At 65.4% G+C, this 110,045-nt stretch carries 113 protein-coding genes and 1 tRNA gene (2 of these 114 only partly in view); 61 read left to right on the top strand and 53 right to left on the bottom strand.

What is annotated here, in order from left to right:
- Nucleotides 1-566, bottom strand: the 5' portion of a protein-coding gene (gene prfA, locus ACN0SE_RS08760; protein ID WP_417524138.1) for a peptide chain release factor 1. The gene continues 487 nt to the left of window position 1, outside the view; 566 of the gene's 1,053 nt are visible here — the first part of the coding sequence; the start codon lies at nt 564-566; the stop codon falls past the left edge of the window.
- 60 nt (nt 567-626) lie between these two features.
- Here prfA and ACN0SE_RS08765 point away from each other — a divergent pair, with 60 nt between their 5' ends.
- On the top strand, nt 627-917 hold the full coding sequence (locus tag ACN0SE_RS08765) for a hypothetical protein (RefSeq protein WP_417524139.1): 291 nt from the start codon (nt 627-629) through the stop codon (nt 915-917).
- On the opposite strand, the gene ACN0SE_RS08770 is transcribed toward ACN0SE_RS08765, so the two are convergent.
- Both ACN0SE_RS08770 and speB read right to left on the bottom strand, forming a co-directional pair.
- Complete coding sequence (locus ACN0SE_RS08770) at nt 858-1,286, bottom strand: DUF1499 domain-containing protein (RefSeq protein WP_417524140.1); 429 nt, start codon at nt 1,284-1,286, stop codon at nt 858-860. The two genes, ACN0SE_RS08765 and ACN0SE_RS08770, sit on opposite strands and share 60 nt — an antisense overlap.
- A 4-nt stretch (nt 1,287-1,290) precedes the next feature.
- Complete coding sequence (gene speB, locus ACN0SE_RS08775; protein WP_417524141.1) at nt 1,291-2,262, bottom strand: agmatinase; 972 nt, start codon at nt 2,260-2,262, stop codon at nt 1,291-1,293.
- An 87-nt stretch (nt 2,263-2,349) separates the two neighbouring features.
- On the opposite strand from speB, the gene mazG reads away from it, so the two are divergent.
- Nucleotides 2,350-3,174, top strand: a complete 825-nt coding sequence (gene mazG / locus ACN0SE_RS08780) for a nucleoside triphosphate pyrophosphohydrolase (protein ID WP_417524142.1) — start codon at nt 2,350-2,352, stop codon at nt 3,172-3,174.
- Between the two features lie 3 nt (nt 3,175-3,177).
- Here the strand turns inward: mazG and ACN0SE_RS08785 are convergent, their stop codons facing one another.
- The gene (locus ACN0SE_RS08785) at nt 3,178-4,038 is read right to left on the bottom strand and encodes a hypothetical protein (RefSeq protein ID WP_417524143.1); all 861 of its coding nucleotides are present in this window, start codon (nt 4,036-4,038) and stop codon (nt 3,178-3,180) included.
- A gap of 127 nt (nt 4,039-4,165) precedes the next feature.
- Between ACN0SE_RS08785 and ACN0SE_RS08790 the strand changes: the two genes are divergently transcribed.
- From ACN0SE_RS08790 to ACN0SE_RS08875, 18 genes are all read left to right on the top strand, one after another.
- Nucleotides 4,166-5,107 carry a nucleoside hydrolase gene (locus ACN0SE_RS08790; RefSeq protein WP_417524144.1) on the top strand — a complete coding sequence of 314 codons (942 nt, stop codon included), beginning with the start codon at nt 4,166-4,168 and terminating at the stop codon, nt 5,105-5,107.
- The gene (locus ACN0SE_RS08795) at nt 5,104-5,553 is read left to right on the top strand and encodes a GNAT family N-acetyltransferase (protein WP_417524145.1); all 450 of its coding nucleotides are present in this window, start codon (nt 5,104-5,106) and stop codon (nt 5,551-5,553) included. The genes ACN0SE_RS08790 and ACN0SE_RS08795 overlap by 4 nt, the downstream gene beginning before the upstream one ends.
- 107 nt (nt 5,554-5,660) lie before the next feature.
- Complete coding sequence (locus tag ACN0SE_RS08800; protein ID WP_417524146.1) at nt 5,661-6,908, top strand: cation:proton antiporter; 1,248 nt, start codon at nt 5,661-5,663, stop codon at nt 6,906-6,908.
- Nucleotides 6,908-7,855 (top strand): CorA family divalent cation transporter, encoded by a 948-nt coding sequence (locus ACN0SE_RS08805; RefSeq protein ID WP_417524147.1) that lies wholly within the window; start codon nt 6,908-6,910, stop codon nt 7,853-7,855. The genes ACN0SE_RS08800 and ACN0SE_RS08805 overlap by 1 nt, the downstream gene beginning before the upstream one ends.
- Nucleotides 7,856-7,935: 80 nt before the next feature.
- Entirely contained in the window at nt 7,936-8,778 is an 843-nt protein-coding gene (locus tag ACN0SE_RS08810; RefSeq protein ID WP_417524148.1) for a tellurite resistance TerB family protein, read from the top strand.
- 130 nt (nt 8,779-8,908) lie between these two features.
- A complete protein-coding gene (locus ACN0SE_RS08815; RefSeq protein WP_417524149.1) occupies nt 8,909-10,147 on the top strand; it encodes an aspartate kinase in 1,239 nt (412 codons plus the stop codon).
- Nucleotides 10,148-10,202: 55 nt separating this feature from the next.
- A complete protein-coding gene (locus tag ACN0SE_RS08820; protein WP_417524150.1) occupies nt 10,203-10,985 on the top strand; it encodes a hypothetical protein in 783 nt (260 codons plus the stop codon).
- A gap of 69 nt (nt 10,986-11,054) precedes the next feature.
- A complete protein-coding gene (gene ptsP, locus ACN0SE_RS08825; protein ID WP_417524151.1) occupies nt 11,055-13,295 on the top strand; it encodes a phosphoenolpyruvate--protein phosphotransferase in 2,241 nt (746 codons plus the stop codon).
- Between the two features lie 75 nt (nt 13,296-13,370).
- Entirely contained in the window at nt 13,371-13,994 is a 624-nt protein-coding gene (locus ACN0SE_RS08830) for a COG3650 family protein (protein WP_417524152.1), read from the top strand.
- Nucleotides 13,995-14,055: 61 nt separating this feature from the next.
- Complete coding sequence (locus ACN0SE_RS08835; protein WP_417524153.1) at nt 14,056-14,412, top strand: hypothetical protein; 357 nt, start codon at nt 14,056-14,058, stop codon at nt 14,410-14,412.
- Nucleotides 14,409-15,302 (top strand): DMT family transporter, encoded by an 894-nt coding sequence (locus ACN0SE_RS08840; protein WP_417524154.1) that lies wholly within the window; start codon nt 14,409-14,411, stop codon nt 15,300-15,302. The genes ACN0SE_RS08835 and ACN0SE_RS08840 overlap by 4 nt, the downstream gene beginning before the upstream one ends.
- 135 nt (nt 15,303-15,437) lie before the next feature.
- A complete protein-coding gene (locus tag ACN0SE_RS08845) occupies nt 15,438-16,580 on the top strand; it encodes an OmpP1/FadL family transporter (RefSeq protein WP_417524155.1) in 1,143 nt (380 codons plus the stop codon).
- 114 nt (nt 16,581-16,694) lie between these two features.
- On the top strand, nt 16,695-17,567 hold the full coding sequence (locus ACN0SE_RS08850; protein ID WP_417524156.1) for an ATPase: 873 nt from the start codon (nt 16,695-16,697) through the stop codon (nt 17,565-17,567).
- Nucleotides 17,568-17,625: 58 nt separating this feature from the next.
- Complete coding sequence (gene metA / locus ACN0SE_RS08855; RefSeq protein WP_417524157.1) at nt 17,626-18,564, top strand: homoserine O-acetyltransferase MetA; 939 nt, start codon at nt 17,626-17,628, stop codon at nt 18,562-18,564.
- Nucleotide 18,565: 1 nt separating this feature from the next.
- Complete coding sequence (locus tag ACN0SE_RS08860; RefSeq protein WP_417524158.1) at nt 18,566-19,534, top strand: alpha/beta fold hydrolase; 969 nt, start codon at nt 18,566-18,568, stop codon at nt 19,532-19,534.
- 54 nt (nt 19,535-19,588) lie between these two features.
- Nucleotides 19,589-20,473 carry a polyphosphate kinase 2 gene (gene ppk2, locus ACN0SE_RS08865; protein ID WP_417524159.1) on the top strand — a complete coding sequence of 295 codons (885 nt, stop codon included), beginning with the start codon at nt 19,589-19,591 and terminating at the stop codon, nt 20,471-20,473.
- A complete protein-coding gene (locus ACN0SE_RS08870) occupies nt 20,466-21,083 on the top strand; it encodes a TetR/AcrR family transcriptional regulator (RefSeq protein ID WP_417524160.1) in 618 nt (205 codons plus the stop codon). The genes ppk2 and ACN0SE_RS08870 overlap by 8 nt, the downstream gene beginning before the upstream one ends.
- Before the next feature lie 9 nt (nt 21,084-21,092).
- Nucleotides 21,093-21,950, top strand: a complete 858-nt coding sequence (locus ACN0SE_RS08875) for a sulfotransferase family protein (RefSeq protein WP_417524161.1) — start codon at nt 21,093-21,095, stop codon at nt 21,948-21,950.
- Here the strand turns inward: ACN0SE_RS08875 and ACN0SE_RS08880 are convergent.
- The 4 genes from ACN0SE_RS08880 to ACN0SE_RS08895 form a co-directional block, all read right to left on the bottom strand.
- Nucleotides 21,937-22,974, bottom strand: coding sequence for a glycosyltransferase family 2 protein (locus ACN0SE_RS08880; RefSeq protein WP_417524162.1), 1,038 nt, complete (start codon nt 22,972-22,974; stop codon nt 21,937-21,939). The genes ACN0SE_RS08875 and ACN0SE_RS08880 overlap by 14 nt on opposite strands.
- A gap of 140 nt (nt 22,975-23,114) precedes the next feature.
- Nucleotides 23,115-23,600 carry a 30S ribosomal protein S9 gene (rpsI, locus tag ACN0SE_RS08885; protein WP_417524163.1) on the bottom strand — a complete coding sequence of 162 codons (486 nt, stop codon included), beginning with the start codon at nt 23,598-23,600 and terminating at the stop codon, nt 23,115-23,117.
- On the bottom strand, nt 23,600-24,064 hold the full coding sequence (rplM, locus tag ACN0SE_RS08890; RefSeq protein ID WP_417524164.1) for a 50S ribosomal protein L13: 465 nt from the start codon (nt 24,062-24,064) through the stop codon (nt 23,600-23,602). Before rplM ends, rpsI begins: the two co-directional genes overlap by 1 nt.
- Before the next feature lie 173 nt (nt 24,065-24,237).
- The gene (locus ACN0SE_RS08895) at nt 24,238-25,635 is read right to left on the bottom strand and encodes a PLP-dependent aminotransferase family protein (protein ID WP_417524165.1); all 1,398 of its coding nucleotides are present in this window, start codon (nt 25,633-25,635) and stop codon (nt 24,238-24,240) included.
- A gap of 95 nt (nt 25,636-25,730) precedes the next feature.
- On the opposite strand from ACN0SE_RS08895, the gene ACN0SE_RS08900 reads away from it, so the two are divergent.
- On the top strand, nt 25,731-25,961 hold the full coding sequence (locus ACN0SE_RS08900; protein WP_417524166.1) for a DUF1127 domain-containing protein: 231 nt from the start codon (nt 25,731-25,733) through the stop codon (nt 25,959-25,961).
- 294 nt (nt 25,962-26,255) lie between these two features.
- Here ACN0SE_RS08900 and ACN0SE_RS08905 read toward each other — a convergent pair whose 3' ends face one another.
- Nucleotides 26,256-26,678 carry a PaaI family thioesterase gene (locus ACN0SE_RS08905; protein WP_417524167.1) on the bottom strand — a complete coding sequence of 141 codons (423 nt, stop codon included), beginning with the start codon at nt 26,676-26,678 and terminating at the stop codon, nt 26,256-26,258.
- Between the two features lie 56 nt (nt 26,679-26,734).
- On the opposite strand from ACN0SE_RS08905, the gene ACN0SE_RS08910 reads away from it, so the two are divergent.
- Genes ACN0SE_RS08910 through gluQRS form a run of 3 tightly spaced genes read left to right on the top strand, consistent with a single transcriptional unit; the run spans nt 26,735 to nt 29,783 of the window.
- Nucleotides 26,735-27,520 (top strand): enoyl-CoA hydratase, encoded by a 786-nt coding sequence (locus ACN0SE_RS08910; RefSeq protein ID WP_417524168.1) that lies wholly within the window; start codon nt 26,735-26,737, stop codon nt 27,518-27,520.
- Nucleotides 27,521-27,559: 39 nt separating this feature from the next.
- Complete coding sequence (trmFO, locus tag ACN0SE_RS08915) at nt 27,560-28,912, top strand: methylenetetrahydrofolate--tRNA-(uracil(54)-C(5))-methyltransferase (FADH(2)-oxidizing) TrmFO (RefSeq protein WP_417524169.1); 1,353 nt, start codon at nt 27,560-27,562, stop codon at nt 28,910-28,912.
- A gap of 4 nt (nt 28,913-28,916) precedes the next feature.
- Nucleotides 28,917-29,783: a tRNA glutamyl-Q(34) synthetase GluQRS gene (gluQRS, locus tag ACN0SE_RS08920; protein WP_417524170.1), complete on the top strand. Its 867-nt coding sequence runs from the start codon at nt 28,917-28,919 to the stop codon at nt 29,781-29,783.
- 50 nt (nt 29,784-29,833) lie between these two features.
- Here the strand turns inward: gluQRS and hisI are convergent, their stop codons facing one another.
- Nucleotides 29,834-30,193 (bottom strand): phosphoribosyl-AMP cyclohydrolase, encoded by a 360-nt coding sequence (gene hisI, locus ACN0SE_RS08925; RefSeq protein ID WP_417524171.1) that lies wholly within the window; start codon nt 30,191-30,193, stop codon nt 29,834-29,836.
- Between the two features lie 71 nt (nt 30,194-30,264).
- Between hisI and ACN0SE_RS08930 the strand changes: the two genes are divergently transcribed.
- A complete protein-coding gene (locus ACN0SE_RS08930) occupies nt 30,265-30,711 on the top strand; it encodes an iron-sulfur cluster assembly scaffold protein (protein WP_417524172.1) in 447 nt (148 codons plus the stop codon).
- 282 nt (nt 30,712-30,993) lie between these two features.
- Here the strand turns inward: ACN0SE_RS08930 and ACN0SE_RS08935 are convergent, their stop codons facing one another.
- The 5 genes from ACN0SE_RS08935 to ACN0SE_RS08955 form a co-directional block, all read right to left on the bottom strand.
- Nucleotides 30,994-31,116 (bottom strand): hypothetical protein, encoded by a 123-nt coding sequence (locus ACN0SE_RS08935; protein ID WP_417524173.1) that lies wholly within the window; start codon nt 31,114-31,116, stop codon nt 30,994-30,996.
- 110 nt (nt 31,117-31,226) lie between these two features.
- Nucleotides 31,227-33,317, bottom strand: a complete 2,091-nt coding sequence (gene recG / locus ACN0SE_RS08940; protein ID WP_417524174.1) for an ATP-dependent DNA helicase RecG — start codon at nt 33,315-33,317, stop codon at nt 31,227-31,229.
- Nucleotides 33,314-35,431, bottom strand: coding sequence for an NAD-dependent DNA ligase LigA (gene ligA, locus ACN0SE_RS08945; RefSeq protein ID WP_417524175.1), 2,118 nt, complete (start codon nt 35,429-35,431; stop codon nt 33,314-33,316). The genes recG and ligA overlap by 4 nt, the downstream gene beginning before the upstream one ends.
- A gap of 65 nt (nt 35,432-35,496) precedes the next feature.
- Nucleotides 35,497-36,216 carry a response regulator transcription factor CtrA gene (ctrA, locus tag ACN0SE_RS08950; protein WP_417524176.1) on the bottom strand — a complete coding sequence of 240 codons (720 nt, stop codon included), beginning with the start codon at nt 36,214-36,216 and terminating at the stop codon, nt 35,497-35,499.
- Between the two features lie 96 nt (nt 36,217-36,312).
- The gene (locus tag ACN0SE_RS08955) at nt 36,313-36,591 is read right to left on the bottom strand and encodes a DUF1153 domain-containing protein (protein WP_417524177.1); all 279 of its coding nucleotides are present in this window, start codon (nt 36,589-36,591) and stop codon (nt 36,313-36,315) included.
- Between the two features lie 123 nt (nt 36,592-36,714).
- Here ACN0SE_RS08955 and mnmA point away from each other — a divergent pair, with 123 nt between their 5' ends.
- Entirely contained in the window at nt 36,715-37,860 is a 1,146-nt protein-coding gene (mnmA, locus tag ACN0SE_RS08960; protein ID WP_417524178.1) for a tRNA 2-thiouridine(34) synthase MnmA, read from the top strand.
- Nucleotides 37,861-37,993: 133 nt separating this feature from the next.
- Here the strand turns inward: mnmA and ACN0SE_RS08965 are convergent, their stop codons facing one another.
- The gene (locus ACN0SE_RS08965) at nt 37,994-38,731 is read right to left on the bottom strand and encodes a heme-dependent oxidative N-demethylase family protein (protein WP_417524179.1); all 738 of its coding nucleotides are present in this window, start codon (nt 38,729-38,731) and stop codon (nt 37,994-37,996) included.
- 31 nt (nt 38,732-38,762) lie between these two features.
- Entirely contained in the window at nt 38,763-39,059 is a 297-nt protein-coding gene (locus tag ACN0SE_RS08970; RefSeq protein ID WP_417524180.1) for an antibiotic biosynthesis monooxygenase family protein, read from the bottom strand.
- A gap of 157 nt (nt 39,060-39,216) precedes the next feature.
- On the opposite strand from ACN0SE_RS08970, the gene ACN0SE_RS08975 reads away from it, so the two are divergent.
- A complete protein-coding gene (locus ACN0SE_RS08975; RefSeq protein WP_417524181.1) occupies nt 39,217-40,428 on the top strand; it encodes an alpha/beta fold hydrolase in 1,212 nt (403 codons plus the stop codon).
- Between the two features lie 6 nt (nt 40,429-40,434).
- On the opposite strand, the gene ACN0SE_RS08980 is transcribed toward ACN0SE_RS08975, so the two are convergent.
- On the bottom strand, nt 40,435-41,589 hold the full coding sequence (locus tag ACN0SE_RS08980) for a sugar-transfer associated ATP-grasp domain-containing protein (protein WP_417524182.1): 1,155 nt from the start codon (nt 41,587-41,589) through the stop codon (nt 40,435-40,437).
- Between the two features lie 201 nt (nt 41,590-41,790).
- On the opposite strand from ACN0SE_RS08980, the gene purB reads away from it, so the two are divergent.
- Nucleotides 41,791-43,098: an adenylosuccinate lyase gene (gene purB / locus ACN0SE_RS08985; RefSeq protein ID WP_417524183.1), complete on the top strand. Its 1,308-nt coding sequence runs from the start codon at nt 41,791-41,793 to the stop codon at nt 43,096-43,098.
- Between the two features lie 84 nt (nt 43,099-43,182).
- On the opposite strand, the gene ACN0SE_RS08990 is transcribed toward purB, so the two are convergent.
- Complete coding sequence (locus ACN0SE_RS08990) at nt 43,183-44,448, bottom strand: Hint domain-containing protein (protein ID WP_417524184.1); 1,266 nt, start codon at nt 44,446-44,448, stop codon at nt 43,183-43,185.
- 169 nt (nt 44,449-44,617) lie between these two features.
- Between ACN0SE_RS08990 and ACN0SE_RS08995 the strand changes: the two genes are divergently transcribed.
- Both ACN0SE_RS08995 and ACN0SE_RS09000 read left to right on the top strand, forming a co-directional pair.
- On the top strand, nt 44,618-44,770 hold the full coding sequence (locus ACN0SE_RS08995; protein WP_417524185.1) for a hypothetical protein: 153 nt from the start codon (nt 44,618-44,620) through the stop codon (nt 44,768-44,770).
- A gap of 89 nt (nt 44,771-44,859) precedes the next feature.
- Nucleotides 44,860-45,954, top strand: coding sequence for a flagellar motor switch protein FliG (locus ACN0SE_RS09000; protein WP_417524186.1), 1,095 nt, complete (start codon nt 44,860-44,862; stop codon nt 45,952-45,954).
- A gap of 117 nt (nt 45,955-46,071) precedes the next feature.
- Here the strand turns inward: ACN0SE_RS09000 and ACN0SE_RS09005 are convergent, their stop codons facing one another.
- On the bottom strand, nt 46,072-46,791 hold the full coding sequence (locus tag ACN0SE_RS09005) for a DUF1223 domain-containing protein (protein ID WP_417524187.1): 720 nt from the start codon (nt 46,789-46,791) through the stop codon (nt 46,072-46,074).
- Nucleotides 46,792-47,013: 222 nt separating this feature from the next.
- Between ACN0SE_RS09005 and acnA the strand changes: the two genes are divergently transcribed.
- Entirely contained in the window at nt 47,014-49,788 is a 2,775-nt protein-coding gene (acnA, locus tag ACN0SE_RS09010) for an aconitate hydratase AcnA (protein WP_417524188.1), read from the top strand.
- Nucleotides 49,789-50,240: 452 nt separating this feature from the next.
- On the top strand, nt 50,241-50,369 hold the full coding sequence (locus tag ACN0SE_RS09015; RefSeq protein WP_417524189.1) for a hypothetical protein: 129 nt from the start codon (nt 50,241-50,243) through the stop codon (nt 50,367-50,369).
- On the opposite strand, the gene ccmD is transcribed toward ACN0SE_RS09015, so the two are convergent.
- From ccmD to ACN0SE_RS09040, 5 genes are all read right to left on the bottom strand, one after another.
- On the bottom strand, nt 50,354-50,518 hold the full coding sequence (ccmD, locus tag ACN0SE_RS09020; protein ID WP_417524190.1) for a heme exporter protein CcmD: 165 nt from the start codon (nt 50,516-50,518) through the stop codon (nt 50,354-50,356). The genes ACN0SE_RS09015 and ccmD overlap by 16 nt on opposite strands.
- Nucleotides 50,515-51,246, bottom strand: a complete 732-nt coding sequence (locus ACN0SE_RS09025; RefSeq protein WP_417524191.1) for a heme ABC transporter permease — start codon at nt 51,244-51,246, stop codon at nt 50,515-50,517. Before ACN0SE_RS09025 ends, ccmD begins: the two co-directional genes overlap by 4 nt.
- An 89-nt stretch (nt 51,247-51,335) precedes the next feature.
- On the bottom strand, nt 51,336-51,992 hold the full coding sequence (gene ccmB, locus ACN0SE_RS09030; protein WP_417524192.1) for a heme exporter protein CcmB: 657 nt from the start codon (nt 51,990-51,992) through the stop codon (nt 51,336-51,338).
- Nucleotides 51,989-52,603, bottom strand: a complete 615-nt coding sequence (gene ccmA / locus ACN0SE_RS09035; RefSeq protein WP_417524193.1) for a heme ABC exporter ATP-binding protein CcmA — start codon at nt 52,601-52,603, stop codon at nt 51,989-51,991. The genes ccmB and ccmA overlap by 4 nt, the downstream gene beginning before the upstream one ends.
- 55 nt (nt 52,604-52,658) lie before the next feature.
- Nucleotides 52,659-53,024, bottom strand: coding sequence for an Mth938-like domain-containing protein (locus ACN0SE_RS09040; protein WP_417524194.1), 366 nt, complete (start codon nt 53,022-53,024; stop codon nt 52,659-52,661).
- A gap of 691 nt (nt 53,025-53,715) precedes the next feature.
- Between ACN0SE_RS09040 and yajC the strand changes: the two genes are divergently transcribed.
- From yajC to ACN0SE_RS09070, 6 genes are all read left to right on the top strand, one after another.
- Nucleotides 53,716-54,006: a preprotein translocase subunit YajC gene (yajC, locus tag ACN0SE_RS09045; RefSeq protein ID WP_417524195.1), complete on the top strand. Its 291-nt coding sequence runs from the start codon at nt 53,716-53,718 to the stop codon at nt 54,004-54,006.
- A gap of 21 nt (nt 54,007-54,027) precedes the next feature.
- On the top strand, nt 54,028-55,689 hold the full coding sequence (gene secD, locus ACN0SE_RS09050; protein ID WP_417524196.1) for a protein translocase subunit SecD: 1,662 nt from the start codon (nt 54,028-54,030) through the stop codon (nt 55,687-55,689).
- A gap of 4 nt (nt 55,690-55,693) precedes the next feature.
- A complete protein-coding gene (gene secF / locus ACN0SE_RS09055; RefSeq protein WP_417524197.1) occupies nt 55,694-56,662 on the top strand; it encodes a protein translocase subunit SecF in 969 nt (322 codons plus the stop codon).
- A gap of 2 nt (nt 56,663-56,664) precedes the next feature.
- Nucleotides 56,665-57,423 carry a TSUP family transporter gene (locus ACN0SE_RS09060; protein ID WP_417524198.1) on the top strand — a complete coding sequence of 253 codons (759 nt, stop codon included), beginning with the start codon at nt 56,665-56,667 and terminating at the stop codon, nt 57,421-57,423.
- A 73-nt stretch (nt 57,424-57,496) separates the two neighbouring features.
- Entirely contained in the window at nt 57,497-58,789 is a 1,293-nt protein-coding gene (gene serS / locus ACN0SE_RS09065) for a serine--tRNA ligase (RefSeq protein ID WP_417524199.1), read from the top strand.
- Nucleotides 58,790-58,816: 27 nt separating this feature from the next.
- Nucleotides 58,817-59,536 carry a hypothetical protein gene (locus ACN0SE_RS09070; protein ID WP_417524200.1) on the top strand — a complete coding sequence of 240 codons (720 nt, stop codon included), beginning with the start codon at nt 58,817-58,819 and terminating at the stop codon, nt 59,534-59,536.
- A 532-nt stretch (nt 59,537-60,068) separates the two neighbouring features.
- On the opposite strand, the gene der is transcribed toward ACN0SE_RS09070, so the two are convergent.
- The 3 genes from der to ACN0SE_RS09085 all read right to left on the bottom strand — a co-directional run bounded on the left by der (nt 60,069) and on the right by ACN0SE_RS09085 (nt 63,620).
- Nucleotides 60,069-61,526, bottom strand: coding sequence for a ribosome biogenesis GTPase Der (der, locus tag ACN0SE_RS09075; RefSeq protein ID WP_417524201.1), 1,458 nt, complete (start codon nt 61,524-61,526; stop codon nt 60,069-60,071).
- 42 nt (nt 61,527-61,568) lie between these two features.
- Nucleotides 61,569-62,852, bottom strand: coding sequence for a PQQ-binding-like beta-propeller repeat protein (locus ACN0SE_RS09080; protein ID WP_417524202.1), 1,284 nt, complete (start codon nt 62,850-62,852; stop codon nt 61,569-61,571).
- 111 nt (nt 62,853-62,963) lie between these two features.
- Entirely contained in the window at nt 62,964-63,620 is a 657-nt protein-coding gene (locus tag ACN0SE_RS09085) for a hypothetical protein (RefSeq protein ID WP_417524203.1), read from the bottom strand.
- A gap of 260 nt (nt 63,621-63,880) precedes the next feature.
- Here ACN0SE_RS09085 and ACN0SE_RS09090 point away from each other — a divergent pair, with 260 nt between their 5' ends.
- Genes ACN0SE_RS09090 through ACN0SE_RS09100 form a run of 3 tightly spaced genes read left to right on the top strand, consistent with a single transcriptional unit; the run spans nt 63,881 to nt 70,812 of the window.
- A complete protein-coding gene (locus ACN0SE_RS09090) occupies nt 63,881-65,203 on the top strand; it encodes an efflux RND transporter periplasmic adaptor subunit (RefSeq protein WP_417524204.1) in 1,323 nt (440 codons plus the stop codon).
- Nucleotides 65,200-68,934 (top strand): efflux RND transporter permease subunit, encoded by a 3,735-nt coding sequence (locus ACN0SE_RS09095; RefSeq protein WP_417524205.1) that lies wholly within the window; start codon nt 65,200-65,202, stop codon nt 68,932-68,934. The genes ACN0SE_RS09090 and ACN0SE_RS09095 overlap by 4 nt, the downstream gene beginning before the upstream one ends.
- Nucleotides 68,935-68,979: 45 nt before the next feature.
- On the top strand, nt 68,980-70,812 hold the full coding sequence (locus tag ACN0SE_RS09100; protein WP_417524206.1) for an ABCB family ABC transporter ATP-binding protein/permease: 1,833 nt from the start codon (nt 68,980-68,982) through the stop codon (nt 70,810-70,812).
- A gap of 131 nt (nt 70,813-70,943) precedes the next feature.
- Here the strand turns inward: ACN0SE_RS09100 and ACN0SE_RS09105 are convergent, their stop codons facing one another.
- Nucleotides 70,944-72,956, bottom strand: coding sequence for a LysM peptidoglycan-binding domain-containing protein (locus tag ACN0SE_RS09105; protein ID WP_417524207.1), 2,013 nt, complete (start codon nt 72,954-72,956; stop codon nt 70,944-70,946).
- A gap of 281 nt (nt 72,957-73,237) precedes the next feature.
- Here ACN0SE_RS09105 and ACN0SE_RS09110 point away from each other — a divergent pair, with 281 nt between their 5' ends.
- Nucleotides 73,238-73,792 carry a TIGR00730 family Rossman fold protein gene (locus tag ACN0SE_RS09110; protein ID WP_417524208.1) on the top strand — a complete coding sequence of 185 codons (555 nt, stop codon included), beginning with the start codon at nt 73,238-73,240 and terminating at the stop codon, nt 73,790-73,792.
- A gap of 145 nt (nt 73,793-73,937) precedes the next feature.
- Here the strand turns inward: ACN0SE_RS09110 and ACN0SE_RS09115 are convergent, their stop codons facing one another.
- The 8 genes from ACN0SE_RS09115 to ACN0SE_RS09150 all read right to left on the bottom strand — a co-directional run bounded on the left by ACN0SE_RS09115 (nt 73,938) and on the right by ACN0SE_RS09150 (nt 81,886).
- On the bottom strand, nt 73,938-74,546 hold the full coding sequence (locus ACN0SE_RS09115) for a superoxide dismutase (RefSeq protein WP_417524209.1): 609 nt from the start codon (nt 74,544-74,546) through the stop codon (nt 73,938-73,940).
- A gap of 767 nt (nt 74,547-75,313) precedes the next feature.
- The gene (locus ACN0SE_RS09120) at nt 75,314-75,892 is read right to left on the bottom strand and encodes a sarcosine oxidase subunit gamma (protein WP_417524210.1); all 579 of its coding nucleotides are present in this window, start codon (nt 75,890-75,892) and stop codon (nt 75,314-75,316) included.
- On the bottom strand, nt 75,885-78,887 hold the full coding sequence (locus tag ACN0SE_RS09125; protein ID WP_417524211.1) for a sarcosine oxidase subunit alpha family protein: 3,003 nt from the start codon (nt 78,885-78,887) through the stop codon (nt 75,885-75,887). Before ACN0SE_RS09125 ends, ACN0SE_RS09120 begins: the two co-directional genes overlap by 8 nt.
- 62 nt (nt 78,888-78,949) lie before the next feature.
- The gene (locus ACN0SE_RS09130) at nt 78,950-79,273 is read right to left on the bottom strand and encodes a sarcosine oxidase subunit delta (RefSeq protein WP_417524212.1); all 324 of its coding nucleotides are present in this window, start codon (nt 79,271-79,273) and stop codon (nt 78,950-78,952) included.
- Between the two features lie 78 nt (nt 79,274-79,351).
- The gene (locus ACN0SE_RS09135) at nt 79,352-79,558 is read right to left on the bottom strand and encodes a hypothetical protein (RefSeq protein WP_417524213.1); all 207 of its coding nucleotides are present in this window, start codon (nt 79,556-79,558) and stop codon (nt 79,352-79,354) included.
- Nucleotides 79,559-79,756: 198 nt separating this feature from the next.
- A complete protein-coding gene (locus tag ACN0SE_RS09140) occupies nt 79,757-80,035 on the bottom strand; it encodes a hypothetical protein (protein ID WP_417524214.1) in 279 nt (92 codons plus the stop codon).
- Between the two features lie 157 nt (nt 80,036-80,192).
- Nucleotides 80,193-80,645 carry a hypothetical protein gene (locus ACN0SE_RS09145; protein WP_417524215.1) on the bottom strand — a complete coding sequence of 151 codons (453 nt, stop codon included), beginning with the start codon at nt 80,643-80,645 and terminating at the stop codon, nt 80,193-80,195.
- A complete protein-coding gene (locus ACN0SE_RS09150; protein ID WP_417524216.1) occupies nt 80,642-81,886 on the bottom strand; it encodes a sarcosine oxidase subunit beta family protein in 1,245 nt (414 codons plus the stop codon). The genes ACN0SE_RS09145 and ACN0SE_RS09150 overlap by 4 nt, the downstream gene beginning before the upstream one ends.
- Before the next feature lie 164 nt (nt 81,887-82,050).
- Between ACN0SE_RS09150 and ruvX the strand changes: the two genes are divergently transcribed.
- Nucleotides 82,051-82,524, top strand: a complete 474-nt coding sequence (gene ruvX, locus ACN0SE_RS09155; RefSeq protein WP_417524217.1) for a Holliday junction resolvase RuvX — start codon at nt 82,051-82,053, stop codon at nt 82,522-82,524.
- Between the two features lie 14 nt (nt 82,525-82,538).
- Entirely contained in the window at nt 82,539-82,778 is a 240-nt protein-coding gene (locus ACN0SE_RS09160; protein ID WP_417524274.1) for a DUF1289 domain-containing protein, read from the top strand.
- A gap of 15 nt (nt 82,779-82,793) precedes the next feature.
- On the opposite strand, the gene ACN0SE_RS09165 is transcribed toward ACN0SE_RS09160, so the two are convergent.
- The 3 genes from ACN0SE_RS09165 to dusA form a co-directional block, all read right to left on the bottom strand.
- Entirely contained in the window at nt 82,794-83,630 is an 837-nt protein-coding gene (locus ACN0SE_RS09165; protein WP_417524218.1) for a hypothetical protein, read from the bottom strand.
- 127 nt (nt 83,631-83,757) lie between these two features.
- Nucleotides 83,758-84,582, bottom strand: coding sequence for a sulfite exporter TauE/SafE family protein (locus ACN0SE_RS09170; RefSeq protein WP_417524219.1), 825 nt, complete (start codon nt 84,580-84,582; stop codon nt 83,758-83,760).
- A 61-nt stretch (nt 84,583-84,643) separates the two neighbouring features.
- Nucleotides 84,644-85,597: a tRNA dihydrouridine(20/20a) synthase DusA gene (dusA, locus tag ACN0SE_RS09175; RefSeq protein ID WP_417524220.1), complete on the bottom strand. Its 954-nt coding sequence runs from the start codon at nt 85,595-85,597 to the stop codon at nt 84,644-84,646.
- Nucleotides 85,598-85,919: 322 nt separating this feature from the next.
- Between dusA and ACN0SE_RS09180 the strand changes: the two genes are divergently transcribed.
- Entirely contained in the window at nt 85,920-86,381 is a 462-nt protein-coding gene (locus ACN0SE_RS09180) for a hypothetical protein (RefSeq protein ID WP_417524221.1), read from the top strand.
- Between the two features lie 60 nt (nt 86,382-86,441).
- On the opposite strand, the gene istB is transcribed toward ACN0SE_RS09180, so the two are convergent.
- On the bottom strand, nt 86,442-87,170 hold the full coding sequence (gene istB, locus ACN0SE_RS09185; protein ID WP_417523913.1) for an IS21-like element ISPkr1 family helper ATPase IstB: 729 nt from the start codon (nt 87,168-87,170) through the stop codon (nt 86,442-86,444).
- Complete coding sequence (gene istA / locus ACN0SE_RS09190) at nt 87,100-88,668, bottom strand: IS21 family transposase (protein ID WP_417523914.1); 1,569 nt, start codon at nt 88,666-88,668, stop codon at nt 87,100-87,102. Before istA ends, istB begins: the two co-directional genes overlap by 71 nt.
- Nucleotides 88,669-88,730: 62 nt before the next feature.
- Here istA and ACN0SE_RS09195 point away from each other — a divergent pair, with 62 nt between their 5' ends.
- From ACN0SE_RS09195 to ACN0SE_RS09215, 5 genes are all read left to right on the top strand, one after another.
- Nucleotides 88,731-89,600: a type IV secretory system conjugative DNA transfer family protein gene (locus ACN0SE_RS09195; RefSeq protein WP_417524222.1), complete on the top strand. Its 870-nt coding sequence runs from the start codon at nt 88,731-88,733 to the stop codon at nt 89,598-89,600.
- Nucleotides 89,597-89,989 carry a hypothetical protein gene (locus ACN0SE_RS09200; RefSeq protein WP_417524223.1) on the top strand — a complete coding sequence of 131 codons (393 nt, stop codon included), beginning with the start codon at nt 89,597-89,599 and terminating at the stop codon, nt 89,987-89,989. The genes ACN0SE_RS09195 and ACN0SE_RS09200 overlap by 4 nt, the downstream gene beginning before the upstream one ends.
- A gap of 15 nt (nt 89,990-90,004) precedes the next feature.
- Nucleotides 90,005-90,712: a hypothetical protein gene (locus tag ACN0SE_RS09205; protein ID WP_417524224.1), complete on the top strand. Its 708-nt coding sequence runs from the start codon at nt 90,005-90,007 to the stop codon at nt 90,710-90,712.
- Nucleotides 90,713-91,050: 338 nt separating this feature from the next.
- Entirely contained in the window at nt 91,051-91,398 is a 348-nt protein-coding gene (locus ACN0SE_RS09210; RefSeq protein WP_417524225.1) for a hypothetical protein, read from the top strand.
- Nucleotides 91,395-92,987, top strand: a complete 1,593-nt coding sequence (locus ACN0SE_RS09215; protein ID WP_417524275.1) for a recombinase family protein — start codon at nt 91,395-91,397, stop codon at nt 92,985-92,987. Before ACN0SE_RS09210 ends, ACN0SE_RS09215 begins: the two co-directional genes overlap by 4 nt.
- Here ACN0SE_RS09215 and ACN0SE_RS09220 read toward each other — a convergent pair.
- Nucleotides 92,938-93,013: transfer RNA gene (locus ACN0SE_RS09220), tRNA-Ala, on the bottom strand. The two genes, ACN0SE_RS09215 and ACN0SE_RS09220, sit on opposite strands and share 50 nt — an antisense overlap.
- Nucleotides 93,014-93,109: 96 nt before the next feature.
- On the bottom strand, nt 93,110-93,433 hold the full coding sequence (locus tag ACN0SE_RS09225) for a TIGR02300 family protein (RefSeq protein WP_417524226.1): 324 nt from the start codon (nt 93,431-93,433) through the stop codon (nt 93,110-93,112).
- Between the two features lie 117 nt (nt 93,434-93,550).
- Between ACN0SE_RS09225 and ACN0SE_RS09230 the strand changes: the two genes are divergently transcribed.
- Together ACN0SE_RS09230 and ACN0SE_RS09235 are read left to right on the top strand one after the other, a co-directional pair.
- Entirely contained in the window at nt 93,551-94,240 is a 690-nt protein-coding gene (locus ACN0SE_RS09230; protein ID WP_417524227.1) for a M48 family metallopeptidase, read from the top strand.
- 41 nt (nt 94,241-94,281) lie between these two features.
- A complete protein-coding gene (locus ACN0SE_RS09235) occupies nt 94,282-94,929 on the top strand; it encodes a GntR family transcriptional regulator (protein ID WP_417524228.1) in 648 nt (215 codons plus the stop codon).
- 84 nt (nt 94,930-95,013) lie between these two features.
- Here ACN0SE_RS09235 and ACN0SE_RS09240 read toward each other — a convergent pair whose 3' ends face one another.
- The 4 genes from ACN0SE_RS09240 to ACN0SE_RS09255 form a co-directional block, all read right to left on the bottom strand.
- Nucleotides 95,014-95,979, bottom strand: coding sequence for an acetyl-CoA carboxylase carboxyltransferase subunit alpha (locus ACN0SE_RS09240; protein ID WP_417524229.1), 966 nt, complete (start codon nt 95,977-95,979; stop codon nt 95,014-95,016).
- 68 nt (nt 95,980-96,047) lie between these two features.
- On the bottom strand, nt 96,048-96,644 hold the full coding sequence (locus ACN0SE_RS09245) for a LysE family translocator (protein WP_417524230.1): 597 nt from the start codon (nt 96,642-96,644) through the stop codon (nt 96,048-96,050).
- Between the two features lie 65 nt (nt 96,645-96,709).
- Nucleotides 96,710-97,336 carry a hypothetical protein gene (locus ACN0SE_RS09250; RefSeq protein WP_417524231.1) on the bottom strand — a complete coding sequence of 209 codons (627 nt, stop codon included), beginning with the start codon at nt 97,334-97,336 and terminating at the stop codon, nt 96,710-96,712.
- A gap of 68 nt (nt 97,337-97,404) precedes the next feature.
- Nucleotides 97,405-98,364, bottom strand: a complete 960-nt coding sequence (locus tag ACN0SE_RS09255) for an L-malyl-CoA/beta-methylmalyl-CoA lyase (RefSeq protein WP_417524232.1) — start codon at nt 98,362-98,364, stop codon at nt 97,405-97,407.
- Nucleotides 98,365-98,700: 336 nt separating this feature from the next.
- Here ACN0SE_RS09255 and dgcN point away from each other — a divergent pair, with 336 nt between their 5' ends.
- The 6 genes from dgcN (at nt 98,701) to ACN0SE_RS09285 (ending at nt 103,968) form a co-directional block, all read left to right on the top strand.
- On the top strand, nt 98,701-99,702 hold the full coding sequence (gene dgcN / locus ACN0SE_RS09260) for an N-acetyltransferase DgcN (RefSeq protein WP_417524233.1): 1,002 nt from the start codon (nt 98,701-98,703) through the stop codon (nt 99,700-99,702).
- 80 nt (nt 99,703-99,782) lie between these two features.
- On the top strand, nt 99,783-100,733 hold the full coding sequence (gene dgcA / locus ACN0SE_RS09265; RefSeq protein ID WP_417524276.1) for an N-acetyl-D-Glu racemase DgcA: 951 nt from the start codon (nt 99,783-99,785) through the stop codon (nt 100,731-100,733).
- Nucleotides 100,734-100,755: 22 nt separating this feature from the next.
- Nucleotides 100,756-101,619, top strand: a complete 864-nt coding sequence (locus tag ACN0SE_RS09270) for a D-amino-acid transaminase (RefSeq protein WP_417524234.1) — start codon at nt 100,756-100,758, stop codon at nt 101,617-101,619.
- Between the two features lie 342 nt (nt 101,620-101,961).
- Nucleotides 101,962-102,240: a hypothetical protein gene (locus ACN0SE_RS09275; RefSeq protein ID WP_417524235.1), complete on the top strand. Its 279-nt coding sequence runs from the start codon at nt 101,962-101,964 to the stop codon at nt 102,238-102,240.
- Nucleotides 102,241-102,381: 141 nt separating this feature from the next.
- The gene (locus ACN0SE_RS09280) at nt 102,382-102,978 is read left to right on the top strand and encodes a TetR/AcrR family transcriptional regulator (protein ID WP_417524236.1); all 597 of its coding nucleotides are present in this window, start codon (nt 102,382-102,384) and stop codon (nt 102,976-102,978) included.
- A gap of 12 nt (nt 102,979-102,990) precedes the next feature.
- A complete protein-coding gene (locus ACN0SE_RS09285) occupies nt 102,991-103,968 on the top strand; it encodes a zinc-binding dehydrogenase (protein ID WP_417524237.1) in 978 nt (325 codons plus the stop codon).
- A 45-nt stretch (nt 103,969-104,013) separates the two neighbouring features.
- Here ACN0SE_RS09285 and ACN0SE_RS09290 read toward each other — a convergent pair whose 3' ends face one another.
- Both ACN0SE_RS09290 and ACN0SE_RS09295 read right to left on the bottom strand, forming a co-directional pair.
- The gene (locus tag ACN0SE_RS09290; RefSeq protein ID WP_417524238.1) at nt 104,014-104,328 is read right to left on the bottom strand and encodes a DUF1244 domain-containing protein; all 315 of its coding nucleotides are present in this window, start codon (nt 104,326-104,328) and stop codon (nt 104,014-104,016) included.
- 57 nt (nt 104,329-104,385) lie between these two features.
- A complete protein-coding gene (locus ACN0SE_RS09295) occupies nt 104,386-104,973 on the bottom strand; it encodes a lytic transglycosylase (RefSeq protein ID WP_417524239.1) in 588 nt (195 codons plus the stop codon).
- A 199-nt stretch (nt 104,974-105,172) separates the two neighbouring features.
- Between ACN0SE_RS09295 and hspQ the strand changes: the two genes are divergently transcribed.
- Nucleotides 105,173-105,499, top strand: coding sequence for a heat shock protein HspQ (gene hspQ / locus ACN0SE_RS09300; RefSeq protein WP_048532986.1), 327 nt, complete (start codon nt 105,173-105,175; stop codon nt 105,497-105,499).
- 68 nt (nt 105,500-105,567) lie between these two features.
- On the opposite strand, the gene ACN0SE_RS09305 is transcribed toward hspQ, so the two are convergent.
- The 3 genes from ACN0SE_RS09305 to ACN0SE_RS09315 form a co-directional block, all read right to left on the bottom strand.
- A complete protein-coding gene (locus tag ACN0SE_RS09305) occupies nt 105,568-107,145 on the bottom strand; it encodes a gamma-glutamyltransferase family protein (protein ID WP_417524240.1) in 1,578 nt (525 codons plus the stop codon).
- 244 nt (nt 107,146-107,389) lie between these two features.
- Nucleotides 107,390-107,827, bottom strand: a complete 438-nt coding sequence (locus ACN0SE_RS09310) for an ATP-binding protein (protein WP_417524241.1) — start codon at nt 107,825-107,827, stop codon at nt 107,390-107,392.
- 37 nt (nt 107,828-107,864) lie between these two features.
- Nucleotides 107,865-108,203 carry an STAS domain-containing protein gene (locus ACN0SE_RS09315; RefSeq protein WP_417524242.1) on the bottom strand — a complete coding sequence of 113 codons (339 nt, stop codon included), beginning with the start codon at nt 108,201-108,203 and terminating at the stop codon, nt 107,865-107,867.
- A 91-nt stretch (nt 108,204-108,294) separates the two neighbouring features.
- Between ACN0SE_RS09315 and ACN0SE_RS09320 the strand changes: the two genes are divergently transcribed.
- Nucleotides 108,295-109,467: an acetyl-CoA C-acyltransferase gene (locus tag ACN0SE_RS09320; RefSeq protein ID WP_417524243.1), complete on the top strand. Its 1,173-nt coding sequence runs from the start codon at nt 108,295-108,297 to the stop codon at nt 109,465-109,467.
- A gap of 144 nt (nt 109,468-109,611) precedes the next feature.
- Nucleotides 109,612-110,045, top strand: partial view of a DUF998 domain-containing protein gene (locus tag ACN0SE_RS09325; protein WP_417524244.1) — the 5' portion only. 187 nt of this gene lie beyond the right edge of the window; 434 of the gene's 621 nt are visible here — the first part of the coding sequence; its start codon is at nt 109,612-109,614; its stop codon lies beyond the right edge, outside the window.

Below are 110,045 nucleotides of genomic sequence, written 5' to 3' on the forward strand. Positions count from 1 at the left end.
CCGCCGCTCTCGGTCGTGGGCACGCGCTGGACGCGGTGCACGCCGGATTCGTATTTCAGCCGGGCAAAGACCCCCTCGCCCTTCACATGCGCCACCACTTCCTTGATGCCGCCCAGTTCGGTGGCGTTCTCCTCGATGATGTCGAAGCTCCATCCCTTGGCCTCGGCATAGCGCTGGTACATCCTGAGCAGGTCGCCGGCAAAGAGCGCCGCCTCCTCGCCTCCCGTTCCCGGGCGGATCTCGACGATGGCGGGCCGGGCATCGGCCTCGTCGCGGGGCAACAGCGCCAGTTGCAACGCGTGTTCCGCCGCCGGCAGGCGTTTCTTCAGCGCCGGGATCTCCTCTTCCGCCAGCTCGCGCATGTCGGGGTCTGACAGCATCGCCTCGGCCTCGGCCATGTCCTCGAGCAGTTGGCGCCAGTGGCTGATCTGGTCGACCACCGGCTTGAGATCGGAATATTCCTTGGCCAAAGCCGCGATCTCGCCCGCCTCGGCGCCCGCGTTCATCTTGGCTTCCAGAAACTGGAACCGGTCTTCGATCTGGCGCAGGCGGTCTTCGGGGATCATGTGCTGGGCTTTGGCTCTGTAATGATGTCGAATTCGGAAATTTCGTGATAAACTGCCCGCATGATGAGAGGAAGTACCCTTTTGTTGCTGCTCGCCACGCCGGCGCTGGCGGATGTTACCGGCCCCGGCGGGCGCACCATTGATTGCTACTGCACCGACCGCAGCGGCGCCCGGGTAGAACTGGGCGAGACCATCTGCCTGCAGGTCGACGGACGAATGTTCATGGCGCAGTGCCAGATGTCGCTGAACGTGCCAATGTGGCGCGAGGTGGCGCAGGGCTGTCTTGGCGCCTCATTGCCGCAGAGCCTGGATCCAGGCCTCGATACGGCCGCGGTTGACGCCGAGATCTGAGCGGCCATAGCGCGCCCGACCGAAGAGCTCGATCACCGGCCCCTCTGGGGTCTCCTCCAGGCTGAGCGTGGTGTAGTCGGGATAACCTACAAGCCTGGTACGGGTGACATAGGTGATACGGCGCTCCTCGAGCGATCCGGCAAGATGCGTGGTGCGCGGCGTGGCGCGGATGACGGCATCGAAGGCCGCCAGCCGCCGCGCCGCATCGTCGGGCCTCTCGCGGTAGACATGCGAGTTCTTGCCGGACTGGGGACCGGTCTCGGTGCGGCCCGAACCCCGGTGCCACCGCGCCGGATCATCCGGCGCAAAGCGTACCCAGGCCCAGCCGGCAAGCACCACAGAGACCGCGACAAGAAATAATATCTTCAACAGGTTATCCGCTCTTCTTCAGATGGTTCCAGCCCCAGAGGCAGATCAGTTCCACCGCCACATGCGCCCCGGCAATCGCGGTGGCGCCGGTGGTGTCAAAGGGCGGCGAGACCTCGACGATATCACCGCCGAGCATGTTGATCCCCGCCAGTTCGCGCAGCGCCACCGCCGCCTGCGCCGTGCTCAGCCCGCCCCAGACCGGGGTGCCGGTGCCGGGGGCAAAGGCCGGGTCGAGGCAGTCGATGTCGAAGGTCAGGTAGGTCGGATGGTCTCCGACGATCTCGCGCACCTTGGCGGCGGTGCTTTTCGCCCCGATGTCATACACTTCGCGGGCGTCGATCATCTGCATGCCGTGGCGGTCGGGGTTGTCGGTGCGGATGCCCACATGCACCGAACGCGCGGGATCGACGAGGCCCAGCTTGATCGCCTTGTAGAGGAAAGTGCCGTGGTCTATCCGGTCGAAATCGTCGTCTGTCCAGGTGTCGGAATGGGCGTCGAACTGGATGATCGACAGAGGGCCGAACTTTTCGGCATAGGCTTTGAGGATCGGCAGGGTGATGAAGTGATCGCCGCCCAGCGTCACGGTGCCCACGCCCTGCGCCAAAATACCGGCGATGTGGCGCTGCAGCGTGTCGGGGAATTCAGACACCTTGGCATAGTCGAAGGCCAGATCGCCGTAATCGACAACATTGAGCTTTTCCATGGGGTTGTACCCCCACCCATAAGGCGCGTCGGGGCTTTGCAGGGCGCTGGCCTCGCGGATCGCCCGGGGGCCGAAGCGCGTGCCGGGGCGATTGGTCACCGCCTGGTCAAAGGGCACGCCAGTCACCGCCAGATCGACGCCGGCGAGGTCCTTGCTGTAGCGTCGACGCAGGAACGACGTGGCACCGCCAAAGGTGTTCTCGAAGCCGAGACCGGTGTAACCTTGCCGCGTAAAGGCCTCATCTACCTTGGTTTTTGCGTCTTCAAGCGCCATCGTTTCTCCCTTTCGGCCGGCCGGGGTCTGGACTTCGTGCCCGCCCCGCGACAGATTGCAGACAAGCGCAATTGACCGGGGGCTGCAATGGCTGACGACGCTTTGATCCACGATCCGGCCGGCGGCATGCCGCGGCTGCTCGAAATCATGCGCCGGCTGCGCGACCCCGAAAGCGGCTGTCCCTGGGATATTGAACAGGATTTCAGCACCATAGCCCCCTATACCATCGAAGAGGCCTATGAGGTTGCCGATGCCATCGAGAGGCAGGACTGGGCCGAGCTGAAGGGCGAGCTGGGCGATCTGCTGTTCCAGTCGGTATTCCACGCGCAGATGGCCGAAGAGGCCGGGCTGTTCAGCTTTGACGATGTGGCCAACACCATGTCCGACAAGATGGTGGCGCGGCATCCGCATGTCTTTGGCGACGAGAGCCGCGACAAGAGCCCCGTACAACAGACCCGCGACTGGGAGGCCATCAAGGCCGCCGAACGGGCGCAGAAGGCGCAGAAAGGCGCGCTGGATGGCGTGGCCGTCGGGCTGCCGGCGCTCCTGCGCGCCTACAAGCTGCAGAAACGTGCGGCGCGGGTAGGTTTTGACTGGCCCGAGACGACACAGGTGCTCGACAAGATCGCCGAGGAGGCCCGCGAACTGGTCGAGGCGCGCGAGACCCTGACCCAGGACGAGGTCGAAGAGGAAATGGGCGATCTGCTGTTTGTCATGGCCAATCTCGCCCGGCATCTGGATGTCGAGCCAGAGGCGGCGCTACGCAAGGCCAATGCGAAATTCACACGCCGTTTCAAATCGATAGAGGCCGCTCTTGCAGCCAATGGCAAGAGCGCCTCGGACTCGAACCTCGAGGAAATGGACGCGCTCTGGGAAGCCGCCAAGGCGGCCGAGCGGCGCGCGGCCGAGTGAGGCTCAGCGCAGCAATGTGACGCCGGGGATGGCGCCGATCCGGTCGAGGTCTGCGGCGTAACGCTCTGACAACACTCTACGATCCGCCTCCTTGAACTCGGCAAAGCCGGTGCCGTCGCGCTGATCGGCATGTTCGGCGATGACGGCCTGCCAAGCCGGTCGCTCCAGTTCTTCCCCAGCCCGATAACGCGCCTGCAGATGTTCTAGCGCCACATCGGTGGCGCTGAGGTTCATCACCCTCTGCGGTTCCTCCACCGGCCCGGCATAGCCCGGCAAAAGCAGCCGCAACAGGCCGGCCCGGCTGGGTCTGCGCTCGTAATCCACGACGAAAAACTCGACCGGCTGAAGGATCGCCGAGAGCGCCTCCACCAGTTCCGGCCAACCGCGGTCCATCGCCAGAAAGTCCGGCACCCGCTTGTCAAAAGACGCCACTGGATGGTCCTCGGCGCGTTTACGATAGGCGCTGGCGAAAAAGTCGTCGTAGCGCCGCACCACCAGCAGCAGCCGGGCGATCCGGGCCTCGGCGGTGGCGAGGCCCGCGGCCAGAACATTCAGCCGCTCTTCCGCCTTGGGATAGAACTGGCCGCGCAGAAAGGGAAACATCTGCCCCGTCACGTTTTCCTCTGAAAGGAGCAGCGCGCGCCTCGGATCGGGGCTGTGATAGCGCAGCCGCCGCGCCACGCCCGCTTGCCCATCGGGCGACAAAGGCAGCCGCAGCGTGCCGCCGGGGATGTCGTCACGACCGGGATAGGCCACGTCGACGTTCGCTGCGGCCAGGGCGGACTGGTTCAGGCTGAGGCACATCTGGAACGAAGAGGTGCCGGTGCGGTGCGCGCCGGCATGCAGGTAAATCACTTTGGTCATCAATACTCGGGGCCTTGTGTACGCGGATACCCTGCGCTTTGTGCCTCTGGCAGTAAACCGCTTATGGACTCTCAGCGCCGCGATTGACAAGTTGGCGGCCAAATTGCCCTGCCCTGAACGAGTTCCCATGACCAAACGCAAGATCATCATCGACACCGACCCCGGACAGGACGACGCGGTGGCGATCCTTCTGGCGCTGGCCAGCCCCGAAGAGATCGAGGTTCTGGGCATCACCGCCGTGGCCGGCAACGTGCCGCTGCCGCTGACCGCCAAGAACGCGCGGATCGTCTGCGAGCTGGCGGGCAAGCCCGAGGTGCCGGTCTTTGCCGGCTGCGATGCACCGATCCGGCGGCCGCTGGTGACAGCGGAACATGTGCACGGCAAGACCGGGCTCGACGGGCCGGTGCTGCCCGATCCGCAGATGGCGCTGCAGGACCAGCATGCGGTCGATTTCATCATCGAGACGCTGCAGCGCGAGCCGGAAGGCAGCGTCACGCTCTGCCCGCTGGGGCCGCTGACCAATATCGCCACGGCCTTTGCCCGCGCGCCCGAGGTTGCCGGGAGGGTCAAGGAGATCGTGCTGATGGGCGGCGCCTATTTCGAGGTGGGCAACATCACCCCGGCGGCCGAGTTCAACATCTACGTCGATCCGGAAGCCGCTGACATCGTTTTCAAATCCGGCGCGCCTATCACGGTGATGCCGCTCGATGTCACCCACAAGGCGCTGGTCACCAAGGCGCGCAACGATGCCTTCCGGGCACTTGGCACGCCGGTCGGTCAGGCGGTGGCCGAGATGACCGATTTCTTCGAGCGGTTCGACAAGGAGAAATACGGCTCCGACGGCGCGCCGCTGCATGACCCCTGCGTCATCGGCTGGTTGCTGAAGCCGGAGCTGTTCTCGGGCCGGCGGATCAATGTCGAGATCGAGACCACGTCGGAGCTGACCCTCGGGATGACCGTGGCCGACTGGTGGGGCGTGACCGACCGGCCGGCCAATGCGCTGTTCATCGGTGACGTCGATGCCGATGGGTTCTTTGACCTGCTGACGGAAAGGCTGGCCCGGCTATGAGCACAAGGTTGCACCTCGCAGGCCCCGACGACCTCGAACGGCTGATGCCGCTGACCGCGGCCTTCAGCGCCGAGACCGGGATCGAGACCGACGACGACCACCGCCGCGCCGCGGTGACGCCGCTGCTCGAAGGTTGCCCGCATGGCGCGGTCTACTTGATCGGGCCGCAGAAGGCGCCGGTGGGCTACATCATCCTCAGCTTCGGCTGGTCGCTGGAATTCGGCGGCATGGACGGTTTCGTCGACGAACTCTACATCCGCCCCGCCGTGCGCGGGCGCGGCATGGCGACCGATGTGCTTTATTCCCTGCCGCGGGCGCTGCGGGATGCCGGGCTCAAGGCGCTGCACCTCGAGGTCAAGCGCGAGGACAAGTCGGCGCAGAGGCTCTATCGCAAGGCGCATTTCGAGCTGCGGGACGGGTTTTCGCTGATGTCACTCAAGCTGTAAGCGACTGGTGGGTTGCAAACCCACCCTACGGACGCGCGCATCGGCTCTGGCCCCGTGGCGGGGTGCATGCTACCGCTTGGGACACAGGGTCCAGAGCAGGTAGAGCCATGAATTTTCTGCAGATCACATCGCTACTGATCGTCATGGCGGGGCTGTTCGGGGCGATCAATTACCTCGTGCTCAAGCTGCCGGCGGCGATCGGCATCCTTGTGGTGGCGCTGCTCGCCTCCTTCGGGATCATGCTGCTCGACATGGTCTGGCCGGCGCTGGAGCTGGCCGACACGGTGCGCACCACGGTGCAGGGGCTCGAATTCTCGGACGCGCTGCTCGAGGGGATGCTGGGGCTGCTGCTCTTTGCCGGTGCGCTGCATGTCAAGCTGTCGGACCTGCGCGAACAATGGAAGCTGGTCTTTCTGATGGCGACGCTGGGGGTGGCGCTGTCGACGGTGATCGCGGGCGTCGGTTTCTACTGGATCACCGGCATGCCGCTCCTGATCGCGCTGGTCTTTGGCGCGCTGATCTCGCCCACCGATCCGGTGGCGGTGCTGGGCGTGCTGCGCGAGGCCAATCTGCGCAAGGAGCTGGAGACCAAGATTGCCGGCGAGTCGCTGTTCAACGACGGTGTCGGCTATGTGGTCTTCCTCGTGCTGGTCGGGCTGGCCTTTCCGACCGGCGAGGGCCATGGCAGCGGGCTCGAGGCGGCGGCGCTGCTGTTCGTGCAGGAGGCGCTTGGCGGCGCGGTTCTGGGCATCGTGCTGGGCTGGCTGACCTTCCGGCTGATGCGGCTGATCGACGATTTCTCGCTCGAGGTGCTGCTGACACTGGGACTGGCCTTTGGCGGCTACGAGCTGGCGGTGTACCTGCATGTCTCGGCGCCGATCATGGCGGTCTGCGCCGGTCTGCTGATCGGCGACATCGGCGCCAAGCACGGCATGACCGAGGAAACCCGCAATTATGTCGATGCCTTCTGGAAGCTGATCGACGAGATCCTCAATGCCGTGCTCTTCCTGATGATCGGCTTCGAGGTCTTCGCCCTGGCCTTCGACGTCAGCGACCTGATGATCGGCGTGCTGTCGATCGGACTGGCGCTGGTGGCGCGGATGGTGGCGGTGGCGGTGCCGGTGCTGGTGCTGCGCCCCTTCCGCAGCTTTCCGCATGACGTGATCCCGATCATGACTTGGGGCGGGCTCAAGGGCGGCATTTCGGTCGCGCTGGCGCTGTCGCTGCCCGACGGCGAGTGGAAGCCGCTGATCCTGACCGCGACCTACGTGGTGGTGATCTTCTCGATCATCGGCCAAGGCCTGACGGTCACCCGCCTGGCCAACCGCCTGGGCCGCGAGCCGGACCTCGTGTGATGGCGCTGTTTGTCTTTGATATCGACGCCGAGGGCCGGGCCCACGAGGGCGCTCTGGACCGCGACGTGCCGGAGGGGCACTGGCGGTGGGTGCATTTCGATCTGGCCGCCCCCGGCACGGTGGCGCGGGTCGGCCAGCTGGTCTCTGACGAGGCCGCCGAGATCCTGGTGCAGCCGGAAACCCGGCCGCGCTACCTCGCGCTGGGAGAGACGCTGATCCTGATCCTGCGTGGGGCCAACTTCAACCCGGGGCAAAAGGCCGACGATATGGTGTCGCTCAGGCTTTGGGCCGGGCCGGAGCTGGTGGTCACCCTGCGAAACCGGCCGATCTTTGCGGTGCGCGACCTGCAGGGCGAGCTGGAGGCCGGGCGGCTGATCCCCGGCGGCCCCGGAGAGCTGGTGGCCGAACTGACCGAGCGGCTGGTCGACCGGATCGAACAGGTCTCGCTCAGGCTCGATGATCAGGTCGACGAGATCGAGGTGGCGATCCTCGAGCCCGATTGCCCGCCCGACGTGCTGGCCCCCCTGCCCGAGTTGCGCCGCGCCTCGATCCGGCTGCTGCGGTATCTGCGGCCGCAGAGCGAGACCCTGCGCAAGCTCGAAGCCCGCCCACCCGGCGGCTTTGCCCTGCCGCAGGACGAGATCCGCGAAAGTGCCAACCGCGCGCAGCGCGCGCTGGAAGAGCTTGACGCCGTGCACCAGCGGCTGGGCGCGCTGGCCGATCACCAATATGCGCAAAAGGCCGACCAGCTGTCACGCAACGGCTACGGGCTCTCGGTGGTGGCGGCGATCTTTCTGCCCTTGGGCTTTGTCACCGGGCTGTTCGGCATGAACGTCGGCGGATTGCCGTTCGATGCGACGCCCTGGGGCTTTGTCATCGTCTGCCTCGGCATGGCCGTCTCGGTCATCCTGGTGCTGCTGGTGCTGCGGCTGTTGCGGCTGATCTAGGCCAATCTGATTTCCCCCCTTACTTGCGCGCAAAAACCTGACAGAGTGGGCTTAATCCATTTTCAACGGGAGGATACGTGATGGGATTGATGGGCACTCTGGCCAAGGTCGCGCTGGGCTATGCCGCCGCACGCGGCGTGGATCACATGAGCAAGAACCAGGGGCTCGGCGGCCTGCTGGGCGGGGCGCAGGTGCCCTCGGATCAGGCCAGGGCCACTCAGAACCCCACCGCCGAGGCGATGGGCAAGATGCCGGGCATGGAACAGATGCGCGGCATGATGGCCCAGATGCGCGAAAGCGGCGCCCAGAGCATGGGCCAGGCGCAGGACATGTTCTCCAAGATGATGGGCGCCGGTGGTGGCGCCGGCATGAACCTGCAGGAGATGATGGGCAACCTGATGGGCGGCGGCCAGTCGTCTGATGCCAAGGGCGGCGGGTTGCTCTCGGGCGCCGGTGGCGCGGGCCTTGCCGGTCTTCTGTCGATGGCCGGCGGTGCGGCTGCGGCGCAGGGCAAGGGCGTCGGCGCCCTGCTGGATCAGGTCTCCGGCACGACCGCCGCGCCAGAGGCCGAGGAAGCCGCCGGGCTGATGCTGCGGGCGATGATCCAGGCGGCCAAGTCCGATGGCGGCATCGACGCCGAGGAAAAGAAGAAGATCCTCGAAACCGTGGGCGAGGATGCCGACGAGGAAAGCCTGGCCTTCGTCAAGAAGCAGCTTGCCGCCAAGGTCGATCCCAAGGCGCTGGCGCAGGACACGCCCGATGCGCAGAAGATGCAGGTCTATTCGATGTCGCTGATGTCGATCCGGGTGGATACCGAGGCCGAGGCGAAATACCTCGACGAGCTGGCGTCCGAGCTGGGGCTCGACCAGCAGACGGTGAACATGCTGCACCTGCAGATGGGGGTTCAGCCGCTCTACGCCTGAGCTGACGCAACATTTGGCCCGGTCGCTGGCGCGGCCGGGCCACTTCCTGCCCTTGCGGCACATCGGCGCTCTTGCCCTTTCGCAAGCATCTGCGTAAACCGCGCCGGACGATTTCAGGCAGGACGATCCCATGCCCCTTCTGGTGATGAAATTCGGCGGAACCTCCGTCGCCACGCTCGACCGTATCCGCCGCGCCGCCAAACGCGTGGGCGTGGAGGTGGCCAAGGGCTATGACGTGATTGTCATCGTCTCGGCCATGGCGGGCGAGACCAACAAGCTCGTGGGCCTCGTCAACGAGACCTCGCCGCTGTTCGATGCGCGCGAATACGACGCCATCGTGTCCTCGGGCGAGAACGTGACCGCCGGTCTGATGGCGCTGACGCTGCAGGAAATGGACGTGCCGGCGCGCAGCTGGCAGGGCTGGCAGGTGCCGCTCAAGACCACCAACGCCCATGCCGCCGCGCGGATCACCGAGATCCCCACCGACAACATCAACGCCAAGTTCGGCGAAGGCATGAAGGTTGCCGTGGTCGCGGGCTTTCAGGGCATCGGCCCCGATGGCCGGGTCACCACCCTGGGCCGGGGCGGATCGGACACCACCGCCGTGGCCTTTGCCGCCGCCTTCGAGGCCGAGCGCTGCGACATCTACACCGACGTCGACGGCGTCTATACCACCGACCCGCGGATCTGCGAAAAGGCCCGCAAGCTCGACAAGATCGCCTTCGAGGAAATGCTGGAACTGGCGTCGCTGGGCGCCAAGGTGCTGCAAACCCGTTCCGTCGAACTGGCAATGCGCTATAACGTGAAACTGCGGGTGCTCTCGAGTTTCGAGGAAATGGACGACGCGGCCGGAACGCTCGTCTGCGATGAGGATGAAATCATGGAACTCAATGTCGTTTCTGGCGTGGCCTATTCCCGTGACGAGGCCAAGATGACCCTGATCTCGGTCGCCGACCGCCCCGGCATTGCCGCCGCGATCTTCGGCCCGCTGTCGGATGCCGGCGTCAACGTCGACATGATCGTGCAGAACATCTCGGAAGAGGGCCGCACCGACATGACCTTCTCCTGCCCCACCGATCAGGTGAAACGGGCGGAAAAGGCGATGTCCGACGCCAAGACCAGCGGTGCGATCAATTTCCATGACATCGTCGCCGATACCGGCGTCGCCAAGGTCTCGGTCGTGGGCATCGGCATGCGCAGCCACGCCGGCGTGGCGGCCAAGATGTTCAAGGTACTCTCCAATGAGGGGATCAACATCAAGGTGATTACAACCTCCGAGATCAAGATTTCCGTGCTGATCGACCGGAAATATATGGAACTCGCCGTGCAAGCGCTCCATGATGCGTTCGAATTGGAAAACGCGGCCTGACGCTCCTGCCCTGTGACGGGCCTGGGAAAGTCGGGTCCGAACGGGGAGATCGGTGATGCGACACGCGGCTTTTGCCGTCGCTCTGGGTGCCTGCCTGCCGCTTTTGGCGGCAGCGGAGCCGCTGTTTTTCTCTTCGGTCACCTCGAATGACATTGATTATATCCTGAGCGACGACCCCGATGCGCTGGCGTGCCTGGTCGATCGCGGCGATGGCACGCGCGAGATGCCCGACAAACGCGGCGGCCCCCTGATGGTCGAGGGCGTGCATCTGTTCGATGCGCGCTATCTCGACGGTGCAGTGGTGCCGATCTGGGCACATCCCGCCCTGGGCGACCGCACCAGCGCGCTGGAGACCGTGACACCGCTGGCCCACGCCATCGGCAAGCTGCCGGCCTTCATGCGTGCCAAGCTCGATCACGTGGTGGTGCTGGCCGGCGATGAAAGCGCCTTTGCCGAGGATCGCGGGCGGTTCTTTATTGTCTATTCCGAAAATGTCGCACGGCGCATCTCGACCCATGACCTCGAAGAGACCGTGTTCCACGAGAGCGTTCACGCCACCATCGACCATCCGCATGCCGCAAGCGACGGCTGGCGCGCGGCGCAGCAGGCCGATGGCGCTTTTCTCACCAGCTATGGCGCCGAGAACGCCCAGGGCGAGGATTTGGCCGAGACCATGCTGGTGGCCTACACCGCGCTCCGCCATCCCGAACGCCTGCCCGCAGAGGTTGCAGAAGCCCTGCGTGAAAAAGTGCCACATCGCATGGCATTCATTGCTGAATTGCTGGACCAGCTGGACCAGCCGGTAGACACACAAGACAGCGCCGCGATCTGCGGCTAGCCAAGAGACTGGGGCCGAGGGCCGAGGCCCGCCAGAGACAGATCGGTCCGAACGAGGGGACATCGACAGATGCCAGAAGGTACGGAAAGCGAAAGCCGCAAGCTTCTCAGACGCTTGCGCGACCTCATGGCCGAGGAATCCAAAGGCCAGGAGCGGCTCGACAAGATCGTGCATCTGACCGCGGATTCGATGAAGACCGAGGTCTGTTCGATCTATTTGTTCCGCGACGAGGACACGCTGGAGCTTTGCGCTACCGAGGGTCTGAAGGCGGAAGCCGTGCACCAGACGCGGATGCGGATCGGCGAAGGCTTGGTCGGCCGCGTGGCGCGGCACGGCAATATCGTCAACACCGCCAATGCGCCACAGGCGCCGGGCTTTCGCTACATGGCCGAGACCGGCGAGGAGATCTATTCGTCCTTTCTCGGCGTGCCGATCCAGCGGCTGGGCGAGATGCTGGGCGTTCTTGTGGTGCAGTCCAAGCAGGCGCGCGAATTCACCGCCGACGAGGTCTATGCCCTCGAGGTGGTCGCCATGGTGCTGGCCGAGATGACCGAGCTGGGCGCTTTCGTCGGCGAAGGTGCCGCGCTCTCGGCGCGGCACACCCAGCCGTTCCTGATCCGCGGCATTACCGGACAGGAAGGCGCGGCCGAGGGGCATGTCTGGCTGCATGAACCCCGCGTGGTTGTCACCAACCCGATTGCCGACGATCCGCACCGCGAGCTCGAGCGCCTGAAAGAGGCGGTGGACAAGCTGCGCATCGGCGTCGACGAGATGCTCGAGGGCGCGATGGGCGGCGATGCCGAACAGCTCGAGGTGCTGCAGGCCTATCGCATGTTCGCCAATTCCCGCAGCTGGATGCGGCGGATGGAAGAAGACATCGCCCGCGGCCTTTCCGCCGAAGCCGCGGTCGAAAAGGAACAATCCGCCGCCCGCACCCGGCTGGGCCAGGTGCCCGATGCCTATCTGCGCGAGCGTCTGCACGATCTCGACGACCTGTCGAACCGGCTGCTGCGCATCCTGACCGGTCAGGGCGCGGTCACCGGCGCCGAGATGCCCGAGGACCCGATCCTGATCGCCCGCAACATCGGGCCCGGCGAGCTTCTGGAATACGGTCGCGGGCTCAAGGGCATCGTGCTCGAGGAAGGCTCTGTCGGCAGCCATGCCGCGATCGTCGCCCGGGCGCTGGCGATCCCGCTGGTGTTGCAGGCCAAGCGGGTGACCACCGAGGCGCTGAACGGCAACCACATCATGGTCGACGGCGATCAGGGCGTGGTCCACCTGCGCCCCGACGACAACGTCGTTGCCGCCTTTCGTGACAAGATGGCGATGTTGCACAAGGCGCAGGAACGCTATTCCTCGATCCGGGACAAGCCGGCCGAGACGCTTTGCGGCAAGATCATCTCGCTGCACATGAACGCCGGCCTGATGGCCGACCTGCCCTCGCTGGAAAGCTCTGCCGCCGAGGGCGTGGGCCTGTTCCGCACCGAGCTGCAGTTCCTGATCCGCAACCAGATGCCGCGGCGGACCGAGCTGGCGCAGATCTATTCCGGCGTGCTCGACGCCGCCAAGGGCAAGCGCGTGGTGTTCCGCACGCTCGACATCGGGTCGGACAAGGTGCTGCCCTACATGAAGGCCACCGACGAGCCCAACCCGGCGCTGGGCTGGCGGGCGATCCGGGTGGCGCTGGACCGGCCCGGCGTGATGCGGATGCAGTTGCAGGCGCTGCTGCGCGCCGCAAATGGCCGGCCGCTGGCGGTGATGTTCCCCTTCATCGCGCAGTACAGCGAATACGAGCAGGCCCGCGCCGAGATGGACAAGGCGCTGGAGCGCGAGCGCATCCTCGGCCATCCCCTGCCCTCCAAGCTCGAGGTCGGCGCGATGCTCGAGACGCCCTCGCTGGCCTTTGCACCCAATGCGTTTTTCGAGGAGGTCGAGTTCCTGTCGATCGGCGGCAATGACCTCAAGCAGTTCTTCTTTGCCGCCGACCGCGAGAACGAGCGGGTGCGGCGGCGTTACGACACGCTCAACACCTCGTTCCTGACCTTCATCGAGATGATCATCGCCCGCTGCGACAGCACCGGCACCCAGGTCAGCTTCTGCGGCGAGGATGCCGGGCGGCCGATCGAGGCGATCTGCCTGGCGGCCATGGGCCTGCGCACCCTGTCGATGCGCCCGGCGTCGATCGGGCCGGTCAAGCACCTGCTGCGCCGCACCAACCTCGACGAGTTGCGCGAGGTGATCGACGCCGAACGCCGCGCCGGGGCCGAATCGGTGCGCGCCGCAGTGATGGAATACCTGCGCACCCATTAGGGGCGCAGGTCACGCGCCTGACGCAGAAAACGCGCTATACTCAACTGCGTCCCCCATGGAATCGGAGCCATTGCCATGTTGCGTCTCGCCCTTCTTGCCAGCCTGCTTGCCAGCACCGCCGCCATCGCCGAGCCCGGCTATTACCGGGTCACCGGCGTCGCCTCGGACGATACGCTCAACGTGCGCGCCGCGCCCGATGGCGACAGCGAGGATATCGGCGACCTCGCCCATGACCAGACCGCCGTCGAGGTGATCGAGACCGACGAGAGCGGCGACTGGGGCCGGATCGGCTGGGAGGAAGGCCATGGCTGGATCGCCATGCGGTTCCTCGAGGCCGAAGACCTGCCGATGATCGGCGACAGCCGGTTGCCCGAAGGGCTGCTCTGCACCGGGACGGAACCGTTCTGGTCGCTGCGGTATACCGCCGACACCGCGCTCTATTCCGATTTCAACAACAATTCCGCCACCTTGCCGCTGACCGACCAGCTTTCCGCCGCCGGGCGCAACGGCTTTCCGGCGCTTTTGAGCCATGGTGGCGACGGTGCGGCGGTGACGGCGGTGATCCGCGCGCAGCTCTGTTCCGACGGGATGAGCGACCGCGACTACCCCTATGCCATCGTCCTGCGGGTCCAGGCCGCGGCCGAGCAGATCCTGTTCGAAGGTTGCTGCCGCCTGCCGCTCGAAGCCGGATCGAACTGAGCACCCGGAAACGGAATTGAACCCCTTTTCAATTCCGTTTCCATATGGTCCTGTCGCGGCCATGTTGTGCCGTGCCGCCCTGATCCTTTCGCTCTCTGCCGCGCCCGCCTTGGCGCGCGACCTGCCGCTCAGCTGCAGCGGCACCGCGCCGGACTGGCGGCTCGATCTGCTGGGGCCCGTGGCGGTGTTCCACTTCCCCACGCGCAGCGAGATGGATGTGAAGCTGATCACCCCGGCCGAGGGTCGCGACTGGCCGGTGGCCAAGACGCTGGCCGGCCCGCGCGACACCGCCATCGTGCTGTTGAATGAACGGAGCTGCAGCGCCGCCGACGGCACCTTTCCGATCGAGGCGCAGGTGCTCACCCAGCGCGGCACCACGCCGCTTTTGCTGACCGGCTGCTGCGCGGTGGTGGAATGAGCGATACCATCAAGGCCGCGCTCTGGATGATCGGCGCCATCGTCAGCTTCACCGCCATGGCCATTGCCGGCCGCGCGGTAAGCCTTGATCTCGATACCTTCGAGATCATGACCTTTCGCAGCCTGATCGGCGTCGTCATCGTCATCACCGTGGCGCGGCTGACCGGCACCCTCGGCCAGGTGACCCGGCGCAACCTGGGCGTGCACGCCATCCGCAACCTGAGCCACTTCGTCGGGCAGAACCTGTGGTTCTATTCGATCACCGCGATTCCCCTGGCGCAGGTCTTCGCGCTGGAGTTCACCTCGCCGCTCTGGGTCATCGTGCTGGCACCGCTGATCCTCGGCGAAAAGCTCACCCGCGTCGGGGTGATGGCCGCGGCCATCGGCTTTGTCGGTATCCTGATCGTCACCCGGCCCAACCCCGAAACGCTGGAGTTCGGCCAGCTGACCGCGGCGCTGGCGGCCATCGGCTTTGCCGGGTCGGCGGTCTTCACCCGGCTCTTGACCCGGACCGAGACGATTACCTGCATCCTGTTCTATCTCACTGTAATGCAAGCGGTATTCGGGTTGGTCTGCGCCGGCTACGACGGCGATATCGCCCTGCCCACCACTGCCACCCTGCCCTGGGTGGTGCTGATCGCCTGTGCCGGGCTGGTGGCGCATTTCTGCCTGACCACGGCCCTCAAGCTGGCGCCTGCGGCGGTGGTCATGCCGATCGATTTCGCCCGTCTGCCGGTGATCGCGCTGGTCGGCATGTGGTTCTACGACGAGCCGTTGGACCTTCTGGTGCTGCTTGGCGCGGTGATCATCTTCGGCGGGAATTACCTCAACATCTGGTCCGCATCGCGGGTTCGCGGGCCGGTGCGCGCGGTTGACGTTACAGAGAAGTAACGCCACGGAACAACCTATGGTGTGACGTTGGGTCAGAGATTGACCGAAATCTCCCTCTGCACGTAGCTGTGAGGCAGGGAAGAGACAGGGAAATTCCAGATGAAATATGTAACCAGTGCCGCCTCCGCGGCCTGCTTGTTCGCAGGTATCGCCCAGGCTGGTGGCCTCGAACGCGCCCGCCCGGCAGAGTCGATTCTGTTCGAAAAGGGCAACTATGCGCATTTCTCGTTTTCGCAGACGGATGCCGACGTGTCGGGCGACTACCCGGCCTTCGTCGGAGGCGGCAGCACCGGCGACATGGCGAATGCGACATCGCACATCGGCTTCGGCCTCAAGATGGCGATCAACGATCAGCTGGATTTCGCCTTCCTGATGTCGCAGCCCTATGCGGCCGACGCCGAGTATGGCCAGGGCTTCTACAACGGTCTGACCGCCAAGTGGCGCAGCACCGCCGTGGACGCGATCCTGAAATACAATCTGTCCGACCGCATGTCGGTCTATGGTGGTGCCAGCGTGCTCACCTCTTCGGCGGATATCACCATTCCGGTGGCTCTGGCCAACATCGCGTCGGACCCGGACGGCCCGGCGGCCCTTGGCGGCGGCCCGCAGCCCGGCTCGATCGTCAGCAACTATTCCGCCAACAGCTCGCAGGAGACCGACCTCGGCTTCATCGTCGGTGCGGCCTACGAGATCCCCGACTACGCCATGCGCGTGGCGCTGACCTATCGCTCCGAGATCGAGCATGAATTCGACGCTCGCGAGAGCTATACCCAGCTGTCACTGCCCGGCGGCGCGCCGACCTTCACGGCGATCAGCACCACCACCAAGACGCCGGTGATCATGCCGCAATCGCTGACCCTGGATTTCCAGACCGGCGTTGCGCCCAAGACCCTGGTCTTCGGCTCGGTGAAATGGACCGAATGGTCGAAGTGGCAGGTCAAGCCCGGCGCCTACGAGGCGGAAACCGGCGGCGAGATCACCAGCTTCGACAATGACACCTTCACCTATCAGCTGGGTGTCGGCCGTCAGCTCTCGGAGCAGTTCTCGGTCTTTGCCCGCGCCGGCTACGAGTCGAAGAAGGGCGGCGAAAGCTCGCGCCTCTCGCCCACCGACGGCTATACCTCGATCGGTCTCGGCGGCAGCTACACCATGGGCCAGGCCAAGATCACCGCTGGTGTCGAACACGCCTGGCTGGGCGACGCGGAATCGAGCACGCCCACCGACTTCAGCGACAATACCGCCACCGGTTTCGGCATCAGCGTCGGCTTCTCCTTCTGAAGCCGGCCTGCAAATCCGCTCACGGATCGGCCCCGCTCGCGTCTGACGCGGCGGGGCTTTTTCATGCCCCATGGGTATGCTAGGCGAAGCGCGAGGCTCTGCGGGACAACTGACATGCTCTATTCAACTGCCGACGACTGGCGCCGCGCGCCCAAGAAAAGAGTGCTGTTCTTCGGCATGTCCGGTCTTGGAAAGACGCATGTTTCCAACCTGTTGCGCGACAATGGTGACTGGTTTCACTATTCCATCGATTACCGCATCGGCACGCGTTACATGGGCGAATACATCGCCGACAACGCCAAGGCCCATGCCATGCAGGTGCCGTTTCTGCGCGATCTGCTGCTGTCTGACAGCATCTACATCGGCTCCAACATCTCGTTTCACAACCTGACGCCGGTCTCGGCCTATCTGGGCAAGCCCGGCGATCCGGCCAAGGGCGGTCTGCCGATGGAGGAATACACCCGCCGGCAAGAGCAGTTCCGCCAGGCCGAGATCCATGCGCTGCAGGACACCGGCTATTTCATCGACCGGGCGCAGGCGCTTTATGACTATCCGCATTTCATCTGCGACACCGGCGGGTCGATCTGCGAATGGGTCGATCCCGAGGACCCCGCCGATCCGGTGCTCAAGGCGCTGTCGGACCGCACGCTGATGATCTGGATCGAAGGCTCGGAGGCCCATACTCAGGAGCTGATCCGCCGCTTCAACCGCGCGCCCAAGCCGATGGCCTATCAGCCCGCCTTCCTCGCGCGCTGCTGGCAGGATTACCTGGCCGAACAGGGCTGCGACGCGGGCGAGGTCGACCCCGATGCCTTCATCCGCTGGACCTATGGCCGGGCGCTGGCCCACCGCCAGCCGCTCTATGCCGCGATGGCGCGCAACTGGGGTGTGACGGTCAGCGCCGACGAGATCGCCACCATCCGCGATCAGGCCGATTTCACCGAGGTCATCGCCAGCGCAATCACCCGCGCCACCGCCGCCGCCTGACGTCTTGTGGCGCGGCGCGCTCTGGCCTATCTCTCGGACGCCACAGAAAGGACCTCCGATGCCGCTGAAACTGCCAAGTGATCTGCCTGCCTTCGACGTGCTCTCGCGCGAGGGTGTGATGGTCATGGCGGAGAAGCAGGCCGAGCATCAGGACATCCGCCCCCTGCGCATCGGGCTCTTGAACCTGATGCCTAAGAAGATCGCCACCGAGACCCAGTTCGCCCGGCTGATCGGCGCCTCGCCGCTGCAGATCGAGCTGTCGCTGATCCGGATGAGCGAGCACGAGACCAAGACCACCTCGGCCGAGCATATGGAGAGCTTTTATCACCCGTTCCGGGAGATAAAGGACCAGAAGTTCGACGGGCTGATCATCACCGGCGCGCCGATCGAGCATCTGCCCTTTGAGGACGTGACCTATTGGGAAGAGCTCACCCAGATCTTCGACTGGACGCAGACCAACGTGCATTCCACCTTTGGCGTCTGCTGGGGTGGCATGGCGATGATCAACTACTTCCACGGGGTGCAGAAGCACATCCTCGATCACAAGGCCTTCGGCTGTTTCCGCCATGCCAACCTCGACCCCGCCTCGCCCTATCTGCGCGGATTCTCTGACGAATTCGTCATTCCCGTCAGCCGCTGGACCGAGATGCGCCAGCCGGAAATCGACGCGGCCGCGGGTCTGCGCACGCTTCTGGGCAGCGACGAGGTCGGGCCCTGTCTGGTCGAGGATCCGGGGCACCGGGCGCTCTATATCTTCAACCACTTCGAGTATGACAGCGGCACGCTCAAGGAAGAATACGACCGCGACGTCGCCAATGGCACCGCGATCAACGTGCCGCGCAATTACTACCCCGGCGACGATCCGTCGAAGAAGCCGCAGAACCGCTGGCGCAGCCATGCACACCTGCTCTACGGCAACTGGATCAGCGAGATTTACCTGACCACGCCCTTCGACATGGACGAGATCGGCCGGAAATCGACGGACCTCAGGGGCTGACATGGCGGGCAACCTCGCCTTCGCCCTGCTCACCGTCGGTCTGATTGCCGGCGTGGCCTTCCTGATCGACCGGCGGGCAGACCTGCGAGAGGCTGAGGCCGAGGCGCTCTATGGCCCCTCGGGCGAGTTGATCGACATCGACGGCGTGACCGTGCATGCGCTGGTGACCGGCAGCGGCCCGGACCTGGTGCTGATCCACGGCGCCTCGGGCAATCTGCGCGATTTCACCTATGACCTGGTCGAGCCGCTGTCGCAGCATTACCGGGTGATCGCCATCGACCGGCCGGGGCTTGGCTGGACCGAGCGACTGCATGCCAGGGGCGAGACGCCGCGCGAACAGGCGAAGCTGATGCAGAAGGCCGCCGACCGGCTGGGCGTGAGCAACCCGTTGGTGCTAGGCCATTCCTTCGGCGGCGCCGTGGCGCTGGCCTGGGCGCTGGAGCGGCCGCAGGACACCGCCGGGCTGATCCTGCTGGGCGCGGTGTCAAACCCCTGGCCCGGTGGCCTCGACACGCTCTACCACGTCAATTCTTCGATGCTGGGCAGCGCCACGGTGGTGCCGCTGATCACCGCCTTCGCGCCGCTGACACGGGTGCGGGGCGCGCTCGAGGCGATCTTTGCGCCCCAGCCGGTGCCCATGGGCTATGCCCGCCACATCGGCGCCGGTCTGACCCTGCGCCGCGACAGCCTGCGCGCCAATGCCCTGCACATCACCCAGCTCAGGCCCGAGGTGGTCGAGATGTCGAAGCTCTACCCCACGCTCAACATGCCGGTCGAAATCCTGCATGGCGAGGCCGACACCATCGTGCCGCTCACCGTCCATTCCGAACCGCTCAGCCGGCAGATCCCCGGCGCCAACCTGGTGCGCATGCCCGGCGTCGGCCACATGCCGCATCACGCCGATCCCCACGCGACGATCGAGGCGGTACACCGCGCCGCCGCCCGCGCCGGGCTTCGTGAAAGCCATTAACATTGCAACACCCGGGGTAAGAGGCCATATTTCAATAAAAATATGTGAGGCCCCATGGCAAAGCCCTTTGACGGCGCAATCAGCGCCTACTTCGAGAACGACGCCCCGAAAGAGATCCGCAACGCCATCAAGCGCGCCGAGAAAGGCGAGATGCTGTCGGAGGGCTATCCCTATTCCGACCGCATGCCGCGCAAGGCCTATGACAAGGCGATGGCGGCGCTGCAGATCGAGTTGGTCAAGCTTCAGGCCTGGACCAAGCAGAGCGGCGCGCGTGTTGCCGTTGTCTTCGAGGGCCGCGATGCCGCCGGCAAGGGCGGCACGATCAAGCGCTTCCGCGAGAACCTGAACCCGCGGGTCGCCCAGGTGGTGGCGCTGTCGAAACCGTCCGACACCGAGGCCGGGCAATGGTATTTCCAGCGCTACATCACCCGCCTGCCCTCTGCCGGCGAGATCGTGCTGTTCGACCGCTCCTGGTACAATCGCGCCGTGGTGGAAAAGGTCTTTGACTTCTGCACCGAGGCGCAGCGGGAACGCTTCTTTCACCAGGTGCCGGATTTCGAGGACATGCTGGTGGACGAAGGCATCATCCTGATCAAGCTCTGGCTCAATGTCGGCCGGGCCGAGCAGTTGCGCCGCTTTCTCAGCCGCGAAAGCGATCCGCTCAAGCACTGGAAGCTGAGCTGGGTGGATGTCGAGGGGCTCAAGCGCTGGGACGAATACACCGCCGCCATCGCCGAGACCTTCGAACGCAGCCATACCGAGACCGCGCCCTGGACCGTGGTGCGCAGCGATGACAAGCGCCGCGCCCGGATCAACGCCCTGCGCCACGTGCTGCACCGGATCGACTATGACAACAAGGACGCCCATGCCATCGGCCCGATCGATCCGCTGATTGCCGGGGGCCCGGAGCTCTGGCAGGCGCGGGCGCAAGATGCCTAAACGGGGCTACCATCACGGCAATCTGAGACAGGCGCTGATCGATGCCGCGCTGAAGCTGATCGAGGATCGGGGGCCCACCGGCTTTACCCTGTCCGAGGCGGCCAAGCAGGCCGGCGTCACCCCGGCGGCGGTCTATCGCCACTTCGAGGGGCGCGAGGACCTGATCGCCGAGGCGGCGTTGCAGGGCTACGAGATCTTTGCCGACGTGATGGAATATGCCTATGACAATGGCCGCCCCTCGGCGCTGGCGGCCTTCGAGGCCACCGGCCGCGCCTATCTGGCCTTTGCCCGCAAGCACCCGGGCCATTACATTGCGATGTTCGAAAGCGGCGTCTCGGTCAACAAGACGCCCGATCTCGCCGCCGCCTCGTCCCGGGCGCGCGGCGTGCTGGAAAAGGCCGCCGTGGGCCTGTCAGAGCATATCCCGGCTGACAAACGCCCTCCCGCCGCGATGTTCTCGGCGCATATCTGGGCGATGTCGCATGGCGTGGTCGAATTGTTCGCGCGCGGCTCGCCCGGCACCCGCAGCCCCTATCCGCCCGAAGACCTGCTGGAAACCGGCATCGGGATTTACCTCAGGGGTCTTGGCCTGATCCCGCCTGACACGTAAGGCTGCGACATGAGTGACAAGACCTTCTTCCTCGGCCTCGGCGGCCAGAAATGCGGATCGAGCTGGATTCAGGCCTACTTGAACCGGCAGCAGGGGGCTGATTTCGGCCGCTTGGGCGAATACCAGATCTGGGAGGCCGACCTCGGTTCGGTCTTCACCCGCTACCGAGTGGCCGCGCCCGGTGCGCTCGAGACGCTGCGCGCCGAAGCCAAGCGAAAGCTGGGCCTGTCAGAACCTGCGCAGTACCTGCGCTGGCGGCTGCAGAACGACCGCTCGCAGTATTTCGCCTATTTCGAAAAGCTGCTGGCGCAGCCCGGCATCACCATGACCGGCGACATCACGCCCAGCTATGCCGCCCTGCCCGCGCCGCTGCTGGCCAAGATCAAGGACGGCTTCGAAGCCTCTGGGACAAAAGTCAAAGTCCTGTTTTCGATGCGCGATCCGGTGGCCCGCATCCGCTCACAATATCGCATGGATCTGGACAAGGGCAGCGCGCCCGAGACCGGCGATTTCGAGGCCGGCCTGCGCGCCTTCTACCCCGGGGCCGAAGCCGCCGCACGCAGCCGATACGACATGACGCTGGCCGCGATCGAAGAGGTCTTCGCCCCCGAGGACCGCTTTCTCTGCCTGTTCGAAGAGCTCTTCACGCCCGAGGGCATCGCCGCGCTGGCGGAGTTCGCCGGCGTCCCGGTCGAGGCCGAGGCCGGCGGCAAGAAGGTCAACGCTCGCGGCTCGGCCGGCGGCATATCCGACGAATTGACCGCCGAGATCGCCCGGCATTACGCGCCGGTCTACGCGGCGGTGGCCGAGCGCCTGCCGCAGATCACCGAGGTCTGGCCCAGCGCGCGGTTCCTCACCAGCGCATGAGCCCGGCGTCGATCAGCTGCTGCGGGCCCTCGTAGCGCCGGGAGTTCTCGTCCAGGAAACTGCCCTCTTTCGCCTGCATCCGCTGCAGCAGCTCGGCGTAATAGCGGTATTTCGAGGCGCCATTGGCATGGGCACCCCAGGTCATGGCACGGGCGATCTTGTCGGCGAACTGCGCGGTAAAGACGAAATGCGCCACGGTCAGCAACACTGTGCTGCTGGGCGCGAGGTTGGCGTAATGCGAGCCGGTCAGCCGGCTTTCGGCATTGCGCAGCACCAGCGGCGTCTTGTGGCGCGGGGACTTCTGGAACTGCTGCGCCTTTCTGGCCTTCGACGACATGTAGATCCGCTGCAACCCCCGGCGCTCCACCTTCGGTTCGATCTCGAACTGCTTGAAAAGCCGCGCGGTTTTCGATTTCCCTAGAAGTTCGGGCTGCGCCCCGGGCACCAAGTGCACCAGCTTCTCTGCCTGGAAATACGGATAGGCTTCGATCAGCCCGTCAAAGCTCTGCGGCAGGGCGCCGGACAGCCCCGAGACGTCCGCCGGAAAGAACTCCACCACCGTGGCGATGGCCGAAGGCGCGCCCTCGGCCGCCAGCCGGTCCACCACCTCGGCGATCGAGCTGACACCGGGGGGCAGCAGCAGGAATTCGTCGGCATCGACATAAGCGACATAGGCGCCGTCGAAGAAGAGGTGCGGCAGGGCGATCTTGAAATAGGTGCCGGCGCGTTCCTTGCGGGTCTCACCGTCGGGGTCGCGATAGAGGATCTCGGCGCCGAAACCTAGATTGGAGTGCATGACCACGCAATCAGGCTGGGACGCCAGATAGGCGGTGGTGCCATCGTCGGAGGCATCGTCGAAGATCAGGAACTGCTCGAAGCCGATGGCGCGGTAATGCGCCAGAAAGGCCGGCAGGAAGCCCATCTCGTTCTTCATGGTGGAAAACAGCGTCAGCTTGCCGGCATCGACCTGCCCGCTCACCACGCGCGCCAGCCGGCCCGCGTCTTCTATCCTGTATGTGCTCATGTCGCAGGCTTCGGATGTCCGGCGGCGCGCGTCAAGCCCTCGCGGCCTTTCCTCGCGAAGTGGACCCGCCGGAGGGTCCGAAGCGCGCAACGAAAAAGGCCGCCCCGAGGGACGGCCTTTCCGTAGAATAAGCGAAAAGCTTAACGCTTGGAGAACTGGAAGCTCCGGCGCGCCTTGCGCTTGCCGTATTTCTTCCGTTCCACCACGCGGCTGTCGCGGGTCAGGAAGCCTGCCGCTTTCAGCGCACCGCGCAGCGAGGGATCATAGAGCTGCAGCGCTTTCGAGATGCCGTGCTTGACCGCACCGGCCTGGCCCGAGAGACCACCGCCCTTGACGGTCGCCTGCACGTCGAACTGATCTTCGACGCCGGCCACGGTGAAGGGCTGGCGCAGGATCATCTGCAGCACGGGGCGTGCAAAATAGACGTTCAGCTCACGGCCGTTGACCGAGACCTTGCCGGAGCCCGGCTTGATCCAGACGCGGGCAACCGCGTCCTTCCGCTTGCCGGTGGCATAGGCGCGGCCGAGGTCGTCGCGGACCGGCTCACGCTGGATTTCGGTTTCCACGGCCTCGACACCGCCGGTGACGGCGTTCAGGTCTTCCAGGGAATTCACTTGCTCAGCCATTATTTCGCCACCCGGGTGTTTTTCGAGTTCATGTTCTTGACGTCGAGCACTTCGGGCGACTGCGCCTCGTGCGGATGCTCGGTGCCGGCGTAGACGCGCAGGTTGGTCATCTGCTGCTTGGCCAGACGGTTGCCCGGCAGCATCCGCTTGACCGCGAGGGTCACGACGCGCTCGGGGTACTTGCCCTCGAGAATCTGCTGCTTGGTGCGCGACTTGATGCCGCCCGGGTGGCCGGTGTGCCAGTAGTGGTTTTCTTCGCGCTTCTTGCCGGTCAGCTGGATCTTGTCGGCGTTGACGATGATGACGTTGTCACCGCAATCCATGTGGGGCGTGAAGGACGGCTTGTGCTTGCCGCGCAGGCGGGTGGCGACGATCGAGGCGAGACGACCGAGAACCACGCCTTCGGCGTCGATGACGATCCATTTCTTCTCGATGTCTGCCGGGGTCGCAGAGAAGGTTTTCATATCGGGTCTACCCTTGGGTCTTGAGTTCCGGCGCATCGGGGAGACCCCGGCACCAAATTCGATGGGCGGGTTATAAAGACTGCCGGGGCACAGTCAAGATGGCTTTACGCGAATTAAAATAGCGATTTCAATAGCTTGCAAATTAGGTATCAATATACCCCACAAATCGGCGGTCACACGCCGATATTCTCTGGCGGATTGTCCAGCAGGCCGCGCAGCCGCAGCATGGCGTCCTCGAAAGAGGCCAGGGTGACCTCGGCATTGACCGCGATGCGCACCGCATGCGGCACCCTGGCATCGCGCATGGCGAAATCCTCGGCGCTGCGGATCTTGAGCCCCTGCGCCTCGGCCGCCTGACAGAAGGCCGAGACCCGCCAGCCCTCTGGCAGGCGCAGCCAGAAGAACGGCACATCGGGGTTCCAGGTCAGGTCGTAGCCGCCAAGCGCATTGACGCCGACGCGGATGTAGCGGTGCACCTCGGCGCGAACCTCGGCCACCAACCGGTCGGCGATCGGCGATCCGAGCAGCCGCCCGATCATCTCGGCCAGCGGCGCCGAGAGGCCGAAGAAGCCGTATTCCGCCGCCCGCCGCAGCATGGTGTCAGAGCCCCGGGGCGCCACGGCAAAGCCCACCCGCAACGCCGGGGTCAGCAGCTTGGAGATCGAGGCGATGTACCAGGCCTGCTCGGGCAGCAGCATGCGATAGCCCGGCAGCCGCGCCTCCGACAGCCGGTAGCAATCGTCCTCGAGGATGTGAAAGCCGCGCGCGCGAGCCACGGCGGCAATCGCCTCGCGCCGGTCGAGCGGGGTGTGCAGGCAGGTCGGGCTCTGCACCTCGGGCGAGGTGCAGAACAGCTGCGCCTCGTGAGTGCGGGCCAGCCGGTCAAGCTCTTCTGGGATGACCCCGTGCCCGTCCATCGGCACCGGCACAACATCGGCGCGCAGCAGCTCGGCGGCGCGGCGAAAGCCGGGGTAAGACAGTTCCTCGACCAGAATCACCGGGCGGCGGCCGCGCAGCACGCATTGCATCACCAGTGAGACGGCGTTCTGGCCGCCATGAGTGAAGACCAGCCGTTCCGGATCGACCGGACCCAGCCGCGCGGTCGACAGCCAGCGCGCCGCCGCCTGCCGCGCCTCTTCCGAGGCGCCGGCGGAGGGATAGTTTAGCAGGTCGGTCTGATCGCTTTCGGCCACGTCGCGCAGGGTGCGGCGGATGGCGTCAACCTGGCCGACGTCTGGCAGGTGCGGGCTGAAAAGCGATACAATCCCGGTCTCGCGCGGCGGGTTGCGGATCAGCAGATGCGGCTCGGGCCTTGCACCGCCGCCGGGTTCGGCCACGAAGGTGCCGCGCCCGACCTCGGCACGCAGCACGCCCTTGTCGGTGAGCAGCGAATAGGCCCGCGCCACCGTACCCGGCGTGATCTTCAGTTCCCAAGCGAGATCGCGCACCGGCGGCAGCTGGTCGCCGCCGTTCAGCTTGCCAGCTCCGATGGCGGCACGGATCAGTTCCGCCACCGCCTTGTACTTGGGCCCCTCCATGCCGGAGATATCACCGATTGAAATTGTATCCATCACAATATTTCCGTGGACCCGTCAGCTGCGCCATTGTATCAATAATTACGGCGAATAGCCGTATTGTGTCAATACAATTATGGAAAGGTACTCTCATGGCACATCTCGATCAGACCCACGCCCCCTACGCAGGCTTCCTTCACGGCCGCCCGCTGACCCCCTTTGCAGCGGTGGCGTTCAAACTGGTCGTGGCGCTGGCGAAATGGGAGACCAACCACCGCACCCGAACCAAGCTGAAACATCTCGATGACCACATGCTGCGGGACATCGGCGTGACGCGCGATCTGGCCGATCAAGAGGCCGCTCGCCCGTTCTGGCAGGGGTAGATCCCCCCCGGTCAGACCTCTTCCTGGGCCCGGGGCTGAAGCCTCGGGCCTTTTTTGTAGGTTGGCACCCGCGATGAGCCGCGCCATCGACGACCCGCGGGGTGGCGATCCTACGTTGGTCCGGCAGGGCTTTATGGCAGCCAAGTCCGGAAAAGATCAGATCGTCGCGCTCAGGTTACACAAATCGCCGCCCCGGGGGGCGGGTCATGCCGGAGGCATGCCTCTGGCATGACGATGGCGCGGCGGCCTTGCGGCCTTGTTCCGCGCCGGGTCTGAAGCTCCGGCGACGCCCCTCTACTTCACCGGCGGAATCGAATACGTCAGGCTCGCCCGGGCCACCGGTGCCGCCTGCCCTTCCGAGAACAGCAGGCAATCCACCACGCTCAGCGTCCGCCCGAGCTTGAGCAGCCGGAACTCGCCCAATACATCGGCCCCCGCCGCAGGCTTGCGCATGAAGTCGATCGAACAATTCGTCGTCACCGCCAGCGCCTGCCGGCCAATCCGCGACATGGTGATCACATAGGCGCCCACATCCGCCAGAGCGAACATCGCCGGGCCCGACACCGTCCCCCCCGGCCGCAGATGCTGTTCCGAGGCATGCAACCGCATCACCAGCGCGCCTTCGTCCAGCCGGTCGATCGAGAACATCCCCTCGACCTGCGGAAACACCTCGCTCAGGAAGTCGGTCATCTCTTCGGCGTTCAGAACAATTGTCATTCTTTCCTCTTGCGCTGCGTGCCGCTACGCTGCCGCCCAGACCAGGGGAGGGCAAGATGGCGATTTTGGAACGTTGCGACACCGGGGCAGTGGCCCATCTGCAGATGAACGCGCCAGAGCGGCTGAATGCCCTCTCCGACGAGATGCTGGCCGCCTTCCAGGCCCAGATCGACGCCCTGCGCGAGGACACCACGATTCGCGCCGTGGTGATCTCCGGCAGCGGCAGGGCGTTCTGCGCCGGCCATGACCTCAAGCAGATGACCCAGGGCCGCCAGGCCGAGGACGGCGGCCGCGCCTATTTCGCCGATCTCTTCGCCCGTTGCGCCAGGGTGATGACCGGGCTCACCCGCCTGCCGCAACCGGTGATCGCCCAGGTTCATGGCATCGCCACCGCCGCCGGCTGCCAGATGGTGGCCAGCTGCGACATGGCGGTGGCGGCCGAGGGCACGCGCTTTGGTGTCAACGGCGTCAACATCGGGCTGTTCTGTTCCACCCCGATGGTGGCGCTCAGCCGCAACATCCCGCGCAAGCGCGCCTTCGAGATGCTCACCACCGGCGCCTTCATCGAGGCCGACGAGGCTGAAACCCTAGGGCTGGTCAACCGCGTGGTGCCGGCGCAATCGCTCGCCGCCGAAACCACGGCCCTGGCCGAGCGCGTGGCCGAAAAGCTCGGCACCGCGGTGCGCATCGGCAAGGAGGCCTTCTATGCCCAGGCCGAGATGGGGCTGGATGCCGCCTATGCCTATACCGGCGAGGTCATGGTCGAGAACATGCTCGACCGCGACACCACCGAGGGCATCAGCGCCTTCCTCGACAAGCGCCCCCCCGCTTGGCAGCAGTGACCCTTTGACAGGACCGTCAAAAGGCGTATGTCAGCGCCCATGACACAAGAGCTACATATCGTCGGCGGCGGCATGGCCGGATCCGAGGCCGCATGGCAGGCCGCGAAACTGGGCGTCAACGTGGTGATCCACGAGATGCGCCCCAAGGTCGAAACCTTTGCCCATCGCACCGGCAACCTGGCCGAGATGGTCTGTTCCAACTCCTTCCGCTCGGATGACGACGAACAGAACGCCGTGGGGCTGCTGCATTGGGAAATGCGCGCGGCAGACGGCATCATCATGGCCACCGCCGACAAGCACCGCCTGCCCGCCGGCGGCGCCCTCGCCGTCGACCGCGACCCCTTTGCCGAGGATGTGACCGCGGCGCTGAAAGCCCTGCCCAACGTCCGCGTTGAATATGGCGAGATCACCGAGCTGCCACGTGACGGCCAGTGGATCATCGCCACCGGCCCGCTGACATCGAGCGCCCTGGGCGAGGCGATCCGCGCCGAGACCGGCGCAGACGCGCTGGCCTTCTTCGACGCCATCGCCCCCATCGTCTATGCCGAAAGCATCGACATGTCGAAAGCCTGGATGCAGTCGCGCTACGACAAGGGCGAGACCGAGGCAGAGCAGAAAGCCTATCTCAACTGCCCGATGGACAAGGCGCAATACGAGGCCTTCATCGACGCGCTTCTGGCCGCCGACAAGACCGAGTTCCACGAAGGCGAGACCGCCGGCTATTTCGACGGCTGCCTGCCGATCGAGGTCATGGCCGAACGCGGCCGCGAGACCCTGCGCCACGGCCCGATGAAGCCCGTGGGCCTGACCAACCCGCACCAGCCGGACGTCAAGGCCCATGCCGTCGTCCAGCTGCGCCGGGACAACGCCCTGGGAACGCTCTACAATATCGTGGGCTTCCAGACCAAGATGAAATACGGCGCCCAGACCGAGGTGCTGCGGATGATCCCGGGGCTGGAAGAAGCACGCTTTGCCCGGCTCGGTGGCATCCACCGCAACACCTTCATCAACTCGCCCACGCTGCTGGACGCGCAGATGCGGCTGAAGTCGCGGCCCAACATCCGCTTTGCCGGCCAGATCACCGGCGTCGAAGGCTATGTCGAAAGCGCCGCCATGGGGCTGCTGGCCGGCCGCATGGCCGCCGCCGAAATCCTCGGGACACCGCTGCCCGAGGTGCCGCAGGACAGCGCCATGGGCGCGCTGATCCACCACATCACCGGCGGCGCCGAGGCCAAGACCTTTCAGCCGATGAACGTCAACTTCGGGCTGTTCCGCCCGGTCGACGGGCTCAAGGGCGGGCGCCGCGGCCGCAAGGACCGCTACAAGGCCTATACCGACCGCGCCAAGGCAGCCTGGACAGACTGGCTCGGCGCCATGGCCGACGCCGCCTGAGGCGATGGGCTTTCGAACCCGCTTTGCGCCATCGCCCACCGGGCCGCTGCACCTGGGCCATGCCTTCTCGGCCCTGACCGCCTTTGACCGGGCGCAGGCCGAAGGCGGCACGTTTCATCTACGGATCGACGATCTAGACCAGAGCCGCGCCCGCCCGGAATGGGAGGCGCAGATCCACGACGACCTGGCCTGGCTCGGCCTCACCTGGCCCCAGCCGGTCTGGCGCCAGTCGAACCGTCTGCCGCGCTATCGCGCCGCCCTCGAAACCCTCTGGGCGCGCGGTCTGCTCTTTGCCTGCAGCTGCACCCGCCGCGATATTCAGGCCGCCGCCAACGCCCCTCAGGAAGGCGCCGCCGTCCTCGGCCCCGACGGGTTGGTCTACCCCGGCACCTGCCGCGACAGGCCTCGAAGCGTGGCGATGCCCGAGGATATCGCTCTCAGGCTCGACATGAAAAAGGCCATGCAAGCCATTGGCAACGTGTCGTTCTTCGAAGAGGCCTTTCAGCCCGGCGAGCACCGGGTCACCCCTGAACAGATGATCGAAACCGTCGGCGACGTCGTTCTCGCCCGCCGCGACATGGGCGCCGCCTATCACCTCGCCATCGTCATCGACGACGCCGATCAAGCGATCACCCATGTGATCCGCGGCGCAGATCTCTTCGAGGCGACCGCCATCCACGTGGTGCTGCAGAACCTGCTCGGCCTGCCCACGCCGCGCTATCACCACCACCGCCTGGTCCGCGATGACACCGGCAAGCGCCTGGCCAAACGCGACGACGCCCGCGCCATCGCGCTCTACCGCGCCGAAGGCAGAACGCCCGCCGAGATCCGCGCCATGGCCGGCCTCCCGCCCCCTGCTTCTTCTGTTTGAAAATACCCTTGGGGGAGTCCGCCTTGGCGGACGGGGGCAAAGCCCCCTCTTCAGACCTCCGGCTGCATCAGTTCCACCTCGGCCCCGCTGCGCACCTCGACGTAGAAACAGGTGCGCCGGTTGGTATGACAGGCCGGCCCCTGTTGGTTCACCGTCAACAGCAGGCAGTCCCGGTCGCAATCGATGCGGAAATCCACCAGGTGCTGCACATGCCCCGAGCTCTCGCCCTTGACCCAGAAGCTCTGCCGCGAGCGCGACCAGTAGGTCACCTTGCCGGTAGCCAGGGTCCGCGCCACCGCCTCGGCGTTCATCCAGGCCATCATCAGCACCTCGCCGCTGCTGGCATCCTGTGCTATCGCCGGGATCAGCCCGGCATCGTTGTAGACCAAGGTCGAAGGATCGAAGGACATGGGCGAAAAACCTTTTGCATGCGCGCTTAGGACGCCTATTTAAGAAACGCAGCACAAAAGAGAAAGCCGTCATGGCCGAAACCGATCTGATCAAGCTCTACTCCGCCCGCATTCTGGCCCTGGCAGCAGACATTCCCCACAGCCAGCGGCTCGAGGCGCCCGAGGCCACCGTCAAGAAACGCTCGCCGCTCTGCGGGTCGACGGTGACGGTGGACGTGGTGATGCGCGACGGCCGGGTGGCCGACTTCGGTCAGGACGTCAAGGCCTGTGCGCTGGGCCAGTCCTCGGCCTCGGTGCTGGGCTCTGTGGTGATCGGGCGCAGCCCGGAAGAACTCGAGAAAGCCCTGGGCGAGTTGCGCGCCATGCTGAAGGACGGCGGCCCGGTGCCGGAGGCGCCCTTCGACGGCTTCGAAGTGCTCGAACCGGCCCGCGAGTACAAGAACCGCCATGCCTCGATCCTGCTGGCGCTCGACGCCACGGTCGAGGCCGCCCGCGAGGCGCTCGCCGTCTCGGCCTGATCCAGCCGCAGGGTCTCAAGGTCCCTGCCCGCGCGCTTGGGTGATTTTCCGACCTGTCGGAACTGTTGCCGGAAATTCCTTTCGAATTCCTGAACCAACTCGACCTTCTCCGCAGAAAAAAGGCCGCCTTCCGAAGAAGGCGGCCAAGGAGAGCACTTGCGTCCCGAAAGGGTATGTTGAGGCAGACCCCGAACTCCCAAGGGGATTGGGAAAGGCAGGTTCGCGCGGATCGGACAGGCGCGAGGAACGCAAGAGCAGGCAGAGGCAAACCTTGAATCAAGGTCAGATGAACACCGGCAGGTGAAGACCCGCGACCAGAAGAAACACAAGCGAGACAGCGCCTGCGGCATCATGGACGAAGCTGAGATCGAGACGACGGCGGGACTTGGTCACTTTCCTGAGCATGGTAGGTCTCCGTTGCGGTGTTGTCCCTTTGTTCTCATATTGGAAACCTTCTGTAAAGAACTTTCTGAGAACATTTGAGAACATTTGAGAACAAACCAGAACGGGAGGAATTAACCCACTGAAATCAAACGTATCGCTTCGTCCTGCCGCATCAGCCAGAGAAGCACGCGTGCCGCCCGCCCGCGCGGGCTCTCCAGTGTCGGATCGGTGGTCAGCAACGCGCGGGCGTCGGTCTGCGCGATCGACATCAGCCCGGTCTGGCTTTCCAGGTCGGCGACACGGAATCGCGGCAGGCCCGATTGCGCAGTGCCGATCACGTCGCCGGCGCCGCGCATTTCGAGGTCGGTCTCGGCGATGACAAAGCCGTCCTCGGTCTGGCGCAGCGTTTCCAGCCGCTTGCGGCCCGCCTCGCCAAGCGGCGGCTGATAGAGCAGCAGGCAGGTCGATGCCTGATCGCCGCGTCCCACCCTGCCGCGCAGCTGGTGCAGCTGCGCGAGGCCGAAAGTCTCGGCCCGCTCGATCACCATGATCGTGGCATTTGGCACGTTGACCCCGACCTCGATCACCGTGGTCGCCACCAGGACCGAGGTCTCGCCGTCCTGGAATCTTCGCATGGCCGCGTCCTTCTCGGCCGGCGGCATCTGGCCGTGCACCAGCCCGACGCGGCCCTCGCCAAGCGCCGCGCGCAGCCGCTTGAAGCGCTCTTCAGCGGCGGTCATGTCAGAGGTCTCGCTCTCCTCGACCAGGGGGCAGACCCAGTAGACCTGCCGCCCGTCATCCGCCGCCGCGCGGATACGGCCGACGACTTCGTCAAGCCGCTCGGTCGAGACGAGCGCGGTGGTGATCGGCTTGCGCCCCGGCGGTTTCTCGTCGAGCACCGAAACGTCCATGTCGCCATATTGCGCCAGGGCCAGGCTGCGCGGAATCGGCGTCGCGGTCATCACCAGCACGTCCGCCAGCACCCCCTTGGCCCCCAGCGCCAGCCGCTGCCGCACGCCGAACCGGTGCTGCTCATCGACGATCGCCAGCCGCAAGTCGCGGAACTGCACGTCGTCCTGAAACACCGCGTGGGTGCCCACAAGCACTTGAATATCCCCGCGTTTCAGAGCCTCGAGCTTGGCCGCGCGCTCCGCCCCCTTGTCACGCCCGGTCAGCAATTCCAGCACCACGCCGGCGCTTTCCGCCAGGGGTTGCAGGCCTTCCATATGTTGCCGCGCAAGGATTTCCGTCGGCGCCATCATCACGCCCTGCCCGCCGGCCTCGACCGCGATCAGCAGCGCCATGAAGGCCACAAGCGTCTTGCCGGCGCCGACATCGCCCTGCAAAAGCCGGTTCATCCGCTTGTCACCCGCCATGTCGTCAGCAATCTCGCGGATCGCTCGCGCCTGTGCCCCCGTGGGTGCATAAGGCAGTGATTTCAGCACCTTGCCTTGCAGGTCACCGGTGCCCTGACTGCCACGCCCCTTGCTCTTGCGCCGGTGCTGCCGGGCCAGCGCCAGGGTTAGCTGGTGAGCAAAAAGCTCGTCATAGGCCAGCCGCACCCGCGCCGGATGCTGCGGCGAGATCGCGCTGGCGTCGGCAGGCGTATGCGCCTGCGTCAAGGCATCGACCCAGCCGGGCCAGGCTTCCTGCCGCAGCAGCGAGGGCTCGATCCATTCCGCCAGCTCCGGCGCCCGGGCCAGCGCGCCCTGGGCGGCCTTGTGCATCACCTTCTGCGTCACGCCAGCGGTCAGCGGATAGACCGGCTCGAAGTCCGGGATATCGCCGGCCTCGTCCACCGGCAGGATGTGGTCCGGGTGGACCATCTGGGCGATGCCGTCGAAGAGTTCGGTCTTGCCGGAGACCACGCGCCGCGCGCCGACCGGTAAAATCCGTCGCAAATAATCGCCGCGCGCATGGAAAAAGACGAGCTGGAACGAGGTCTTGGCGTCCACGACGGTGATCCGATAGGCGCCCGAGCGGCTGCGCGGCTCGGCATGCCGCAGCACCTCTACCTCGACGGTCACTACGCCGGGCAGGTCGGCGCCCTGCACCGTGTCGCGCTTGCGCCGGTCGATGCCGGAATGCGGCAGGGTAAACAGCAGGTCGCGCGGCGCCTCGATCCCGAGGCCCGCCATCGACTTGGCGATCTTGGGGCCGACCCCGGGCAGGGTCTCGAGGTCCGCGAACAGCGGAAACAGCGGCTCCGGCCGGCTGCTCATGCGCCGATCAGGGCCAGCCACCCGTCTTCGTCGAGCATCTCGATGCCCAGTTCGGCCGCCTTCTTGCCCTTTGATCCTGCCCCCGGCCCGGCAACCACCAGGTCGGTCTTTTTCGACACCGAGCCCGAGACCTTGGCACCCAACGCCTCGGCACGCGCCTTGGCCTCGGCGCGGGTCATCTTTTCCAGGCTGCCGGTGAAAACGATGGTCATGCCCGCCACCGGGCTGCCCTCGACCTTGGGTTTCGCCGCGTCCTGAATGTCGAGCTGCGCGACCAGCCGTTCGATGGCGGCGCGCTCGGCCTCTTGCGCAAAGGCCGCGACCAGCGAGGCGGCCATGACCTGGCCCACGCCGTCGACGCCGAGCAGGTCGTCCCAAGCCGGGCCCTCCATCGATTGCGCCTCGGTCATCGCCGCATCGAAGGCAGCCCAGGAGCCGTAGTGACCGGCCAGGAGATTGGCCGATTGCTCGCCGACGTGGCGGATGCCCAGGCCAAAGATCACCCGGCCAAGGGGGATCCTGCGGCGGTCGTCGATGGCGTCAAAGAGCTTCTGCGCCGATTTCTCGCCCCAGCCATCGCGGTTCTTCAGCTGCTGCATGCCGCTGCCGTAGCGGTCGCGCAGAGTGAAGATGTCGGCCGGCTCGGCAATCCAGCCGTCGCGATAGAATTGCTCGACCTGCTTGGCGCCGAGACCGTCGATGTCAAAGGCCGCTCGGGAGACGAAATGCTTCAGCTTTTCAATCTGTTGCGCCGGGCAGATCAGACCGCCGGTGCAGCGTCGCACCGCGTCGCCCTCTTCGCGCACCGCCTCTGACCCGCATTCCGTGCAGGTGGTCGGAAAGTCATAGGGCGCGGTGTCCTCGGGGCGTTTCGACAGGTCGACATCGGCCACCTTGGGGATCACGTCACCGGCGCGATAGACCTGCACCCAGTCGCCGACGCGAATGTCCTTGCCGCCGCGGATCTCGCCGCCGCGGCTGTCGCGGCCGGCGATGTAATCCTCGTTGTGCAGGGTCGCGTTGGAGACGACGACGCCGCCCACGGTCACCGGCGTCAGCCGCGCCACCGGGCTGAGGGCGCCGGTGCGGCCGACCTGGATGTCGATGCCGTCCAGCCGGGTCCAGGCCAGTTCCGCCGGGAACTTGTGCGCAATGGCCCAGCGCGGCGTGGTCGAGCGAAAGCCCAGCCGCTCCTGCAGGTCGAGGCGATCGATCTTGTAGACCACGCCGTCGATGTCATAGCCGAGCGTCGCGCGCTGTTCCTCGATCTCGCGGTAGAGCGCCAGCATGTCGTCCGGCGTCTCGCAACGGCGGGTCAGTGTGTTGGTCTGAAAGCCGAGGTCCGCCAGCCGTTCGATGGCGCCATGCTGGGTGTCGGCCAGGGGTTTGGAAAGCACACCCCAGCTGTAGGCGAAAAAGGCCAGCGGCCGGTCGCGGGTGATCTCGGGGTCGAGCTGGCGCAGCGATCCGGCGGCGGCGTTGCGCGGGTTGGCGAAGGTCTTCCCGCCACGCTCGGCCTGCCGTGCGTTGAGCGCCTCGAAATCGGCGTGGCGCATGTAGACCTCGCCGCGCACTTCCAGCACCTCGGGTGCGCCCTCGAGCGTTTCGGGAATGGTGTCGATGGTGCGCGCATTGGCGGTGACATTTTCGCCGGTTTCGCCATCGCCGCGGGTGGCGGCGGTGACCAGCTTGCCGTTTTCATAGCGCAGCGACAGCGAGAGCCCGTCGATCTTGGGTTCCGCGACATAGGCCAGCGCTTCATCCTCGGGCCAGTTGAGGTAGCGGCGGATGCCGGCGTCGAAATCGCGCACGTCGGATTCGTCGAAGGCATTGCCGAGGCTCATCATCCGCACCTGGTGGGTGACCTTGGCAAAGCCCTCGGCGGGGGCGGCCCCGACCTGATCGGACGGGCTGTCGGCGCGCTTCAGCGCCGGGAACCGCGCCTCGATCTCGGCATTGCGGCGTTTAAGCGCATCATAGGTGGCATCGGTGATCTCCGGCGCATCCTCGCCGTGATAGGCCTGATTGGCCGCGGTCAGCAGATCGGCAAGCGCCGCGAGCTCCTCGCGCGCCTGATCTTCGGTCAATTCGGAAACAGCAATCTCGCGCGTCATCTAACCCCCCGCCAAACTTCCCAAGTGATAGGGCGCTGGCGGCACAGGGTCCAGTCGGTTTGCGTTCAGGCCCCGATGGCCAGGCGGTCGCCGCCATCAAGCTCCTTCGGACTGGGATCGCGCAGCACATAGCCCCTGCCCCAGACGGTTTCGATGTAATTGTCGCCTCCGGTGGCATTGCTCAACTTTTTGCGTAGTTTACAGATAAAAACATCGATTATTTTCAGTTCCGGCTCATCCATTCCGCCATAAAGATGATTGAGGAACATTTCCTTGGTGAGCGTCGTGCCTTTTCGCAGGGACAGCAATTCCAGCATCTGGTATTCCTTGCCGGTCAGATGCACCGGCCGCCCGCCGACCTCCACCGTCTTGGCATCGAGGTCGACCGAGATCTGCCCGGTGCGGATGATTGATTGCGAATGGCCCTTGGACCGGCGGATGATCGCATGGATGCGCGCCACCAGCTCTTCGCGGTGGAACGGCTTGGTCAGATAATCGTCGGCGCCAAAGCCGAAGCCCTTGAGCTTGTTGTCAGTATCGTCGGAACCCGAGAGAATGAGGATCGGCGTTTCCACCCGCGCAAGGCGCAACTGCCGCAGCACCTCATGGCCGTTCATGTCCGGCAAACCGAGGTCCAGAAGGATCAGATCGTAATCATATAGCTTGGCAAGATCGATCCCTTCTTCACCGAGATCGGTACAATAGACATTCAGATTGGCATGGGTGAGCATCAATTCGATGCTTTTGGCAGTAGTGGGATCATCCTCGACCAACAACACACGCATTTTCTTGTCTCCGCTCGGCAGCCAGGGTATCTTCTTAACCTGTGATAGAAAGGTTAACCGAGGGTTACCGTAGCAGGGGAATAAGCCGAACACAACTTAAGGTTGACGGTATTTCTGCACGGCGGTGGCCTTCAACGCATCCTCGCCGAATTGTGTCACCGCGGTCACCCATTCGCGAAATTCCTCGGCCGAGATCGCATAGCGTTTCTGCGCCTCTTCCTGCGAAATCAGCCCGTAGATCACCCCCCGCACCACCGCCGCCTTGCGCGAGGCGACCCAGCGGCGGGTCTGCGACGCAGGCAGATCGGCGCGCGTCATCACGGTGCCGTCGGGCAGCGTGACGGCCCGGGGACCTTCGACTTTCTTCAGGTACATGGCGTCCTCTCCCGCTCATTCCCTGAAAGCATGGGCGGGGTTGTTTAACCGCAGGTGAAAGCCGGTCTTGAGAGTATGTCGGATTTTCCTATATTCTCGCGGACTTCCGAAATGGAGATTCGCATGTCCGCCCTCGCCACCGAGACGCTCAATTCCCTCGGCTTCGCCAAGCCGCCCTCGCAGACCCGCGTGGTCGTGGCGATGTCCGGCGGTGTCGACAGCTCCGTTGTTGCCGCCGAACTGGCGCGCGAGGGCTATGACGTGGTGGGCATCACCCTGCAGCTCTACGATCACGGCGCGGCGCTGGCCAAGAAGGGCGCCTGCTGCGCCGGCCGCGACATCCACGATGCGCGCCGGGTGGCCGAGGAGATGGGCTTTCCGCACTACGTGCTGGACTACGAGAACGTCTTTCGCGACGCGGTGATGGACGAGTTTGCCGACAGCTACCTCGGCGGCGCCACCCCGGTGCCCTGCATCCGCTGCAACGAACGGGTCAAGTTCAAGGACCTGCTGGAGACCGCCCGCGATCTCGACGCCGATTGCATGGCCACCGGCCACTACATCCAGCGCAAGATGGGCCCCGGCAAGGCCGAGCTGCATTGCGCCGCCGACAAGGTGCGCGACCAGAGCTACTTCCTGTTCTCGACCACCCAGGAACAGCTCGACTACCTGCGCTTCCCGCTGGGCCATTTGCAAAGCAAGGAAGACACCCGCAAGCTGGCCGCGAAACACGGCCTGCCGGTGGCCGACAAGCCCGACAGCCAGGACATCTGCTTCGTGCCCGACGGCAATTACGCCAAGGTGATCGAAAAGCTGCGCCCCGGTGCCGCCGAACCGGGGCAGATCGTCCATGCCGACGGCCGGGTGCTGGGCGAACATGCCGGGGTGATCCACTACACCATCGGCCAGCGCCGGGGCCTTGGCATCGGCGGGCTGAGCGAGCCGCTCTACGTGGTCAAGCTCGACGTCGAGGCCAAGCAGGTGGTCGTCGGCCCGAAAGACATGCTCTCGACCCGCACCATCCCGGTGCGCGAGGTCAACTGGTTGGGCGACGGCGGCTTTGCCGACCTGAAGGAACGCGAGATCGCGGTCAAGGTCCGCTCCACCCGCCCCCCGCGCGAGGCGATCCTGCGGCCGCTCTCGGCGACCGAGGCCGAGGTCGAGCTGCTGACCCCCGAAGAAGGCGTCTCCCCCGGCCAGGCCTGCGTCTTCTACGAAACCGAAGGAAGCCGCGTGCTGGGTGGAGGCTGGATCTGGCGCGGCCACTAGGCGCCCCCCAGCCCTTCTTCTCTTTCCAAATACGCCACACAACGCCAGCCACAGGCCCGCCACCAGCCCACTTCTCCAGCCCTCACGGCCTGTCCTCGCGAGGACGTCCGCAAGGGCGGAGGAGCGCCCCGGCTCAGGCTGCGCAGACGTAGCTGTGGATCGAAAACACCACCGCGCCGCTCTCGGGCAACCGCACCAGGCTCTGACGCTCGGACCGCAGGTACCGCGCCTCTGACGGCAGGACCGGCACCCGCCGCGCCCTTTCCGACCGGGGCTGGTGCAGCGCCGGATCGGCGTAATGCAGCAGGTTGCTGCGCCAGAGCGGCCGGCCGGGTTTCACCCCGTCGAACAGCCGCTGCACCCGCGCCGCGATGGCGGCGTCATAGTCCTCGACCGGCGCGTGAATGCCGGTCAGCGGCCGCAGGAACTTCTCGTCCAGCCGCCAGCTCGCCGGGAAACAGAGCACCGCGCCGGTCAGCACAGCCTCTTCGCCGCGCCTCTCCAGCAGGCAGAAATCCTCCTGCACCAGCTGGCCGAGCGTCTCGAGCGGCCGCGCGTCATCCAGCACGACCTCGCGCCCGTCAGGACAGAGCATCCGACCCTCACCCAGACCAAAGTCGCTGCGCGCCGAGAGCTGCTCCACCACCATCGCCAACAGCTCCTGTGCCGCCGGCAGGGCCGCAGGATCGAGCTGAACCACCGCCTCGCGACAGCCCTCCAGCAGCCGCAGGCGCTCGGCCATCTGCGGCGCATAGACTTCGTCCACGATCAGCCAATCGGCCATGTCGAGTGGTTGCACCCCAGGCAGAGGGCGCGGCGAAAGGTCGTGCGGGATACGGTGGTGCAGGATCATCCGCGCGGTGTAACGCACCGGGAAGTCAAGAAAAAGGGGCGGCGCGGCGTCAGCCGGTCACCAGGTCGTAATGGGCGATATGCCGCCGGGCCACCAGCTCTGCCTCCTCTGGCGCAATATGCGGGCTGTCGTAATCCTCGCCCACAAAGGCCTTGAGCGCCTCGAGATCGCGCCAGACCATGACAAAGGCAAAATCCTGCGGGTGATCGGCGCGCGCCGCCCCCGGCAGAACCTCGACACAGCCCTCGGTCGATCGCATCAGCGGGATCGCGGTCTCGTGGAAGAACCGGGCAAACTCCGCCTCCTTGCCCGGGTGGGTGGTGACCTGAAATATGCGCAGGATCATGACGCGCCTCCTGTCGGTTGCAGGCCCCCAGTCTAACACGAAACGGCCCGCCGCGCCGGGGCGGCTCTCAAACCCTCGTGACGGGACTGACATGAACGTGGCGCCGGGCCCGCAGGCACCCTAGTCTCGGCTCATCGCCTCGACGAAAGGAGCCGACATGCCCACCGAACGCTTCACCTTCCAGGGCCATTCCGGTGCGCCGCTGGCCGCGCGGCTCGATCTGCCGGACGGGCCACTGCTGGCCACCGCGCTCTTTGCCCATTGCTTCACCTGTTCCAAGGACATCCCCGCCGCGCGGCGCATCGCCGGGCGGCTGGCGGCCATGGGGATCGCGGTGCTGCGCTTCGATTTCACCGGGCTGGGCCAATCTGAAGGCACCTTTGCCGAGACCACATTCTCCAGCAATGTCGAGGACCTGCAGGCCGCCTGCAAGGCGCTCTCGGCGCGTGGCCTGACGCCGTCGCTGCTGATCGGCCATTCGCTGGGCGGGGCCGCCGTGCTGCGCGCCGCCGGTCGGCTGCCGGCGGTCAAGGCGGTCGCCACGCTGGGCGCGCCCTTCGATCCCGGCCATGTCACCCACAACTTCGGCGGCGCGCTGGACGAGATCGAAGCGCAGGGCACCGCCGAAGTCACGCTCGGTGGTCACCGGATCGAGATCGGACGCGGCTTTGTCGAGGATGTCTCGGCACAGAATCTCGCCCCGGCCATCGCCAAGCTGCACCGAGCGCTGCTGGTGCTGCATGCGCCGCTCGACGACGTGGTGGGGATCGAGAATGCCGCCAATATCTTCATGGCCGCCAAGCACCCCAAAAGCTTTGTCACCCTCGACGATGCCGACCACCTGCTTAGCCGGCCGCGTGATGCCGAATATGCCGCCGAGGTGATTGCCGCCTGGGCCGGGCGTTATCTCGACCTCAAGCCGCCTGCCCCGCCGCCGGGCGCGCCCGAGGGCATCGTGCGGGTGTCGGAGGCCGATCCCGAGGGCTTTCTGCAGGACGTCAACAACGGGCCCTATCACCACGTTCTGGCCGACGAGCCAGAGGCCTATGGCGGCACCAACCGCGGCTTGTCGCCTTACGGCTTTCTCTCTGCCGGCCTTGGCGCCTGCACCTCGATGACGATCCGCATGTATGCGCGGCGCAAGGGCTGGCCGCTGACCCATGTCAGCGTCGACGTGAGCCACGACAAGGTGCATGCCCAGGACGCCCAGGCCCGCAGCGACGGCAAGGCCGATCACTTCAGGCGGGTGGTCCGGCTGGAAGGCGATCTGAGTGACGAACAACGCGCCAGACTGATGGAGATTGCCGACAAATGCCCGGTGCACCGCACGCTGGAGCGGACCTCGGTGGTGCTGACCGAGGCCGGCTGAGCGCGCTTATTCCCAGACGATCTTGCTGCCCCAGCTGCGGAACAGCTGGCGGACCTTGGGGGTCATGAAGCCCTTGCCCTTGGCGTATTGCGGCAGGGTGAAGGATGAACCGGCGTTGACCTCGATCACCACCGGGCCCTCATCGGTCAGGGCAATGTCGGTGCTCTGATAGCGCAGCGGCGCATGCAGGCGCGCCACCCGTTCGTTGACCTCGCGCAGGGCTTGCCAATGCGGCAGGCACTTGCCGATGATCTCGCGGTCGGTCTCGGGGTGGGTGTCGAGGTGGCGCAGCTCGGGGCCTTCGGATTGCACCAGGGTGCGGATCTCGCCGGTCTCGGGGTCGATGTCGCAAAGCATGTTGCCGTCGCGCCAGAAATTGTCGGCCTGATTGCGCTGTGACGGCAGCTTGAGCACCGCCGCCGGCACATAGACGCCGTCGCCGTCGACCATGTTGACCACCCGCACCGTGGCGGTGGTGTCGGTATAGTCGCGCAGGAAGCTGCAGTTGCTGACGAATTTCTGCAAAAGGAAGGCATTTTCGCCCACGATGCTGGCAAAGAAATGCTCGTAGGACATCGGCCCGTGGTCGCGCAGCATCAGCCCTTCGCAATCGGCTGAAAGGATGGTGAAGACCCCGACAGAGCCCAGCCCCCGCATGTTCTTGCCAAAAAGCGGCGTGTCGATCCCGCCGCCGATCGCCTTGCGCAGGGCTTCGGGCCCGGAGAATGGCGTGCTGCCATGGTAGGCCCGCCCGGTGCGGTCGATCACGCCCAGCGTTTCCGGCACCGGCAGCCCGTCGGCCTCGAGCAGCTTGGCCGAGAGCCACTTGTCCTCGGTCACCGCGAACCAGTGCAGGTCGTTGACCTCGTGGATGATGGCGTTCTGCAGCAGCCAAGAGATGAATTCGCCGCGCTCTTCCTCGCTGTGGGCCTCGGTGTCGTAGAGCCGGAACTTGACGTATTCGTCCAGCTCGATCTTCTGCCGGCCCTTGCGATACTTGGCGGCCTCGAGCCCGATGCCGAACGCGCCCCGCCCCGAGGTTCGCGCCGCATGGGCGATGAGCTCGGTCCTGTTGTATTCGTGCTTGGCGGAATAGCTCGCCTGATCCCGGGCCACGATGGTCCCGGTTTCGATGCCTGCGGTGAGCGTTGCGTCGGACATGCCCTTATCCTCTTCGCTTTTTGCGGTTACTGACCTCATTTCCGCAACAATGGGGCGAAAATGCGGCCACTGGCCGCGGCGTTGTTGAAAATTCCCCTAAACTTGCAGCGATGCCACGTCCTCTTGTCCCCCCGTCAGCTTGGGCGTATGACCCCGCGCAAATGCTCGCCACCGCCTGACACCAGCCTGAGAGGACGCCAGATGATCCCCCGCTATTCCCGCCCCGAGATGACCGCGATCTGGGAGCCCGCGACCAAGTTCCGCATCTGGTTTGAAATCGAGGCCCATGCCTGCGACGCCATGGCGAGGTTGGGCGTGATCCCGCAGGAAAACGCCGACGCGGTGTGGAAGGCCAAGGACGTGGAGTTCGACGTCGCCCGGATCGACGAGATCGAGGCGGTCACCAAGCATGACGTCATCGCCTTCCTCACCCACCTGGCCGAACATGTGGGTTCCGAGGAAGCGCGTTTTGTCCACCAGGGCATGACCTCGTCCGACGTGCTCGACACCTGCCTCAACGTGCAGCTGGTGCGGGCCTCGGACCTGCTGCTCAAGGGCGTTGACCGGGTGCTGGCCGCGCTCAAGACCCGCGCGCTGGAGCACAAGGACACCGTGCGCGTCGGCCGCAGCCACGGCATCCACGCCGAGCCGACCACCATGGGCCTCACCTTCGTCCGCTTCTACGCCGAGATGGACCGCAACCGCGCCCGCCTGGTGGCCGCGCGCGAGGAAATCGCCACCGGCGCCATCTCCGGCGCCGTCGGCACATTCGCCAATATCGACCCGGCGGTCGAGGAGCACGTCTGCGAGCAGCTGGGCCTCTCCCCCGAGCCGATCTCGACCCAGGTGATCCCCCGCGACCGCCACGCGATGTTCTTTGCCGTGCTCGGTGTCATCGCCTCGTCGATCGAGAACATCGCCGTCGAAATCCGCCACATGCAGCGCACCGAGGTGCTGGAAGGCGCGGAATTCTTCTCGATGGGCCAGAAGGGCTCTTCGGCGATGCCGCACAAGAAGAACCCGGTTCTGACCGAGAACCTGACCGGCCTCGCCCGTCTGGTGCGCATGACGGTGATCCCGGCGATGGAGAACGTGGCCCTCTGGCACGAGCGCGACATCTCGCATTCCTCGGTCGAACGCGCCATCGGCCCGGACGCCACCATCACGCTCGACTTTGCCCTGCACCGCCTCGCCGGTGTGGTCGAAAAGATGCTGATTTTCCCCGACAACATGCTCGACAACATGAACAAGTTCCCCGGGCTTGTGATGTCGCAGCGGGTGCTTCTGGCCCTGACTCAGGCCGGCGTATCACGCGAGGATGCCTATGCCATGGTGCAGCGCAATGCGCTCAAGGTCTGGGAAGAGCGGGTCGATTTTCAGGAGCAGCTTCTGGCCGACGCCGATGTGGTTGCCGCGCTGGGCGAGGACGGCATCAAGGAAAAGTTCGACATGGGCTATCACACCAAGCACGTCGACACGATCTTCAAGCGGGTCTTCGGCGAGAGCTGATGCAGGCGGCTGCGCCGGCGGGTCATCCCCTCTGCGCGGCTCCTCCTGCATTGAATTGCGGAGGCTTCGGCCCTCGGACCTGGTTCAAGCCGCGCCCACCCGGGCGCGGCTTTTCACATTGGCCTCGATGAACTCCCGCGTCTCTGTCAGCGTCAGGCAGGCGCGCGCCGGGGTCTTGCTGGCGATGGGGTTCCGCAACGCTCCGAGAATTCGGGCGCGCTCCTCTTCACCAAGGGTGGCCAGTGACATCGGCCCCAGCAACAGCGATTCCGAGGCGCAACCCTCGGCAAAGATCACCTCGTGCGCCTGACACAGGAGATGCACCCAGGTGATCTCTTTCCGGCCCAGCATGTGCCGCACACCCGGCAAGATTGTCAGCGCCTTGGCCGGCACGAAAACCTCGCTCGGGAAACATCCCTGCAACTGCCCCTGCCCGCCCACCAGGATGCGGTGCTGCGGCGAGACGATCAGATTGCGGCGCGGAAGCCCGGGGCCGAGCGCGCCGGCCGGGATCAAGACCGGGTGCTGCTCGCGCCTGAAGTCTCGAAGGTCATGCTGCGAGGCCCGGCTCCAGATCACCGGTTGAAACCCGTGATCGAGCGTGCGCAGCCGCTCGCCCTGTTGAATGGCCTCAACCGGGCGCAGCCCCCGATCGGTTTTAATCAGCGTGCCTGCGGCATAGCAGACCACGGCCGTCGACTCGAAGTTCTGTGTATTGCTCGAGGACTCCGGGCTTCGGTAGGAGTCTGTGCCATTCCCGCCGTCGATCTTGGCCGTACTTGCGTTGCGGCCGACATAAACGTTGTCATCGCCGCCTTCGGTCTGGATGTCGCCGGCGGTCAGATTGTTGCCGAAATAGAGAACGTCGTCGCCGGCACCGGACTTCAAGTGCTTGAGCGTGGCGTCGTGGCCAAAGCGGATGGTGTCGTTGCCGCCGCCGGTGTTCCAGTCCTGGTCAGTGAAGAACCCGTCACCGACGAGGATATTGTCAGCCCCGGTGCTGGACCCGAAGAGCTTGCCCATCACCACGTTGTCACCGACCATCAGGTTCATGCCGGAGGAATTCGTCCCCATCAGGTCGACATCCGGAAGCTGGACGCCGTCGGCGACCGAGATCGTCGGGATCACGTCGCCGGTGAAGTTGACCTTTACGACGCTGGCGTTGCTTTCGTTGAACTGAACGTCGAACTGCGCGGGCGGATTGCCGGTGGCATTGAAGGTGACATCATGGCCGATCGACGGGTCCATGATGTAGACATCACCGTCGGTCACTTCGATGATGGAACCCGCATGAATCTCGTCCGGACCCAGCGGATCCTTGTTCATGTCGACGATGGTGTAGGTGGCCACTGCGCTGCCCCGTATCTTTTCCTGATGATGCAATGGGAATTATGGCTGTTTCAAGGTTAACGATGTCGGAATTCCCGAAGTGTGGCCGAATGTTTGGTGGATTTGCGGCTTCATGCTACCCTCGGGGCCTGGCAGAGCCCGGCTCTGCCCTCACCTTGGGAGAACCCCGATGTTCAAGACCGTATTCTGTGCCGCGTTTCTGGCCCTGTTGCCGGTGATCGGCTATGCCGGTTGCCCCGCCGGGCACCAGGCGATGTCCTGCGCCGAAGGCAGCGTCTGGGATCAGGCGGCAGGCGCCTGCGTCGAAAAGGCCACCAGCTGACGGAGGGCCGTGCCCAGCAAGGCGCGGCTTCAGCATTTCTTCACCCTTCTGCGGCTATCTGGTTTCCGTAGACTGCCGGAGGGGACGGGATGAGCCAGCTCGCGACGACAACCAACCTGCCATCGGTTCCCGGTGGCGCGGAGAGTGTTGCGCGCGCAGCCCCTGCCGGCCGATCGCGCGCGGCGCAGCTGACGCGCAAGCAGAAAGCGGCGATCATCGTGCGGCTGCTGGTCAACGAAGGCAGCGAGGTGCCGCTGGCCGAATTGCCCGAAAGCCTGCAGGCGGACCTGACCCAGCAGATGGGCGCCATGCGCTATGTCGACCGGGCGACCCTGGCCGATGTGGTCAGCGAATTCGCCGATGAGCTGGAATCGGTCGGCCTGCATTTTCCCAATGGCATCGCCGGGGCGCTGACGGCGCTGGACGGGCGGATCTCGCCGCAGACGGCAGCGCGGCTGCGCAAGGAGGCCGGCGTGCGCCAGACCGGCGATCCCTGGCTGCGCATCCGCGCCCTGCCCGTCGCCCGCATCCTGGACTTCATCACGTCCGAAAGCACCGAGGTTGCGGCGGTGCTGCTCTCCAAGCTCGACACCGCGATGGCGGCCGAGATCCTGTCGAAAATGCCGGGACCGGAGGCGCGCAAGATCACCTATGCGGTCTCGCTCACCGCCAATGTCACGCCCGAGGCGGTCGATCGCATCGGGCTGTCACTGGCCAGCCAGCTCGACCGTGACCCGGTGCGCGCCTTCAAGGCCGAGCCTGTGGCGCGGGTCGGCGCGATCCTCAACTCCTCGCCCGCCGCCACCCGCGACGCGCTTCTGACCGGGTTGGAGGAAGAGGACGAGGCCTTTGCCGGCGCGGTGCGCAAGGCGATCTTCACCTTCGAGAATATCGGCGACCGGGTGCAGGCCACCGACGTGCCAACCATCACCCGAGAGGTCGATGCCGAGACCCTGGCCCGCGCCCTGGCCGCCGCCAAGGCCAAGGGGCTGGAGGCGATCGTCGACTTCCTGCTCGGCAACATGTCGAAACGCATGGCCGAGGGGCTGCGCGACGAGATGAACGACGTGGGCGATCAGAAGCCGAAAGAGGCCGAGGCCGCGATGAGCGCCGTGGTCGCGGTGATCCGCCGGCAGGCGGACGCCGGGACCATCACGTTGATTGCGGAGGATGAGGAGGAATAGCGCCGACAGCGGCTTGTTCGGCAGAGGGCTGCAGGGTTGGCAGCCAGGCTGACTTGGCAGAAAACGGGCCAAGTCGGGCACTATCGCGGCCAGCAGAACGCCATGAGGCGGACGCCCTCAGGGCAGGTTATGCGCCGCCAGCATCGGTCCATAACCCGCCTGTTGCACCAGCACGGCGGCCGAGGTGATCTCTGGCAGTTCGACGCGGAAGGCCTGCTTGCCGTCCCAGACCCCCAGCTCCTGCCAGCTCTGAACGATATTGGCATAGCTGATGGTGCGCCCGGCATTTTCGCCGTGGGTGATCTCGACCGTGGCCTGCGGGTCGTAATCCACCAGCATCACCTGGATATTGGCCGGCAGATCGCCGGAGGCGGTCAGCGTCAGGACGGCCTTGCCGCCCTCGTCCTCGACCGAGAGCGTCACTGGCCGCGGCCGCGCCTCGTGCTGAGAGATCAGTTCGCTCACATCCATCGGGTGATTGCCGACCACGTGGTCAGTGCCGTTGATGATCATCTGCGGCGTGTAGATCATCCGCCGTCCTGCGGCCTTGGCATACCCCTTCTGGCGCTTGGTGTGCCCCGGCAGGGCAAAGCGGTCTTTCCAGCCGATGTAATCCCAGTAATCGACATGCAGCGCCAGCGCGATGACGTCGGGCCGCCCTGCCAGATTGTGCAGCAACTCGTCGGCCGGCGGACAGGAAGAACAGCCCTGAGAGGTGAACAGCTCGACAACCACGGGCGCGCCCGGCTCGGCCTCGGCCTGCGCCAGCACTCCCGAAGCGCCTGCCATGCTCGTCAGCCCGAAAGCCGCGGCGCCAAGGATCACCTTCAAACGCATTCAAATTCCCCGTTTCGTCGCATATGCCTACCTAGAGGCAGGCGGCTGAAATAACCAATCAAGGTTTTGCGATTTTCGGTGACAGCGTCCAGCCCCGCGAAAGCCGGAATTTTTTGCATACTATCGCATACAATTCGTCGCACCCCCCTTGATTGCGCCCCCCCGACAGGTCTATTGCACTCTCAGCGAAACCCCTTGGCATCATCGGAAGGGAGCCATTCCATGCCCATCACAGTCGGTCATGACAGCTCGAAGACCCGCAAGTCGATTTCGGCGGGCGGCAAGAGCCTGTCGTATTACTCCATCCCCGCCGCGCAGGAGGCCGGTCTTGGCGACTTCTCGCGCCTGCCCGCCGCCCTGAAGGTGGTGCTGGAAAACATGCTCCGCTTCGAGGACGGCAAGACCGTCACCACCGATGACATCAAGGCCTTTGGCGACTGGGCCAAGGACGGCGGCAAGGGCACGCGCGAGCTGGCCTATCGCCCGGCCCGCGTGCTGATGCAGGACTTCACCGGCGTTCCCGCCGTGGTCGACCTCGCGGCCATGCGTGACGGCATCGTGGCGCTGGGTGGCGATCCGGAAAAGATCAACCCGCTGAACCCCGTCGATCTGGTCATCGACCACTCGGTGATGATCGACGAATTCGGCAACCCGCGCGCCTTCCAGATGAACGTGGACCGCGAGTACGAGCGCAACATGGAGCGCTATACCTTCCTCAAGTGGGGCCAGTCGGCGTTCAACAACTTCCGCGTCGTGCCGCCGGGCACCGGCATCTGCCACCAGGTGAACCTCGAGTACCTGTCGCAGACCATCTGGACCGACGTCGACCAGAACGGTGAGGAAGTGGCTTACCCCGACACGCTCGTCGGCACCGACAGCCACACCACCATGGTCAACGGCGCCGCCGTTCTGGGCTGGGGCGTGGGCGGCATCGAGGCCGAGGCCGCGATGCTGGGCCAGCCGATCTCGATGCTGATCCCCGAGGTCATCGGTTTCAAGCTGACCGGCGCGATGATGGAAGGCACCACCGGCACCGACCTCGTGCTCAAGGTCGTGGAAATGCTGCGCGCCAAGGGCGTTGTCGGCAAGTTCGTCGAATTCTACGGCGAAGGCCTCGATACGCTGCCGCTGGCCGACCGCGCGACCATCGCCAACATGGCCCCGGAATACGGCGCGACCTGCGGCTTCTTCCCGATCGACAACGAGACCCTGCGTTACCTGACCAACACCGGTCGTGACGAGGCGCGCGTGGCGCTGGTCGAAGCCTATGCCAAGGAAAACGGCATGTGGCGCGACGAGAACTACGATCCGGTCTACACCGACACGCTCGAGCTTGACATGGGCACCATCGTGCCGGCGATCTCGGGCCCGAAACGCCCGCAGGACTACATTGCGCTCGATTCCGCCTCGACCGAGTTCGGCAAGTACATCAAGGGCCTGCGCGACGGTGTTGATGCCAGCGCCAATGCCGAGGTGCGTTGGGAAGGTGAAGGCGGCGCGCCCGAGCCGCAGGACATCCCCGGCGACGAAGGCCACCACAACAAGGGCTGGTACAAGACCGACGACGGCGCCTATCAGCTGCATGACGGCTCGATCGTGATCGCCTCGATCACGTCCTGCACCAACACCTCGAACCCCTACGTGATGATCGGCGCCGGTCTCGTGGCCCGCAAGGCCCGCGAGCTGGGCCTGACCCGCAAGCCCTGGGTCAAGACTTCGCTGGCACCGGGGTCGCAGGTTGTGTCGCACTACCTCGAAGCCGCCGGCCTGCAGGAAGACCTCGACGCCATCGGCTTCAACCTGGTGGGTTATGGCTGCACCACCTGCATCGGCAACTCCGGCCCGCTGGAAGCGCCGATCTCCAAGGCGATCAACGATTACGACCTGGTGGCGACCTCGGTGCTCTCGGGCAACCGCAACTTCGAAGGCCGGATCTCGCCCGACGTACGCGCCAACTACCTCGCCTCGCCGCCGCTGGTGGTGGCCTATGCGCTGGTGGGCGACATGAACGTCGACATCACCAAGGAAAGCCTCGGCAAGGACAAGAACGGCAACGATGTCTACCTCAAGGACATCTGGCCCTCGACCGCCGAAGTTGCCGAGCTGGTCGAACGGACCGTGACCCGCGAAGCCTTCCAGTCGAAATATGCCGACGTCTTCAAGGGCGACGAGAAGTGGCAATCGGTCGAAACCACCGATGCCAAGACCTATGACTGGCCGGCCGCCTCGACCTACGTGCAGAACCCGCCCTACTTCCAGGGCATCACCATGGCGACCAAGAAGATCGAGAACCTCGAAGGCGCCAAGGTTCTGGCGCTTCTGGGCGACATGATCACCACCGACCACATCTCGCCGGCGGGCTCCTTCAAGGAAACCACGCCTGCGGGCCAGTACCTGCGCGAGCGTCAGGTGCCGGTGCGCGAGTTCAACTCGTACGGGTCGCGTCGCGGCAACCACGAAGTCATGATGCGCGGCACCTTTGCCAACATCCGCATCAAGAACGAGATGCTCGACGGCGTCGAAGGTGGCTACACCAAAGGCCCCGACGGCCAGCAGACCTCGATCTTCGATGCCGCCATGGCGCATCAGGAAAACGGCACGCCGCTGGTGATCTTCGGTGGCGAACAGTACGGCGCGGGGTCCTCGCGTGACTGGGCGGCCAAGGGCACGGCGCTTCTGGGCGTCAAGGCGGTCATCGCCGAGAGCTTCGAGCGCATCCACCGCTCCAACCTCGTCGGCATGGGCGTCATCCCCTTCGAATTCACCGAAGGCGACACCCGCAAGACGCTGAAGCTGACCGGTGACGAGGAAGTCTCGATCCACGGTCTCGACGATGTGACGCCGGGCAAGATGGTGCCCTGCACGATCAAGTATGCTGACGGCAGCACCAAGGAAATCACCCTGAAGTGCCGCATCGATACCGCGATCGAGATCGAATACATCGAGAACGGCGGCGTCCTGCACTACGTGCTGCGCAACCTGGCGAAATCGGCGTAAGTCGAGCGTCGAGAGAGATCGGAACGGGCGCCTTCGGGCGCCCGTTTTCGTTCAAGTCCCGCCCCGTTCTCGCAGCGCCGGGTCCTCGGCTTGTTTGGCCCACATCTCCGCGATCAGCCAGTCAAGTGCAGCCCGCCCCTCGGCCGGGCTGCCGCCAGCGGCCAGCGTCCGATGCAGCAGTGTGCATTGCGGTTAATAGCACGACCTTCGCCCTTGTCTGAGGCCCGGCGCGGAACAAAGCCCACCGCGCGGCGATGGCGCGACTTGCGCTCAAGGGACAGCCCCACGCACCGCCAAACGCCGCATCTGCGCTCATCCCCCGCCCCCTCTGCCAAAATCTGCGCAGCCCCCCGCCCATCGCGCATTCGTGAGGCGACAGCCTGGCTATTCCCCGTTTATCTGCCCTCAGCCCACGTAGAATTGGGCGTAGAGGCAGAAATGGAAGTCCTACGATGAGAATGATTGTTATTTCGGTACAGGCAGCGATTCTTCTGATGCTCGCTGTCATGGGCGCACAGGGCAACGACAGCCAGCGCGCCAACTGCCCGGTCAACCAACCCGGCGCCTATTGCGAGCGCTGAGACCTGAGGCGATCCTCGATCTCCCTGAGCTGGGCGCGGACGGTCCGCGCCCGCCAGACGCTGGCCCCGATGATCAGCGCCAGCAGCACGAAGCTGACACCATAGGCCGAGAGCACCGCGCCGGCGTATTTGCCCAATTCGGGAATCATTGCATCCGCTCCCGTGCCAGGAGCGCGCGCATGCGGCGCGCCCGGATTTCCGTCTGCGTGCGGATCAGCACCAGCAGCAGAAAGAGCAGGATGAACCCCGCCATCGCCACCAGCGCCGGCCACCAGAAGACATCGGCGACGTTCTCCTCGGCATCGAGCGACAACGAGGCGCCCTGGTGCAGCCCCTGGTTCCAGAAGTTGACCGCATAACGCGACAGCACCGCAAAGACCGACCCCACGAGGCAGAGCACCGCGGTCAGATCGGCGGCGGTGTCGTCATTCTCGATGGCTGACCACAGCGCAATGTAACCGAGATAGAACAGGAACAGGATCAGGAACGACGTCAGCCGCGGGTCCCAAGCCCACCAGGTGCCCCACATCGGCTGGCCCCAGATCGCCCCGGTTGCCAGCGCGATCAGCGTCATCACCATCCCCACCGGCGCCGCCGCCCGCGCGGCCAGCGCGCTGACGTGGTGGCGGCGGATGATCCAGATCAGCGAAGCCACCAGCATCATGAACCAGGCGTTGATCGCCATCAGCGCTGCCGGCACGTGCAGGTAGAAGATCTTGACGGTCGAGCCCTGGCGGTAATCATCCGGGGTAAAGAAGAACCCCCAGATCAACCCCGCCGCGAGGCACCCCAGCGACAGCACCCAGAGCGCCGGGATCACCCGGTCGCTGGTGTCGATGAACTTTTTCGGGTTCGCGTATTCCCAGACACTGGCCATGACAGATACCTATTCGTGAATGTGTTCGGACACCAGTGACATTTTCGTAGCCCACTGCCCCGTAGGGTGGGTTTCCAACCCACCACCCCTCACCGCAGGTTCACCCTGAGCACCGCGGCGCTGGCAAAGGGCAGGAGCGCGATCACCGCCAGCGAGATCCCCGCCAGCATCATCAGCGGCGTCTGCACTTCCATGCCCTCGGCCCCGCGCCGCGCCACCTCGGCGCCAAAGATCAGCGTCGGCACGTAGAGCGGCAGCACCAACAACGACAGGAGCAGCCCGCCGCGTTTCAGCCCGACGGTCAGCGCCGCGCCGAAGGTGCCGATCACCGACAGCGCCGGTGTGCCCAAGAGCAGCGACAGCGTGAGCCAGAGAAACCCCGACCCCGCGAGGTTTAGCAATACGCCGAAGACCGGCGCCGCCAGCACAAGCGGCAGCCCGGTGGTCAGCCAATGCGCCAGCGCCTTGACCGAGACGATGCCCTCCATCGGCAGCGGTGCCGTGGCCAGGAGGTCGAGCGAGCCGTCCTCCCAGTCGAGCGCGAGGATGCGGTCGAGTGACAGGAGGCAGGCCAGCAAGGCGCCCAGCCAGAGCACGCCCGGCGCGATCCGGCCCAGAAGCTCGGACTGCGGCCCGACGGCAAAGGGCACGAGGGTGACCACGATCAGGAAGAAGGCGAGGCCGAGCCCGAAGCCGCCGCCGGCCCGGACCGCCAGCGCGAGGTCGCGTTTCAGCAAGGCGATCACAGGAAGACCTCGTCGAAATCGTCGCTGGCCTGCGGCACCGCCTTGAACTGGCTGACATCCAGCGCATCACCGTCGAGCCCCAGCTCGATATGGGTGGCAATCAGCGCCGAGCCGCCGCCGGCGAGATGGCCCCGCACCGCCTCGGCAAACATCGCCACCGCGTCGCGGTCGAGCGAGACCGTGGGCTCGTCCAGCACCCAGACCGGCCGTCCGGTAACCATCAGCCGCGCCAGCCCCAGCCGCCGCTTCTGACCGGCGGAAAGCTGGCCAGCGGCACGGTTGCGCAGGGCGTCGAGCTGATAGGCTTCGAGCGCCGCGTCGATCTCGGCCTGGCCAAAAACCCGCGCCCAGAAGGTCAGGTTCTCGCGCACCGTCAGCGTCGATTTCAGCCCGTCGGCATGGGCGGCATAGGCCACCCGGTCCTCGGCCCCGGTGAGCGTGCCGCGCAGCGGCGGCTGCAGGCCTGCGACGGTGCGCAGCAGCGTGGTCTTGCCGATACCGTTGGGTCCGCGCAGCACCAGCGCCCGCTCGGGCGGCAGCGCAAAGCTCACGCCTTCGAGCACCGGGATGCCGCCTCGGGTGACGGTGAGAGTGTCGGCCTGCAATATCATGGCGCGAGACTTGCCGAAAAACCCTTGCGTCAGCAAGCCGATAGGCGCGCGGGCGTCACTCTGCCGCTGCCACGGTCAACGCCGCAAGAGCGACGCGCCGGCCTTCTGACAGCAGCACGTTGTAGGTGCGGCAGGCGGCGGGAGAGGCCATGGCCTCGACCCCGAGGCCGGCCTCTTCGAGGGTCTGGCGCAGTTCGGCCGGGATATGCGCGATCTCGGCACCGGTGCCGATGAAGAGCACGTCGCATTGGCCGGCAAGGGCCAGCAGGGCGTCGCGGTCGTCGAGCCCGTCCCAGAGGCGGGTGCCCGAGGGCGCGGTGATCACATGGCCGGCGTAGACCTTGCCGCCGATGCGGAAGAAGCCGGGGCCATAGCCGTCAACGGGTTCGGCGTCGGTATAGGAGATCTCGTTCAGTCGCATGGGGAAGAGATAGCGGGATTGATTAGGGAAGGGAAGATGGCGGTCGCCTAGCGCAAGCCGCGCATCGTCGGGCCGCGGTGCGGCGAACTTCGGGTGGTTCGGCAGCACTTTATCAGCAACTCCCGCAAAAGACCGGAGCGCTGGGTAAGGTGAATTGATGGCGTGAAGTACGAGCCGCGCATCGTCGGGCCGCGGTGCGGCGACCAACGATAGTTCGGCAGCGTTTTATTCAGGCCACTCCCGCAAATGATCGGAGCGGCGCGCCTACGTCAGCCCAATCGCCGCGCCGGGGGGCGGCACGGCGATGCGCGGCGGCTTGCAGCCGCTGTTAACGCGCTGGGGAAGGTGAATTGATGGCGTGAAATACGAAACGCGCATCGTCGGGCCGCGGTGCGGCGACAAACGATAGTTCGGCAGCGCTTTATTCCGGCCACTTCCGCAAATGGTCAGACCGATGCGCTTGCGTCACCGAAATCGCCGTGCCGACGGGCGACCTGGCGAAGCGCGGCGGCTTGCAGCCGCTGTCGACGCGCAGGGGAGCGGTGACCCCGGCAGCGGCAGTCCCTCACAAACCACGCACACGGCCGCGAATCCCGCCCCTTCGCCTTGCAAACCGCCCCTGCCGCGCATAGGTTCCGGCAAAATTCGGCGGGGGTCCTCCCCGCGGCCCTCATCTTGAAAGGACGCCTCCATGGAAGGCAATGCGATCGCGCAATTCATCCCGCTGATCCTGATCTTTGCGATCATGTATTTCCTGCTCATCCGCCCGCAGCAGAAAAAGATGAAACAGCACCAGAACATGGTCAGCGCCCTGCGCCGCGGCGACCAGGTCGTCACCCAGGGCGGGCTGATCGGCAAGGTGACCAAGGTCAAGGAAGAGGGCAACGAGATCGAGGTCGAGATTGCCGATGGCGTCAAGGTCCGCGTGGTCCAGAACACCATCGCCCAGGTTCTCAACAAGACCGAGCCTGCGAATTCCTGACCTCTGAAAGGAGCGCGGCGAATGCTGCAGATCGATCATTGGAAACGGGTGCTCATCTGGGCACTCTGTGCGGCGGGGCTTCTCTTGGCCCTGCCGAATGCGTTTTACAGCCGGGTCGAAGGCGTCAATGACGCCCGCGCCGCCATCGTGGTCGAGGGCGAAACCGCCCTCCTGGCCGATCAGGCCGCCGGCTGGCCGTCCTTCCTGCCCTCGTCGCTGGTCAACCTCGGTCTCGACCTGCGCGGTGGCGCGCATCTCCTGGCCGAGGTGCGGGTGGAAGAGGTCTACGAGAGCCGGATCACCGCGCTCTGGCCCGAGGTGCGCGACGCCCTGCGGCCGCTCCGCAGCGAGGTCGGCACCATCCGCCGCCAGAATGCGCCGACGGATGAGCTGCATGTCAAGATCGGCAATGCCGAGGGCATGGCGGCCGCCATGGCCGCGGTGCGGACGCTGGCACAGCCGGTGGTCTCGCTGACTGCGGCAGGCGAGCAGGACCTCGCGGTCCGTGGCGAAGGCGACGTGATGATCGTCACCCTGTCCGACGCCGAGAAACTCGCCACCGACGAGCGCACGGTGCAGCAATCGCTGGAAATCATCCGCCGCCGCATCGACGAGGTCGGCACCCGCGAGCCCACCATCCAGCGTCAGGGCAGCGACCGCATCCTGATCCAGGTGCCGGGTCTCGGCTCCGCGCAGGAGCTCAAGGACATCATCGGCACCACCGCCCAGCTGACCTTCCAGCCGGTCGTGGGCCGCACCACCGACGGCACCGCCACCCCCGGCATCGGCGAGGAAATCCTGCCCTCGCTCGACGAACAGGGCACCTTCTACATCCTCGAGGAAAACCCGGTGGTCACCGGTGAAGAGCTGACCGACGCGCAGCCCTCGTTCGATCAGAACGGCCGGCCGGCAGTCAACTTCCGCTTCAACCCCTCGGGTGCGCGCAAATTCGGCGATTACACCGCCGAGAACATCGGCAACCCCTTTGCCATCGTGCTCGACGACGAGGTGATTTCGGCCCCGGTGATCCAGAGCCACATTCCTGGCGGCTCGGGCATCATCACCGGCAACTTCTCCGTCGAGGAATCGACCAACCTCGCGGTGCTGCTGCGGGCGGGCGCCCTGCCCGCCGGTCTCGATTTCCTGGAAGAGCGGACCATCGGCCCGGAACTGGGCGCCGACAGCATCGCCGCCGGCAAGGTGGCCACGATGGTGGCCTTTGCCGCGGTGCTGGTCTTCATGGTGCTGTCCTACGGGATCTTCGGGCTTTTTGCCAATATCGCGCTGATCCTGAACGTCGCGCTGCTCTTTGGCCTGCTCAGCCTGATCGGCGCCACGCTGACCCTGCCGGGCATTGCCGGCATCGTTCTGACGGTCGGCATGGCAGTGGATGCCAACGTGCTGATCTTCGAACGGATCCGCGAAGAGCTGAAAACCGCGCGCGGCCCGGCCCGGGCGATCGAGCTGGGCTATGAAAAGGCGCTCTCGGCGATTGTCGACGCCAATATCACCACCTTCATCACCGCCGTGATCCTGTTTGTCATGGGTTCCGGTCCGGTGCGGGGCTTTTCCATCACGCTGGGTCTGGGCATTCTCACCTCGGTCTTCACCGCGATCTTCGTGACGCGGCTGATCATCGTGACGTGGTTCGAACGCCGTCGCCCCAAAACCATCGAGGTATAGGCCCATGCGCTTGAGACTTGTTCCGCAGGACACCAACTGGGATTTCTTCTCGCGGCCGAAGCTGTGGCTGGGGATCTCGGTGTTCATGATCCTGCTCTCCTTCGTCTCCTTCGGGGTGCGCGGGCTGAACTACGGCATCGACTTCATGGGCGGCACCACCATCCGCACCGAGAGCACCCAGGCCGTCGACGTCGGCGCCTATCGTGACGCGCTGGCCGCGCTCGATCTGGGCGACGTAGTGATCTCGGAGGTCTTCGATCCCTCCTTCGACGAAGACCAGCATGTCGCCATGGTGCGCATCCAGGCCCAGGAGGGTGAGGAGAGCGTCTCGGCCGACGTGGTGGCCCAGGTCGAGGCGGCGCTGCAGTCGGTCACGCCCGACATCCGCTTCATCTCGGTGGAATCGGTCGGGCCCAAGGTCTCGGGCGAGCTGATCCAGACGGCGGCGATTGCCGTGGTGCTCGCCATCGCGGCGGTGCTGGTCTACATCTGGCTGCGCTTCGAATGGCAGTTTGCGCTGGGGGCCGTGGTGGCGCTGGTGCACGACGTGATCCTGACCATCGGGGTCTTCTCGGAGCTGCAGATCCGCTTCGACCTTGCCATCATCGCGGCACTTCTGACCATCGTCGGCTATTCGCTCAACGACACCGTGGTGGTCTTTGACCGGGTGCGCGAAAACCTGATGAAGTTCAAGAAACGTCCCCTGCGCGAGGTGATGAACCTCTCGATCAACGAGACCCTGAGCCGGACCTTCATGACCTCGCTCACCACGCTGCTGGCGCTGATCGCGCTCTTCGTGCTGGGCGGCGACGTGATCCGGGGCTTTGTCTTCGCGATGATCTGGGGCGTGGTGGTCGGCACCTATTCGTCGATCTTCGTGGCCTCGGCGGTGCTGCTGATGCTGGGCGTCAAGCGTGACTGGACCAAGACCAACGACACCACCGGCAACCAGTTCGGCAACGTGGACGCCTGAACATGGTCCTACCTGACTGGCTGGTCCCGGTGCTTGCGGTGCCGGGGCTGGGCTGGATGGCCTTTACCATCGCGGTGGCGGGTATTGTCCGCGGCTTCACCGGCTTCGGCACTGCGCTGATCTTCGTGCCTGTTGCGGGCCAGTTCCTGCCGCCGGCCGATGTCATCCTCCTGATCACCCTCACCGGCGTCGGATCGACCGTGGCCCTGCTGCCGCGGGCCTGGAAGGATGCCGACCGCGCCGAGGTGGGCCTGATGGCGCTTTGTGCGGTGCTGACCGTGCCGCTGGGGGTGCAGGCGATGCAGGCCCTGCCCGACACCACAGTGCGCTGGGTGGTCACCGCGATTGCCGGCGGCACGCTTCTGGCGCTGATCACCGGCTGGCGCTTTCGCGGAACCATGAGCCGTGGCGGTCTGGTGACCATCGGTCTCGCGGCCGGGCTGATGGGCGGCATGACCGGGCTGACCGGTCCGGTGGTGATCCTGTTCTACCTCGTCGGGCTCAAGACCGCGCGGGTGGTGCGCGCCAATACCATCCTCTATCTCGCCCTGCTCGACGTGGTGGTCTTTGCCAACCTGGTCTTTGCCGGGCTGAGCAATCCGGCGATGATCCTGGTGGCCGTGGTGCTGGGGGTGCCTTACGTGGTGACCGCGCTGATCGGCCAGCGGCTGTTTGATCCGACCTACGAGAAGGCCTATCGCTGGATCGCCTATGCGGTGATTGCCGCCGCCGTGGTCTCTGGCGCGCCGCTCTTCGACTGAGGCGGCCCCTACCCCTTTGGCCCGACTTGTTGCATAACCCGGGCGCGACTCACACCAATCAGAGGACGAAGAGATGCACGACATCCGCGCCATCCGCGAAAATCCCGCCGCTTTCGATGCGGCCATGGCCCGCCGTGGAGTGGAGAATGCGTCGTCGTCCCTGCTTGCGATCGACGAGGCGCGCCGCGCCGCGATCCATGCTGCCGAGACCGCCCAGGCCGACCAGAAGGCCGCCGCCAAGGAGGTGGGTGCTGCCAAGGCCAAGGGTGACGAGGCCGAGTTCGAGCGGCTGCGTGCGCTGGTCGGCGAAAAAAAGGCCGAGGTCAGCGAGATGCAGGCCCGCGCCAAGGAGCTCGACCAGCAGCTGACCGATGCGCTGATGGCGATCCCCAACGTGCCGTTCGACGACGTGCCCGATGGCGCCGACGAGGACGACAACGTCGAGATCCGCCGCTGGGGCACGCCGCGCGCCTTCGACTTCACGCCGAAGGAGCATTACGAGCTGGCAGGCGTCAAAGACGGCATGGATTTCGAGACCGCCGCCAAGCTCTCGGGCGCGCGCTTCGTGGTGCTCTCGGGCGCCGTGGCGCGCATCCACCGGGCGCTGGCGCAGTTCATGGTCGACACCCATGTCGAAGAGAACGGGCTGACCGAGACCTGGACCCCGGTCCTCGTCAAGGAAGAGATGATGTATGGCACCGGCCAGCTGCCGAAATTCGGCGAGGACAGCTATCAGACCACCAATGGCTGGTGGCTGATACCGACCTCCGAGGTGACGTTGACCAATATCGTCAACGGGCTGACCGTGGCCGAGAGCTACCTGCCCCGCCGCTATGTTGCCCATTCGCAGTGCTTCCGTTCGGAGGCTGGCAGCGCCGGGCGCGATACCGCCGGCATGCTGCGCCAGCACCAGTTCGAGAAGGTCGAGATGGTCTCGGTCACCCACCCAGAGAAGAGCCGCGAGGAACTGGACCGCATGACCGAGTGTGCCCAGGGCATTCTCGAGCGACTGGGTCTGCCCTACCGCACCGTGGTGCTCTGCACCGGCGACATGGGCTTTGGCGCACGGCGCACCCATGACATCGAGGTCTGGCTGCCGGGACAGGACAGCTACCGCGAGATCTCCTCGGTCTCGGTCTGTGGCGATTTTCAGGCCCGGCGGATGAACGCCCGGATGAAGCCCGCCGATGGCGGCAAGCCGGAGTTCCTGCATACGCTGAACGGTTCGGGTCTGGCTGTCGGCCGCGCCCTGATCGCGGTGCTAGAGAACGGCCAGCAGGCCGATGGCTCGGTCAGCTTGCCAGAGGCGCTGCACCCCTACCTGCGCGGAAAAACCACGCTTTCTGCCGAGGGCACACTGGTCTGAGCCACGCGGCGCATTAGATGGCGGGGCATGACACGTGCTCTCGCCATCCTGCTTTTCGTCGCCGCCCTGAGCTTTGCCCTGGGTCCCTTCCTCGCGCCCGGGTTCAACGGGTTCGACCCCGATCAATTCCCCATTCCGCAAGACAATCCCCCGGCCCAGCCGGCGGGCTATGCCTTTGCGATCTGGGGGGTGATCTATGTCTGGCTGATCGTCGGTGCCGGGTTCCAGCTGCTCAAGCGCGCCGATGCGCCCGACTGGGCACCGCTGCGCCTGCCGCTGATCGTCTCGCTGGTGGTGGGCACGTCCTGGCTGGCGGTGGCGCAGATCAGCCCGGTCTGGTCGACGGTGTTGATCTGGGTGATGTGGGCCGGTGCCGTCATGGCCCTCCTGCGCGCGCCGGAGCGGGACGGCTGGTTCGGGCATTGGCCGCTGGGGCTTTATGCCGGCTGGCTGACGGCGGCGTCCTGCGTGTCGCTGGCCCTGCTGCTGGCGGGATATGGCGTGACAGACGGTGTGCTGGCGGCGCTGCTGGCGCTGGTCCTGGCCTTGGGGCTGGCGGTGATGGTGATCCTGCGTCGGTCCGATGCGCCGGGCTATCCCATCGCGGTGGTCTGGGCGTTGGTTGGTGTCGTGGTGGGCAACTGGCCTGACGGACCGGTGGTGGTGATGGGTCTGGCGCTGGTCGGAGCGCTGGGGCTGGCGGTCCTGGCCTGGCTGCGGCGTGAGCAGGTTTCGGCAGGTTCGTAGCTACGAGCGTTAGCCGGGCATTGACGGCGCGCGCGGTGGCGATCCAACCGTGGTCTTGCAGCACTTTATCTCTGACGTGTCAGGACGACCTACGAACGACGCGCTTACCTCAGCCAAATCGCCGCCGCGTGGGGGCGCGTCATGCCGGAGGCATGCCTCCGGCATGGCGATGCGCGGCGGCCTTGCGGCCTTGATTCCGCGCTTGGGCATTGGTTGGACGTTGGATTAGCATTGAAAGTGCCGGCAGAGTTCCCAAGCTTCGTATCTACGAGCACGAGCCGCGCATTGCCGGCGCGCGCGGTGGCGATCTGACGGTAGTTCTACAGCGCTTTATCTCTGACGTGTCAGGACGACCTACGAGCGACGCGCCTGCCTCAGACAAATCGCCGCCGCGTGGGGGCGCGTCATGCCGGAGGCATGCCTCCGGCATGGCGATGCGCGGCGGCCTTGCGGCCTTGATTCCGCGCTTTGGCATGGTACGGATGTTGCACCAAACCGGCCAAGACGAAGAAGCGCCCGCAAGTCCCCCCGATCACTCCCCCCGGTTCTTCCCCAGATGCTTGCGCAGCTTCGACGGACCGGGCTTTTTGCGCCCCTTGTAGGGGTTCTTGTCGCCCTGCCCGCGCAAGGTCAGCCGGATCGGCGTACCGGGCATGTCGAACCCTTCGCGCAACCCGTTCACCAGATACCGGGTATAGCTCTCGGGCATCTTGTCGGGATGCGAGCACATCACCACGAACCCCGGCGGCCGTGTCTTGGCCTGTGTCATGTACTTCAGCTTGATCCGGCGGCCCTGCGGCGCCGGCGGCGGGTGGGCCGAGACCATCCCTTCGAGCCAGCGGTTGAGCTGCGCTGTGGTCACCCGGCGGTTCCAGATGTCATGCGCCCGGATGATCGCCTCGTGCAGACGGTCGAGCCCCTTGCCGGTCTTGGCCGAGACGGTGATCAGCGGCGCGCCCTTGAGCTGCGGAAGAAGCCGGGTGAAGGCCTCCTTGAGGTCGCGCAGCTTCTGCTGCTTCTCGGGCTCCACGTCCCACTTGTTGACCGCCACCACCACGGCCCGGCCCTCGCGCTCGGCGAGATCGGCAATCCGCAGGTCCTGCTGCTCGAAGGGAATGGCGGCGTCGAGCAGGACAACCACCACCTCGGCGAACTTCACCGCCCGCAAACCATCCGATACCGACAGCTTCTCGAGCTTTTCCTGCACCCGCGCCTTCTTGCGCATGCCGGCGGTGTCGAAGACCCGGCAGGGCGTGCCGTTCCAGTCGATCTGCACCGAGATCGCATCGCGGGTGATCCCGGCCTCGGGACCGGTCAGAAGACGGTCCTCGCCGAGGATCTGGTTGATCAGCGTCGACTTGCCGGCGTTGGGCCGGCCGACGACAGCGATCTGCAGCGGCTTGTTCTTGGTCGGCGCATGGTCCGGCGCTGCCTCGGCGTCGACATCGACCACCACATCGGTCTCTGGCGTGTCGTCAACAGCCGTCAGCGCCAGCTCGTCCGAGATCGGCAACAGCGCGGTGTAGAGATCGTTGAGCCCCTCGCCGTGTTCCGCCGAAAGCCGGATCGGCTCGCCCAGGCCAAGGTTCCAGGCCTCGATCACGCCGGCATCGGCGGCAGAGCCTTCGCCCTTGTTGGCGGCCACCAGGATGTGCTTGGCGCGCTTGCGCAGGATCTCGGCGAACATCTCGTCCACCGGGGTCAGCCCGACGCGGGCGTCGATCATGAACAGGCAAACGTCGGCCATGTCGACCGCGCGTTCGGTCAGCCGCCGCATCCGACCCTGCAGGCTGTCGTCGGTGGCATCCTCGAGACCGGCGGTGTCGATCACGGTAAAGCGCAGGTCCGCCAACCGCGCCTCGCCTTCGCGCAGGTCGCGTGTCACGCCGGGCTGGTCGTCGACCAGGGCCAGGCGTTTGCCGACGAGGCGGTTGAACAGCGTGGATTTGCCCACATTGGGGCGGCCCACGATGGCGAGGGAAAAGGACATCTGTCTACTCGGGCTCCGGAAGCATCAAACGCCCCCGATACATCAGCCGCCGATGGCCTGCAACTGGCCCTTTTTGGTGACGATGTACATCACGCCATTGGCCACCACCGGGTTCGAGGTCGCGCCGCCGGGAATCGGGGCGGTTTTCAACAGCTGCCCGGTCTCGGGATCAAACGCCCTGAGCTGGCCGTCGCCGCCCGCCACGTAAAGCCTGCCACCGGCAAGGACCGGGCCGTAGTTGCCATAGATCGCCTCGCGCTTGCGCGGCCGCTGGGTGGTATAGCCGGGCAGTTCGACCGACCAGACCTCGCCGCCGTTCGAGGCATTGACCCGCTTGAGCTCGTTGCGGTCCGAGATGAAGAAGACCGCGCCGCCGGCCACCCAGGCCGGTTGCAGCGCCGCGTCCCGCACCGTCCACTTGCGCGTGCCCGAGACGGCATTCAGCGCCACCAGGCGGCCGGAGTGATTGGCCACATAGACCGTGTCGCCCACCACCACCGGATCGCCGGTGATGTCGTCGACGCGGTTGATGGCAAAGCCGTTGCGGCTGCCCGCGAGCGTGGCGTTCCACATCCGCAGACCGCCCTTCTTGAAGGCGCCCTGCACCTCGCCCGAGCCATAGCCGAAGATCACGAACTGGTCGGTGACCGCCGGGGCCGGGCCGCCGTGCACGTTGTTGATGTCTTCCAGACCGTCGATCTGCCAGCGAATGCGGCCGGTGTCGGCCTCAAGCGCCCAAGCGGTGCGGTCGCCGGCCACCAGGTAGACGATCTCGCCGTCATAGCTCGGCGCGGCGGTGCCGCTGGCCTGCAGCTTCTGGCTCCAGATCTCGGCGCCGGTCGCGGGATCGAGCGCGGTGACCGTGCCATAGCCCGAGGTGACATAAAGCCGCCCGCCGCCCACGGCCAGCCCGCCGCCGGACCCCTGCCCGGCGCCATCGCGTGCGGGGGCGAGGTTGCGCGACCAGAGCGTTGCCCCGCCGGTCGAGGTGGCGGTGACCTGTGCTTCGGCGTCGAGGGTGAAGATGCGGCCGTCGGCCACCACCGGATCGGCGGTGATGCGCAGCCTGCGGGTTTCGCCCTGGCCGATCGCGGCGGTCCAGAGCGTCGACATCGCGGTTCCGAACGCCGGGTGATCGGTGCGGGTGGCGGGCGTGCCATGGCCCTGAAGCCAGTTCGCGTTGCGCCGCGCCGCCGGCAGGGTCAGGCGGTCCGCCGCTGCCGCTTCGGGGGCTAGAGTGGCCTCGTCGGCGCGGATCGGTTCCCGCTTGCCGGGCAGGATCACCTCGTTCTGCGAACAGGCCGCCACCAAGCAAAGCGCGGTCACGCCCAACACCGTCCTGCTTCTTGCCGTTTTCACCAAAACCGCCCCCGTCATTCCTTGTCGACCGATCCGTTGCCGGTCCATCCCTCGGCCAAGCTGCCGTTCTGCCACAGTTTATGCGGCGTCAAGCGCTCCGCCCAAGGCGACAATCACCTGAGAGACCCGCTGGCGCAAGCCTGCCGTCACCTCGGCATCGGCAAGGATCGCCTGAAACCTTTCGATTGCGGCTTCGGTGTCACCGGTTTCCACCTCGATCAGCGCAATCTGCTCTTCGGCCAGCAGCCGCAGCGGGCTGCCGGCACGCGCCAGCGCCTCGAAACCGGTGCGGCGTTCGTTGGCCTCGGTGGTGCCGGATTGCAGCAGCAGCATGCGGAAGCCGGCGATGTCGCGATAGATCTGCGGCACCTCGCCATCGGCGGCGATGGCCGAGAGCGTCTCGGCCGCGGCCTCGGGCTGATCGGCGCTGGCCTGTTCGGCGGCGGTCAGAAGACCCAAGAGCGCCCGGCCACCGGCAGAGCCGGCCTCGACACCGCCAAGCGCCTCGACCCGGGCCTCCGGCGCCTCGGTCTCCAGCGCCGCGAGGATCGAATCGCCAAGCGCCTCGGCCTCGGCCCGGTCCTGCGCGCGGGAATATTCCCGCCAGGCCGCGCCGCCGACGATCAGCAGCACCAGCAGAACGCCGATCCAGCCGTAGCGCTTGAGCAGCAGGAAAAGCCGGTCACGGCGGACCTCTTCGCTGACTTCTTCGATGAAACTGTCGTTCTGGCTCACGTCGCTGCCTCTTGTTCTGGGGCCGTTGTCCCGGCCCACGGGCCGATCCCGCCCCTCTTACCCCGGGTCGGTGCAAGTGCCAAGGCCCGCGCCCTTTGGTCATCGAACGTGCGCCGCTGCGGTTTTATTGCCGCCGGTCAAGGAAAAGTTTAAACTGAACTGGTCTGTTCAGCGTATCGTCCTTATATCAGCCGCATAACGTGGCGGAGCGATCCGCCACGGCAATTTATGCGTTGTTTTATGGTCAAAGAAGGCATGGCATGCGACTTATCCCCATTTTGACGGCGCTGGCTGTCACAGCATTTCTGGTGCTGGCCGTGCTGCAACGCGACGCGCTGTTTCGCTTCGCTCAGGAAAATCACCTGGCGCTGGTGATGGGCACGCCCGAGGACGAGGGCGCCGAGACCGAAGCAGACCCCGCTCCGGTGGAAGAAGCTCCTGCCGCGCCTGCCCCTCAGGGCGTGCGCGTGGTGGCCCGGACCTCGCAGGCCGAGATCGTCGACACCGCCGTCATCCTGCGCGGCCAGACCGAGGCCGCACGAGAGGTCAGCGCCAAGGCCGAGACCAGCGGTCTGGTGATCTCGGAGCCGCTGCGAAAGGGGACGTTCGTCACCGCCGGCCAACTGCTCTGCGAGCTTGACCCCGGCACCCGCGGCGCCGCACTTGACGAGGCGCTGGCGCGGCTGGAAGAGGCCGAGGCCCGCGTGCCCGGCATCGAGGCCGGCGTGCCCGAGGCCGAGGCCCGCCTGCAAGAGGCGCTGGCCCGCGTCGAAGAGGCCGAGATCAACGCCCGCGCCGCCAATGCGCTCAAACGCGACGGTTTTGCCACCGAGACCCGCGTCGCCGCCACTCTGGCCGCAGTACGCAGCGCCGAGGCCGCGGTCAGCGCCGCCCGCGCCGGGCTCGAAACCGCGAAATCCGGTCTGAAAGGCGCTCAGGCGCAGATCCGCAGCGCCGAGGCCGCCGTCGCCGTGGCGCGCAAGGAGATCGACCGGCTTCAGGTCAAGGCGCCCTTTGCCGGCCTTCTGGAAACCGACGTGGCCGAGTTGGGCACCCTGATGCAGCCCGGCGCGCTCTGCGCCACGATCCTTCAGCTCGATCCGATCAAGCTGGTGGCCTATGTGCCGGAAACCGAGGTCGCCCGCGTCGAGTTGGGCGCCATGGCGGGTGCCGAACTGGCCGAGGGCAGCCGCGTCACCGGCGAGGTCACCTTCCTGTCGCGCTCGGCCGATCCGACCACTCGCACCTTCCGCGTGGAGATCACCGCCGCCAACTCCGAACTGAAGATCCGCGACGGCCAGACCGCCGAGATCGCGATCTCCACCGCCGGCGTCCCGGCGCATCTGCTGCCTGCCTCGGTGCTGACCCTTAACGACGAGGGCGCTCTGGGCATCCGCAGCGTCACGCCCGAGAACACCGCGCAGTTCCTGCCGGTCTCCCTGCTGCGCGACACCCGCGAAGGTGTCTGGCTGGGCGGTCTGCCCGACAAGGTCGAGGTCATCACCCTCGGTCAGGAATACGTCGAGACCGGCGTCAAGGTGATCCCGACCTACGAAGAGGCAGCATCGGAGATCGGCCAATGACCGGCATGGTCGACTGGGCCGCCTCGCGCGCCCGCATGGTGATGGCTTTCATCGTCCTCTCGCTTCTGGCGGGGGGATTTGCCTATGTCGGCCTGCCGAAAGAGGGCGAGCCCGACATCGAGATCCCGGCGCTTTTCGTCTCGGTCCCCTTCCCAGGCATTTCCGCCGCCGATGCCGAGACGCTGCTGGTCAAGCCGATGGAGACCGAGCTGTCGGACCTCGACGGGCTCAAGACGCTCTCGGGCACCGCCGCCGAGGGCTATGCCGGCGTGGCGCTGGAATTCGAGTTCGGCTGGGACAAGACCAAGGTCATGGCCGACGTCCGCGACGCGATGAAATCCGCCGAGGCGAGCTTTCCCGAGGGCGCCGAGCAATACACCATCAACGAGATCAACTTCTCGGAATTCCCGATCGTCATCGTCAACCTGACAGGCAGCGTGCCCGAACGCACCATGGCGCGGGTGGCCAAAGACCTGCAGGACCGGGTCGAGGGGCTGGATTCGGTGCTCGAGGCCGGCATCGCCGGCAACCGCGACGAGATGCTCGAGGTGCTGATCGATCCGCTCCGGCTCGAGGCCTACAACGTCACCGCCGGCGAGTTGATCAACGTGGTGCGCAACAACAACCAGCTGATTGCCGCGGGCGAGGTCGAGACGGCGCAGGGCACCTTCGCGGTCAAGATCCCCTCGTCCTTTGACGAGCCGCAGGACGTCTACAACCTGCCGGTCAAGACCAATGGCGACCGGGTGGTGACGCTGGGCGATCTGGCGCAGATCCAGCTGACCTTCGAGGACCGTATCGGCACCGCGCGGTTCAATGGCGAGGAAACCGTCGCGCTGCAGGTGGTAAAGCGCAAGGGTTTCAACCTGATAGACACCGCAGCTCAGGTAAAGGCCGAGGTCGAGGCGGCGCAGGCCGACTGGCCGCCGGAACTGCGCGCTGCGGTCGAGGTCGGCACCTCGAATGACCAGAGCCGCGTGGTGGCCTCGATGGTCAGCCAGCTCGAAGGCTCGGTACTGACGGCCATTGCGCTGGTGATGATCGTCGTGCTGGCGGCGTTGGGAACGCGTCCGGCGCTGCTGGTCGGATTTGCGATTCCCACATCTTTCCTGCTCTGTTTCGTGCTTCTGGGCGTGATGGGCATTACAATTTCGAACATTGTCATGTTCGGCCTGATCCTCGCCGTGGGCATGCTGGTCGACGGGGCCATCGTGGTGGTGGAATACGCCGACAAGCGGATCCGCGACGGCGTGGGCCCGATGCACGCCTATGTCGAGGCCGCCAAGCGGATGTTCTGGCCCATCGTCTCATCGACCGCGACGACGCTCTGTGCCTTCCTGCCGATGCTGTTCTGGCCGGGCATCCCGGGCGAGTTCATGGGCATGCTGCCGGTCACCCTGATCTTCGTGCTCTCAGCCTCGCTGATCGTGGCGCTGATTTACCTGCCGGTCATGGGCGGCGTCACCGGCCGGATGAGCCGGCTGTTTGCCCGCTCCTCGGCCTGGCTCGAGGCACACTTTCCATGGATCATCCGGGCGCTCTTGGTGCCGGTCTCGCTGATGGTGATCTTTGTCGGCGCGATGCAGGCGCTGAACCCGAACTACCTCTTTGACAATACCGCCACCGGCCTCATGGCCGTTCTGCCCGGTGCGGTGATCTTCCTGCTGGGCGCCTTCATGGCCTCGGTCACGCTTGGTGCGGTCGAGTTCCACCCCCGGCGCAAGCGCATCCGCGCCGGCCGCCGCCGCACGCTGTTCGGCTGGGTGATCAAGCTGATCGCCGGCAACCCGATCATGCCGCTGGTCACCGCCGCCGCGGTGCTGGGCTTTGTCGTCTCGGTCTTCGGCTACTTCGGCGAGAACAACAAGGGCGTCGAGTTCTTCGTCGAGAGCGAGCCGGAACAGGCCATCGTCTACGTGCTGGCGCGGGGCAACCTCTCGCTCGAGGAGAAGGATGCCATCGTCCGCAAGGCCGAGGACATCGTGCTGTCCCATCCCGGCGTCGACAATGCCTTTGCCTTTGCCGGCGACGGCGGGCTGAATTCCAACACCGGCGGCGCCGAGCCGCCGAAAGAGACCATCGGCCAGATCCAGCTCGAGACCATTCCGTGGGAGGACCGCTCAGACCGCCCCGATCTGGACGGCGACATCATCCTCAACGAACTGCAGGCGCAGCTCGAGCAGATGCCCGGCGTCCGCATCGAGATCCTCGCCCAGGCCCGCGGCCCCGCCAGCGCCAAGCCGGTGCACCTGCGGCTCAAGGGAGACAACTGGGATGCGCTGATCGCCGCCACCGAAACCGCCCGCGCGCAGTTCGAGGCGACCCCGGGCCTCACCCTGATCGAGGACACCCTGCCCCTGCCCGGCATCGACTGGCAGATCGACGTCGACGTCGAAAAGGCCGGCCGCTTCGGCGCCGATGTCGCCACCGTCGGCGCCATGGTGCAGCTGGTGACCCGCGGCATCCTGCTCGACACCATGCGCGTCGACAGTTCCGACGAGGAAATCGAGATCCGCGTCCGCCTGCCCGACGAGGACCGGGTGCTCTCGACGCTGGATACCCTCAAGGTGCGCACCGCCGACGGGCTGGTGCCGCTGTCGAATTTCGTCACCCGCAAGCCGGTGGCCAAGCTGGCCGAGATCTCGCGCGTCGACCAGAAGCGCTATTTCGACATCAAGGCCGGGGTGAAGCCGGGGCTTGTGACCTTTGTCGCCGGCGAAGGCGAGGCCCAGCAGATCCTGGCCTATGGCCGCCCCGCCGTCGAGGGCGACAGCGACACGCTGACCCTGGGCGCCAGCGACTACGTCGTCGAGAGTTTCGAGGCCGGCCAGTCGCTGGACAGCCTGAGGGAGGCAAAGGCGCGCGCCGTGCCGCTCACCGCCAACGAGCGTATCGCCTATCTCACCCGCTGGCTCGAGACCGGCCCGCTGGCGCCGGGCCAGGGCAGCGGCATCGACACCGAATGGACCGGCGACCAGGAAGACCAGGAGGAATCCCAGCAATTCCTGATGTCGGCCTTTGCCGGCGCGTTGGGGCTGATGTTCATCATCCTGCTGGCGCAGTTCAACAGCTTCTACAACTCGGTGCTGGTGCTGCTGGCCGTGGTGCTGTCGACCACCGGCGTGCTGATCGGCATGCTGGTGATGGACCAGACCTTCAGCATCATCATGACCGGCACCGGCATCGTGGCGCTGGCCGGCATCGTGGTGAACAACAACATCGTGCTGATCGACACCTACATGGAATACAGCCAGTACATGCCGCGGATCGAGGCCATCGTGCGCACCGCCGAGGATCGCATCCGCCCGGTTCTGCTGACCACGATCACCACCATGGCGGGCCTCGCGCCGATGATGTTCGGCCTGTCGCTGGATTTCTGGGCCGGCGGCTATTCGATCGACAGCCCGACCGCGCTCTGGTGGAAACAGCTGGCCACGGCGGTGGTCTTTGGTCTGGGCATCGCGACGGTGCTGACGCTGGTCTTCACCCCGGCAATGCTGGCGATGCGGGTCTGGTTCTGGACCTATGTCTTCTGGTTCGCACGCCTGCTGGCGCGGCTAGGCCAGGGCCGGTCGAGCCGCGCCGCCCGCGACTGGGCGCTGACCCGCAAGGCGCGTCGCATCAAGCACCCGGAAATCCTCTGGGTCGACGATCCGGCGCCGCAGCCCGCCACCGCCGCCGATCCCCCGGACAGCGACCAACCCGAACTGCCGCTGCGCGCCGCCGAATAGGCGGCGCCCGCCCTCTCAGACCGCATTCCCGAAAGAAAGTCCCCCATGACAGCCACCGACGCGCCACCCGCCGAGGACGCCACCGCCGCCGATATCGCCAGGCAGGAGCGCAGCTCTGCCCTGCGCACCATCCGCCGCGTCGCGCCCTATCTCTGGCCCGACGAACACCCTTGGGTGAAACGCCGGGTGGTGGCGGCGCTGTCGATCCTGGTGCTGGCCAAGCTGATCGCGGTGGGCACGCCGATGCTCTACAAGGCCGCCGTCGACACTCTGGGCGGCGAAGGCTCGCCCCTGCTCTTGGGCGCGGTCGGTCTGACCATCGCCTATGGCATGGCCCGGCTGATGACCAACGGCTTCCAGCAGCTGCGCGACGCGCTCTTTGCCGCCGTCGGTCAGCGGGCGCTGCGCAAGCTGGCGCTCGAGACCTTCACCCACATCCACCGCCTGTCGATGCGCTATCACATCACCCGCAAGACCGGCGGGCTGAGCCGGATCATCGAACGCGGGGTCAAGGGTGTCGACTTCCTGCTGCGCTTCATGCTGTTCTCGGTCGGGCCGCTGGTGCTGGAACTGCTGCTGATCGCCGTGGTGCTCTTCTTTCTGTTCGACGTCTGGTACCTGGCGGTGGTGGCGGTGACCATCGCGCTCTATGTCTGGTTCACCTTCAAGGTCACCGAGTGGCGGGTGAAGCTGCGCCGGCAGATGAACGACCAGGACACCGATGCCAACCAAAAGGCGATCGACAGCCTGCTCAACTTCGAAACCGTCAAGTATTTCGGCGCCGAGGGCCGCGAGGCCGCGCGCTATGACAGTGCCATGGCGGGTTATGAACAGGCGGCGCTCAAGACCTCCTATTCGCTGGCCTTCCTCAACTTCGGCCAGTCCTTCCTGATCACCGCCGGTCTGGTGGGGGTCATGGTGATGGCCGCGCTCGGCGTGCAGAACGGCGATCTGACGGTGGGCGATTTCGTCATGGTCAACGCCTACATGATCCAGATCACCATGCCGCTGAACTTCCTCGGCACCGTCTACCGCGAGATCCGCCAGAGCCTTGTCGACATGGGCGAGATGTTCACCCTGCTGGGCCAGCCGGCCGAGATCTCCGACAAGCCCGGCGCTCCGGCGCTCAAGGTCGGCGGCGGCGAGGTGTCGCTCAACGACGTGCATTTCGGCTACGATGCGGCGCGGCCGATCCTCAAAGGCGTCTCGGTCACCGCCCATGCCGGCCAGAAGGTCGCCATCGTCGGCCCCTCCGGGTCCGGCAAATCCACCATCGGCCGGCTGCTGTTCCGGTTCTACGATGTCACCGCCGGGTCGCTCACCATCGACGGCCAGGACGTGCGCGACGTCACCCAGGACAGCCTGCATGACGCCATCGGCGTGGTGCCGCAGGACACGGTGCTGTTCAATGACACGATCTACTACAACATCGAATACGGCCGCGAAGGCGCAACCCGCGCCGAGATCATCGAAGCCGCCCGCGCCGCCCAGATCCATGACTTCATCGAGAGCCTGCCCGAGGGCTACGACACCATGGTCGGCGAACGCGGCCTCAAACTCTCGGGCGGCGAGAAACAGCGCGTCGGCATCGCCCGCACCCTGCTGAAAAACCCGCCGATCCTGCTATTGGACGAGGCCACCTCGGCGCTTGACAGCGAGACCGAGCAGGAGATCCAGGGCGCCCTCGACCGCGCCGCCGAGGGCCGCACCGTGCTGATGATCGCCCACCGGCTCTCCACCGTGGCCGAGGCCGACCTGATCATTGTCCTGCAGGACGGCGAGATCGTCGAACGCGGCACCCACGCCGACCTGCTCTCGCGCGACGGCCGCTATGCCAGCCTCTGGCGCCGCCAGCAGTCGGAAGACGACGCCGCCTGACCCCAAAACCAAAGGGCGGAGGCAAACACGCCCCCGCCCCCAATTCCTCTTGCTCCAAATACCCTCGGGGGAGTCCGGCTCTGCCGGACGGGGGCAGCGCCCCCAACTCCCCTCAGCCCAAAAGCACGCCGCTACTCCGCCGCACCCTCCTCGGGCAGGTCAAACACCTGCCCCGGATAAATCAGGTCCGGATCGCGGATCTGCCCCTTGTTGGCGTCAAACACCCGGACATAGAGAAGACCCTCGCCATAGCGCTCCCGCGCGATCTGCCAGAGCGTATTGCCCGGCTGCACGGTGACGATCTTCACCGGCCCGCCCTCGGCGCTGGCCTCGGAGGCCTCCTCAAGCGTCTCGCGATCCTCGCGCAGGAAGGGCGTCTCGGCGCGGGATTTGACCTCGCCGGCATCGTCCACCTCGTCGACGCGCAGAGTATAGACCCCCTTGTCGATCTCCGGCAGCGTCACCCACCATGACCCGTCAGAGCGGATCCGCGAGGTGGTGATCGGGGTGTTGTCGAGATAGACCCTGACAAAGCCGCCGGTCTCGCCCGTCACGCCGCGCCCGGCGAGGGCCACGTCGCCGGCGGTGTCATAGCTGATCGAGTCGATCGCCACCCGGTCCAGCACCTCCGGCCCCGGCAGCACCCTGACGCCCTCGTCGTCTGAGGCCAGCAACCGCGGCGGCGCCTGCGGCTCGGGCAGCACCGGCGCACTGTCGCGCGGCTCGGCGGTCACGGTTGTGTCGGTCTCGGGCATCGCGGAGGTCTCGGGGTCCTGCTCTGCGGCAGGCTCAGGCAGAGGCTCCGCGGCGGCGATCACCACCTCAGGCGCCGCGGGATCATCGGTCTCCGCCTCGGCGTTTTTGACAGCCTCAGAAGTTTCACCCTCGGCCTCGCTCCGACCCTCGGAAGCCGTCACCGGGCGCTCCGCGTCAGCAGCGATGTCGCTTGTTGCCTCGGCGTTCCGGTCCCCCTCAGGCGCGGTTTTCTCAGCCGCAGGGACAGTCTCGGACGAGGTCCCGACGGTTGCGTCGGCGACCTCGGTCACGTCGCTCGCGGCGGAACCCTCCCGCGCGCTGTCCTCGGCTTCCGGCTTTGAACTACCGCCGGTGTCAGTTTCGATCTCGGCCGTCTCGATGGACTCCGCCAACGTCGCGGTGTCCCCGGCTTCGGCTCCCGCACTTGCGCGTGCTTCTGTCTTCGTCTGTTCGGGCGCGGCTCCAGCGGTCTCCGCATCAGCCTCCAGCGACGCCCGCTGTTCCGGCTCGGGTTTCTCGACCGCGCCGAAGGGGGCGACGATGATCTCGGTCTTGGAGAAGACCTCTTCCTCCGCCAGCGACATGGCGAGGGTCATCAGACGCGGCTGGCGGCTCGGCGGGATGTGCAGCAGGCTGACAAAGCGCCCGTCGCGGCCGGACGTCGCCTCGCCGATCTCGCCGCCGTCGAGGAAGATGCGGACCTGCGCCCTGGCAGAGCCGGCGCCGGCGACGATGGCCGAGCCGTCAGGCTCGATGCGCACCAGGTCGAAGGTCGGCGGCAGCAGGCCGGCGGGGGCTTCGGCGGTGTCAGTGTCCGGGGTTTCGTCCTGTGTCGCGGGTTGCTCGGGGGCGGCTTCCCGAGCGTCAGGGGAGCCTGCGTCAGAGACACCGGTCGTGTCGGTCTCGGGGTCGGCTGCCTCGGCGGTGACAGTCTCGGTCACCGGGTCGCCATCCTGACCGACGGTCTCCGGCGTGGCAGCGGCCTCCTGCGCCACGGCGCTCTCGGGCTCGGCAGTCTTCTCATGCGCGTTGGCGGTGTCAGGGTCAGAGGCGGCCTCCTGCCCGGCTGCCGTGTCAGGTTTTTCCGCCTCCGGATCATCGGCAGGATCAGCGACGGCTTCGGGCGCGACCTCTGTGGACGTCTCGGCCACATCCTCGCCTGTCTCTCGCTCTGATGTTGCGTCCGCCGGCGCCTTTTCCGCCTCAGCCGCCATGTCGGGCGAAGCCGGCGCTACATCGCCCCCCGCACCGTTCTCCGGCTTGGCCAGCGCCGCCGGGGTCTCGCGCGGGGCCTCGGGATCGGGATAGAGCGTCCAGGCGATATATCCCGCCACGGCCACAGCCGCGCCGGCGGCGCCTCCGCCCAGATATCCGATCCACTTCGCCATTCGCATCCCCTTTGCGCGCTTTTGGCTAGTCCGAGGCGCGCTTCCCCTGTTTTCCGGCAGATATGCACAATTAACCGCCTAACCACCGGAAAAAAACGTACAAAACACTATCAGGGGCGGTCATGGCGGTCAAAATGTGGATTTCCGGCGACATTTTCGCACAAGTCCGGCCGCTGGGGACCGGTCGCGCTGCCTGCCCCCGGGGGTCCGCGTTGACTTCCGATGCTGCGCGCGCAACATGGGCAGAGGATACAGGACCTCATCATCAGGAGCGAGTGACAATGGCCGACATCTCCGTATGCGTTTACTGCGGCTCTCGCGACGGCGCCGATCCGGCTTATGCCCAGGCCGCCGAAACCCTTGGCCGGGCGCTCGCGGGCGTGAACTGGCGGCTTGTCTATGGCGCGGGCGACGTCGGGCTGATGGGCCGGGTGGCGCGCAGCGCACAGGAGAGCGGCGGCGAGACCTTTGGTGTCATTCCCAAGCACCTGATGGACATCGAGGTCGGCAAGCGCGATCTCTCGACCTTTGTGGTCACCGAGACGATGCACGAGCGCAAGAAGGTCATGCTGATGAACGCCGATGCGGTGATCCTGCTGCCCGGCGGCGCGGGATCGCTCGACGAATTCTTCGAGGTGCTGACCTGGGCGCAGCTTGGCCTGCATGCCAAGCCGGTGGTGCTGCTCAATGTGGCGGGTTACTGGGATCCGCTGCTGGCGCTGCTGGACCACGTGATCGACCAGGGCTTTGCCGAGGCTTCGCTGCGGGGCTTCTGGCAGGTTGCCGAGACTGTCGAGGACTGCATGGGCAAGTTGTCGGATGCGCTGGCGGTCTGAGACCGGCCTTTCGCTGAGCTGAATGTCGATTGCTGCCGGGGTCACTCGGGCGGCATTGGCCTGCGCCGTGCACTGAAGTTTCCGCAACAAAAAGGCCCGCCTGTCATGCAACAGGCGGGCCTCTGTCAGACTTTCGTCAAGCGGATCAGGCGCTTGCGAGGCGTTCCGCGACGTTTTCCCAGTTCACCAGGTTGTCGAGGAAGTTGTCCAGATAGGCCGGACGCTTGTTGCGGAAGTCGATGTAGTAGGAGTGCTCCCAGACGTCGCAGCCGAGCAGTGCGGTCTGGTTGAAGCACAGCGGGTTCACGCCGTTCGGGGTCTTGGTGATCTTGAGCGTGCCATCGGTGTCGACGACCAGCCAGGCCCAGCCCGAGCCGAACTGACCGGCACCGGCGGCGGCGAATTCCTTCTTGAAGTCGTCGACCGAGCCGAAGGCATCCTTGATGCGGCTTTCCAGCTCGCCCGGCATGCTGGTGTCGTTCGGGCCCATCATCTCCCAGAACTGCATGTGGTTCCAATGCTGCGAGGCGTTGTTGAAGATGCCCGATTGCGCGACGGCGCCGTCCTGGTAGGTGCCCTTGACGATCTCTTCGAGGGTCTTGCCTTCCCACTCGGTGCCGGAGATCAGCTTGTTGCCGTTGTCGACATAGGCCTTGTGGTGGATGTCGTGGTGGTATTCAAGGGTCTCCTTGCTCATGCCGAGGCCGGCAAGCGCGTCATGTGCATAGGGAAGATCGGGAAGTTCGAAAGCCATGGGTACAGCCCCTTTTTCTGGTGGTCGCGTTCCCGGTATAAGTGAGCGCCTGCGGCGAAGAGGTCAACCCCTGCCCGTGTTGCAGAGGGGCATATAAAAGCCTCTGCCCCGGGAGGGTTGGCGGTCTGGGCATGGGCTCTGTCCGGGATGGGTGGACCGCGCCTTGGGCCTCTCAGGCTTTGCGCACCTCCGGGCCTTGCTCCCTGCGCGTTAACAGCGGGCGCCAGCCCGCCGCGCATCGCCGGGCCGCCCCCCGGTACGGCGATTTGGTTGACGTGCGCGCTTCGCTCCGATCTCTTCCGGATGCGTCCAAGATAAAGCGCTGCCGAACCAAGCGAAGATCGCCGCACCGCGGCCCGACGCTGCACGGCTCCCGTAGGGTGGGTTTTCAACCCACCATGCCGCAGCGGTGGGCAAAATGCCCACCCTACAACCGCGCGCAAAGTAGACGCGCGACCACCGTTGCACTGCCTTTGGTCTAACTCAGGCCATGCCGACCCCCACGCCCCGCACCCAGCGCGTTAACAGCGGCCAAAGGCCGCCGCGCATCGCCGGGCCGCCCGCCGGCACGGCGATTTGGCAGCCGCAGGCACGCCACTCGGATCATCTTCGGATTTGTCGAGGATAAAGCGCTGCCGCACCAGGGATGGATCGCCGCACCGCGGCCCCTCGAGGCGCGGCTCGGGAGACTCAGGCGCGACGCAGCCCCGGGCTCGACCCGGGGCCTCCTGCCAAGCCCCTTGCGCGAGGACGACGGACCAGCCCGCTCAGTGAAACCCCACCGCCGATCCCGGCTGGGCAGCGTTCTTCAACAGGTCGAAGACATAGCGCGCCACCGAGCGGAAGCAGATCACCTGCGCCGAGGTCTCGCTTTCCAGCCAGAAGGCCGCCGGCACCTGCGCCAGCCGCGAGCGGCGCAGCTCGCCGGGCGGCAGGCCGGTGATGGACATGTCGGCCGGGGTCAGCTTGGCCAGGACATCGCGCAGCCCGCCGCCGCGCAGCTCGAACATGGCGCGGGCGTCCGAGACGTCGGTCACCAGCGCATGCACCCCCTGCAGCACCTTGGACATCGAGGCCGCCGCCCCCGGCACCTCGCCATAGGGGCAGAGCACCAGCAGCTCGTCAGGCGCCATCCAGAGCAGCCCGCGCTGCCCCTCGGTGTGTGCCGCGCGCCGGGGCGGCATATCGACACCGGCGATGCCGGTGGCGGCATTCCTGATCGGTGCGGCCGAGAGATCGCCGCGCAGCGAGATCATCCCCTGCGCCGGCTTTTCCCGCACCGAGATCAACCCGTCGAACCGCGCCCCGCCGAGGGCCGTGACCGGTGTAGCCAGCATCTCAGACATTCTGCTTCTCCCCGTCCTTGTCGTAGAACACCAGATCGGTGATCCGCGCCTCGATCATCGTGGTGCCGTCAGCCTTGGCAAAGCGCAGCACCTCGCCCATCCGGTCGGGCCCGTGGCGGACCAGCCCCATGGCGATGCCCTTGCCCAGCGTCGGCGAATGATAGGACGAGGTCACCCGCCCCTGCACATTGCGCTGGCCATTGGCATTGTCGCCGTCGTCGACCGCATAGGCACCGTCCGGAAGCACCGAGCCGTCGAGCGTCTCGAGGCCCACCAGCTTCCAGCGGTCGTCGCGTGCCATGTCGGGCCGCGCCTGCGCCCGCTTGCCCAGGTAGTCGGTCTTCTTCTTCGGGATCGCCCAGTCGAGGCCGAGGTCCTGCGGGATCACCGTGCCGTCGGTCTCGTCGCCGATCATGATGAAGCCCTTCTCGGCACGCATGATGTGCAGCGCCTCGGTGCCATAGGGCATGACGTCGAACTGCCGCCCGACGGTCAACAGCAGATCCCAGAGCTGGCGGGCGTAGCCGGCCTTGACCGCGATCTCGAAGCTCAGCTCACCGGAAAAGGAGATGCGGTAGATGCGCACCGGGATGCCCCCCAGCGCGCCCTCGGCCCAGCCCATGAAGGGCAGCGTCTCGGCGCTGACATCCATGCCACCGATGGCCTCGAGCACCTTGCGGGCCTTGGGGCCGACCACGGCGATCTGGCCGAACTGCTCGGTGACATTGGCCACATAGACCTGCCAGTCCCACCACTCACATTGCAGCCAGTCCTCCATATGGGCATGGATGTGATCGGCCCCGCCCGAGGTGGTGTGGCAGAGGAAAGTGTCCTCGTCGATCCGCGCCACCACGCCGTCATCCATCAGGAAGCCGTTTTCGTTGCACATCAGCCCGTAGCGGCATTTGCCGGGTTTCAGGGTCGACATCATGTTGGTGTACATCATGTCGAGGAAGCGGCCGGCATCCGGCCCCTTGACGACCAGCTTGCCCAAGGTCGAGGCATCAAGTAGCCCGAGGTTTGTCCGGGTGTTGGTCACCTCGCGCATCACCGCGTCATGGGTGCTCTCGCCCGCACGTTTGATGCAATAGGGCCGGCGCCATTGGCCGACCGGTTCCCACTCGGCGCCATTGGCGGCCAGCCAGCCGTGGATCGGCGTCTCGCGCACCGGCTGGAAAGTCTCGGCCCGGGCCGGGCCGGCGATGGCGCCCATGGAAATCGGCGTGTAAGGCGGGCGGAAGGTGGTGGTGCCGACCTGCGGGATCTCGGCCCCCAGCGCGCCGGAGAGCGTGGCCAACCCGTTGATGTTGCTGAGCTTGCCCTGATCGGTGGCCATGCCGAGCGTGGTGTAGCGCTTGGCATGTTCGACGCTCTCGAAGCCTTCGCGGGCGGCGAGCTGCACGTCGGAGACCTTGACGTCGTTCTGGTAGTCGAGCCAGGCCTTCATCCGGTGCTTCAGGCTGGCACCCTGCGGCATCATCCAGACCGGGGCCAGCGGCGCCTCTTCCTGCGGGCCGGCCTGCGGCACGTCCCTTGTCCTCGGGTCGCCGCCGATGCGCGCGGCATCCTCGAGCACCTCCTGCAGGGTCAGCGCGCCATTGGCGGCCCCGACGGCGGTGACCATCGGCTGGCCCGTGTCGCCCAGGGGCGGACGGTCGGGATCGGGGCGGAACATCACGCGGGCGGCGTCCCAGACGAGCTTGCCGCCGCAATGCGACCAGAGGTGCACCACCGGCGACCAGCCGCCGGACATGGCGACGGCCTCGCAGGAGATCTCCTCGATCACCGCGCCGCCTTCGCCGGCGTGGCTGCAGATGCCGACGCCGAGCACTCGCTTGGTGCCTTTCACGTGGTCGATGGCATGGCCTTGCAGGATGCGGATGCCCATGGCGCGGGCCTCGGCCATGAGCGGGCTGTCCTTGGGCAGGACGCGGGCGTCGATGATCGCCGGCACCGCGAGGCCCGCCCGGCGCAGGGCCAGGGCGGTGCGATAGGCGTCGTCGTTGTTGGTGACCACCACCGTGCGGTCGCCGGGACTGACCGCCCAGTTGACCACGTAGTCGCGCACCGCCGAGGCCAGCATCACCCCGGGCAGATCGTTGCCGGCAAATGGCAGCGGACGTTCGATAGCGCCGGTGGCGGTGATGATGCGGCCGGCGCGGATCCGCCAGAGCCGGTGGCGCGGACCGCGGGCGGCAGGCAGATGGTCGGTGAGCCGCTCGTAGGCCAGCGCATAGCCGTGGTCGTAGACCCCGGCGCCCATGCAGCGGGCGCGCAGGGTGACGTTCTCCATCGCCTCGAGATCCGCCAGCAACTGCGCAACATGAGCCTCGGTGCTGCGGCCCTCGATCTCACCGCCATCGACCGGCGCGCGACCGCCCCAATGGGCGGTCTGTTCAACCAGCAGCACCCGATCACCGGCTGCGCCGGCGCGCCTGGCCGCCTCGAGCCCGGCAAGGCCGCCGCCCACCACCAGCGTGTCGACATGGGCGTGAAAGTGCTCGTAGGTGTCGGGGTCGCGGGCCTCGGGATCAGGGGCCTTTCCGAGACCGGCGGACTTGCGGATGAAGGGCTCGTAGACATGTTTCCAGAAGGCGCGCGGTTTCATGAAGGTCTTGTAGTAGAAGCCCGCCGGCAGGAAGGCCGAGAAGGCCGCGTTGACAGCGCCCACGTCCATCTCGAGGCTGGGCCAGTGGTTCTGGCTCTGCGCGGTAAGCCCGTCGAACAGCTCGGTTGTGGTGGCGCGCTGGTTCGGCTCGAAGCGGTCGCCCTGCCCCAGGCCCACCAGAGCATTGGGTTCCTCGGCGCCGGAGGCCACGATGCCGCGCGGGCGGTGGTACTTGAACGAACGGCCCACCAGCACCTGATCGTTGGCGAGCAGCGCCGAGGCCAGCGTATCGCCGGCATGGCCGGTCAGGCGCTTGCCGTTGAAGGTGAAGCTCTGCTGTTTCGAGCGGTCGATCAACCGGCCGCCGGTGGCGAGGCGTGTGCTCATCTATCGGACCCTTTCGTGCGGGGCTGGCTGCGGAGTTGCGTATTTTGGAAAGAGAAGAAGCATCAGGCGGGGCCGCGCCACCCGGGGCGTTTCACCCGGATCGCCTCGACGATGTACTGCGGCGGCTCGGTGGTCTGGGCCGGATAGGTGCCGAAGACCTCGAGCGTCTGGGTGTCGCGGGCGGCGAGGAACCACTTGCCGCAGCCATAGGCGTGGCGCCAGCGCTCGAAGTGGACACCGCGCGGGTTGGCGCGGGAGAACAGGTAGTCGTGGAAGTCGCCGTCACTGGAGCCGGGGCCGTGGCGGGTGAGATGCGCCTCGCCGCCGGGGGTGAGCTCGGTTTCGTCGGTCTGGATGTCGCAATAGGGGCAATGCAGGGTCAGCATGGCAGGCTCCGGTCTTGGCGCAGCAGAAGGCGGGCGCCGAGGGGCGCCCGCCTTGCGGGTGTGAGAATGTCCGGGATGTCAGTCGGACACGGCAGGCGCATCCGGGGCTGGATCGGTGGTCGAGACGGCCGGCGGGTCGGCTTCGGTCTCGGTGAGATCGCCGTCCGTGCCGGCAAGTGCGATCCACAGGATGACGGCAAGGCCGATGAGCGCGGCGACGATCCACATCCAGGGACGGCCGCGCGGGGCGCGGGCGTGCATGGGGTCGGTGTCGGGGTCTGGCATGAAAGAACCTCCTTTCCTGTGACAAGAGATAGGGCCGGATCGGGCCCTTTCACAGGGGACGGGAGGTTTTGCGCCGGCGATCGGCTGAAAGTCGCGGATGGCCGGGGGTGGTGTGCGGTCAGGCCAGTATGGGCGAGGCGCAGAAAAAGGCCCGGCGCGCAGGGCGCGACCGGACCTTTGGTCGGAAAAGCCTCGGGCTTATTGCTCGACGGCGCCTTCGACGGCTTCGCCGGTGCTTTCGACCGCTTCGCCAGCGCCCTCGACGGCCTCGCCGGCGCCTTCGATGGTGACATTGACGTCATTGGCGCCGCCTGCGGTGTCGGGCACATCGGCACCGGCAAAGAGGAACCAGGCGATGACGGCCACGATGACGACAAGGATGCCCACGATGAAGGCCAGGCCGCTGTTGCCGCCGGAGCCGTTCGTGGTGGTCGTGGTGGTGGTGTTGAGGTGTTCGCGTTCTGTGTGGTCGACCATGGTGTTTCTCCTGTGAAGCATGTGTTCACGGGCCTAACGCCACGGGCCGACCGGGGGTTCCAAGGCCCTTGGAGAAAACATGCCGCATTGCGGAAATCCGCCGATGGGGTCAATGCGCTATTCAAAGGCTGTACGCTATGGCTTGGTAAGCTCATACTCAAACTGCTCCCAAGAGATCAAAACTGTACCCAAGACTTGCAACGATCTGCAGGGCGAAACCGAAAAAAATCAAGCCCAACCCAAACGCAGTTAGCCGGATTGACCGCGTCGCAGTCAGTTCGTGTTGAGCGACGGAAGAACTGAGATAATCTAGAGCATTGGCTAAGCCTTCACTCATCATCTCCAACTCACATTTCATTTCTTTAAGAGTTGTCTCGAGTTGAGAGATATTAACTTCGCCGTGTCCCTCAAACAGTCCCTCAGTGAAATCTCCTCTCTCGATTTCGGTTCTAATAAACGGAATGCTTCCGCCTCCCTGAAAGGCCTCTTCTAAATATTTTCGATTTCTTTGAGCGGACAAGCGCTGGTCTCGCTGTATGCTGAGAACGTCCCAGCCTAAAAAAAGAACGCCTACCAAATCCAGACACAGTCCTGATACCGCTAAACTCAATGCGCCACCCCCGCCGCCACGCTTTCGTCGATGAAGCGGCCTTCGCGGAAGCGGTCGAGCGAGAAGGCCTCGGTCAGCGGCGAATGGCCCTTGGCCATCAGTTCCGCCATGCCCCAGCCTGAGCCGGGGATTGCCTTGAAGCCGCCTGTGCCCCAGCCGCAGTTGATGAAACAGCCGTCGAGCGGGGTTTTCGACAGGATCGGAGAGCGGTCGCCGGTCATGTCGACGATGCCGCCCCATTGCCGCAGCATCTTGAGCCGCGAGATCATCGGGAAGGTCTCGATCAGGGCGCGGACGGTTTCCTCGATATGATGGAAGGAGCCGCGCTGGGTGTAGTTGTTGTAGCCGTCGGCGCCGCCGCCGATCACCATCTCGCCCTTGTCGGACTGGCTCATGTAGCCGTGCACGGTGTTGGCCATCACCACCACGTCCATGCAGGGCTTGATCGGTTCCGAGACCAGCGCCTGCAGCGCCACCGATTCCACGGGCAGACGGAAGCCCGCCATCTCGGCCAGAACACCGGAGTGGCCGGCGACCACGAGGCCCAGCTTGTCACAGCCGATGGGGCCCTTGGCGGTCTCGACACCGGTGACGCGGCCGGCCTCCTGGCGGATGCCGGTGACCTCGCATTGCTGGATGATGTGCATGCCCATTGCCGAACAGGCGCGGGCATATCCCCAGGCCACGGCATCATGCCGGGCGGTGCCGCCGCGGGCCTGCCAGAGCGCGCCCAGCACCGGGTAGCGCGGGCCGGAGAGCTCGATGATCGGCACCAGTTCCTTCACGCGGGCGGGCGAGATCCACTCGGTCTGCACGCCCTGCAGCGCATTGGCATGGGCGGTGCGCTGATAGCCGCGCACCTCGTGCTGGGTCTGGGCCAGCATCATCACGCCGCGGGGGCTGAACATGACATTGTAGTTCAGGTCCTGGCTCATCGTCTCGTAGAGCGATCGGGCCTTTTCGTAGATCGCGGCCGAGGGGTCCTGCAGGTAGTTCGAGCGGATGATCGTGGTGTTGCGCCCGGTGTTGCCGCCGCCGAGCCAGCCCTTCTCAATCACTGCCACATTGGTGATGCCGAAGTTCTTGCCCAGGTAATAGGCAGTCGCCAGACCATGCCCGCCGGCGCCGACGATCACCACGTCGTAATGCGATTTCGGGTCCGGCGAGGCCCAGGCGCGCTCCCATCCCAGATGGTAACGTGCGGCCTCGCGGGCGACGGCAAAGGCTGAATATCGCTTCATGTGGCTCGACTCCCAGGTGCGCCTGTCGGGGGCGTTTGTCTGTGGTCCTTCTAGTGGACCTCGGCACTCTGCACGCCGATCAAATCCGCCACAATGCCGATTAATCACGACATCGCTTCGCAAACCGGCATTTCCCCTGCCCGTCCGACAGGTTAGGACGGGGCATGATCGTGGAAGACATCACAGATTTCGCCAGAGCCGTGCCGCCGATGACCGCCATCGCCGGGCTCGACCTCGGTGACAAGACCATCGGCGTGGCGGTCTCTGACAGCTTTCGCTCGGTGGCGACGCCGCTCGAGACCATCAGGCGCAAGAAGTTCGGGCTGGACGCGGCGCGACTGCAGGAGATCCTGAGCAACCGGCAGATCGGCGGGGTGATCCTCGGGCTGCCGCGCAACATGGACGGCTCTGAAGGGCCACGCTGTCAGTCGACCCGGGCCTTTGCGCGGAATTTCTCGCGGCTCTGGGACGGGCCGATCGGTTTCTGGGACGAGCGTTTGTCGACGGTGGCGGCCGAACGGGCGCTGCTCGAGGCGGATACGTCTCGGAAACGTCGCGCCGAGGTGATCGACCACGTCGCAGCCTCTTATATCCTGCAAGGGGTGCTGGACCGGATGCGGCATCTGGGGGACGCATGATCAAGGGGGAACGGATGAAGGACGCGGTCTGGAAGCGCGACGAGATCGAAAGCCCCTGCGTGCAGATCTGTGTCATCCATCCCGAAGCGCGGATCTGCGCCGGCTGCCTGCGGTCGATCGACGAGATCAGCCATTGGTCGAAGATGACGCCCGAGGATCGGGCGGCGATCATGGAAGAGCTGCCGAACCGGCGCAACCACCTGAAAAAGCGCCGCGGCGGACGCGCGGCGCGTGTGGGGCGCAAGGGCCCCTGATCTGGCGCGCGGGGCTCAGGCCTCGCGTTCGAGCACCACGTCCCCGGCATTCAGGCTGCCATAGGCACCGGCGACGATCACGGCGGTCACACTGCCCTGCCCGTCTGTCAGCACCACTTCGGCATCCGTGCCGTCTGCGCCGGCTTGCAGGATCTCGACGCTGGTGTCCTCGTCCATGCCATCGGGCAGCATCAGCAGCAACTGCTCGGAGCCGGCGGCGAAATCGGTGATCACCGGGATGTCGTCTTCGTCCTCGGCGTATTCTTCGGCCTCGGCGGGGTCTTCGGCCTCGGCTTCGGCCACTTCGGTGACGGTCGCGGCGGTGTCTTCCTCCGCTCCGGCCTCGTCCAGCAGCAGGCTGATGTCTTCGGCGCCTTTGTCCTCTGCAACCGCGAGGTCGGCGTCGATTTCGGCGATCTCGTCCTCGTCCTCAAGCGAGGTCAGCAGGGCGTCGAAGTCGACAAGGTCGTCGTCCTCGGCCAGCGCGCTGTCGGCGGCGGCCTCCTCGACCGGCTCTGCGGCGGGTGCTGCGGCAAAGCTCTCGGCCTCTGCGACGTTCTCTTCGGCGGGTTCTGCGACAAGGCTCTCGGCCTCCTCGGCCGCGGCATCCTCGCCATCGCCAGAGCCGGGAAGGAACTTGCCGAGGTCCAGCGCCTGTCCCATCCGGCGGACCTGGCTCAGAAGGTCTTCGCCCTCGCCGCCTTCGTAATCGTCGCCAAGGTGGTATTCATTGGTCGGGACCGACGCCGCTTCCAGCTCGCCGTCATTGCCTGACGGGCTTCCGATTCCGGTCATGCCAGCGATGCCTGCCGCGGCCAGCCCGGTTCCCAACAGCATAATCATTTCCAGCATGGGTCTCTCCTTTTGCCTCGGGATCGGGATACCCGGGCAATTGGGGACGAATTGGACGGAAATGAGATTGTTTCGGATCAGGAAATGGCAGAATTGCGCCTGCCGTCGCGGGCAGACGCAGCAGCGCCTAACCCCAGATCGCCTTGCGCAGCATGTTGAGCGCCACGAGGATCAGGAAGACCGCAAAGACCCGCTTGAGCGGCTTGGGGTCCATCGCATGAGCGATCCGCACGCCGATCGGCGCGGTGGTCAGCGTCATGGCGATGACCACGCCAAAGGCCACGAGGTTGACCGCCCCGACGGTCAGCGGCGGCCGCATCTCCGGCGCGATCTCGAGAAACAGGAAGCCCGCCACAGAAGGCACGGCGATCAGCACGCCGAAGCCCGCCGCCGTCGCCACCGCGCGGTGGATCGGCACGTTGTAGAGGCTCATCAACGGCACGCCGAAACTGCCGCCGCCGATGCCCATGAGCACCGACAGAAAGCCAACCGCCGGCGACAAAAGCGCCCGCCTCAGCCCGCGCGGCATGGCATCGCCCAGCCGCCAATGCGCCTTGCCCAAGCCGAGATAGAGCCCGATGACGATACCCAGCACGCCAAAGAGCGCCTGCAGCGTGACCGAGCGCAGCGAGGCTGCCGCCAGCACCCCCAGCACCGCGCCCACGGCAATGCCCGGCGCCCAGGTCTTGAGGATGTCCCAGTCGACCGCGCCCTTGCGGTTGTGGCTCAGCACCGAACGCATCGAGGTGACGATGATCGTCGCCAGCGAGGTCGCAAGGCACATCTGCATCAGCTGCGGCCCGTCATAGCCAAGCGTCTGGAAGGCATAGAAGAACGCCGGCACCAGGACGATGCCGCCGCCCACTCCGAGCAACCCGGCCAGCACCCCCGCCAGCCCGCCGATGACAATCAGCAGGACAAGCATCTGGATCAGCAACATCGTGTCGGGCATGGGGGATCTCCTTGAAGGGCGTGCCCCGCCTTACACCGCTGTGACGGCAAGGAAAAGCGCCTCAGCCGGCGGTGACCGCCTCGACCTCTGACAGCGCGCGCAGCACCAGGTCCGGGCCCGCGCCTTTCTGCGAGGCGCCCTCGGACAGCACCCGCCGCCACTGCCGCGCCCCCGGCCGCCCGGCAAACAGCCCGAGCATGTGCCGGCTGATCTGGTGCAGCCGTCCGCCGGCGCTCAGATGCGCCTCGATATAGGGCAACATGGCCCGCACCGCGTCGCTTGGCCCCTCCAGCGGCGCCGGGCCGCCATAGATCACCTGGTCCGCCCGGCCGAGGATATCCCAGGGCTGGTGATAGGCCGCCCGGCCGATCATCACCCCGTCGAGCCCGGCCGCAAGGAAGTCCTCTGCCGCCTCGAGGCTGGCAATGCCGCCATTGACCGAAAGATGCAGATGCGGAAAGGCCGCCTTCATCTCCTGCACCAGCGGATAATCCAGCGGCGGTATATCGCGGTTCTCCTTGGGCGAGAGCCCCTGCAGCCAGGCCTTGCGCGCATGGATCGCAAAGCGGCTGACCCCCGCCGCCGAGACCTTTTCAAGGAAATCCGGCAGGACCTCCCGCGGCTCCTGGTCGTCGACACCGATGCGGCATTTGACCGTCACCTCGACGTCGACCTTGCCGATCATCGCCGCACAGCACTCGGCCACCAGCTCGGGCTGCTTCATCAGCACCGCGCCGAAGGTCCCCGATTGCACCCGGTCCGAGGGGCAGCCGACATTGAGGTTGATCTCGTCATACCCCGCCCCGGCCCCCAGCCGCGCCGCCTCCGCCAGCTCTGCCGGGTCGGAGCCCCCAAGCTGCAAGGCCACCGGATGCTCCTCGGGGTTGAACTCCAGCAGATGCACCGCGCCCCCCCGCACCAGCGCCGGCGCGGTGACCATCTCGGTATAGAGCAGCGTCTCGCGCGAGATCAGGCGGTGGAGATAGCGGCAATGGCGGTCGGTCCAGTCCATCATCGGCGCAACACTTAGCCTTGCAGATTGTTCTGCATTATTTTTCAATAACTTAACCTCTTTTCACGCGGAATGTCGCGCTGCACGATTTCCCCGGATTTCCCGGGATTTGGGCCGATTTCCGGGGGTTTTCGATTCCAAGTTGCTACCGTGTAGCACACCAAACCCGGGAGGACACGGCTCCTTCCGGATGCTCCGCCGAGCCCGAGCACCGCCTGTCTGGGTCGCCTGATCGGACCAGGAAATTCGGCATTCAAACCAGAAAACTTCTTTGCAGGTGCGAACCGATTTCCTCTTCACCTTAACGAAGCAGGACCACTTAGACATGACATTCACCGACGAAAGCACCAAAGCCACCCTCGCCAAGATCACCGCGCAGAACGCCGCGCGTCGAGAAGAAGCCTACGGACTGCGCCATCTGGCGAACGAACGCCTGGACTGCGCTCCTGCGAAGGCGCCCAAGGCAGGAGATGGCTCGAAGCCGCCGAAGAAGGACAACAAGACCAATTCGACCAAGTCGAAAGGAAAAACCAAGTTCAATGAGCGCAACATCACGCGCATCCCCACATCTGATGGCCGGGAAACCTACCGAGTTCAGATCCGCCGCCGGGTGAACGGGAAACCACACAGTATTTGCGAGTCCTTCCAGTATCTGAAAAACGCAAAGAAATGGCGGGACCAGAAGCTGGCCGAAATCGAGCTCCACGGTTTTCCGGTTGTCAATCGGCATGCAATTTTGACCCCCTATCGGCGTCCAAAAATGACCCCCTGTTTGGCGCACGTGTAGCTGGCCCGATGCGGTGTAGCCATCATACAGCGCAGCCGTATCGGGCCAGCGGGGCTTGGATTATTCCCTGTTCTTGAAGCGCCAGCTCTCGTTGCCGGTTTCGACGATGTCGCAGTGGTGGGTAAGGCGATCGAGTAATGCCGTCGTCATCTTGGCGTCTCCGAAGACCGATGGCCATTCACCGAAGTCGAGGTTGGTGGTCACGATGACCGAGCTGCGCTCGTAGAGGCGACTGATGAGGTGGAATAGCAACTGGCCGCCGGTCTGGGCGAACGGAAGGTAGCCAAGCTCGTCAAGGATTAGGAAGTCGAGGCGGCACAGTAGGTCAGCCGTGCGCCCCTGCCGGTCGGCACGAGCTTCGGCATCGAGCTTGTTCACCAAGTCCACGGCGTTAAAGAACCGCCCTCGTTTGCCTCGCCGGATGCACGCCCGAGCGATGCTCACAGCAAGGTGGGATTTGCCGGTCCCGGTGCCGCCGATGAGCACAACATTTCGCTGCTGTTCAAGGAAGCCCCCGGCGGCCAGGTCGCGCACCAGCGTCTCGTTGACAGGCGTGCCCTCGAAGCTGAACTCGTCGATCTCTTTCGCCAGAGACAGTTTGGCGATGGTCATTTGGTATTTGATCGAACGCGCCTGCTTCTCGCTGATCTCGGCGTTCAACAAGTCGCCTACCATCTGCTGCGGTTCATGCTGCCGCTTCACCGCCGTGGTGATGATCTCATCGTAGGCGGCCTTCATGCCGTAGAGCTTCAGCTGGCTCATCGCGTCCAGCACCTGTGATCTTTCCATGGTTGGGTCTCCTGAGGCTGTCGTAACGTTGGCAATCGGCCACGGGCTGGCAGGTCAGTCGCAACGCGTCCGGCGTATCAATGGTCAACGGCGGTGGCGGTTCACGATGTCGGGCCAAGATGTTGATGACGACTGAGGCGGCGGGGGCCCCTTCGTTCAGGGCTTCGGCACAGGCAGCATCCACGGCATCCAGCCCGTCGGTTGGGATCATGCTCAGGATCTGAACCATCTGGCGGTCACCATTCGGCACCTTATCAAGCTTGCGCTGCACTCGCCTGATCGCGGGCGGCAACTCCCAGTCCTTGAACGGCGCTCCGTTCCTGAGGGCACCGGGTTTGCGGGCCAGCACCGGAATGTAGTGCAGCGGGTCGTAGATAGCCTTGTCGCGGCCGAACGACCGGGAATGTTGCCCCACGATCTTGCCGTCCTGCCAGAACTCGACCCACTCGGCATAGGCGCGGATCTCGACAGGGCGACCAACAGCGCGGCCATCCACGGAGTAGCGGTTCTTGTCGAAGCGAACGAGACAGGTCTTCGACACGGACGCCGGCACGGCATGGAAGCCGTCGAAAGGCCCGACATAAGGCACCAGGCTCGCGCGCTCTTCCTCGAATAATTCCCAGATTGTCCGGTTACGCAGTTCCGGATGCGGATGGGACTTGGCCCAAGCCACACAGCGGTCCTCGAGCCAGGCGTTGAGCTCGGCATAGCTCCTGAACTTCGGTCTGGGCACGAAGAACCGTCGCCTGACAACCCCAACCTGGTTCTCGACCTGTCCCTTCTCCCAGCCAGAGGCAGGTGTGCAGGCGACCGGGTCGACCAAGTAGTGCCCGCACATCTGCTGGAACCGGCGATTGTAGGCGCGGTCGCGGCCGACGAAGATCGTGTCCACCGCGGTCTTCATGTTGTCGTAGATCCCCCGAGCGCAAGCGCCGCCGAAGAAGGCGAAGGCCTTGTCGTGGGCGTCGAAGACCATCTCTTGCGTCTCGCGCGGGTAGGCTCGCACGAACAGCATCCGGCTGTGGCACAGCCGGACGTGGGCAACCTTCACAGTAGTTGTTGCGCCATCGATCACTACGATCTCGTGGCTCCAATCGAATTGGTAGGCCTCGCCTGGGTCGAAGATCAGCGGCACATAGGCAGCGGCCGAGGCCTCCTGTTCCTCCTTGGACCACGTGGCCGCATATCGCCGGACCGCATCATAGCCGCCATCATATCCTCGGGCCCGGAGTTCCTCGAAGATGCGGATGCGGGTCAGTCGCTCGCGTTTGGGCTTTCGGGCGTTGGCCGCCAGCATCTCGTCGAGCATGCCTTTCCAAGGCCCGATCTTCGGCTGAGGCTGGATCGTGCGTTCATAGGTCATCTCCGTCACGCCGGATCGGATCACCTTCCGCACCGTATTCCGCGAAACCCGCAGTTCCCGGCAGATCTGCTTAATCGGCTTCTTGTCCTGAAAATACGCCCGACGGATCTTCGCAATCGTCTCCACAACCAACATCCCACACTGTGCTCCCCGATGATCTCAGGGGCATCATCCACATCAGTGTAAGGGGGTCATTTTTGGACGCCGATAACCCCGATACGGGGTCAAAATTGCACGCCTGTTCACATGCAGATTACGGCGAAGAGTTCCTGAGCCAGTTCGAAGATAACGCGCGGCAGTTTTCGGATTTCCGCACAACGGTCTCGAACGCATTGCAGCCGTTCCGCCCTGGCGGGCCGCTCGCCGATGCCGTCTCGCGCTCGGATGTGCGTTTCCAGGACCTCAAGACACAGCCGACGACGGTTTATGTGATGATCCCAGCCGAGCGCATCGCCGAATATGGCGTGTGGCTGGCGCTGGTCTCGCAGCATGCCATCAATGCCGTTGCGGCGGAGCGCAACAATCGCCCCGTGCTGTTCCTGCTCGATGAGTTTGCCAACATGGGCAAGATCGCGGGACTGGCCGAAGCGCTAACGCTGCTGCCAGGCTTTGGCGTGCGCGTCTGGGCCATCGTGCAAGACCTTTCGCATTTGGTGCAGGTCTATGGCCGCGAGACGACAAACATCATCCTGAGCCAATCCGAAGTGAAGCAATTCTTCGCCGTCCAGGACATGGACCTTGCCGTGCGGCTTTCACGCCTCCTTGGCGAAAGCTCGATCATCACCCGCAACTATAATCTCGGCCAGCGCGACGATCACGAGGTCGGCGTCAGCGTGTCGGAGCGCGGCGTGCCCCTGATGCTGCCGCAAGAGATCATGGCGCTGCCCGATGAGCGCCAGCTCCTGTTCGTCAAAACGGCTCCGCCAGTTCTCGCCGAGAAGGTTCCCTTCTGGGACGTGTCGCCTTGGCGCGACTGGGCCGATCCGAACCCGATGGAAGGCGACCACCCGCGCAGCGGCAAGACCGCCTTTCGCCTGCGCTATTCCAAAGAAAAGAGGCAGTCATGAGCGAGATCAAGATCGAAGTCGTCAGTCGCAAGGGACCGCGACCGAAAAAAACCAAACCGAGCGGCGGGAAGCGCCCCACGATCCTTGACGCACGGCGCGCGGCGCGCCTCCGCAAGCTCCGTGTGGTCCTGTGGCTGCTCAAGCCGCGCGTCGCGACCTGGGGGCTGGCTACCATCCTCTATGTGGTTTTGGCGTACGGCACGCCGCACCTGCTCGTGACCTTTCGCTGTGGCGGCAGCGGAAGCCACGTCCACTGCGCGTCCTGCAACTATTTCGGCCTGCAAGGCATGCGCACGCAGTACGGGCGCGACGGGGCGTGCAGCATCGTCACCTTGCTGCCCGTCGATTGGCGGGCCGTACGCAACCAAATCGTCGGCACCGAAACATAAGAACAGAGGCAAGTCATGAATCTCTTGAGTAATCATTGGGCATTGATGCGGGGCAAGCCCGTCATCAAACAATCGAGCGGGAGCGCCGAACTGCGCGCGATGCATCGCCGCGCATGCAGCGGCGAAGAAGAGCCGCGCGTCGTGCGATTCATCGGCTTCGCGGGAATTTCGGTGATCTTGCTCGCGCATTACGGGCCTGATGTCGGACACAATGCGACCAGCAACGTTCTGCTCGACGGTGCCGAGTTCGCCGTTGTTGGTCTCCTGAACGCAGCCGAACGTCTTACTGCTGTCGCGGAAGCACAGTCGCTTGACGTGCCACTTGAAAGTCTGCGCGGCTGGGGGCTCGCCGCCCTGTGGGCAGCGGGAGCCTGGGCTGTTCGCTCAACGCGGCTCATTGATCTACTGGGCTGGCTTGTGAATCGCGAGACGGTCTCGGTCAGAGTCAGCGCCGAAGAGATCACGGTCAGACGTCGCGCGCTGAGCCTTGGCAAGAGGATCAAGCGCGAAGTCATCCGTGGCGTAGAGGTCATTACCGAAAGCCCGCACGGGCATGAGGTTGTCATCCTGCACGATGGCGGCGTTCTGAACGTCGCGAGCATCCATGGCGAGAAGTCGCGCGCGCTCCTTTTTAAAATGCGCCTCGACGATCTGCTTGCCGATCACCGCAACCAGAATATCGACAAGGCGGCGAACGCATCGTTCGGCGGCTCTGTCCAATAGCGAGAGGTGCACCAAGCACCCGAAAGCTACTTCAACACTAACCCGAGAAAGGAAACCTCATGTCGGGAACACCTCAAGACCAAGGCCGGAATGATGCCCAATCGGGCAAAGGCCCTAAGAATACGAGCAACATGCCGCATCAAGCGGCGAATGCTTACGACGCCGGTTACCAAGACGGCAAGAAATAAGACAGTGCGGGGCTGGCGCAAGTTGGCCCCGCATCCCACCGCAAGCGCCCCATTAGAACCCCCTAATATTCTTGGGAAATTTGCCGAGAAGTGGCTGTGAGCGGTATAATTGAGGTATAGGCAATCCGTTTTGCCTGGAAGGGATCAACAATGAAAGACGAGACAAGAGCAGAGTCTCCGATGGTCATCGGTGATGACTTTTCGCGCGTGGCGAAAAAGACCCTGACCATCGATGTCGACAAATATCAGGCATATCTAGACGGTGCCGATATGACGCCCGAGCAGAAGGATGAATATCTGCGCGCCGTTTGGAGTGTTGTTATGACGTTTGTGGAACTCGGCTTCGGCGTCCATCCGCTGCAAGAAGTCTGGGGAAAAGACGCCGAAGCCCTTGATTACAAGGGTGAAAAGGATTCCAATGGGAACAGATCAAAAGAAGAACAAGAAAGAATGCGTGGGCCGCAAGGGCGGGCACCGCGCGGATTGGAGTCCAGATGAACGCATTAGATCAAGGAGTTAAGTCCGAGTGCGGGACGGCGGCGGTCATTTATTGCCGTGTGTCGAGCACCAAGCAAAAGGTTGAAGGCAGCGGGCTGGAAAGCCAGGAACATCGCTGCCGTCAATACGCGCTAGCTCAGGGCTATGAGGTTGCTGCTGTATTCCCTGATGACGCATCGGGCGGTGGTGATTTTATGAAGCGCCCGGGCATGGTAGCGCTTCTCAGCTTCCTTGATGCACAGCCTGACAAGGAATTCGTCGTCATCTTCGACGACCTCAAGCGCTTTGCGCGGGATACGGAATTCCATATCAAGTTGCGGCGCGAATTTCAGACTCGCGGGGCGAGGATCGAGTGCCTGAACTTCAAACTCGACGACACGCCAGAGGGCAAGTTTGTCGAAACGATTTTCGCTGCGCAAGGCGAGTTGGAACGTGAACAAAATCGCCGTCAGGTGATTCAGAAAATGAAAGCCCGCGTTGAAAAAGGCTACTACGTATTCTGCCCCCCCGTCGGCTATCGGTTCGCCAAAGATCGTGTTCACGGCAAGCTACTGGTGCGCGATGAACCTGTCGCGTCCATCGTGGCCGAGGCTTTGGAAGGGTTCGCTGCGGGACGGTTTGCCTCACAAAGCGAGGTCGTGCGCTTCTTCGAGTCCAAGCCTGACTTCCCGAAGTCATCAAGCGATGGCAGCGTGCGCATTACCAAGGCTAAAGAGATTCTCGAACGTCCGACATACGCAGGATACGTCGAGGCACCATCTTGGGGCATTGGTCTTCGCAAGGGCCATCATGAGCCGCTAATCAGCTTTGAAACTCATGAGCGCATTCAGGACCTCTTGCGGGGTGCCACACACGCTCCGGCTCGAAAGGATATCAACGAGGACTTTCCGCTTCGAGGCTTTGTGCTCTGTGACGATTGCGGGGAACCCATGACGTCGTGTTGGTCCAAAGGACGCAATAAGCATTATCCCTACTACCTATGCGACACCCCGACGTGCGCATCGAAACGCAAATCGATCCCGCGCGCCGATATTGAAGGCGGCGCGGAAGCACTGTTGCGATCACTGCAGCCCGCCAAGCAGCTCTACGAACTCGTAAGAGCGATGTTCATCGACGCATGGAACATGCGGCTGTCAGAGGCGCAACAAGAGCAGACCACGATAAAGGTTCAGATCAAGGACGTTGAAGATCAGATCGAATCTCTGATGGACCGGATCGTCGATGCGAGCAGCCCTTCCGTTATTCAAGCCTATGAGACGCGGATTGAAAAATTGGAACGGCAGAAGATCAGATTGAGCGAGCAAGCTCAAAAAAAGGTGCCTCCGAAGGGACACCTGGAGGAATTTATCGAACACGCCCTGGAATTTCTAGCAAACCCTTGGAAACTCTACGAAAAGGGCGGCCTCGCCTTCAAGCGGACAGTGCTTAAATTGGCCTTTGTGGAGCCATTGCGCTACAGCCGTGAAGAAGGTTATCGAACCGCGAAAACCACCTTTCCATTCAAGGTGTTAGCGGCAATTTCAACCCTAAAAAGCGAGATGGTGGAGCCTAGGGGAGTCGAACCCCTGACCTCTACAATGCCATTGTAGCGCTCTCCCAACTGAGCTAAGGCCCCGATCCGATGACGCGTCGTCCTCGTGACGGGCGTATTAGGGAAAGGCGCAGGGAGGTTCAAGCGAAAATCTTCCCCCCTGTGCCACTTTTTTTCAGATCAGGAGTCGTCGTCTTCCGAAGCAACGTCGGCGATCTCTTCCAGCGGGACGTTGTCGTCGTCATCCTCGTCCTCGAGGATGTCATCGTCGAGATCCACATCGACATCCGCATCATCATCGTCCAGCACGACCTCGTCTTCCGGCGCGGCTTTCTTGGCCGAAGCGGCATCCTCGGCATCGGCTTCGATCATGCGGTTCTTGGACTGGTCGAACTCCAGCACTTCGCCCGTATAGGGGCTGACGATCGGATTGGCGTTCAGGTCATAGAATCGCTTGCCGGTGGTCGGGCAAAGGCGTTTCGTTCCCCATTCTTCCTTGGGCATCTGGGTCCCTCTTACACTTTCAGTCTTGCGGGCAATTGCGGTCCCCTGCCATAAGACCTGTGCCCGTGTCAAAGCCTTTGGCAAAAGGCACACGGTTCGGCAGTTCAAGGACCCCATATGGGCCAACATTCGCTTCCCGGCAACCCCCCGGTCCCGCTTCAGATGCGCACATCGGCGCGGGCGCGGCGGATCACCCTGCGGATCTCCTCGCTCGACGGCACCGTGACCCTGACCCGCCCGCGCGGCGTCTCGGAACGCGCGGCGCTGGCCTTTGCCCGGGAAAAGGAAGCCTGGCTGCGCGATCATCTGGAAAAACAGGACGATGGCGTTGACGTGGGCCTGGGCGCGGTGCTGCCGATCGAGGGCCAGGCGCGCCAGGTGATGGCCGGCGGGGGGCGCCGCGTGCTGCTGGAGCCCGGCCGCGTGCTGGTGCCGGGGCCCGAGGACCGCGTCGCCTCGCGGCTCTTGGGCTTTCTCAAGACCCATGCCCGCGGCCGGCTGGCCGAGGCCTCCGACCGCTACGCCGCCCGGCTGGGGCGCGGCTACACCCGGCTCACGCTGCGCGACACCCGCTCGCGCTGGGGCAGCTGCACCGCCGACGGCGGGCTGATGTATTCCTGGCGGCTGATTCTCGCCCCGCCCGAGGTGCTCGACTACGTCGCCGCACATGAGGTGGCGCATCTGCAGGAGATGAACCATTCGGCCGACTTCTGGGCGGTGGTGACCCGGCTCTACGGCCCCTATCAGGCACAACGCCGCTGGCTGCACCGCGAAGGCGCGGCGCTTCACCGCATCCGCTTTTCCTGAAGCCTGTTGCGGGCGGCAAGATTTGTGATCACACTCTCACCATGTTGATGAATCCCAAGCCAGACAGCGCCGTCTCGACCCATGACAAGGTCTATCGCGGGCTGCGTTCGCAGATCATGTACGGCGAGATCGCCCCCGGCGCGGCCCTGACCCTGCGTGGCATCGGCGCCGAATACGGTGTCTCGATGACCCCCGCGCGCGAAGCGGTACGCCGCTTGGTGGCCGAAGGCGCGCTCTCGCTGTCCTCCTCGGGCCGCGTCGCCACGCCCGAGCTCTCCAACGACCGGATCGAGGAACTGGCGGCGTTGCGCTCGCTGCTCGAGGTCGAACTGGCCAGCCGCGCCCTGCCGCGGGCGCATATAGCGCTGATCGAACGGTTGCATTCGATCAACCTGACGATTGCCGACGTGATCTCGAATCGCGATGCCGTGGGCTATATCCGCGCCAATCTCGAGTTCCACCGCACGCTCTACCTGCGGGCGCAGGCCCCGGCGATGCTGGCGATGGCGGAAACTGTCTGGCTGCAACTGGGCCCGACGATGCGCGCGCTCTACGGACGGTTGCGCCGCACCGAAGCCCCGCATTTCCACCGTCTGATCATCGCCGCCCTCAAGGCAGGCGACGAACCCGGGTTGCGTCTCGCCGTCCGCTCCGACGTCACCCAAGGCCTCAGGATGCTGGCCAACTAGCGCCAGCCCCGCATCTTCCTCTTGCACAAAATACCCTCGGGGGAGTCGCCCCTGGGCGACGGGGGCAGAGCCCCCGATCCGTCCTCAGGCCGCAAGCCCCTTCGACCCCAGATCCAGGAACTTCTGCCGCCGCTCCTTGCGCAGCGCCTCGCCATCCTTCTCCGACAGGTCGACAAGCATCTGCTCGATCGCGCGCCCCACGGTCTTGATGGTGCCGTTGCGGTCGCGCTGTGCGCCGCCCAGCGGTTCGGGAATGATCCGGTCGCAGACGCCCAGCTTGTAGAGGTCTTCCGCGGTCAGCCGCAGCGCCTGCGCCGCTTCGCGCATCTTGTCGCTGTCCTTCCACAGGATTGAGGCGCAGCCCTCGGGCGAGATCACCGAATAGACCGCATGTTCCAGCATCGCCACCCGGTTGGCGGTGGCAAAGGCCACCGCGCCGCCGGAACCGCCCTCGCCGATGATCACCGAGATCAGCGGCGCGCGGATCGCCAGGCAAGCCTCGGTCGAGCGGGCGATCGCCTCTGACTGGCCGCGCTCCTCGGCGCCCTTGCCGGGGTAGGCGCCGGCGGTGTCGACCAGGGTGATGACCGGCAGGCCGAAGCGGTCGGCCATGTCCATCAGCCGCGCCGCCTTGCGATAGCCCTCGGGACGGGCCATGCCGAAGTTGCGGTCGAGCCGAGACTGGGTGTCATGGCCCTTCTCGTGGCCGATCACCATCACCGGCCGGTCCTTGAGCCGGGCGAGCCCGCCGATCACCGCAAGGTCTTCGCCAAACTGCCGGTCGCCGGCCAGTGGCGTGAACTCGGTAAAGAGCGCCTCGATGTAATCCTTGCAGTGCGGCCGCTGCGGATGCCGCGCCACCTGGCATTTCCGCCAGGGCGTCAGGTCCTTGTAGAGGTCCTTGAGCATCGAGGCGGCCTTGCGGTCGAGCGCGCTGGCCTCTTCCTCGACATCCATCGGATCGTCGCTCTGCCGGGCGATGGCCCGCAGTTCCTCTGCCTTGCCCTCGATCTCGGCCAGCGGTTTCTCAAAATCGAGATAATGCGCCATGCGACAACTCCTTTTCTGCAAGGGGGTATATGGCGCGATGCGCGGCCGGATGCAATCTTTGGCGCACGTCAGGCCGACAGAAGCGCCGGCACCAGCGAGGCCAGCAGCAGCAGCGCCATGGCGCGGTTGAACAGCCGCAGATGCCCCGGAGCCCGCAACAGCCGACGCATCTGCCCGCCCAGCGTCGTCCATGTGGTGGTGCTGAGCACGCCGGCGGCGACATAGATGCCCACGACCCAGAGCAGCGCCGCCAGATCCCGGCTTGCCGCATAAAGCGTGATCGCCCCCAGCGCCATGGTCCAGGCCTTGGGGTTGATCCACTGGAAGCCCGCCGATTGCAGAAAGGTCAGCGGCCGCGCATGATCCGGCGCCTCGCCCGGCGGCGCGGCATTGGCAATCTTCCAGGCCAGCCAGAGCATGTAGATCACCGATCCCGCCAGCATCAGGTCATGCAGCAGCGGCCAGCGGTCGAGCAGTTGCAGCACCCCCAGCCCGACGCAGAAGATCATCGCCGGAAAGCCGAGGATGATTCCCAGCATGTGCGGCAGCGACCGTTTCAGGCCGAAGTTGGCGCCGGAGGCCAGCAGCATCAGGTTGTTGGGGCCGGGGGTCATGGTGCCCACCAGGGCGAAGACCACCAGGGCCGAGAAAAGGTCATAAGTCATGGCGCAGGGATAAACCTGATCGCGGCGCGGCGAAACGGCAATCTTGCGCGCAGAGGCACGCGGGTTCAGGACAGGTCGAGCACGCTGCGAAAGGCCAGTTCGGGGGCTGCCAGCACCTCGGGCCCGACCCCGTCGAGCAGGTGCACCGCCGCCGCCATCGAGGCCTGCGCCAGCACCACGGTGCGGAAATCCGGCCGCGCCTGCACCGCCTCGATCACCACGGCGGCAATGGCGGCGCAGAAATTGGCGCCTTGGCCGGCCTCGAACAGCGGCCAGAGCTCTTCCACCACCAGTGTGGTGACCGGGGTGTCGCGCCCGCCATCATCAAGGCAGGCCTGCAGCAGCGCGCGGCTGGGCGCTTCGGTGCTTTTCAGCGCGCAGACCAGCAGGATCGGCCCGTCAGAGCGCGCCGCCGCGGCCATCATCGGCTGGTCGATCCGCGTGGCGCCGGCGGCCACCGCGGCCTCGCCAAGGGTGGTGCAGGTGCAGAGCACCGGACCGGGCGCCGCCTGTACCGCCTTGCGAATCTCGGCGGCGAGCTGACCAGTCATTCCGTCGCTTCGCGCCCGCGCCAGCCAGTCGGCCCGCACCTGGTGATCGAGCTTCAGCGCCGGCGCGATGTCATCGCGCAGGGTATCGAAGGTCCGGCGATGGACCTCGGCAGAATGCAGAAGCGTAAGCGGCTGGGTCATGGTCTGTTCCGGCAGTGCAAGGCCCCGACAGCCGGGACCCTGCGGTGATACGCCCAAACCGCTAAGGTTCAGTTACCGGCGATCATCTCCGATTGCCGCACGATCACCTCGGCCTGCTTGATCGAGGCAATGTCGACCAGCCGGCCCTTGTAGACCGTGGCGCCTTCTCCCTTGGCCTTGGCCTCTTCCATCGCGGCGAGGATTTCGCGCGCTTCGGTCACCGCCTTGTCCGAGGGGGTGAAGACCTCGTTGGCCAGCGCCACCTGTTTCGGGTGGATCGCCCATTTGCCGACCATGCCCAGCGTCGCCGAGCGCAGCGCCTGCGCGCGGAAACCCTCGTCATCGGAGAAATCGCCGAACGGCCCGTCGACCGGCAGCACGCCATGGGTGCGGCAGGCGGCGACGATTGCGGCCTGCGCCCAGTGCCAGGGATCGGACCAATGCTTCTGGCCCTCGTGGATCATGTAGTAGTTTTCCTGCGTCCCGCCGATGCCGGTGGTGGCCATGCCCATGGAGGCGGCGAAATCCGCCGCACCGAGGCTCATTGCCTCGAGCCGGGGCGAGGCGGCAGCGATCTCCTCGACATGGGCGATGCCGGCGGCGCTTTCGATGATCACTTCAAATGCGATCTTCTTCTGCCGGCCCTTGGCGGCCTCGACCGCTGTCACCAGCGCGTCGACGGCATAGATGTCACCGGCGCAGCCGACCTTGGGAATCATGATCTGGTCGAGCCGCTCGCCGGCCTGCTCCAGCAGGTCGACGACGTCGCGGTACCACCAGGGCGTGTCGAGTCCGTTGATCCGCACCGAAAGCGTCTTGGTGCCCCAGTCGATGTCGTTGATCGCCTGGATGATATTGGCCCGCGCGCTGTCCTTGTCCGACGGCGCCACCGAATCCTCGAGATCGAGGTTGATGACATCCGCCGCCGAGGCCGCCATCTTCTCGAAGATCGCCGGACGCGAGCCGGGGCCGAAGAGTTGGCAGCGATTCGGACGGGCCGGGGCCTGGGGCTGGATGCGGAAGGACATTGTTGCGCCTCTCGGTAAGGAAATTGCGGATTGTTCGCGCTCAGCGATATTAAATTACGCCGCACCGCGCAAGTGGATTTTGCAGCCGCAGCATTGGCGCGGACGGGGTGACGGGCGGTAATTGCTCCGCATCAATGGGTTCGTGCGGGGGCGGGGCACAATGCCGAATTGGTCAGTCATTCTGCCGCGTCACGCACGATCCTGCGCCATCTCGCGTCAAGGCTCGAAGAAATTTGCGATATTCCGCCGCGCGACACACGATTTCGGGAGCCTTTGGTGCAGAGGTCGCGATATATCTCCGGCCGAACAGACACGACATTTCAGGAGGCCATCGCCGTGATCAAGACCCCGTACCTGCTGTTTCTCGGTGATGCGCCCGATGCCCTGGCGGCCAAGGTGGCCCAGGGGATCAAGGACTGGCGGCCCGAGAATGCCGTCGGCCAGTTTCGCATGGAGGGCTGCAAGGCCGACCTCGGCCTGACCGACATGACCCTCGCCGAGGCCCGCGCCGCCGGTGCGCAGACGCTGGTGATCGGCGTCGCCAACCGCGGCGGCGTGATCAGCCAGGCTTGGAAGAAGGTGCTGGTGGCCGCGCTGGAAGAGGGGTTCGATCTTGCTTCCGGCTTGCACAACCTGCTGCGCGACGAGCCTGACCTCGCGGCGGTGGCCGAGGCCTGCGGCCGCGAGTTGCATGACGTGCGGGTGCCGGATGTGGACTATCCGATCGCCAATGGCGTCAAGCGAAGCGGCAAGCGGGTGCTGGCAGTGGGCACCGATTGCTCGGTCGGCAAGATGTACACCGGACTGGCGCTGGACCGGGCGATGAAGGCCGCGGGGCGGAAGAGCACCTTCCGGCCCACCGGCCAGACCGGCATCCTAATCACCGGCGAGGGCGTGCCGCTCGATGCGGTGGTGGCGGATTTCATGGCCGGGGCGGTGGAATGGCTGACGCCTGACAATGACGACGACCACTGGGACATCATTGAGGGGCAGGGCAGCCTGTTCCACGTCTCCTTCTCCGGCGTGACCCTGGCGCTGATCCATGGCGGCCAGCCGGATGCGCTGATCCTCAGCCACGAGCCGACCCGCAGCCACATGCGCGGGCTGCCGGGGTATGCTTTGCCGTCGCTCGAGGCGCTGCGCGACATGGCGCTGCCGCTGGCCCGGGTGGCCAATCCGGACTGCCAGGTGGTGGGCATCTCGGTCAATACCGCGGCGATGGGCGAGGACGAGGCGCTGGCCTATCTGTCCGAGGTCGAGGCGCGCATGGGGCTGCCGGCGGTCGATCCGTTCCGGCAGGGGGCGGATCGTCTGGTTGCGGCTCTGGACGCACTTTGATTTGCTGATGGCGGCGCCCGTGGCGGGCGTTGCGTGGCGTATTTTTCAAAGAGAAGAAGGACAGGGTCGTGATCGAGATCATGCGTGACACCTTTCGTCTGGCGGAAGTTTTCACCATTTCGCGCGGGTCGCGGACCGAAGCGCAGGTGTTGACCGTTTCGGTGACGCGCGACGGGGCAACCGGGCGCGGCGAATGTGTGCCCTATGCGCGCTATGGCGAGACGCTGGAGTCGGTGGCGGCGGAGATCGCGGCACTGCCTGACGGGATCGGTCGGGGGGAGCTGCAGGACGCGCTGCCGGCGGGTGCGGCGCGCAATGCGGTGGATTGCGCGCTCTGGGACCTCGAGGCCAAGCTGGCGGGGCGGCGGGTCTGGGAGCTGGCGGAGCTGGCCACGCCGGGGCCGGAGATCACCGCCTTTACCCTGTCGCTCGACACGCCTGAAAGGATGCAGGCGCAGGCGGCGAAACATGCGCATCGACCGCTGCTGAAGATCAAGCTCGGCACGCCGGATGACATGGCGCGGCTCGAGGCGGTGCGCGCAGGGGCGCCGGAGGCGCGGATCATCGTCGATGCCAACGAGGGCTGGAGCGCCGAGGTCTATGCCGATCTCGCGCCGCATCTGCTGCGGCTGGGGGTGGCGCTGGTCGAGCAGCCATTGCCGGCGGGCGAGGACGAGGCGCTGCGCGGGTTGGCGCGGCCGGTGCCGATCTGTGCCGACGAGAGCTGCCATGACCGGGCCTCGCTGGCGGCGCTGGACGGCAAGTACGACATGGTCAACATCAAGCTCGACAAGACCGGCGGGCTGACCGAGGCGCTGGCGCTGCGCGATGCAGCGCGTGATGCCGGGTTCGACATCATGGTGGGCTGCATGGTCGGTTCGTCGCTGGCGATGGCGCCGGCGGTGCTGGTGGCCCAAGGCGCGGCAGTGACCGATCTTGACGGCCCGCTGCTTCTGGCCGAAGACCGCGACACGCCCCTGACATTCGATCACCGGGGTGTGCACCCCTCTGACCCGGCCCTCTGGGGCTGACCGCTGACAGGAGAGACAGCTGATGGCCCGTACCGTCTATCTCAACGGAGAGTATCTGCCCGAGACCGAGGCCAGCGTCTCGATCTTTGATCGCGGCTTCCTGATGGCCGATGGCGTCTACGAGGTGACCTCGGTTCTGGGCGGCAGGCTGGTGGATTTTGCCGGTCACGCAAAGCGGCTGGAACGCTCGCTGAACGCGCTCGACATGAAGATGCCGATGACGGAAGAGGCGCTGCTGGAGATCCACCGCGAGCTGGTCCGGCGCAACGATCTCGAGGACGGGTTGATCTATCTTCAGGTCACTCGCGGCGCGCCGGGCGACCGGGATTTCATCTTCCCTGATCCGGCGACGACGCCGCTGACCGTGGTGCTCTTTACCCAGTCCAAGCCGAACCTCGCCGACAGCCCTGAGGCGAAACGCGGGCTCAAGGTGATCTCGATCGAGGACATCCGCTGGGGCCGGCGCGACATCAAGACGGTGCAGCTGCTCTACCCCTCGATGGGCAAGATGATGGCCAAGGCCGCCGGTGCCGATGATGCCTGGATGGTCGAGGACGGCAAGGTGACCGAGGGCACCTCGAACAACGCCTATATCGTCAAGGACGGCCGGATCATCACCCGCGAGCTGTCGCATGACATCCTGCACGGGATCACCCGCGCCGCGGTGCTGCGCTTTGCCGAAGAGGCGCAGATGAAGGTGGAAGAGCGCAGCTTTACCATCGAAGAGGCGCAGGCTGCCGACGAGGCATTCATCACCTCGGCGTCAAGCTTCGTCACCGCGGTGATTCAGATCGACGGGGTCACCCTGGGCGAGGGCGTGCCGGGCCCGGTTGCGCAGCGCCTGCGTCAGATCTACCTTGAGGAGAGTCGCGCCCGCGCCGTGTGAAAAGCCCTGCGGCATTGCGGTCACAGGTGGCAAGGATTGGCCGAAGCGGGACGCAAAAGCCACGCTTTCGGGCCGATATCTGCCGGTGCCGCGCAGGGGGCTTGAGACGATGCGGCCGGCGTGGTGTCTGTGGCTGAGCGAGGCCGGAGCGATGCGTCCGGGCTGCATCAGGGGCGCTGCCTCCGCGATTTCCGCGGGGCGGAAACGGCGGATTTCACCGGCGGGTGAGGTCTGCATCTGACCGGCGGCCGATGTCTGGCTGGCGCCGGCGCTTTCCCTGACGATGTGCCCGAAGTCGCCCTTTTTGCCGCGCGCCGGTCTGTGAAGGTATTGGGGGCAAGGATGTTTGAAGGCGTGATCGTGGTGGCCGTGGGTCTGTGCGGCGCCTTTGCCGGCATCGCCCTTGGCTGGAAATTGCGCGGGTCGCTGCTGGTGCGGCCGCCGCACCTGGCCGAAATCGAGGCGCTGCGCACCGAGCTGCGCACGGCGATCGGTCTGCAGGCCGACAAGGATGCCCGCATTGCCACCCTGGAGGCCGACCTCGAGGCCGAGCGCACCGGATATGTCCGCTTCGAGCAGGAACGCCGGGGCAGCCAATTGGCGCGGCGTCAGTTCGGCTGAGGCTTTCCTCTCGCTCCATCGAGCAATGATCGCGTCCTGAGAGGGGCGCGATTTTGTGTTGCGGCAAGGTGACTTGGGGGCAGGGCACGGTTTGGTGAAGGTCACTAGACGACCGGTCTATTATTTCCTAGATGCCCTGTCATGACAGAGCAGCGCAAATCCGATCTCAAACGTCTCGACATCCTGGCCACCGGCCGGGCGCTGGTGGTGCGGCATGGTTTCGGCGCCGTGGGCATCGCCCGCGTTCTCAGCGAATGCGGCATCCCCAAGGGGTCGTTCTATTACTACTTCTCCTCCAAAGAGGACTTCGGCATCGCGCTGCTCGAGCATTACGTCGAAGAGTACCTCGCGCGCTTCGATGCGTTGATCGACAGCCCAGGCAGCGCGCGCGACCGGCTCGACCGCTTTTGGTCGGCCTGGCTGGCGCAGGCGGATGCCGAGGGGATCGCCAGCCAATGTCTGGTGGTCAAGCTCGGCGCCGAGGTGGCCGATCTTTCCGAGGCGATGCGCATGATCCTCAACGACGGCGTGGCGCAGCTGGTGCGGCGAATTGCTGATCTGCTGCGGGCCGGGGCCGAGGACGGATCGCTCCGCCCGGTCGAGGACCCCGAGGCCACGGCGCGGATGCTCTATGCCAAGTGGTTGGGCGCCGCGATCCTCGCCAAGCTCGACCGCTCTCAGGCGCCCTTGCGACAGGCGCTGGCGGACACCCAGACCCAACTCTCACTCACATCCTGAAGGAAAAATCATATGAAAGCTGTCACTCACGATACATTCGGTGAGCCGAAAGAGGTGCTCACGACCTCCGATGTCGCAACGCCGGAACCCGCGGCGGGCGAGGTGCGTATCCGCATGCGCCTGTCGCCGATCCACAACCACGATCTCTGGACGGTGCACGGCAACTACGGCTACAAGCCCGAACTTCCGGGCGCCATCGGCGGCACCGAGGCGCTGGGCACGGTCGAGGCGCTGGGCGAAGGCGTCGACGATGCGCTGCTGGGCCAGCGCGTGGCGGTGGCCGGGGTGCATGGCACCTGGGCCGAGAGCTTCATCGCGCCGGCGGGCGGGCTGCTGCCCTTGCCCGAGATGATCAGCGACGAGACCGGCGCGCAGCTGATTGCCATGCCGTTCAGCGCCCTGTCGCTGCTGGAAACGCTCAAGGCCGGCAAGGGCGACTGGATCATCCAGACCGCGGCCAATGGCGCGGTGGGCAAGATCATGGCGGTGCTGGCCAAGGCACGCGGCATCCACCTGCTGAACCTTGTGCGGCGGCCCGAGGCGAAAGCCGAGCTGGAGGCACTCGGCCTCGAGAACGTGCTTTCGACCTCTGACGCCGGCTGGAAGGACAAGGCGGCGGCGCTGGTGGGCCAGGGTGCGGTCTCGGCCGTCGACTCGGTCGGCGGCGAGATCTCGGGTGATCTGGTCGATCTGCTGGGCGTGGATGGCGAACTGGTGGTTTTCGGCACCGCGACCGGCGCGCCGATGGCGCTGTCCTCGGGCGCGCTGATCATGAAGCACATCACGGTGCGCGGCTTCTGGGGCTCTCGTGTCAGCGGCGACATGGCGCCGGAGGAACGCAAGCGGCTGATCACCGAGCTGGTGACCCTGGCGGCGACCGGTGCGTTGACGCTGGATGTCGGCGGCACCTACGGGCTGGGCGAGATCACCGAAGCGGTCACGGCAGCGCGCACCCCGGGGCGGGGTGGCAAGATCCTGCTGCGCGGATAAGACAACCCCTCCTCCGGATCCGGTCCGGGGGAGGCGCTGGCGGGGTCAGTCGATCTTGCCGACGTTCTCGGCAAAGGCGGTGTCAAAGACCTCGCGCTTGTCGTCGGTGGCCTCGGTCTGGTGCTGATCCTTCCACTCGGAATAGGGCATGCCGTAAAAGATCTCGCGCGCCTCTTCCTTGTCCATCTCGAGGCCGCGTTCGTTCGCGGCTTCCTGGTACCAGCGCGACAGGCAGTTGCGGCAGAACCCGGCAAGGTTCATCAGGTCGATGTTCTGCACGTCGGTGCGCTTTTCCATCAGGTGATCCTGCAGCCGGCGAAAGGCGGCGGCTTCAAGCTCGATGCGGGTCTGGTCGTCCATGGTGGGGTCTCCCTCTGTCTCGGGATGAATATGGGGCATCGGGGCGCGGTGGAAAGGTCAGCGCGCCTGGCGGCAGCGCGACAATTGGACCTGATAGGTGATCGCCCTGGTGCCGACTTCGTCCGCCACCCGCAACAGCCAGGCCTTGGAGTTGAAGGACTGGCGCGAAAACCCGGTGTGACCTTCGTGATAGGCCAGGTACTGGTTGCGCGCATCGACCAGCGGGACGCCGTTGCGAGCGCGGGTCTTGTTCATGTACCAGCCCATGAAGTCGGTGGCATCGGTGATCTTGTCGCGCTTGGCCCGGCGGTTGCCGGTCTCTTCGCGGTATTCGTCCCAGGTGGCATCCAGCGCCTGGGCATAGCCATAGGCCGAACTTTGCCGGCCCATTGGAATAACCCCCAGCTTGTAGCGCAGCGGCGTGCGGGCATCGCCGATGAACTTGCTTTCCTGGTAGATGGTGGCCATCTGGACATGCACGGGAACGCCCCAGCGCCGCTCGGTGGCGCGGAAGGCCTTGATGTATTTCGGGCGCTGCTTGAGAATCGCACAGGCGTCATCAAGATTGCGCGGCGCGGAATGATTGCCCCCGCCGCAGGATGCGACGGCCAGCACGATCACCATGGCGCGAAGGACTCTGCTCATTTGCCTCTCGCTCGTGTTCTTTTGTTTTTTGCCAGTCTACCGAAAACGGCCCTGCAGGGAAATCACGTTTTCCAAAGCCGGCATGGTTTGGCCGGGGGACTGTCTGGCCGGGGGTCACAGTTTGTTTCCTTGAATTCCCGGCGGAAAATTGGACATTCCCCCCTTGATGACGCTAACCTGTGGCGATAGAGGCCCCGGAATGCACACTGCACGCGCAAAATATCACTTGGGACAGGTGGTCCGGCACAAGAAGCACCCGTTTCGCGGCGTGGTCTTCGATGTCGACCCCGAGTTCAACAACACCGAGGAATGGTACAACGCCATTCCAGAGGACAGTCGTCCCAAGCGCGAGCAGCCGTTCTATCACCTGCTCGCCGAGAACGATCAGAGCTTCTACGTGGCTTACGTCTCGGAGCAGAACCTTGTCGCCGATTACTCGGGACGGCCAGTGGACCATCCGGATATCCCCGATCTCTTTGGCGAGTTCGAGGACGGGTCGTACCCGCTGCATTTCCAGTTGAATTGATCCGGGGGCGGTGGGTTGCAAACCCACCCTACGCGGTTGGCGCGGGTGCGTTGCGTACCCCTGCCTGTTCAATAGCCGATGGCGCAGCCGTCCTTGCGCGGGTCTGACGCGCCTTCCAGCACACCGCTGTCATGGATGCGGATCGCCTGCGCGCCGCCGATCGGCTCGACAGGCGTGACGACGTCATGGCCCAGCGCCGCCAGTTTCACCGCCACCTCGGGGGCGTACCCCCGTTCGAGCTGCAGCTTGCCCTCGTCGAAAAACGCCCGCGGCGCGTCGATGGCGGCCTGAGCGTTCATACCGAAATCGCTGAGGTTGGTGACAAAGCGGGCATGGCCGCAGGCCTGGTACTGCCCGCCCATGACGCCGAAGGGCATGGTGATCCGCCCCGCGGTGCCCAGCATGCCGGGGATGATGGTGTGGAGCGGGCGCTTGCCGGGGGCCAGTTCGTTGGGGTGGCCCTCTTCCAGCGTGAAGCCGCAGCCGCGGTTGTGCAGCAGTAGGCCGAACTTCGGGCTGGCAAGGCCGGAGCCGAAGCTGTGAAAGATCGAGTGGATCAGCGACACCGCCATGCCGTCGCGGTCGACGGCGGTGATGTAGATCGTGTCCTTGTGAACCGATTCGGTGATGCGCGTGGTGACCGGCTGCGCCCTTTGCGGATCGATCCGCGCGGCAAGCTCCCTGGCCAGCGCCGGGTCGCACATCTGCGCGGTGGCGTCATGAACCGAAGGGTCGGCCACCAGCCGGTTGCGGGTGTCATAGGCCAGCTTGCTGGCCTCGGTCTCCAGGTGGGTGCGGGCGGCGCCGAAGGGCTCCAGCGCCGAGAGATCAAACTGCGCGAGGATGTTGAGCAGCAGGATCGCCGTCGCGCCCTGGCCGTTGGGCGGATGCTCATGCACCTCGGTTTCGCCGTAGTGGCCGGTGATCGGCGTGGTTTCGTCGCCCCGGGTGGCGGCGAAATCCGCCGCCGCATGCGCACCGCCGGCAGCGACGAGTGCGGCCAGCATGTCCTCGGCCACTTCGCCTTCGTAGAAAGCCTTTGCGCCCTGTTTCGCGATGCGCCGTAGCACTTCTGCCTGGCCAGGGGCGCGGAACAGATCGCCGGGCCTGAGCGGTTGGCCGTCCTTGAGATAGAAGTCGCGCGCCACGCCCTGCAGCCGATGCGCCTTGTTGGGCCAGTCAAAGCCCACCCGCGGCGCCACCGGCACGCCCTCTTCGGCATAGCGGATCGCCGGTTGCAGCAGCCGGTCGAGGCCGAGGCGGCCATGCGCCTCTGACAACCGGCAGAAGGCGTCGATCGAGCCGGGGATCGTCACGGAATGCGCGCTGCCGTCGGGAATGGTAGCTTTACCTTCGGCGCGCAACAGCGCCGCATCGGCCCCGGCGGGCGCGCGGCCCGAGCCGTTGAAGCCCAACACCGTGTCCTGCCCCGCCGGCTTGACGAGCACGAAACAATCGCCGGCCAGCCCGCACATATGTGGCTCGCAAAGGCTCATCAGCACCGCGCCGCAGATCGCCGCGTCCATCGCGCTGCCGCCGTCCTTGAGGCAGGCCAAGGCCTCGGCCGCGGCCAGCGGGTGCGAGGTGGCGACCATGCCGTTGCCGGCGAATACTGGGGAACGTCCGGGGAAATGGAAATCGCGCATCAGGGCCTCCGTGTTTGAGCGGAGGCTAACGCCCTCGGGCGCAGAAGAAAATCGCGATTTGGGGAAGAAGGGACCTCGGCACCGCGCACTGGGTGGGGGCTGTTAATACGCGGTACCGAGGTGAAGCTATATGCAGCTACCCTTACTGTATCGCTGTTCAATCGGGCGGGGGTGGGATGGTATTGCGGCGGAACTGGGGCAATTCGGCCGAGACATCTGCATTTGATTGAAACTGTGCGCGAAGTCACACAACTTCGAAGTGCAGGGTCAGCCGATTGCAGCCGCCACGCCGTTCATACTGCAGGCGGGAGGTCATCTGCCGGATCAGGTGCCAGCCGAACCCGCCCTCGGGCAGATCGTCGACTGGCCCGTCGAGCAGGGATTCGCGGCCCTCTGGCAGGGTCTTTCCGGGATAGGGCAGGCCCTGGTCGATGACAGTGCAGATCAATTCGGAGGGGGTCAGCGCCAGTTCGAGCCAGAACGGCCCGCCGTCGCGGAAGGCATAGCCATGTTCGACGACATTGTTGAGCACTTCGGCCAACGCAAGCTCGATCGCGCCGCGGGTCTCTGGCGGCTGGCCCCAGGTGGCCAGCACTTCCATCGCCTCGGCGAGCAAGCTGCGGACGGCGAATCCGCTGCTGCGGGCCTTGAGGGAAATTCGGAGGTCGGCGGTTCGGGTCATGGCAACCGTTTCCAAGGGGCCGGGCTCCTCTGGGGGGTCAGCTGGCCTGCGCCATCAGCGCGGCATCGAGGGTCGGAAAGAGCGCAAAGACCGTGTCCATCCGCGTCAGCCGGAAGACGCTTTCGACCGTGGTGGTCAGCCCGGCGAGGTCGAGCTTGCGCCCCGGTCCCAGCTGTTTCATCGCCGCGACGATGGCGCCGAGCCCGCTGGAATCGATGAAATCCACCTGGCTGAGATCGAGGATCACCCGGCGCGCCGGGCCCTCGGTCTCGGCCCGCATCCCGTCCTTGAACTGGATCGCCACAGCGGCGTCGATGCGTTGGGCGTTGATCGTGACGATCTGCAATTCGCCCTGAGTCCTGCTGCTCATGTCCATGACGTGGTCACCTTGCGTTACGAATTCGCCCCTACGCTAGACGGCAATCCTTACTAAACTGTATGCAGGGGGCAGAATTTGGGAGACAGCTATGACCGATGTGATGATCCTGGGCGCGGCCCGCACGCCGATGGGCGGATTTCAGGGCGAGTTCGAAGGTGTCGAGGCCAGTACCCTGGGCGGGGTGGCAATTGCCGCCGCACACCGCGAGGCCGGCAAACCGGCGATCGACGAGGTGCTGATGGGCTGCGTCCTGCCGGCCGGGCAGGGCCAGGCACCGGCGCGGCAGGCGGGCTTTGCCGGTGGCTTGGGCGAAGAGGTGCCGGCCACCACGATCAACAAGATGTGCGGTTCCGGCATGAAGGCCGCGATGATGGCCTGGGACCGGATCGCCTTGGGACAGGCCGGGGCCATTGTCGCCGGCGGCATGGAGAGCATGACCGAGGCGCCCTACCTTCTGCCCAAGATGCGCGGCGGCGCGCGGATCGGCCATGGCCAGGTGGTCGATCACATGTTCCTCGACGGGCTCGAGGATGCCTATGACAAGGGCCGCCTGATGGGCACCTTTGCCGAGGATTGCGCTGCGCACTACCAGTTCACCCGCGAAGCGCAGGACCATTACGCCATCGCCTCGCTCGACAATGCGCTCGAGGCCGAGCGCAACGGCGCCTTTGCCGACGAGATCGCGCCGGTCAAGCTGCACCGCCGCCATGGCGAAGAGCTGATCACCTGCGACGAGCAGCCCGGCAAGGCCCGTCCCGAGAAGATCCCGATGCTGAAACCCGCCTTCCGCAAGGACGGCACGGTGACCGCAGCCAATGCCTCGTCGATCTCCGACGGCGCGGCGGCGCTGGTGCTGGGCACCCGCGCAATGGCCGAGGCACAGGGCGTCGCGCCCCGCGCGCGCATCCTCGGCCACGCCAGCCACGCACAGGCGCCCGGCTGGTTCACCACCGCGCCGGTGCCGGCGGCACAGAAGCTGCTCGAGCGGATCGGCTGGAAGGTGTCCGACGTCGACCTCTGGGAGGTCAACGAAGCCTTTGCGGTGGTGCCCATGGCCTTCATGCAGGAAATGGGCCTGCCGCGCGACATCGTCAACGTCAACGGCGGCGCCTGCGCGCTGGGCCACCCGATCGGCGCCTCCGGCGCGCGGATCATGGTGACCCTGCTCAACGCGCTGGAAAAGCGCGGGTTGAAGCGCGGCGTGGCTGCAATCTGCATCGGCGGCGGTGAAGGCACGGCGATCGCCATCGAACTGGCCTGAGCCGGGCCAGACACCCCGGTTGACCCTGCAGGGTGCGCAGAGCCCGCGCCCCTTGCCCCCGGTTCGGTCGACAGCGGCGCTTCTCAGCCTACCTCCTATGGAAGCGGTCCCATCCCGGGGCCGCGCCCTAGCAGAGGAGGCGAGATGGCCCGAGCGACCCTGTACCCCGAGATACGTCCGGGCCTTGTGAGCGCGCTCAGCCTGTACGCCTGCCTCGGCTGCGCGATCTTCGCGATCAGCATCCTGATTGCCGACTTCGTCGTGCCCGATCACGACTGGATCGCCGACACCATCAGCGACCTCGGCGCCGGGAAGTACGAATTCATCGTCGATATCGGCATCTATGCCTTTGCCGCTGCGCTGATTGCCACAGCGCTGTTGGCAGCGCATCTGCATCTGGGTGACCGCAGCTGGAGCTTTGGCCTCGCCGGGTTCGCCCTGCTGGGGTTGATCGTCTTTCTGGTGGGCGCGCGCAATGAATATGGCGACGCCGATCAGGACGGCGTGGTGATCCACATCTACCTGGTCTACGCGCTGGGCGTGCTGCAATTCCTGGTGCCGCTGGCCATGGCCAAGGG

The sequence above is a fragment of the Marinovum sp. genome (assembly GCF_048263515.1).
Taxonomy (GTDB): Bacteria; Pseudomonadota; Alphaproteobacteria; order Rhodobacterales; family Rhodobacteraceae; genus Marinovum.

Excerpts from the sequence above, each read along its gene's own strand:
- ACN0SE_RS08765 (WP_417524139.1), top strand. The coding sequence starts at position 627 with ATGATGAGAGGAAGTACCCTTTTGTTGCTGCTCGCCACGCCGGCGCTG.
- speB (WP_417524141.1), bottom strand. The coding sequence starts at position 2,262 with ATGGCGCTTGAAGACGCAAAAACCAAGGTAGATGAGGCCTTTACGCGG.
- mazG (WP_417524142.1), top strand. The coding sequence starts at position 2,350 with ATGGCTGACGACGCTTTGATCCACGATCCGGCCGGCGGCATGCCGCGG.
- ACN0SE_RS08785 (WP_417524143.1), bottom strand. The coding sequence starts at position 4,038 with ATGACCAAAGTGATTTACCTGCATGCCGGCGCGCACCGCACCGGCACC.
- ACN0SE_RS08790 (WP_417524144.1), top strand. The coding sequence starts at position 4,166 with ATGACCAAACGCAAGATCATCATCGACACCGACCCCGGACAGGACGAC.
- ACN0SE_RS08795 (WP_417524145.1), top strand. The coding sequence starts at position 5,104 with ATGAGCACAAGGTTGCACCTCGCAGGCCCCGACGACCTCGAACGGCTG.
- ACN0SE_RS08800 (WP_417524146.1), top strand. The coding sequence starts at position 5,661 with ATGAATTTTCTGCAGATCACATCGCTACTGATCGTCATGGCGGGGCTG.
- ACN0SE_RS08805 (WP_417524147.1), top strand. The coding sequence starts at position 6,908 with ATGGCGCTGTTTGTCTTTGATATCGACGCCGAGGGCCGGGCCCACGAG.
- ACN0SE_RS08810 (WP_417524148.1), top strand. The coding sequence starts at position 7,936 with ATGGGATTGATGGGCACTCTGGCCAAGGTCGCGCTGGGCTATGCCGCC.
- ACN0SE_RS08815 (WP_417524149.1), top strand. The coding sequence starts at position 8,909 with ATGCCCCTTCTGGTGATGAAATTCGGCGGAACCTCCGTCGCCACGCTC.
- ACN0SE_RS08820 (WP_417524150.1), top strand. The coding sequence starts at position 10,203 with ATGCGACACGCGGCTTTTGCCGTCGCTCTGGGTGCCTGCCTGCCGCTT.
- ptsP (WP_417524151.1), top strand. The coding sequence starts at position 11,055 with ATGCCAGAAGGTACGGAAAGCGAAAGCCGCAAGCTTCTCAGACGCTTG.
- ACN0SE_RS08830 (WP_417524152.1), top strand. The coding sequence starts at position 13,371 with ATGTTGCGTCTCGCCCTTCTTGCCAGCCTGCTTGCCAGCACCGCCGCC.
- ACN0SE_RS08835 (WP_417524153.1), top strand. The coding sequence starts at position 14,056 with ATGTTGTGCCGTGCCGCCCTGATCCTTTCGCTCTCTGCCGCGCCCGCC.
- ACN0SE_RS08840 (WP_417524154.1), top strand. The coding sequence starts at position 14,409 with ATGAGCGATACCATCAAGGCCGCGCTCTGGATGATCGGCGCCATCGTC.
- ACN0SE_RS08850 (WP_417524156.1), top strand. The coding sequence starts at position 16,695 with ATGCTCTATTCAACTGCCGACGACTGGCGCCGCGCGCCCAAGAAAAGA.
- metA (WP_417524157.1), top strand. The coding sequence starts at position 17,626 with ATGCCGCTGAAACTGCCAAGTGATCTGCCTGCCTTCGACGTGCTCTCG.
- ACN0SE_RS08860 (WP_417524158.1), top strand. The coding sequence starts at position 18,566 with ATGGCGGGCAACCTCGCCTTCGCCCTGCTCACCGTCGGTCTGATTGCC.
- ppk2 (WP_417524159.1), top strand. The coding sequence starts at position 19,589 with ATGGCAAAGCCCTTTGACGGCGCAATCAGCGCCTACTTCGAGAACGAC.
- ACN0SE_RS08870 (WP_417524160.1), top strand. The coding sequence starts at position 20,466 with ATGCCTAAACGGGGCTACCATCACGGCAATCTGAGACAGGCGCTGATC.
- ACN0SE_RS08875 (WP_417524161.1), top strand. The coding sequence starts at position 21,093 with ATGAGTGACAAGACCTTCTTCCTCGGCCTCGGCGGCCAGAAATGCGGA.
- ACN0SE_RS08880 (WP_417524162.1), bottom strand. The coding sequence starts at position 22,974 with ATGAGCACATACAGGATAGAAGACGCGGGCCGGCTGGCGCGCGTGGTG.
- rpsI (WP_417524163.1), bottom strand. The coding sequence starts at position 23,600 with ATGGCTGAGCAAGTGAATTCCCTGGAAGACCTGAACGCCGTCACCGGC.
- rplM (WP_417524164.1), bottom strand. The coding sequence starts at position 24,064 with ATGAAAACCTTCTCTGCGACCCCGGCAGACATCGAGAAGAAATGGATC.
- ACN0SE_RS08895 (WP_417524165.1), bottom strand. The coding sequence starts at position 25,635 with ATGGATACAATTTCAATCGGTGATATCTCCGGCATGGAGGGGCCCAAG.
- ACN0SE_RS08900 (WP_417524166.1), top strand. The coding sequence starts at position 25,731 with ATGGCACATCTCGATCAGACCCACGCCCCCTACGCAGGCTTCCTTCAC.
- ACN0SE_RS08905 (WP_417524167.1), bottom strand. The coding sequence starts at position 26,678 with ATGACAATTGTTCTGAACGCCGAAGAGATGACCGACTTCCTGAGCGAG.
- ACN0SE_RS08910 (WP_417524168.1), top strand. The coding sequence starts at position 26,735 with ATGGCGATTTTGGAACGTTGCGACACCGGGGCAGTGGCCCATCTGCAG.
- trmFO (WP_417524169.1), top strand. The coding sequence starts at position 27,560 with ATGACACAAGAGCTACATATCGTCGGCGGCGGCATGGCCGGATCCGAG.
- gluQRS (WP_417524170.1), top strand. The coding sequence starts at position 28,917 with ATGGGCTTTCGAACCCGCTTTGCGCCATCGCCCACCGGGCCGCTGCAC.
- hisI (WP_417524171.1), bottom strand. The coding sequence starts at position 30,193 with ATGTCCTTCGATCCTTCGACCTTGGTCTACAACGATGCCGGGCTGATC.
- ACN0SE_RS08930 (WP_417524172.1), top strand. The coding sequence starts at position 30,265 with ATGGCCGAAACCGATCTGATCAAGCTCTACTCCGCCCGCATTCTGGCC.
- ACN0SE_RS08935 (WP_417524173.1), bottom strand. The coding sequence starts at position 31,116 with ATGCTCAGGAAAGTGACCAAGTCCCGCCGTCGTCTCGATCTCAGCTTC.
- recG (WP_417524174.1), bottom strand. The coding sequence starts at position 33,317 with ATGAGCAGCCGGCCGGAGCCGCTGTTTCCGCTGTTCGCGGACCTCGAG.
- ligA (WP_417524175.1), bottom strand. The coding sequence starts at position 35,431 with ATGACGCGCGAGATTGCTGTTTCCGAATTGACCGAAGATCAGGCGCGC.
- ctrA (WP_417524176.1), bottom strand. The coding sequence starts at position 36,216 with ATGCGTGTGTTGTTGGTCGAGGATGATCCCACTACTGCCAAAAGCATC.
- ACN0SE_RS08955 (WP_417524177.1), bottom strand. The coding sequence starts at position 36,591 with ATGTACCTGAAGAAAGTCGAAGGTCCCCGGGCCGTCACGCTGCCCGAC.
- mnmA (WP_417524178.1), top strand. The coding sequence starts at position 36,715 with ATGTCCGCCCTCGCCACCGAGACGCTCAATTCCCTCGGCTTCGCCAAG.
- ACN0SE_RS08970 (WP_417524180.1), bottom strand. The coding sequence starts at position 39,059 with ATGATCCTGCGCATATTTCAGGTCACCACCCACCCGGGCAAGGAGGCG.
- ACN0SE_RS08975 (WP_417524181.1), top strand. The coding sequence starts at position 39,217 with ATGCCCACCGAACGCTTCACCTTCCAGGGCCATTCCGGTGCGCCGCTG.
- ACN0SE_RS08980 (WP_417524182.1), bottom strand. The coding sequence starts at position 41,589 with ATGTCCGACGCAACGCTCACCGCAGGCATCGAAACCGGGACCATCGTG.
- purB (WP_417524183.1), top strand. The coding sequence starts at position 41,791 with ATGATCCCCCGCTATTCCCGCCCCGAGATGACCGCGATCTGGGAGCCC.
- ACN0SE_RS08995 (WP_417524185.1), top strand. The coding sequence starts at position 44,618 with ATGTTCAAGACCGTATTCTGTGCCGCGTTTCTGGCCCTGTTGCCGGTG.
- ACN0SE_RS09000 (WP_417524186.1), top strand. The coding sequence starts at position 44,860 with ATGAGCCAGCTCGCGACGACAACCAACCTGCCATCGGTTCCCGGTGGC.
- ACN0SE_RS09005 (WP_417524187.1), bottom strand. The coding sequence starts at position 46,791 with ATGCGTTTGAAGGTGATCCTTGGCGCCGCGGCTTTCGGGCTGACGAGC.
- acnA (WP_417524188.1), top strand. The coding sequence starts at position 47,014 with ATGCCCATCACAGTCGGTCATGACAGCTCGAAGACCCGCAAGTCGATT.
- ACN0SE_RS09015 (WP_417524189.1), top strand. The coding sequence starts at position 50,241 with ATGAGAATGATTGTTATTTCGGTACAGGCAGCGATTCTTCTGATGCTC.
- ccmD (WP_417524190.1), bottom strand. The coding sequence starts at position 50,518 with ATGATTCCCGAATTGGGCAAATACGCCGGCGCGGTGCTCTCGGCCTAT.
- ACN0SE_RS09025 (WP_417524191.1), bottom strand. The coding sequence starts at position 51,246 with ATGGCCAGTGTCTGGGAATACGCGAACCCGAAAAAGTTCATCGACACC.
- ccmA (WP_417524193.1), bottom strand. The coding sequence starts at position 52,603 with ATGATATTGCAGGCCGACACTCTCACCGTCACCCGAGGCGGCATCCCG.
- ACN0SE_RS09040 (WP_417524194.1), bottom strand. The coding sequence starts at position 53,024 with ATGCGACTGAACGAGATCTCCTATACCGACGCCGAACCCGTTGACGGC.
- yajC (WP_417524195.1), top strand. The coding sequence starts at position 53,716 with ATGGAAGGCAATGCGATCGCGCAATTCATCCCGCTGATCCTGATCTTT.
- secD (WP_417524196.1), top strand. The coding sequence starts at position 54,028 with ATGCTGCAGATCGATCATTGGAAACGGGTGCTCATCTGGGCACTCTGT.
- secF (WP_417524197.1), top strand. The coding sequence starts at position 55,694 with ATGCGCTTGAGACTTGTTCCGCAGGACACCAACTGGGATTTCTTCTCG.
- ACN0SE_RS09060 (WP_417524198.1), top strand. The coding sequence starts at position 56,665 with ATGGTCCTACCTGACTGGCTGGTCCCGGTGCTTGCGGTGCCGGGGCTG.
- serS (WP_417524199.1), top strand. The coding sequence starts at position 57,497 with ATGCACGACATCCGCGCCATCCGCGAAAATCCCGCCGCTTTCGATGCG.
- ACN0SE_RS09070 (WP_417524200.1), top strand. The coding sequence starts at position 58,817 with ATGACACGTGCTCTCGCCATCCTGCTTTTCGTCGCCGCCCTGAGCTTT.
- der (WP_417524201.1), bottom strand. The coding sequence starts at position 61,526 with ATGTCCTTTTCCCTCGCCATCGTGGGCCGCCCCAATGTGGGCAAATCC.
- ACN0SE_RS09090 (WP_417524204.1), top strand. The coding sequence starts at position 63,881 with ATGCGACTTATCCCCATTTTGACGGCGCTGGCTGTCACAGCATTTCTG.
- ACN0SE_RS09095 (WP_417524205.1), top strand. The coding sequence starts at position 65,200 with ATGACCGGCATGGTCGACTGGGCCGCCTCGCGCGCCCGCATGGTGATG.
- ACN0SE_RS09100 (WP_417524206.1), top strand. The coding sequence starts at position 68,980 with ATGACAGCCACCGACGCGCCACCCGCCGAGGACGCCACCGCCGCCGAT.
- ACN0SE_RS09105 (WP_417524207.1), bottom strand. The coding sequence starts at position 72,956 with ATGGCGAAGTGGATCGGATATCTGGGCGGAGGCGCCGCCGGCGCGGCT.
- ACN0SE_RS09110 (WP_417524208.1), top strand. The coding sequence starts at position 73,238 with ATGGCCGACATCTCCGTATGCGTTTACTGCGGCTCTCGCGACGGCGCC.
- ACN0SE_RS09115 (WP_417524209.1), bottom strand. The coding sequence starts at position 74,546 with ATGGCTTTCGAACTTCCCGATCTTCCCTATGCACATGACGCGCTTGCC.
- ACN0SE_RS09120 (WP_417524210.1), bottom strand. The coding sequence starts at position 75,892 with ATGTCTGAGATGCTGGCTACACCGGTCACGGCCCTCGGCGGGGCGCGG.
- ACN0SE_RS09125 (WP_417524211.1), bottom strand. The coding sequence starts at position 78,887 with ATGAGCACACGCCTCGCCACCGGCGGCCGGTTGATCGACCGCTCGAAA.
- ACN0SE_RS09130 (WP_417524212.1), bottom strand. The coding sequence starts at position 79,273 with ATGCTGACCCTGCATTGCCCCTATTGCGACATCCAGACCGACGAAACC.
- ACN0SE_RS09135 (WP_417524213.1), bottom strand. The coding sequence starts at position 79,558 with ATGCCAGACCCCGACACCGACCCCATGCACGCCCGCGCCCCGCGCGGC.
- ACN0SE_RS09140 (WP_417524214.1), bottom strand. The coding sequence starts at position 80,035 with ATGGTCGACCACACAGAACGCGAACACCTCAACACCACCACCACGACC.
- ACN0SE_RS09150 (WP_417524216.1), bottom strand. The coding sequence starts at position 81,886 with ATGAAGCGATATTCAGCCTTTGCCGTCGCCCGCGAGGCCGCACGTTAC.
- ruvX (WP_417524217.1), top strand. The coding sequence starts at position 82,051 with ATGATCGTGGAAGACATCACAGATTTCGCCAGAGCCGTGCCGCCGATG.
- ACN0SE_RS09160 (WP_417524274.1), top strand. The coding sequence starts at position 82,539 with ATGAAGGACGCGGTCTGGAAGCGCGACGAGATCGAAAGCCCCTGCGTG.
- ACN0SE_RS09165 (WP_417524218.1), bottom strand. The coding sequence starts at position 83,630 with ATGCTGGAAATGATTATGCTGTTGGGAACCGGGCTGGCCGCGGCAGGC.
- ACN0SE_RS09170 (WP_417524219.1), bottom strand. The coding sequence starts at position 84,582 with ATGCCCGACACGATGTTGCTGATCCAGATGCTTGTCCTGCTGATTGTC.
- dusA (WP_417524220.1), bottom strand. The coding sequence starts at position 85,597 with ATGATGGACTGGACCGACCGCCATTGCCGCTATCTCCACCGCCTGATC.
- ACN0SE_RS09180 (WP_417524221.1), top strand. The coding sequence starts at position 85,920 with ATGACATTCACCGACGAAAGCACCAAAGCCACCCTCGCCAAGATCACC.
- istB (WP_417523913.1), bottom strand. The coding sequence starts at position 87,170 with ATGGAAAGATCACAGGTGCTGGACGCGATGAGCCAGCTGAAGCTCTAC.
- istA (WP_417523914.1), bottom strand. The coding sequence starts at position 88,668 with ATGTTGGTTGTGGAGACGATTGCGAAGATCCGTCGGGCGTATTTTCAG.
- ACN0SE_RS09200 (WP_417524223.1), top strand. The coding sequence starts at position 89,597 with ATGAGCGAGATCAAGATCGAAGTCGTCAGTCGCAAGGGACCGCGACCG.
- ACN0SE_RS09205 (WP_417524224.1), top strand. The coding sequence starts at position 90,005 with ATGAATCTCTTGAGTAATCATTGGGCATTGATGCGGGGCAAGCCCGTC.
- ACN0SE_RS09210 (WP_417524225.1), top strand. The coding sequence starts at position 91,051 with ATGAAAGACGAGACAAGAGCAGAGTCTCCGATGGTCATCGGTGATGAC.
- ACN0SE_RS09215 (WP_417524275.1), top strand. The coding sequence starts at position 91,395 with ATGAACGCATTAGATCAAGGAGTTAAGTCCGAGTGCGGGACGGCGGCG.
- ACN0SE_RS09225 (WP_417524226.1), bottom strand. The coding sequence starts at position 93,433 with ATGCCCAAGGAAGAATGGGGAACGAAACGCCTTTGCCCGACCACCGGC.
- ACN0SE_RS09230 (WP_417524227.1), top strand. The coding sequence starts at position 93,551 with ATGGGCCAACATTCGCTTCCCGGCAACCCCCCGGTCCCGCTTCAGATG.
- ACN0SE_RS09235 (WP_417524228.1), top strand. The coding sequence starts at position 94,282 with ATGTTGATGAATCCCAAGCCAGACAGCGCCGTCTCGACCCATGACAAG.
- ACN0SE_RS09240 (WP_417524229.1), bottom strand. The coding sequence starts at position 95,979 with ATGGCGCATTATCTCGATTTTGAGAAACCGCTGGCCGAGATCGAGGGC.
- ACN0SE_RS09245 (WP_417524230.1), bottom strand. The coding sequence starts at position 96,644 with ATGACTTATGACCTTTTCTCGGCCCTGGTGGTCTTCGCCCTGGTGGGC.
- ACN0SE_RS09250 (WP_417524231.1), bottom strand. The coding sequence starts at position 97,336 with ATGACCCAGCCGCTTACGCTTCTGCATTCTGCCGAGGTCCATCGCCGG.
- ACN0SE_RS09255 (WP_417524232.1), bottom strand. The coding sequence starts at position 98,364 with ATGTCCTTCCGCATCCAGCCCCAGGCCCCGGCCCGTCCGAATCGCTGC.
- dgcA (WP_417524276.1), top strand. The coding sequence starts at position 99,783 with ATGCGTGACACCTTTCGTCTGGCGGAAGTTTTCACCATTTCGCGCGGG.
- ACN0SE_RS09270 (WP_417524234.1), top strand. The coding sequence starts at position 100,756 with ATGGCCCGTACCGTCTATCTCAACGGAGAGTATCTGCCCGAGACCGAG.
- ACN0SE_RS09275 (WP_417524235.1), top strand. The coding sequence starts at position 101,962 with ATGTTTGAAGGCGTGATCGTGGTGGCCGTGGGTCTGTGCGGCGCCTTT.
- ACN0SE_RS09280 (WP_417524236.1), top strand. The coding sequence starts at position 102,382 with ATGACAGAGCAGCGCAAATCCGATCTCAAACGTCTCGACATCCTGGCC.
- ACN0SE_RS09285 (WP_417524237.1), top strand. The coding sequence starts at position 102,991 with ATGAAAGCTGTCACTCACGATACATTCGGTGAGCCGAAAGAGGTGCTC.
- ACN0SE_RS09290 (WP_417524238.1), bottom strand. The coding sequence starts at position 104,328 with ATGGACGACCAGACCCGCATCGAGCTTGAAGCCGCCGCCTTTCGCCGG.
- ACN0SE_RS09295 (WP_417524239.1), bottom strand. The coding sequence starts at position 104,973 with ATGAGCAGAGTCCTTCGCGCCATGGTGATCGTGCTGGCCGTCGCATCC.
- hspQ (WP_048532986.1), top strand. The coding sequence starts at position 105,173 with ATGCACACTGCACGCGCAAAATATCACTTGGGACAGGTGGTCCGGCAC.
- ACN0SE_RS09305 (WP_417524240.1), bottom strand. The coding sequence starts at position 107,145 with ATGCGCGATTTCCATTTCCCCGGACGTTCCCCAGTATTCGCCGGCAAC.
- ACN0SE_RS09310 (WP_417524241.1), bottom strand. The coding sequence starts at position 107,827 with ATGACCCGAACCGCCGACCTCCGAATTTCCCTCAAGGCCCGCAGCAGC.
- ACN0SE_RS09315 (WP_417524242.1), bottom strand. The coding sequence starts at position 108,203 with ATGGACATGAGCAGCAGGACTCAGGGCGAATTGCAGATCGTCACGATC.
- ACN0SE_RS09320 (WP_417524243.1), top strand. The coding sequence starts at position 108,295 with ATGACCGATGTGATGATCCTGGGCGCGGCCCGCACGCCGATGGGCGGA.